The organism is Janthinobacterium sp. HH102 (assembly GCF_001758625.2).
Classification (GTDB): Bacteria; Pseudomonadota; Gammaproteobacteria; order Burkholderiales; family Burkholderiaceae_D; genus Janthinobacterium.
In genome coordinates, this window is record NZ_CP062062.1 from 3,248,007 (window position 1) to 3,363,349 (window position 115,343).

The following is a 115,343-nucleotide window of genomic DNA, read 5'->3' on the forward strand; positions in this document are numbered from 1 at the left end:
CTACCAGCGCGCGACCGATCCGAACCGCCCGATCAACGGCGCGTTTGAGACGCCGGCCCAGGGCGGCGGCTACGGCGCGCAAGGCTACTACGTCAGCAAGGACTTGAACGCCAACCTGGCGCGTCCGACCAGCGTGCAATCGGCGCAATACATCCAGGATCACTACCAGGTCACGGAACGGGTGCTGCTGGACCTGGGCCTGCGCCGCGAACAGTTCACCAACTACAGTACCGATGGCGTGGCCTTCATTTCGCAGCGCAATATGATCGCCCCGCGCGTGGGCGCCACCTGGGATTACCTGGGCGACGGCACCCTGAAATTCTTCGCCAACGGCGGCCGCTACCACCTGCCGGTGCCATCGAATTTGTCGAGCAACATGGCCAGCCCCTTCCTGGCCACCAGCGAGATGTACACCTACACGGGTGTCGATCCCGTCACGGGCGCGCCGACGGGCCTGCACGCGATCAGCAAGCCGTATTCGGCCAACAACGCGTATGGCCAGAGCCGCGATGCGCGCGAAGTGACGGCCATCGGCCTCAAGCCGCTGTCGCAGGATGAATTCTCGCTCGGTTTCGAACGCGCCCTGAGCAAGAATCTGGTGGTGGGCGCCAGCGTCCTGTACCGCAAGCTGAACGACACCAATGATGACACCTGCGACGCGCGTCCGCTGCAAGCCTGGGCCACGCGCAACAGCGTCGACACGAGCAACTGGGGCGGCTTCCAGTGCGCCATCATCAACCCGGGCCGCGACAACAGCCTGATGGTGGACTTCGACGACGGCAAGGGCTTGCGCCGCGTGGATATTTCGGCGGCCGAGTGGGGCAACCCGCTGCCATCGCGCACCTACCGCGCCCTGAACCTGTTCGTCGAGCACCCGTACACGAACGGCTGGTACGGCAAGCTGACCTACACCCTGTCTGCGCTGAAGGGCAATATGGAAGGCCAGACGGACAGCATCGGCGGCGGCGACGTGGGCCTGACGGTCAGCGACGACCACAAGGAACTGATGTACAACGCCTATGGCTACCTGCCGGGCGACCACCGCCATGCGTTCAAGGCCTACGGCTTCATGCAGGTGATCCCGGACGTGACGGTCGGCGCCAACCTGTCGCTGACCTCGGGCGCGCCGCGCAACTGCATCGGCGCGCTGCCCGATAACCTGAGGTTCGAGAACGACTACGGCGATTCCTACTTCTATTGCAATGGCAAGCCGGCGCCGCGCGGCAGCCAGGGCCGCCTGCCATGGCAAGCCCAGCTGGACATGAATCTGGCCTATACTCCCAGCGCCGTCAAGGGACTGAGCCTGAAAGTGGACGTGTTCAATGTGTTCAACAGCCAGACCGTGACCCGCTACAACGAAACGCGCGAAGACCATGGCGCCATCGCCCGCAGCTATCTGCAGGTGGCAGGCCGCACGGCGCCGCGTTCCGTGCGCTTCACGGCGGAATACACTTATTAAACTGCAACCGGCCCGCCGTGCGGCGGGCCGGCGACGATCATTACCAATGGAAGCGAGAAGAGACCAATGACGACACAATTCAATCGACGCAATTTCCTGTCCGCCAGCGCCGCGCTGGCCGGTGGTGCCATGGCCGGTAGCGCCTTGCTGCCTGGCGAGGCCAACGCCGCACCCGCCGCCGGCCGCGACAAGGTCCGCCTGGGCCTGATCGGCACGGGCATGCGCGGGCAGGTGCTGCTGGCCGAACTGGTGCGCCGCGACGACGTGGAAGTCGTTGCCCTGTGCGATATCGAACCGATCATGCTGAAACATGCGCTGGGCCAGGTGGAAAAAGCCGGCAAGCCGCGTCCGCGCACGTATGGCGAAGACCGCGACCAGAAAGCCTACAAGCGCATGCTGGACGCGGGCGGCCTCGATGGCGTGATCATCGCCACGCCGTGGGAATTCCATGCGCCGATGGCCATCGCCGCCATGCAGGCGAAAATCGCCGTCGGCTGCGAAGTGGTGGCCGGCATCACCCTGCAAGACCACTGGGATGTCCTGAATACCCAGCTGAAGACGGGCACGCCGTACATGTTGCTGGAAAACGTGTGCTACCGCCGCGACGTGATGGCGGCGCTGCAGATGGTGCGCGCCGGCCTGTTCGGCGAACTGCTGCACCTGCAGGGCGGCTACCAGCATGATTTGCGCGCCGTGAAATTCAACAGCGGCAATCCGGCCAAGCCGTACGGCGGCGGCGTCGAATTCGGCGAAAAGGGCTGGTCCGAAGCCCATTGGCGCACGCAGCACTCGGTCGAGCGCAACGGCGAACTGTATCCGAGCCATGGCATCGGCCCCTGCGCCATGTACACCAACATCAACCGCGGCAACCGTTTTACGCGCATCAACGCCTTCGCCACCAAGGCGCGCGGCTTGCACGACTACATCGTCAAGCAGCCCGGCGGCGCGCAGCATGCGAACGCCAAGGTGAAATTCAAGCTGGGCGACGTGGTCACCACCACCCTGGCGTGCGAAAACGGCGAAACCATCATCCTGCAGCACGATACGAGTCTGCCGCGCCCGTATTCGCTGGGCTTCCGCGTGCAAGGCACCGACGGCCTGTGGATGGACTTGAACAATTCCATCCATATCGAAGGCGTCAGCAAGCCGCACCAGTGGGACGACTTCAAGGCTTACCAGGACAAGTATGAGCATCCCGTCTGGCGCAAGTACGCGGCGCAAGCCGAGGGCGCGGGCCACGGCGGCATGGACTTCTTCGTCATCCACGCCTTTGTCGAAGCACTCAAGGCCAACGCGCCGATGCCGATCGATATCTACGATGCCGTCACCTGGAGCGCCATCACGCCGCTGTCCGAGCAATCGATCGCCGCCAACTTCCAGACCCTGGACTTCCCGGACTTCACGGGCGGGCAGTGGAAATCGCGCAAGCCGATCTTCGCCCTCGACGGCAAGTACTAAGCCTTAACGACCCGCTACCGCACCAGTTGCCGTAGCGGGTTTTTTCTTTCCCTATCCATTTTTCAACCGCGGCGCAGGCGCGCAGGCCCTTGTTCGTCCGCCGCAAGCCGTACCGCACCAGGAGACGTTGATGAAGCACACAAGTTCATTGCTCTTTGCATTCCTTCCCGCCATGCCGATGCTGCTGGCGGCCTGCGGTGGCGCCACCGCCACCGGCTCGGGCGGCACCGCCTTGCTGGCCGCCACCGTGGCCGCGCCCGCCACGTCCGCCACCGTGGAACTGGCCGGCAACGCCTTCATCACGAGCGGGAATGAGGGCGCCGTCATCAACGAGCGTGGCCTGGCCGGCTGGAGCAATCCCGATGCCGTCGCCAGCACGTATTTCCGCGTGGCCGAGGCGGGACCCGTGCAGGTGGCGCTCGACGCCAGCCTGGCCGATGGCGGCAACAGCACCATCCGCGTGAAGGTCAACGGCACGCCGTTCGACGTCAAGCTGGCCGGCAAGGAGCGCAAGACCTATGCCGTCGGCACGGTGAACGTGGCGGCGGCCGGCTATGTGAAGGTCGACTTGCAGGGACTGTCGCGCGTGAAGGACACGTTTGGCGACGTTGCGGCGTTGAAGGTGACGTCGAACGCGGCGCTGACCTACGCCAACGACCCCGCCAATTACTACTGGTCGCGGCGCGGCCCGTCCGTGCACATGGGCTACACGGTGCCCGCCAATACCGAGTATTTCTATAACGAGATGACGATTCCCCAGGGCCAGGACGCGATCGGCTCCTACTTCATGGCCAACGGCTTCAGTCAGGGCTACATGGGCATCCAGGTGAAATCGCCGAGCGAGCGCTGGATCTTGTTCTCCGTGTGGGATGCCGACAATGGCGCGAAAACCACCCTGGTCAGCAAGGGCGCCGGCGTGGTCGACAATGCGTTCGGCGGCGAGGGCACGGGCGGCCAGACCTATCTGTCGTATAACTGGGCGGCCGGCACGACCTACCGTTTCATCACGCGCGCGCGGCCCGACGGCAATGGCGGCAGCGATTACTCGGCCTGGTTCTTCGCGCCCGAGACGGGCAAGTGGCGCTACATCGCCACCTGGAAGCGGCCGGCGATTTCCACGTATTTGACGGGCGTGCATTCCTTCCTCGAAAATTTCATCGATACCCTGGGCTACACGGAGCGCCGCGTCCAGTTCGGCAACCAGTGGGCGAGGAACGTTGCCGGCACCTGGTCGGAAGTGACGGCGGGGCGCTTCACGGGCGACGCCACGGCCACCAATGCACAGCGCATGGATTACGCGGGCGGCGTGGAGAACGGCAGGTTCTATCTGCATAACGGCGGCTTCTTTGCCGATGTCGTGAAAAGCAGCCAGAACTTCACGCGCCCCGCGACAGGCCAGGCGCCCGCCGTCGATGTGAGCGCCTTGCCGATGCAATAGGCGTGGGTGCTTAGCCCGGCCGCTTGCCCGCCATCGCTTCGATGCCGCGATAGTAGGTAAGCGGCCGGCCTATCGTCACGCCCATCAAGGCCGCCGCCTGGATGATGTCGTTTGTATCGCGCCGGTACACGAGCAGCGCATCCATTTCGTCGGAGCCGTTGCCGTCGATCTGGATCAGCTCATAGCCGCCTTCGTCCACGGCGCGCTGCGCCAGTTCCGTATCGAGCCACTCGAAGTACGGCAGCGCGCTGCCGCGGCCTGCCTTGAGCAGTTCGTACGGGAAGTCGGGGAATTCGTCGAACATGTCCTGTATCTGTTCGTGCAGCTCATCGAGCTTGTCGCTCGACGCCATATAGCCGCCCAGCTGCGAGAGGATCTCCAGCGCATAGGCCTGGGCATCGCTGTCGATCCACTCATCGCGTGGCGCGGAGGGCGCAGCGGTGATGGCGGCGACGGCCTCGTCGAGCTCCTCGCCTTCGAGGTCACCGCAGGTCAGTTTGGTCAGCAATTCGGATAGCAGCATGTTCGCCTTTCAATGGGGGATGCATGGCCAGGGTGGCCGGCTTGTCGATGATGTTGCCGATACTATCATTGCCGCGTAGCCGGGAGCGTTCTGCTGAATTTGCAATGCAGGCTACGCCACCGGATACGATCAGCAAGGAAATTTTGGAAAGAAGCGCGTCAAACAAGCGCTGGCAGGGCGCTTGCGCCGCAGCAGCGCATGGATATAGAATGCGAATCATTATTATTTGTGAATCAGGGAGTATGCGACGTGTCGGCTGCCCAACCCGGCGCTCACCAGGAGGTGGGCAGCCTGTATCACGAACACCACCGGTGGCTGCAAGGCTGGCTGCGGCACAAGCTGGGCAACGCCTTTGACGCGGCCGACGTGGCGCACGACACCTTCATGCGCCTGCTCAATCGCGACGAAGCCATCGCCGCGCGCGAGCCTCGCGCCTTTTTGACGACGGTGGCCAAGGGCGTGCTGGGCAATCTGTACCGCCGGCGCGACCTGGAGGCGGCTTACCTGGAAACGCTGGCCAGCCTGCCGGCGCAGCACGCGCCCGATCCCGAGGCGCAGGCGATCCTGCTCGAAGCCCTGTTCGACATCGACCGCCGCCTCGATGGCCTGGCGCCTGCTGTGCGCCGCGCGTTCCTGCTGTCGCAGCTCGATGGCATGCCGCAGGCGGCCATCGCGCTGGAATTGAATGTCTCGCTGGCGACCGTGCAGCGCTACCTGGTCAAAGCCATGCATCAGTGTTTCTTTGCCCATCCGGCATCGTGATGGGCGCCTTCACGCCGGAAGCGGCCAGCCTGCAAGCGGTGGAATGGCTGGTGCGCCTGCAGGCCGGCGACGCCACGTCGGAAGTGGAGCAGGCCTGGCGCGCCTGGCGCGACAGCGACCCCGAACATGAGCAAGCCTGGCAGCATGTGGAGGGCTGCATGGCGCGCATGCGTGCCTTGCCAGCGCCGCTGGCGCACGGCACGCTGGCGCGCAAGCCGGTCCATGCGCAGGCGAATGCGGCGCGCCGGCAGTCGCTCAAGCTGCTGGCGTTGCTGGCCGTGGGCGGCGGCGCCTGGCTGGCGGGCGGCGATGAGCAGGCGCGCTTCTGGCTTGCCGACTACCGAACGGGCACGGGAGAATTACGCCACGTCGTGCTGGACGACGGCACGCGCATCGCGCTCAATACGGCATCCAGCATCGACGTGCGCTATGACGCGGGCCAGCGCCTGGTGACGGTAGTCAAAGGCGAGATCATGGTCAGCACGGCGCGCGATCAGGCCGGCCGGCCATTTGTCGTGCAAACGGCACAAGGCCGCTTGCAACCGGTGGGCACGCGCTTTGCCGTGCGCGTGGAAGGAGAGCGCACGCAGCTGGGCGTGTTCGCCGGTGCCGTCGACATTCAACTGGAACAGGCGTCCGATGCGGCGCGCAGGCTGCAGGCGGGCCAGCAAACCAGCTTTACGGCGGCGCAGATCGGCGCCGTTCGGACCTTGGCTGCGGGTGCGGATGCGTGGACGGCCGGCATGCTGGTGGCGCACGACATGCCGCTGGCGGAATTTATCGGCGAACTGGCCCGCTACCGCCATGGGCGCCTGGCTTGCGATCCGGCCATCGCCCACTTGCGCGTGTCCGGCATCTACCCGCTGGCCGACACGGGGCAGGTGCTCGACATGCTGACGCGCACCTTGCCCGTCGACGTGCGCCAGACCACGCGCTTCTGGGTGAGCGTGGTACCGCATCGGCAGCCTGCATGAATATTTTCTGAAAAGTGAGGGGTTTGCGATTTTCGCGTGACATAGCAAGTGAACCCTTCATTTACTTTCAGGAAAACAGTCCGCATGCCCAGCACAACACTTATTCACGTTTCTTCCGCCTCCCGTACCTGCCGCCGCAGCGTGGCGGCGCTGGCTGTCAGCCAAGCTCTGTGGCTGCTCGCCGCCAGCGGCGCCACCATCTTCGCTCCTGCGGCCCAGGCCGCGAATGCGGCGCGCATCGCGCTGGCGATACCGGCCGGCTCCCTGGAACAGGTGCTGGTGCGTTTCGGCCGGGAGACGGGTACCATGATTTCCTACCAGGCCGCCGCCTTGGCGGGCAAGCGCAGCGCCGGCCTGACCGGTAGCTACAGCGTGCCTGAAGCGCTGGGCGCCATCGTCGCCGGCTCGGGCTTGCGCGCCGTGCCGCAGGCCAATGGCGGTTATGTGCTCGACGTGGCAGCGGCCGATGGCGGCCAGACCATGCCCGAGATGAAGGTCAGTGCCAGCTTTGATGCGAACGGCGCGACGGAAGGCAGCGGCGCCTATACGACGCAGACCATGCGCTCGGCCACGCGCCTGGGCCTGTCCGTGCGCGAGACGCCGCAAGCCGTCAGCGTGGTCACGCGCCAGCAGATGGATGACCAGAACCTGCAAACGGTGGAAGAGGTGCTGCAAAACGCGGCCGGCATCGCCATCAACCGCTACGACAGCGACCGCACCTCGTTCTTCGCGCGCGGTTTTTCCATCGCCAGCTACCAGTACGACGGCATTCCCACCACGGTCGACAATGCGTTCAATGTGGGCGACAGCACGCTGGACATGACGGCCTACGACCGGGTCGAGATCGTGCGCGGCGCCACGGGCCTGCTGACGGGCGCGGGCGAACCGTCGGCCACCATCAACCTGGTGCGCAAGCGCGCATCGTCGACGCAGCTGGCCGGGAATGCGGCCCTGAGCCTGGGTTCCTGGCAGAATGCGCGCGCCAGCGCGGACCTGTCCACACCCCTGAGTGCCGATGGCAAGGTGCGCGGAAGAGTCGTGGCCAGCTACCAGGACAGCGAATCGTATGTGAATCTGTATCATGGCAAGAAGGCCATGGCTTACGCCACCGTGGAGGCGGATCTGGCGCCCGGCAGCGTGCTGATCGCCGGCTATGAATACCAGGACAACCGCCCGCGTGGCGGCATGTACGGTGGCCTGCCGCTGTGGTACGCGGATGGCGAACGGGCCACGTTTTCCCGCTCCACCACCACGGCCACCACCTGGAGCCGCTGGTTCAGCACCAGCCAGACTGCCTTCCTGCGCCTGGAGCAGGAACTGGGCAAGGGCTGGAACCTGACGGCCATGCTGAATCATGGCTGGGGCAATTACTCGGCGGCCGAACTTTTCGCCAATACCTGGCCGGACAAGGCCACGGGCCAGGGCGTGACGGGCTACGCCGGCTTTTACTCGGGGACGCGGCGCCAGGACAGCGTCGACGCCTATGTGCAGGGACCGCTGCAGCTGCTGGGGCGCACGCACGACCTGGCGTTCGGCGTCTCGGGCAGCAACCAGTTCGCCAGCAACCCCGGCATTGCCGGCGGCAGCGTCGACTACGGCAATTTTCATCAGTGGCAGGGCGTGACGCCGGAGCCGGACTGGAACGACCCGAATTTCTCGCGCTGGAAGCTGCTCGACACGGTGCAGCAGCGCGGCATCTATGGCACGGCGCGTTTTTCGCTGGCAGATCCCCTGAAGCTGATCGTCGGCGCGCGCTACAGCCGCTACAAGGCGGACCACGTCGACGACTGGGGCGGCGGCTATGCGTATGCCAAGCACGCCGTCACGCCATATGCTGGCCTGGTATGGGATATCGATGCGCAGCATGTGCTGTACACCAGCTACAGCAAGATCTTCAAGCCGCAGGGCTACCAGGACCGGTTCGGCCGCTATCTCGACCCCGTGCAAGGCAAGAATGTGGAAGCGGGCGTGAAGGGCGAGTATTTCGGCGGCAAACTCAATGCGGCGCTGGCCGTGTTCCGCATCGCGCAGGATGGCCTGGCGCAGGAAGACACGGGCCATTTTGTCGGCAATTCGCTGACGCAGGCGTACTACGCGGCCTCGGGCACCACCAGCAAGGGTGTGGAACTGGACGTGTCGGGCGAGCTGGCCAAGGGCTGGAACGTCTCGGCCAGCGTGTCGCATGCCGCAGCCGAGGACAACACGGGCGCGCGCCTGAACAGCTATGTGCCGCAGACCTTGGCGCGCGTGTTTTCCACGTACCAGCTGCCTGGCGGCTGGCGCGCCTTGTCCGTGGGCGGCGGCGTGAACTGGCAGAGCGGCGCCTACCGCGATGCCACGGGGCCGGATGGCACGGAGCGCGTGGAGCAGGGCGGCTATGCCGTGGCCAGCCTGATGGCGAAATACGCGCTGTCGCGCCAGCTGTCCCTGCAGGCGAACATCAGCAACGTGTTCGACAAGCATTACTACAGCCAGCTCGGCATGTACAACCAGGGGTACTGGGGTGCGCCGCGCAACGCCAGCGTTACCCTGCGCTACATCTTCTGATGCGCTTGCCTGGTGCTACAGCGGCCAGGCCTGCTTGGTGACGGCCACGGCGACGATGTAGGCGAAGACCAGCACGGCGAGGGCGAAGGCGGCGCCGCGCACGGCCGGCGTCTTGCCCCGTTTCAGCGCAATGGTGCCCAGCGCGATGTAGGCCACCAGCGCGCACAGTTTGGCGGCCAGCCAGGGCTGGCTGCCCGGCGACTGGCCGCTCCACACGGCCAGGGCGATCGCGCTGGCCAGCAGTGCCGTGTCGACCAGGTGCGGCAGGATTTTCACCCAGCGCTGCTGCAAGGCGGGCGAGGCGCGCAGCATCCAGGCGCCGCGCAACAGGAAAAGACAGCCGCTGGCGGCGGCGCAGCCCATGTGGAAATGTTTGAGGCTCAGATAATCCATGCGAGAGGTGGTGGGCGTTGATTGATGGTGGCGCCAGCATAGCCGCCTTTGGCGTCCTGCGCCATACGCCGTCGGGACGAGATGCAGCTAACGCAGGAATTTCACGTACACGAACTCCGGATCGCCCTCATCGAGATGGTCGATCCGGCCGCTGCGCACGAAGCCCGCGCCGGCGAACAGCCGTTGCGCGGCGCCGTTCGACCGGTTCGTCGAGGTGAATAGCTTCCCTGTCTGGCACGCGTCCGCGGCGGCCGCCAGCAGGCGCAATCCCACGCCGCAGCACTGGTGCGCGGGCGCGACCACCACCAGCGAGACAAAATCGTGGCCGAAGAAGTCGTCGTGCAGGAGCACATAGCCTGCCATCTGGCCGGCCCGGAGGGCCACCTGGCAGTGGCCCTTGCCGACGGCGGCGCGCACGGCCTTGCCACGCTCCGGGTGGGTCTGGGCATAGGCGTCGCAGGCCAGCATGGCTTTCACATCGCCAGCTTGGGCCACGCGCGTGATGATGTCGTCTGTTTCGTGCCTGTTCTGCATGCCGCTCCTTTTCTCCAGGCGCCGAGTGTGCCAAAAATGCACCGGTTTGTAAAACACCCGCCATCCAGGCTAGGCGCGCACCCCCGTCATCTAGTCACTTTTGCCGATGCGGCTATCCAGATTGCCTTCCCGGAATCACCCTGTGGCCGATAGTGCCTTTCGCCGCTGCCACGTAAGCTGGTCGGGACGGCTGGCCAGACGGCCAGTGCATTCATGGAGAAACATCGTGGCTACCCTAGATGGCACTAACAAGAACAGTAACAGCAGTAACAAGGCAGTCGAACCGGGCATGCGGCGCAAGCAGGCGTCCGTATTAATCAGCAGTACCTTCGCATTTACCATCTGCTTTGCAGTCTGGATGATGTTTGCCGTACTGGGCATCCCCATCAAGACCAGCCTGGGCTTGACTGAAACGCAATTCGGCCTGCTGGCCGCCATGCCCGTGCTGACGGGCTCCCTCGTGCGCGTGCCGCTGGGCATCTGGACGGACAAATACGGCGGACGCCGCGTCTTCTTCCTGCTGATGCTGGCCAGCGTGGTGCCGATCTACCTGATTTCCTACGCCACCGCCTACTGGCATTTCCTTGTGCTGGGCATGTTCGTGGGCCTGGCGGGCGGTTCGTTTTCCGTCGGCACGCCGTACGTGGCGCGCTGGTACGAAAAGGAGCGCCGCGGCCTGGCGATGGGCATTTTCGGCGCCGGTAACTCCGGTTCCGCGCTGACCAAGTTCGTCGCGCCGGGCATCGTCGCCGCCTTCGGCTGGCAGATGCTGCCCAAGGTGTATGCGGTGGCCATGCTGGCCACGGCCATCATCTTCTGGCTGTTTTCGTACACGGACAAATCGCACCTGGCGCCATCGGGCGAAAGTTTTTCGGCCCAGATGAAGGTGCTGAAGGATCCGCGCGTGTGGCGCTACTGCCAGTACTACTCGGTGGTGTTCGGCGGCTACGTGGCGCTGGCCCTGTGGATGACGAAGTATTACGTGGCCGAATACGGTTTTGATCTGAAGCACGCGGCGCTGCTGGCCGCCTGCTTCTCGCTGCCGGGCGGCGTGCTGCGCGCGCTGGGCGGCTGGATCTCCGACAAATACGGTGCGGCGAAAGTCACCTGGGCCGTGATGTGGGTGTGCTGGGTGTGCTTCTTCCTGCTGTCGTATCCGCAAACGCAGATGGTGATCGAGACCGTCACGGGGCCGCTGGCCTTCCATATCGGCCTGTCGCCGCTGTGGTTCACCGTGCTGCTGTTCATCGTCGGCATCGCCATGGCTGTCGGCAAGGCGTCCGTCTTCAAGTTCATCGGCGATGATTTTTCCGACAACATCGGCGCCGTCTCGGGCGTGGTGGGGCTGGCAGGCGGCCTGGGCGGCTTCATCCTGCCCGTGATGTTCGGCGCCCTGGTGGACTTCACGGGCGTGCGTTCGAGTTCCTTCATGCTCCTGTACGGCACCGTCTGCGTTTCCCTCGTCTGGATGCATTTCTCGTTCAAGCCGCTGCGTGCGGCACCAACTACTCAACCTGCAGGAGTTAAAGCATGAGCCGCTATATGATCAATACCTGGGAGCCGGAAACACCGAGCTTCTGGCAAAGCACGGGCAAGGCCACGGCCGCGCGCAATCTGTGGATTTCGATTCCCGCGCTGCTGCTGGCGTTCGCCGTGTGGATGGTGTGGAGCGTGGTGGTGGTCAACCTGCCCAACATCGGTTTTACCTACAGTAACAACCAGCTGTTCTGGCTGACGGCCTTGCCGGGCCTGTCCGGCGCCACCTTGCGCATCTTTTACTCGTTCATGGTGCCGATCTTCGGCGGCCGCCGCTGGACGGCCATTTCCACGGGTTCGCTGCTGATTCCCGCCATCGGCATCGGCCTGGCCGTGCAGGACGTGAACACCGGTTATCCGACCATGCTGATCCTGGCGCTGCTGTGCGGTTTCGGCGGCGGCAATTTCGCCTCGTCGATGGCCAACATCAGCTTTTTCTATCCAAAGGCGAGCAAGGGCTTCGCGCTGGGCATGAATGCGGGCCTGGGCAACCTGGGCGTGTCGGTGGTGCAGTTCGTCGTGCCGCTGGTGATCACGTTCGCCGTCTTCGGCGCCTGGGGCGGCGATTCGCTCACCTGGGTCAAGAATGGCGTGAGCAAGGAGATGTGGCTGCAAAACGCGGGCTTCATCTGGGTGCCGTTCATCGCGCTGTCGACTTTACTGGCCTGGTTCGGCATGAATGACCTGGCGTCGGCCAAGGCGTCGTTTTCCGAACAGGCCGTGATCTTCAAGCGCAAGCACAACTGGCTCATGTGCTGGCTGTACACGGGCACCTTCGGCTCCTTCATCGGTTACTCGGCCGCGTTCCCGCTGCTGATCAAGATCCAGTTCCCCGACGTCAACCCGCTCGATTACGCCTTCCTGGGACCGTTGGTCGGCGCCCTGGCGCGCGTGGCCGGCGGCGTGATTTCCGACAAACTGGGCGGCGCCCGCGTCACCCTGTGGTCGTTCCTCTTGATGATAGGCGCCGTGCTGGGCGTGCTGTACTTCATGCCGCAAGCGGGCGGAAGTGTGCACACTGCGGGCAGTTTCAACGGCTTCTTCTGGATGTTCATGCTGCTGTTCGCCGGCACGGGTATCGGCAATGCCTCGACCTTCCGCATGATCCCCGTGATCTTCCTGACGGAGCACCAGCGCGCGGCCGCCGGCAAGGGCAAGGCGGCGCAGGAACAAGCGATCGTCGACGCCAACAAGGAAGGCGCGGCCGTGCTGGGCTTCACGTCGGCCGTGGCGGCCTACGGCGCCTTCTTCATCCCGAAAAGCTATGGCACGTCGATTGCGCTGACGGGCAGCCCCGACGCGGCCCTGTGGTGCTTCATCGGCTTTTATGTCAGCTGCATCGCCATCACCTGGTGGTGCTATGCGCGCAAGAATGCGCCGATGCCTTGCTAAAGTTGGAATGTCTGGCAAGTCGTTCTTGCCAGACGTTGAGGAAATGAGAGTATGTCATGGAAGAACTGGAAAAATTCGTCAACGGCTTCAGCCTGTTTCAGCAGCAGTATTTCAGCGAGCCGCAAACCTTGTACGACAGCCTGCGCGACGGGCAGCGGCCCACGACCCTGCTGATCGGCTGCTGCGATTCGCGGGTCGATCCGATGCTGCTGACGGGCAGCGACCCGGGCGACATGTTCGTCGTGCGCAATATCGCCAACCTGGTGCCGCCGTGCACGCCAGACGCGCCGCCCGGCGTCAGTTCGGCCATCGAATTCGCCGTCTGCAAGCTCGAAGTGGCCAGGGTCATCGTGCTGGGCCATGCGCGCTGCGGCGGCATCCGCGCGCTGCTGGAACCGCAGCCGCGCGCGGAAGGGCAGGAAACGGACTTCGTGGGACAGTGGATGCGCATCGCCGAACCGGTGGCGCAAAGGGTGCGGCGTGACCTGGCGCACCGCTCGTCGGAGGAACAGCACCATGCGTGCGAACTGGCCAGCATCCTGCAGTCGCTGGACAACCTGCTCACCTACCCGTGGCTCAAGCGCCGGGTGGAGCAGGGCGTATTGAAACTGCATGGCTGGTATTTCGACATCGACAGCGGGGCGCTGATGGCCTATTCGGCGCGCCAGCAGCAGTTTTTGCCGCTTGTCTGTCCGATAGAGCGGGCGCGCCATCTGCATGAGCGCCCTTGGCCGGATGCGGCCAGGTAATCCGAAACGTGCCGCCAACAATGTGTCGGATTACGCTACGCTAATCCGGCCTACATCTGGTAGGTCGGATTAGGCGGGGCCGCCGAGGCCGCAGGCCGTAATCCGACAAATTCCCTCAGCTAAAACGCAATAAATCCCCGCTGCGGTCAAACGCCAGCAGGCTGTCGATGCGGCCTTGCTCGATCGCCGTCACCATGGCGCGCAGGGGCGCTTCGCATTCCTGCGCGGCGGGCGGCTGGCCCTCGCGACCCGCCAGTCCCGCCACGAAGACCACGTCCCAGTGCGTCTGCATCTGTTTCGACTCCTCCTTCAATGTCTCGAAGCTGCCCAGTTCATCGGGCAGCTTGTCGGCGCACATCACGGGCGTGAGGGACTTGCCCTGGCCGCCAGGCTGGGCCTGCGCCTGGGTAAAGGTGAACAGCAGGCGTTGCGGCTGCTCCTGGTTGCGGGCGCTGTGCAGCAGGCTGGCGTAATCGGTAATCGACATGGTGCTCTTTCTCTGTGTTGAACGATGACGACAGGTATACCGCAGCACGGTCGCGGCGCCCATAGGCAATAGTGACTATCCGGGTGACTACGCGCCTATGCATTCCTGGTGCCGGAAACCGACTTCTTGCCAATACCGCCGGGCACGGCGCGTCGATAGACTGTTTGTATCGACGCGTGGGCCATCCGGCTTGCAGCGTTTTTATGACCTGGCGCCGCTCCGGCGGCGCAATGTGGAGGTAGCATGAGTCACTTTCTGGACCGTCTTAAATTTTTTAGCAAGCCCGCCGAGCCGTTTTCGAACGGCCATGGCACCGTGGTCGACGAAGACCGCACCTGGGAAAACGCCTACCGCCAGCGCTGGCAGCACGACAAGATCGTGCGCTCCACGCATGGCGTGAACTGTACCGGCTCGTGCAGCTGGAAGGTGTACGTCAAGAATGGCCTGATCACCTGGGAAACCCAGCAAACCGATTACCCGCGCACGCGGCCCGACCTGCCCAACCACGAACCGCGCGGCTGCCCGCGCGGCGCCAGCTATTCCTGGTACGTGTATTCGGCCCAGCGCGTGAAATACCCGATGGTGCGGGGCCGCCTGATGGAAATGTGGCGCGAAGCGCGCAAGACCATGGACCCCGTCACGGCCTGGGACTGGATCAGCCAGGACCCCGTGCGCTCGCAGCAATACAAATCCATCCGCGGCCTGGGCGGCTTTGTGCGCGCCACGTGGGAAGAATCGAATGAAATCATCGCCGCCGCGAACGCGCTGACGATCAAGAAATACGGCCCGGACCGCATCGTCGGCTTCTCGCCGATTCCCGCCATGTCCATGGTCAGCTATGCTTCCGGCACGCGCTACCTGTCGCTGATCGGCGGCGTGGCCCTGAGCTTCTACGACTGGTATTGCGACTTGCCGCCGGCCAGCCCGCAAGTGTGGGGCGAACAGACGGACGTGCCGGAATCGGCCGACTGGTACAACTCGACCTATCTGATGGTGTGGGGCTCGAACGTGCCGATGACGCGCACGCCGGACGCCCACTTCTACACGGAAGTGCGCTACAAAGGCACGAAAACCGTGGCCATCTCGCCCGACTACGGCGAAATGGTGAAGTTCGGCGACATCTGGCTGGCGCCGAAACAGGGCACGGACGCCGCGCTGGCGCTGGCCATGGGCCACGTCATCCTCAAGGAATTCCACTCGGAAGGCCAGAGCGCCTACTTCCGCGACTATGCGCGCCAGTACACGGACTTCCCCATGCTGGTGCTGCTCAAGGAGCATAACGGCACCCTGGTGCCCGATTACTTCCTGCGCGCTTCGCACCTGGACAACAACCTCGACGAAACCAACAACCCGGAATGGAAAACCCTCGTCATCGATGAAACCACGGGCGCCATTACCGCGCCGGCCGGCTCCATCGGCTTCCGCTGGGGCGAGTCGGGCAAGTGGAACCTGGAACAGAAGGCCGGCGGCAGCGGCGCGCCCATCGTGCCGATGCTCTCCATGATCAACGACAGCGACGCCGTCACGGAAGTGGGTTTTGCCTACTTCGGCGGCAAGGACGCGTCCGACATGCTGCTGCGCAAGGTGCCGGTGAAAACCATCCGCCTGGCCGACGGCACGACGGGCCTCGTCACCACCGTATTCGACCTGACCCTGGCCAACTACGGCATCGACCGTGGCCTGGGCGGCGAGAACGTGGCCGAGAGCTATGACGACGACGTGCCGTACACCCCCGCGTGGCAAGAGAAGCACACGGGCGTGAAACGCGCCGACGTCATCACCGTGGCGCGCCAGTTCGCGGAAAACGCGGACCAGACGCGCGGCAAGAGCATGGTCATCGTGGGCGCCGGCCTGAATCACTGGTACCACATGGACATGACCTACCGCGGCATCATCAACATGCTGATGATGTGCGGCTGTATCGGCCAGTCGGGCGGCGGCTGGGCCCATTACGTGGGCCAGGAAAAACTGCGTCCGCAAACGGGCTGGACGCCTTTGGCCTTCGCCCAGGACTGGGTGCGCCCGATGCGCCAGATGAACGGCACCTCGTTCTTCTATGCCCACACGAGCCAGTGGCGCCATGAAAAGCTGGAAACGGGCGACATCGCCTCGCCATCGGCGGCCGGCGGCACGGGCGACCTGACCCTGCTCGATTACAACGCCAAGGCCGAGCGCATGGGCTGGCTGCCATCGGCGCCGCAGCTGCAGACCAATCCGCTGGAGGTGGCCAAGGCCGCCAAGGCGGCAGGGCAGGCGCCGGCCGCGTATGCGCTCGACCAGATCAAGGCGGGCCAGCTGCAGTTCTCGTGCGACGATCCGGACAATCCGGCCAACTTCCCGCGCAATATGTTTGTCTGGCGCTCGAACATCCTGGGCAGCTCGGGCAAGGGCCACGAGTACTTCCTGAAATACCTGCTGGGCACGCAGAACGGCTTGCTCAGCGACGAAGACGACTGCATCACGCCGAAACAGGTGAAAGTGCGCCCGGCCGCCGAAGGCAAGCTCGATCTGCTGGTGGTGCTGGATTTCCGCATGTCGACCACCTGCCTGTATGGCGATGTAGTGCTGCCGACGGCCACCTGGTATGAAAAAGACGATCTGAATACGTCGGACATGCATCCGTTCATCCATCCGCTGTCCGAAGCCGTGCAGCCGCTGTGGCAATCGAAGTCGGACTGGGAAATCTACAAGGGGCTGGCAGAGAAATTCTCGGAAATCGGCGGCGAGCTGCTGGGCACCCAGCAAGACATCATCCTCACCCCGCTGATGCACGACACGCCGGGCGAACTGGGCCAGCCCTTCGATCCCAAGGATTGGCGCGCCGGCGAATGCGATGCGATTCCCGGCAAGACCATGCCGAACATGACGGTGGTCGAGCGCAATTACCGCGACGTCTACAAGAAGTTCACCTCGATCGGACCGCTGCTGGAAACCATCGGCAATGGCGGCAAGGGCATTTCCTGGAAAACGGGCCATGAAGTCGAGGTATTGCGGGGCATCAACCGCACGGTGCTCGATGAAGGCGTGTCGAAGGGCCAGCCGCGCCTCGATACGGCCATCGATGCAGCCGAAATGATTCTGTCGCTGGCGCCGGAAACGAATGGCCACGTGGCCGTCAAGGCCTGGGCCGCGCTGTCCGCCATCACGGGACGCGAGCACACGCATCTGGCGCTGCCGCGCGAGCATGACAGCATCCGCTTCCGCGACGTGCAGGCGCAGCCGCGCAAGATCATTTCTTCGCCCACCTGGTCGGGCCTGGAAAGCGAGGAAGTCAGCTACACGGCCGGCTATACCAACGTGCATGAACTGATTCCATGGCGCACCCTGACGGGCCGTCAGCAGTTCTACCAGGATCACCTGTGGATGCGCGACTTCGGCGAGGGACTGTGCGTGTACAAGCCGGCCATCAACACGAAGACGACGGAAGCGCTGCTGGGCACCAAGCCGAACGGCAACAAGGAGCTGGCGCTGAACTTTTTGACGCCGCACCAGAAGTGGGGCATCCACTCCACGTATTCGGACAACCTGCGCATGCTGACCCTGTCGCGCGGCGGACCGCACGTGTGGCTGTCGGAAACCGACGCGAAGACGGCAGGCATCGTCGACAACGACTGGATCGAGGTCTTCAACGTGAACGGCAGCCTGACGGCGCGCGCCATCGTCAGCCAGCGCATCCCGGCCGGCATGACGATGATGTACCACGCCCAGGAAAAGATCATCAACGTGCCTGGCGCGGAGATGACGGGCAAGCGGGGCGGCATCCATAACTCGGTGACGCGCGCCGTGCCCAAGCCGACGCACATGATCGGCGGCTACGCCCAGCTGGCGTACGGCTTCAATTACTACGGCACGGTGGGCTCCAACCGCGATGAATTCGTATTGGTGCGCAAGATGAACAAGGTCGACTGGCTCGAAGGCCCGTTGCAGGAAGAAGGAGCATAGTATGAAAATCAGAGCGCAAATCGGCATGGTGCTGAACCTGGACAAGTGCATCGGCTGCCACACCTGTTCCGTCACCTGCAAGAACGTGTGGACCAGCCGCGACGGCGTCGAGTACGCATGGTTCAACAACGTGGAAACCAAGCCCGGCATCGGCTATCCGAAGCAGTGGGAAAACCAGGACAAGTGGAATGGCGGCTGGCGCCGCACGGACTCTGGCAAGATCGAGCCGCGCCAGGGCAGCCGTCTGAAGATCCTGGCCAATATCTTCGCCAATCCGAACCTGCCCGCCATCGACGAGTACTACGAGCCGTTCACCTACGACTACGAGCACCTGCAAAGCGCGCCGCTGTCGCAGACGCCGCCGACGGCCCGTCCGATCTCCGTGCTGACGGGGAAAAAGATGGAAAAAATCGAGTGGGGCCCGAACTGGGAAGATGACTTGGGCGGCGAGTTTGCCCAGCGCAGCAAGGACAAGCTGTTCGACAACATGCAGAAGGAGATGTACGGCACCTTCGAAAACACCTTCATGATGTATCTGCCGCGTCTGTGCGAGCATTGCCTCAACCCGACGTGCGTGGCGTCTTGCCCGTCCGGCTCCGTGTACAAGCGGGAAGACGACGGCATCGTGCTGATCGACCAGGACAAGTGCCGCGGCTGGCGCATGTGCATCTCCGGTTGCCCGTACAAGAAGATTTACTACAATTGGTCGTCCGGCAAGGCGGAGAAGTGCACGTTCTGCTTCCCCCGCATCGAGGCCGGCCAGCCTACCGTGTGCTCGGAAACGTGCGTGGGCCGCATCCGCTACCTGGGCGTGCTGCTGTACGACGCCGACAAGATCGAGGCTGCCGCCTCCGTGCCGCAGGAGCAGGATCTGTACCAGGCGCAATTGGGCCTGTTCCTCGATCCGCACGACCCGGCCATCATCGCCGAGGCGCGCCGCCAGGGCATCCCGGACCTTTGGCTCGAAGCGGCCGTCAAGTCGCCCGTCTACAAGATGGCCGTCGAGTGGAAAGTGGCGTTCCCGCTGCATCCCGAATACCGCACCTTGCCGATGGTGTGGTATGTGCCGCCGCTGTCGCCGATCCAGGCGGCCGCCGAATCGGGCAAGCTGGGCGTCAACGGCATGCTGCCGGACACGCAAAGCCTGCGCATTCCCGTGCAGTACCTGGCCAATTTGCTGACGGCCGGCGACCAGCCGCCCATCGTCACGGCGCTGGACCGCATGCTGGCCATGCGTGCCTACATGCGCAGCAAGACGGTCGAGAAGGTGGAGAACCTCACGGTGCTCAAGCAAGTGGGATTGACCAAGGCGCAGGTGGAGGACATGTACCACATCATGGCCATCGCCAATTACGAAGACCGCTTCGTCATCCCCAGCAGCCACAAGGAAATGGCCGAGGACAGCTTCAACGAGAAGGGTTCGTGCGGCTTCAGTTTCGGCAACGGCTGCTCGGACGGCAGCAGCGAACCGACCTTGTTCGGCAAGAAAAAACACGGTTCGGCCATCTTCATGCAGATGCCGAAGTCGCGCAAAACGGCGCCTGGCGCCTAAGGAACCGATATGAACAACGCTATGCATCACTACCAAGTCCTGTCGCGCCTGCTGCTGTATCCCGAGCCCGAGCTGATCGCGCACCTGCCGCAACTGGAGGCCGCGCTGGCGGCCGTGCCGGAGCAGCAGGCGCTGTTGCGGCCCTTGCTGGCGCACCTGGAAAGCAGCAGCCTGATCGACCTGCAGCAGCAGTACGTGGCCACGTTCGACCGCAATCCGTCGCACTCGCTGCACCTGTTCGAGCATATCCACGGCGAATCGCGCGACCGGGGCCAGGCCATGGTCGACCTGATGGAGGAATACAAGCGCCACGGCCTGCAAATGGTGGGCGACGACTTGCCCGACTTCGTGCCCCTGTTCCTGGAGTTTTTGGCGCAGCTCGACGAGGAAGTCTCGGCGCCGCTGCTGGGCGACGCCGTCCACGTGCTGGCCCACATCGGCCGCAAGCTGACGGCCAACGGCAGCCCGTATGCGCCCGTCTTCACCGTGCTCGAACGCCTGAGTCCCGTGGCGGCCGAAATGCTGGCCGAACCGCCGGTGCGCGACATGGATGAAGCGCTGGAAACCTTCGGTCCCGGTGCGGACGGCGTCGAGCCCTTGCTGCGTCAAGCCCCGGGCGGCGTCCATCCCGTGCATTTTCACCCGCAGCCGCGCCGCGCCGCTTGAAGCGCGCCCGCATGAGGAGAGTACATCATGAGTAATTATTTACATCAATTTGTGTATGGCATTTATCCATACATCGCGCTGGCCATCTTTTTTCTCGGCAGCCTGATCCGTTTCGACCGCGAGCAATACACGTGGAAGTCCGATTCCAGCCAGCTGCTGCACCGCGGCAGCCTGCGTTTGGGCAATATCCTGTTCCACATCGGCATCATCGGCCTGCTGTTCGGCCATGCGGCCGGCTTGCTGACCCCGGTCTGGGTGTGGGATACCTTGGGCGTGTCGCATAGCCTGAAGCAGGGCGTGGCCATGGCGGCCGGCGGCGTGATGGGCGGGCTGTGCCTGGCCGGCATCCTGATCCTGCTGGCGCGCCGCTTCGGCAATGCACGGCTGCGCGCCGTCACCACGGCCGGCGACAAGCTGGTGATGGTGTGGATTTTGCTGACCTTGCTGCTGGGCCTGTCGTCTATCTTCGTCTCGGCATCGCACATGGATGGCCACATGATGGTCTTGCTGATGAACTGGGCGCAGCACATCGTCACCTTCCGCGGCGACGCCGCCAGCTTCATCGTCGACGCGCCGCTGGTGTTCAAGCTGCACCTGTTCATGGGCATGTCGCTGTTCGTCATCTTCCCGTTCACCCGTCTGGTGCACGTGTGGAGCGGCTTTGGCGCAGTCGCTTATCTGGGACGCACTTGGCAACTGGTTCGTCGCCGTTAAGAAAGGAGTCATATCATGGGAATCTCCGTCAATGGCATCGATATCGACGATGCCGACATCGCGCAGGAACTGCCGCATCACGACGGTGCCGGCAATCCGCTGAAACAGGCCGTGCATGAACTGGTGCTGCGCCGGCTGCTGCTGGACGAGGCCGAACGCCTCGGCGTGCAGGGCGGCAGCGATGACGACCGCATCGAGGCGCTGTTCGCGCAGGAAGTGCGCGTGCCGCCCGCCGACGATGCGGCTTGCCGCACCTTTTATGCACAGCGCCCGCAGCTGTTTCGCAGCGGGGCGCTGGTCGAGGCGCGCCACATCCTGTTTCAGGTGACGCCGGAGGCGCCCCTGGAGCTGCTGCGCACGACGGCGCAAGCCGTGCTCGATGCCCTGAAACTGGCGCCCGAGCGCTTCGCCGAACTGGCGGCGCAGTATTCGAACTGTCCGTCCGGCGCCCTGGGCGGTAGCCTGGGCCAGCTGTCGCCGGGCCAGAGCGTGCCGGAATTCGACGCCCTCGTGTTCCGCCTGGAGGCAGGCGCGCTGGCCGGCCATTTGCTGGAAACGCGCTTCGGCTACCACATCGTGCAGGTGCTGCGCCGGGTCGAAGGCCAGGCCATCCCGTACGAAGCGGTGCAGGCGCAGATCGCCGACCGCCTGGCGCGGGCGGCGTGGCAGCGCGCCGTGCACCAGTACCTGCACCTGCTCGTGGGGCGCGCGGACATCGCCGGTATCGAGCTCGAAGGCACAGCCAGCCCGCTGGTTCAGTAAGTAGAAATGCGTAGCTAAAAAGGCGTAGGCCGCTAGGCCTTCTGGGGCACAGCCAGATTGTGCCCCAGCCTTTACAATCACGGAAGAATCAGGAGTAGCGTCATGGGTAGCGTCAAGTTGCAGGACCGTTTTGGCCGTTCGATCGATTATGTGCGGCTGTCCGTCACCGACCGCTGCGATTTGCGCTGCGGTTATTGCATGCCCAAGGGATTTCGCGGCTTCGAGGAGCCGAAGGACTGGCTGACGTTCGACGAGATCGAGCGCCTGCTGGGCATTTTCGTGCGCCTCGGCACGCGCCGCGTGCGGCTGACGGGCGGCGAACCCCTGTTGCGGCGCAATCTGCCGCAGCTGGCGCAAAGGCTGTCCGCGCTGCCCGGTCTGGACGACCTGTCGCTGTCGACCAATGCCACCCAACTGGGCAAGCATGCCGTGGCCTTGCGCGCGGCCGGCGTGGACCGCATCAACGTCAGCCTCGATTCGCTCGACCGCGCCTGCATGCAGCAGATCACGGGGCGCGACAGCCTGCAGCCCATTCTGGATGGCCTGATGGCGGGCAAGGCGGCCGGTTTCGACCCGATCAAGATCAATATGGTGGCCATGCGCGGCATCAATGACGGCCAGATCGAGGCCATGGCGGCCTTCTGCATCGAGCAGCAGTTCATCCTGCGCCTGATCGAAGCCATGCCGATGGGCAGCACGGGCCGCAATGCCAGCTACATGCCGCTGGGCCCCGTGCGCGAACGCCTGGCGGCCCGCTTCGGCCTGGTGCCGCAGGCAATGGAACTGGGGGGAGGGCCGGCGCGCTACATGGCGACCCCCGACGGACGCTCGAGCATCGGCTTCATTACGCCCATGTCGCAGCATTTTTGCGCCACCTGCAACCGAGTGCGCCTGTCCGTCGATGGTACCCTGTACCTGTGCCTGGGACAGGAAGAGAAATTCGCGTTTGGCCCCATGCTGCGCGGCGGGGCCACGGATGCGCAGATCGAGGCGGCGATCCGCGCCGCCATCGAACTGAAGCCGCAGCAGCATGATTTCAATACGCAGCCCGATAAAATTATCAGGTTCATGGCGCAGACGGGCGGCTGAGTGGAGGTGTCACTGCTGGGGTCAGACCCGCCGGGTCTGACCCCGGATCTTTGCCTGTGGGTGGAGTGATGTCGCTGACTTGACTGCATAGGGGCCACAAACAGGCATTCATTAGGGGTAGTATGAAATTCAAGGCGATGTTTTCCTCCTGGCAGAAGCTGTCGACCAAGATTGTCGGCGCGCTGCTGCTCATGCTGGTGCTGGCCTTGAGCGCCATCGGCTGCACCCTGTTTTTGTCGTGGCAGCTCGAAGGCAGTTCGGCCGCCATCAACGAGACGGGCCGGCTGCGCATGCAGACCTACCGCCTGACCCTGCTGCTTGCCAGCGACGCCCGCGAGCAGGCGCGCCAGCAAGTGCTGCTGATCGACGAGACCCTGGCCAAGATCGGCCACGGCGACCCGCAGCGTCCCCTGTTCCTGCCCCCCAGCACGGCCATCAAGTCCGAATTCGAACGCATCGGCGTCGCCTGGCGCAGTGCCTTGCGTCCGGCCGCCCTGGCCGCCGATTCCATTGTGCGCGCGCGCCAGTTCGAGCATGATGCCGACACTTTCGTGGGACAGGTCGACCAGCTGGTGCGCCTGATCGAGCACGATAGCGAACAGCGCACCTTCTGGCTGCGCGCCTCGCAGCTGATCCTCGTCGGCATGGCCGTCATCGGCACGGTCAGCATGATTTACCTGATGTTCATGCTCATCATCGAACCGGTGACGCGGCTGCGCCTGGGCATGCAGCGCATGAAGGAACGCGACTTCAGCGTGCGCCTGGCCGTCGAGAGCAATGACGAATTCGGCCAGCTGGCCAGCGGCTTCAACCAGATGGCCGACCGCCTGCAGGCGCTGTACGGCAACCTGGAAGAGGGCGTGCGCAGCAAGACGGCCACGCTCGAATACCGCAACCGCGAACTGGCACTGCTGTATGAAAGCGCGGCCTTTTTGCAGCGCCCGCAGCCCCTGGAAGATATCTGCGGCGGCTTCATGCAGCGCATCGTCGATTATTTCGAGGCCGACGGTTCCACCGTGCGCGTGCTCGACGCCGAGCGGGGCAACCTGCACATGGTGGTGCATACGGGCCTGTCCGAAGAACTGGTGGCGTCCGAGCATTGCCTGAAGGTGGGCGACTGCCTGTGCGGCACGGCCGTCGAGATGAAGGTGGCGAAGGTGCACGACATGCGGCGCATCGACAAGGCGCACGAGCTGCGCTGCCACCGCGAGGGCTTTGCCACCGTCTCCGTTTTCCATATCCACGCGCACGAACAGCACCTGGGCTTTTTCAACCTGCATTTCCGCCATGCGCGCGTGTTTTCCGCGCGCGAACTGGCCTTGCTGGAAACCCTGGGCCAGCTGCTGGGCATCGCGCTGGAAAACCTGCGCCTGGCCGCGCGCGAACGCGAGATGGCCATTTCCGAAGAGCGCAACCTGGTGGCGCAGGGTCTGCACGACAGCATCGCACAAAGCCTCAACTTCCTCAACCTGCAGGTGCAGATGCTCGACGACTCCGTGCGCAATGCGCGTTTCGACGAGGTGGCGGGCATCGTGCCGGCTCTGCACGCGGGCGTGAAGGAAAGCTACGAGGACGTGCGTGAACTGCTGGCCAATTTCCGCAGCCGCCTGATGGAGGATGACCTGATCGGCTCCCTGCGCGCGGCGCTGGACAAATTCCGCCGCCAGACGGGCATCGACGCCGAGCTGCTGGCCGACGTCGACGGCGCGCCATTCCCCCGCGAGCAGCAATTGCAGTTATTATTCATCGTGCAGGAAGCGCTGTCGAACATCCGCAAGCACGCGCAGGCCAGCCACGTCGAGGTGCGCCTCGCCGATCACCAGGATTTTACGCTGACGATCAGCGACAATGGCGTCGGCTTCGACGCTGCCGCCGTGCTGGAAAAGGGCGACAGCCATGTCGGCATCCATATCATGCGCGAGCGCGCGCAGCGCATCGAGGCCACGTTTGACGTGCATGCCTGCCCCGGCGGCGGCACGACCGTCGAACTGCATTTGTCGCGCGAGCAGCGCCGCGCCGCCTAAGCCACTATCTGAAAGTATAAAAAAATGGAGACTTCCGATAAACCGATCACCGTCATGCTGGTGGACGACCACGCGCTGTTCCGCAGCGGCATACGCTCGCTGCTGCAGCGCCATACGGACTTTTCCGTTGTCGGCGAGGCGGCCGATGGCGTGGAAGGCATCAAGCGCGCCATCCAGCTGCAGCCCGACGTGGTGCTGCTGGACCTGAACATGGCCGGCATGTCCGGCGTGGAAGCGCTGCAGCTGATGCAGCACGACTGCCCCGATACGGCCATCGTCATGCTGACCGTGTCGGAAGACGCCGAAGACCTGGCCACGGCCCTGCGCGCGGGCGCCTGCGGCTATTTGATCAAGAATATCGACGCCGACTACCTGGTGCGCGCCATCCGCCGCGCGGCGGCCGGCGAAGTCGTCATCGCCGAAGCGATGACGGGCAAGCTGGTGGCGCAGCTGCAGGCGGGCACGCGGCGCGAGGAACCCGTGTCGGAACTCGACAAGCTCACCCCGCGCGAAAAGGAAATCATCGACTGCCTGTCGCGCGGCGAGAGCAACAAGGGCATCGCCCGCACCCTGGACCTGGCCGAAAGCACGGTCAAGATCCACGTGCAGAACGTGCTGAAAAAACTCAACCTCACGAGCCGCGTGCAGGCGGCCGTGTACGCGGTCGAGCACCGCCAGGGCAAGTAGCCCGAGTCGGGGTCGGACCCGCCGGGTCAGACCCCATGGTGACTTCTCGCTATCTCTCTAGTCCTTTATGCCGATGGCGGCATCTGCGCTTTTAAAGTAGTATATTGAATATATCTTTAAAGGCGACTCCATCATGGCCATCACCCCGATCAGCGAACCTTCTCCACCTTCCACGACAGCAGGCGCCGCTCCCTGGCATGCCGGCCACGCCGTCTGGCAACTGGGCTTCCGCCCGTTCTACCTGCTGGCGGCCGTGTTTGCGGCCATCGCCATTCCCCTGTGGCTGGCCAGCTATGCGGGCCTGCTGCCGGGCGGTCTGCAGGTGGGTCTGGGATGGCACATGCATGAAATGGTGTTCGGCTTCGCGCTGGCCGTCGTCGTCGGTTTCCTCTACACGGCGGGGCGCAACTGGACGGGCTTGCCCACGCCGCACGGTGCGCAGCTGATGGCGCTGGCGGGGCTGTGGCTGGCGGGACGCGTGGCCATGCTGTGCGGCCCCGGCCTGCTGCCGGCGCTGATCGACTGGCTGTTCCTGCCGCTGGCCGCCTGGCCCCTGTACCAGGTGCTGCGCCGCTCGGGCAATACGCGCAATCTGTTTCTCGTCGGTCTGCTGGCCTTGCTGGCGCTGGCCAATGCCCTGTTCCACGCGGCCGTGCTGGGCTGGCTGCCGCTGTCGCTGTTTGTGCCCGTGCAGGCGGCCATCTTCATCATCGTGCTGATCGAATCGGTGATCGGCGCGCGCGTCATTCCCATGTTTACCCGCAATGGCGCACCTGGCAGCACGCCGGTGGCCAGCCCGAAACGCGCGCTGGTCGCCGTGGCCTGCATGGCGGCGGCCGCGATCGCGTGGCTGGCCGGCGCGCCCGCCTGGCTGACGGCGCCGCTGGCCTTGTGCGCGGCAGGCGTATCGCTGGCCAATCTGCTGGCCTGGCAGCCGCAGCGCACGGTGCGCGTGCCGCTGCTGTGGATTTTGCACCTGTCTTACGCGTGGATCGGCATCGGCTTTGCGCTGCTGGCGGCCGCCAGCCTGGGTCTGCTGCCGGCCAGCGCCGCCTTGCACGCGCTGACGGTGGGATCGATGGCGGGCCTGATCATCGGCATGATGACGCGCACCACCCTGGGCCACACGGGACGTGCGCTCAAGGGAGGCAGGGCGGAAGCGGCGATGTACTGGCTGATCCAGCTTGGCGCGCTGGCGCGCCTGCTGGCTGCCGTCGGTCCCGCCGCGCTGTCCATGCCGCTGCTGCTGGCGGCCGGCGCGTGCTGGTCGCTGGCCTTTGGCCTGTATGCGTGCGTGTATGCGCCTTATTTGTGGCGTGCCAGGGTGGATGGCCGCGAAGGCTAGCCTGGCGTCAGAACGGGCGCCAGGCCAGCAGTTTCCTGATTTCCGGCGTCCAGTAGGACAGCGATTCGCCCACGACGAATAGCAGCATGCCCAGCATGAAGGCTCTCAACAGCAAATCCCTGCACCAGATCATGGTGTCTCCTAAAATTTCATATTGGCAAGTCTATCATTGGCATGCGCTGCCATGTTGCGTTTCTGGCATGGCCGGCTGGCCGGGCGCCGGCGTCTGTGCCGTGAATGCGGCGGCGGCATCGATGGCGTGCGCCAGCGCCTGTTCCAGGGCATCAAGCGCGGCTGACGCATCGCCGCCCGCGTGCAGCAGCTGTTCGGCTTGCTGGGCGGCTTGCAGGGTGGCGGGCAGGGCCAGGCTGCCTGCCACGCCGGCCAGCTTGTGCGCCAGCGCGGCGGCGTCGCCGCGTGCATTGGCCGCCAGCAGCGCGCGCATGGCGCCCACCGTGTTGCGGTAAGTGTTGCCGAAGTGCGACAGATGCTGGCGGTAGGGCGCTTCGTCGAGCCACTGCGCCATCCCTTGCGCCAGGTCGATCACGGGCGCCGCACCGCCTGCCCGCGAGGGCGCCGCCGCTTCGGTCGCTGCCGGCGGCAGGGCCGGCAGCCCTTGCGCATGGCGCCGGTGCGCGCTTGCGATCAGGGCGATGGTCTGCGGCACGTCGAACGGTTTGCTGATGAAATGGTTCACGCCCGCTTCCAGCGCCGCCGTGCGCTGTGTCCGGAACGCCCCGGCCGTCAGGGCCACCACGGGCAAGTCCTGGAACTGCGGCAGCTGGCGCAGCGCGCGCGTCGCCTGCAAGCCATCCAGGACGGGCATCTGCACATCCATCAGCACGATGTCGACGTCGGACGGGTGGGCCAGCAGCCAGTCCAGCGCCTGCTGGCCATCGCAGGCGAACGAGGGCAGGGCGCCCTGGTCGCACAGGATATGGTTGACCACGTCGCGGTTGATGTCGCTGTCGTCAACCACCAGCACGCGCACGCCGGCCAGCACGCGTGCGCCCAGCGCTGCGTGGCCCGTGTCCAGGCCGGCCGCTTCAGCACGCCGCTGGCGCGCTTCCATCGTCGCGTTGTACAGGCTGGAAGCCGTCACCGGTTCGTTGAGGATGGCATCGGCCGGATTGGCCGGGTCCGTATGGCGGCGCGCGGGCGCTGTCGCCGGTGCGCCGCTGGCCGCCAGGATCACGATGGGGCAATCCTGCGGCGGCAGGTGCTCGCGCAGGGCGCGCGCCGTGGTTTCCCCGTCCATGTCCGGCATGCGCGCGGCCAGCACGATGACGCCGGGCCGCGCGTCCTCGGCGCAGGCCAGCGCATGCTCGAGCGCCGCCTGGCCGCCGGAGACGGCATGCACGCGCCAGCCCAGACCCTGCGCGACGGCGGCCACGGCGGCGCGCGAGTCGGCCTTGCCGTCGGCCAGCAAGACGCGCAAGCCTTGCATGTCGGGCGAGGACGGGGCGCTGGCGGGCATCAGCTGCAGCGGCACCGTGAAACTGAATGTGCTGCCCTGGCCCATGACGCTTGTCAGGCGCATGGCGCCGCCCATCAGACGCACCAGCTGGCGGCAGATGGTCAGGCCCAGGCCCGTGCCGCCGAAGCGGCGCGTGGTGGAGCTATCGGCCTGGGCGAAGGCGGAAAAGATCGCCTCCTGCACCTCGGGCGCGATGCCGATGCCCGTGTCGCGCACGCTGAAACACAGCACCGCGGCGTCGCCGTCGCGGCTCTCCAGCGCGCTCGTCAGCTCGACCGCGCCTTGCGCGGTGAACTTGATGGCGTTGCTGGTCAGGTTGACCAGCACCTGTTCCAGCCGCAGCGCGTCGCCCATCACCTGCTCGACGCCATCGGGCAGCGGCCCGATGCGCACTTCGATCGGCTTGTCATGCGCGGCCACGCCCATGCTGACGGCGATCTTTTCGATCACGTCGGCCAGGCGGAACGGCGCCCGTTCGATGGTCATGTGGCCCGCCTCGATTTTCGATACGTCGAGCACGTCGTTGATGATGCCCAGCAGGGACTGGCCGGCGGCGCGGATCTTGCGCGCCATGAGCAGCGCTTCGCCATCGAGGCCGTCGCGTTCCAGCAGCCAGGCCATGCCGAGGATGGCGTTGAGCGGCGAGCGGATTTCATGGCTCATGTTGGCGAGGAATTCCGCCTTGCTGCGGTTGGCCGATTCGGCCGCGTCGCGCGCCAGCAGCATGGCCTCTTCGGCCTGCTTTTGCGTGGAAATATCCTGGGCAAAGATCAGGGTCGCCGGTCCATCCTTGAGCACCACGCGCGTGGTGGTCTTGTACATGGGCACGGGCAGGCCCTGCTTGCCCAGGCCGACGGCCTCGAACACCTGTTCGCTGGGCGAATCCGCCTCGATCAGCGCTTCATTGGCGGCCAGCGCCGCCAGCGATGGCGCGGAAATCATGGCGGACCAGGGCAGGCCGTTCAGATTGTCATCCGCCGTGTAGCCGTGCAGCCTGCGGTAGCGGGGATTCGAGTAGATGAAGCGGCCGTGGCGCAGGATGGCGATGGCCACGGGCGCGTCTTCGATCAGGGTGCGAAAGCGCGTTTCGCTGTCGGACACGGCTTGCATGGCCTGGCGCTCCGTTTCCTGCTCCGCATGCCAGGCGGCCTGCTGCCGGCGCCGCCGCTGGCTCCAGAACAGCAGGCTGGCCGCGGCCAGCGCCAGCACGGCAAAGGAAAGGACGTAGCCGAGCGCCTGGCGTTGCAGCGGGGCGGCGATGGCCGCTTCTTCGCGGCTCAGGCCGATGATGAGGGCGCGGTCCATGTGCAGGGCCGGCGGGGCGATGGTCGCCATGGCCATGACGCGGGGGGCGGCGGGGGCGCCGGCAATGTCGACGCCGCTCAGGACGCCCGCCTGATAGCCGCTGTCGCGAAAGCGCCGCAGGAAGCTGCCGGGGACGTCCATATTGGCGCCATTGGCAGTCCTGGCCGGGTAATTCAGGAACTGCCGGCCGTCGCCATGCAGCACCACGGCCCAGACGTCGGGCGCGTACATGGCGGTGCGGAACTTGGCCGTGAAGTATTCGGGGGCGAAGGTGGCCACCACCACGCCGGCAAAGCGGCCTTGCTTGTCCTGCACCATGCGCGACGCCGTGATGACCAGGTCGCCCTTGAAGGTATGGAAGGGCGCCGAGATGTACAGCATGCGCGCATCGGGGGCGTCGCGCGCCGTCTGGAAGTAGCCGCGGCGCGAAAAATCCTGGTCCGCCAGTTCCGCGATGTTGGTGGCGACCGGCTTGCCTTGCGCATCGATGACCAGCATGGTGCGCACGCCAGGCATGGCGTCGACCAGCGCGGCCAGGCGCCGGGGCAGCGCTTGCCCGGCGTCCGGTGCCGTGCCGGCGGCCAGATAGTCGCGGATCACGCCGCCCAGCACCAGGTTGGTTGCCTCCAGGTCGACTTCGATATTTTTTGCCAGCAGCGCCGTCAGCACGCTCAGGCGCTCGCGTTCGGCGGCGTCATGGCGCGTCGCCTCGGCCAGATGCGCATAGGCGAGGGCGGCAGCGACGATGAGCAGCCCGAGGAGCAAGAACAGCCATTCGATCCATTGTCTGCGCACCGCCGCCGCATCTGTGTGATAGGTCATGTGGCGATGCTATACCCGATATGGATTGAGAACAACTTTTGCGCACAACTATGCATGTGATAGTGTGGCCAATTTGCCCCCAAGGGACAGGGGCAGGTGCAGGCGGAAGACGGCGCCCTGGCCCGGCGCGGATGCCACGCCGATGCTGCCGCCCATCAGCACGGCGAGCTGGCGCGCGATGGCCAGGCCCATGCCTGCGCCGTCATGGGCGCGGCTCGGCGAGTCGTCCGCCTGCGAGAATTTGTCGAAGATGACGCCCTGCTGCGCCTGCGCGATGCCGATACCCGTATCGCGCACTTCGATCTGCAGGTCCGCGCCGCTGTGCATGACGTGCACGTCGACCCGGCCCGCAGCCGTGTAGCGGATGGCGTTATCGAGCAGGATATCGAGCACGCGCACGAGGCGCACGCGGTCGCAATCGATGCTCGGCGGCGTGGCGGGCGCCACGTGCGCGGCCAGCTGCAAGCCCTTGTGGGCCGCGCGCGGCCGGTGCGGCGCCAGCGCCAGTTCCAGCAGCTGGTCCAATGGCGCGGCGCTGGACTGCAGCCTTACCTGGTCCTGTTCGAGCGCGCTCAATTCCATCGCCGCCTCGACCATGGCCAGCAACTGGCGGCCGCTGTCCTGTATCGTTTGCGCGTAGGCGGCCTGTTCCGGCTGGCGCAGCTGCTCCAGCAGCAGCTCGGAAAAGCCGAGGATGCCGTTCAGGGGCGTGCGCAATTCATGCGACATGTTCGACAGGAAGCGCGACTTCGCCTCGCTGGCGGCGATGGCCCTGGCGCGGCTGTCGACCAGGCGGCCGATCAGCAGCACCAGCGCGGCCCACGACAGCACGATCAGGGCGCTCGTGATGGCCGCCATCAGCAAGGCCTGGTCGCGGCGCGAGACGTAGTCGGCCAATACCGTGTCGCGGTCCAGCCCGACCAGCATGTACAGCGGGTAGCCGGCCAGTTTTTCGAACGCGTAAAAGCGCAGGACGCCGTCGACGGGACTGCGTTCGGTGAAGCCGCCCCGCGTTTTACCTTGCATCAGAGAAAATACCTTGCTGCCGCCGATATCCTGGCCGATGGTGTCGACGGTGCCGACCCGGCGCGCGCGCACCACGCCGTCGTTGCCGACCAGTTCGGTGGAGCTGTTGTCGCCCAGGTCGACTTCGTCGTACAGGCGGGTAAAGTAATACGGGTCCATCGAGACCACCACCACGCCCTTGAAGCGGCCATCGGCATGGTTGATGCGGCGCGTCATCTGGATCGACCATTTTTTCGACACCCGGCCCAGCACCGGCTTGCTGATATACAGTTCGCCGCTGTCGCGCTGCATGTGTACCCGGATGTGCTCTCGGTCGGCCAGGTTGGTGGGCTGGAAAGGGCGGCTCGACAGCACCGTGTCGCCCTGTTCGTCGACGATGGTAAACAGGTTGTACAGGGGGCCGGGATTGAGGCCTTGCCGCAGATCGGCCACGATGTCGAGGCGGCTGCCCAGCGCCTGGTAGCGGCTGCGCAAATACGTGACCGCCTGATCCGCCGCCTCGATCGTGCGGATTGCGTGTTCGTCAAAGACGCGCGCCATGCTGCGCGCATCGCGCCCGGCGCCGGCGACGGCGGCGTCGTAGGCGTGCCGCAGTTGCAGCATGGTGATGCCCCACAAGCCCGCCAGCAGCACGGCCATGAAGAGCGACAGCAGGGTGCGCGTATCCCAACGCTCCCAACGCTCCCAGGCCATGGCCTTCCAGTATCTGTGCTGCCGCATGCCGCCTCCGCAAGGTCCGCCGCCAGTTGTGCCGTTGTGCGAGGATGCCCGGCGTCGCTGGCGCGTCGTTTTATCAATTATAGCGAATATAATTGATTTTAACGATTAAAATGATTTTTTTGCGGGGAAAGTGTTGTATTGTGCGCGGCCCGGGCGGCTAAGTAATCCTCGGGAAATTATTGTGAATTTATGACGAACAGAACCGGATGCTGTGCAAGGCGCCTGCAGTGACGCAGTGCGAGCACTGCTAGCTGCGGGCAACACAGCACAGCGCCGGTTATGGAAGTCAGAAATTACAATAATTTATTGGGGGTTACTTCGCGTATCGCCGCCTGGCGCGTCAGCCAGCGGTCGACCATTTCGCGCAGCTGGGCGGCCGTAAACGGCTTGGACAGATAATCGTCCATGCCGGCCGCCATGCAGCGCTGCCGGTCGTCCTCGGTGACGCCGGCCGTGAGGGCGATGACGGGCAGGCGCGGCGCGCCGCTGGCCGCTTCGCGGGCGCGCAGGGCCTGGCACGCCTGGTAGCCGTCCATGACGGGCATCATGCAGTCCATCAGGACCAGGTCGTACTGCTGCTCGGCCAGCGCCTGCAAGCCCAGCTCGCCGTTTTCCGCCGTGTCGATGCGGTAGCCGCGCGCGCCCAGCTGCAGGCACACCAGCTGGCGGTTCAGCGCCGTGTCCTCGACCAGCAGGATGCGCGCGCCCCCTTCCGATGCGGGAACGGGCGCGCAGGCGGCTGCGGATTCCGATGGCGCGGCTGTCTCCGGCTCCGGCTCCGGCGCCTGCGCCGGCATGCAGGGGATGCGCACGGTGAAGCGGGAACCGGCGCCGGGCGCGCTGCTGCAGAAAATCTCGCCGCCCAGCAGTGCCACCAGGTGCTTGCAGATGGTCAGGCCCAGCCCCGTGCCGCCATAGGCGCCGCTGATGCTGTCGTCGGCCTGGCAAAACGGCTCGAAGATGCGGCTCAGCTGCTGCCCCGTCATGCCGATGCCCTGGTCGCTGACCATGGCGACGAGGCAGGCGCTGGCGCCGTCCGGCGTGGCCGGTTCCAGGTGCAGGCGCACTGTCACCGTGCCGGAGGGCGTGAACTTGATGGCATTGCTGAGCAGGTTGCCGAGGATTTGCGCGAGGCGCGTGCGGTCCGAGCAGATCAGCGGCGGCACGCTGTTGCCGATTTCGCTGACCAGGAACAGCTGTTTGCTATCGGCCTGCGGGCGGTGCAGCGCCAGCACGTCGTCGAGCAGCAGGCGCGGGTCGAAGTCGCGCAGCTCGATGCCCATCTGGCCTGCCTCGACCTTGGACAGGTCGAGGATATCGTTCAGGATGCGCATCAGGTGCTGCACGCCATCGCCGATGCGCTGCGCATGCTGCCGCTGCGACGCATCGAGCGCGGTGTCCTGCAGCAGTTCGGCCATGCCGGCGATGCCCGCCATCGGCGTGCGGATCTCGTGGCTCATGACGGCCAGGAAGCGCGACTTGGCGGCATTCGCCGCTTCCGCGCGCGTTTGCAGCGCCAGCGCCATGGCCGCGTCGCGCTCCTGGCGCCGCAGCAGGGCCAGGATCAGCGCGATGGCCCCGGCCAGCACGAGCAGGCTGACCACGGCCGCCCCGCCCATGGTGCGCAGCATGCGCCGCCAGGCCGCCAGATACACCGCGTCCGTGACGGTCACGTTGACGGCCAGCGGATAGTCGCGCACCAGCCGGATGCCGGCCAGGCGGTCGACCGTGCGTCCCTGGTCGGCCGCGCGCGGCGTGTCCACCTGCAGCACGCCATCGCTCTTGCCCTGTTCCAGCAGGCGGTAGGTGCTGCCCGTCAGGTTGCGCTTGCCCATCATCTCGGGCACGGCCGGCCAGCGGGCCAGCAGCGTGTAGTCGCTGCGGTACAGGGAAAAGGCCGTGTGTTCGCCGATGCTGGTGCTCTGGAAGAATTTGCTGAAGAAGTCGCATGACAGGCCGACCAGCACCACGCCCAGGAAGCGGCCGTCCGGTCCGCTGATGCGCCGGCTGATATAGAAGGTCCAGGCGCCATTGCCCTTGTTTTGCACGGGCGCGCTGACGTGCATGCCGCCGTTCGGGTGGCGCCGGTGATACTCGAAGTAATCGCGCTCGCCGAGGCGGATGGACGGCGCGGGAAAGGCGCGGCTGAAGGCCAGCACGCTGGCGTCGCTGCCGACGATCGATACGACGTCCACTTGCGGCACGCCGCCGATCTTGTGCCGCAGCGTCTGGTGCATGGCCTGGGTACCGACGGCGGCGGCCAGCGCCTGCGCGTCCGCAGGGGCGGCGGCCTCGATCTCGTTGCTGACGCTGTCGAGCACCAAACGGGCCGCCGTCATGCTCTGCGCCGTGTTTTCCGCCAGCAGCAGCGACAGGTTCGACAGGTCCTGTTTCCAGTCATCGACGGCTTCGCGGTGCAGCAGCACGCCGGAGACGGCGATGCGCAGCGCCAGCAGGCCCACCAGCACCAGGCCCACGACGGTCGTCATGGTGCGCGGCCGGTAGCGGTGCACCAGGCGCAGGACGGCCTGGCGCGCGTTCATTCCTGCGCGCCCGTGTATTCAAGCATGCTGCGGCGAACCTCCTGCTCCACCGCGCCGAGCAGCGCCGCCGTTTCGGTCAGCCAGTCCGCTGCCGCCGCACCTTGATGGCGCACCAGCTGCTCGAGCGCCGCCAGGCGCGCCACCAGGGCGCTGGCGCCCAGCAGGGCCACGGTGCCGCGCAAGGTATGGCAGCTATGCACGATGGCTTGCGCCGCACCGCCGCGCACGGCCTGCTCGACGCGCGCAAACATGGCCGGCGACGTGTCGAGGTAGGTCTGCGACAGGGCGCGGAACATCTCCAGGTCGTGGCCGGTGGCGTGGAACAGCACGGCAGGATCGATGTGGCGATAGGCTGGCATGACGGCTCCGTGGCGAGGGGAAAGCGGTGGCGGGAAGGTGACGCGCTAGGCGGCCAGGCTGTTGCGCCGCGCATGGCCGGCGCAGCAGGCGCGCAGATAGCCGCGCAGTTCGTCGTAATTGACGGGCTTGGCAAAGAACACCACGCCGGGCGGCACGCCGCCCCGTTCTCCCAGCTCTTCCTGCGTCAGGCTCGACAGCATGGCGATGTGCATGTCCGCCAGCAACGGGTCGGCCAGGATGGTACGGATCACTTCGTAGCCGTCGATGCCTTCCATGACGATGTCGGCCAGCAGGATGTCGGGCTGATCGCGGGCGATTTCCATCAGCGCCTGGTAGCCGTTCTCGCAAAAGCGCAAGTCCGCCTGCAAGCCCCATGAACCGATCTGTTTTTCATACAGCGCGCGTTCGATGGGATTGTCCTCGATCACGAGGATGGACGGTGGACGGCCCGATGGGACGGGGCGGTTGGCCCGTGCCGCGCGCTGGTCCTGGCCCGGCTGGCCGGGATTGCCCTTGTAGGCTTCGACGGCCGCGAGGGGAATGCGCCGGTGGCCGCCCTTGGTCTTCCAGGCTTCGATCACGCCGGCCTCGACCAGTTGTTGCACCGAGGTGACCGAGATGCCGAGGATTTCAGCGGCCTTTTGGGTAGTGCAAACGTCTGCAGTGTGCATGATGGGCTTTATGGTCGCGGATATAGTTGAAGGGAATGATACGCAATCGGGCTCAAAAAATCAATTTCAACGAATTATATGAATTCACTAAAAACCTCGCGTGCGGCGGGCCGGACTCGCGTGCGCGTGCGGCCGGGGGCAATATGCGTCTGCGGTTCCAGGAGATCGCGCCGTTCGCTGCACTCGGCGCTGCTGTGGCGTAGCAGGGTTTCCATGTCGTTTCTGTCCAGGCCCAGTACCCGCGCGGCGGCCAGGACCGGTCCGCGCGGCCCCGCGCCGTTGCGCAATATCAGGTCGGCGAAGCCGCTGGCCAGCTTCAGCAGCCAGGCCAGGTCCGTCATGCGCCCGGCCCGCCCGAAGCCGGGCGGCGCGGCATGGCAGCGCACGGCGTCGCACAGGATGTCCGGCATGCCCCAGCCCTGCATGAGCATGGCCGACAGCGCCAGCTGGTGGCGGCCGAAGCGCTGCGACTCCGCGCACAGCAGCCGGGCCCTGGCGCCATTGCCGTACTGGCCCAGCAGTTCTCCATATTCCTGCGGATGCCAGGTGGCCAGGGCCAGCTGGCCGCAGTTGGCCAGCAAGCCGCAGCTGTACAGCTCATCGGCCGGCGCCAGCTGCAGCGCGTCGCCGGCCACGCGGGCGGCGCACGCCATGGCCAGCGCGTGCGACCAGTAGCGCTGCGCGTCGAAGTGCGCGCACGTGGCCGCCGGCAGGGCCGGCGCGGCGAATGCCTGGCGCAGGGCGGGCAAGCCGATGGCGGCCAGCATCGCCGCGCTGACCGCCGCATGCGTGCGCTCGCCCGGCGGTACGCCCGCATTCGCCAGGCCGATGACCTTGCCCGTCAGGGCGGGATCGCAGCCCAGTTGTTCCGCCAGCTCATCGAGCGATACCTGCTGCTCGCACAAGTTTGCCAGCCAGTGGCAACGCCCGGCGGGCGAAGGCAGGATGGCGCCGCCGGGCAGGTGCGCGAGGTCGATATGCGCGCTCATGGCCGGCTCCCGACGCCGCTGCGGTCATCGGCTTGCGCCGCGCCCGCCGTCTGCAGGACCGTGACGGCCTGCGACAGCGCGTCGAGCGCCATCAGCAGTTCCGCATGCAGGCGGCGCAGCGCGCCGATATCGTTGGAAAAGCCCGCGTGCACGGCCTGGCGCGCCAGCGCCTGCAGCGGGAGCAGACCCATGGACTGGCTGCCGTCGAGGATTTCCTGCGCCAGCACGCGCGCCGGCGCGGTCCGTTCGCAGCGCAGCGCATGGGCGATGCCGGCCAGGCGGTCGCGCGTCTCGGCCACGAACAGGGCCAGAATCTCGCCCTGCAGGCGCCGGTCGTAGCCGAACATGGCGTCCAGGCGGGCCGCGTCGAACGACGGCGTGTCCGGCGCCCTGGGCGCTGGCGGCGGTGCGCTGTTGGCCACCTTGGCCGGCGGGGCCGCCTTGCGCATCTGCAACAGTGCATGCAGATCGGCCGGTGCCGCGCGGCCGGCCTGGCGCCCGCGGGTACGGCGCCAGAGCAGGGCGGCCAGCAGCAACACCAGGCCGGCCAGGGCCAGCGCCGTGCGCATCAGCGACAGGTCTTCGCAGCGAAGGAAGGGGGGGATGGCGAAGAGGGTGTTCATGACTGTGCTCCAATGAATGCTATCTAGGCAAGTGATGCTGCGTGATGGCGGACCTAAAAGACGTCCCAGTCGCCCGCATCGGCGGTGGCCGGTGCCGCGGCTCTGGCCTGGCCTGCGGGGCGCGTGGCGACCAGTTTGAGCGCCGCCTTGTGCTGTGCGGGCCGCCGGGCGGCGTGTGCTTGCGGCGCCGCGCCGGCCTGGGCAGGCGCGAGCTTGAAGGCACCCACCACGCCAGCCAGCCTGGCCGCCTGCTCCTGCAGCGACTGCGATGCGGCCGCCGCTTCCTCGACCAGGGCCGCATTCTGCTGCGTGACTTCATCCATCTGCGTGACGGCGCGGTTGATTTCCTCGATGCCCGTGCTTTGCTCCGCGCTGGCGGCCGAGATTTCGCTGACGATGTCGGTCACGCCGCGTGCCGTGTCGACCACTTCCGTCATGGCGGCGCCGGCCTGCCGCACCAGCTTGCCGCCTTGTTCGACCTGTTCCACGGAGTCGCCGATCAGTACCTTGATTTCCTTGGCGGCGGCCGCCGAACGGTGCGCCAGGTTGCGCACTTCCGTGGCCACGACGGCAAAGCCGCGCCCCTGTTCCCCGGCGCGTGCCGCTTCCACGGCCGCATTCAGGGCCAGGATATTGGTCTGGAAGGCGATGCCGTCGATGACGCTGATGATGTCGGCGATCTTGTTGGACGAGCTGTCGATCGCTTCCATGGTGCGTATCACGTCGTCCATGACTGCTCCGCCCCGCTGCGCCTTGTCCGAGGCGCTGACGGCCATTTGCTTGGCCTGGCGGGCGTTGTCCGCGTTTTGCCGCACGGTAGCCGTCAGTTCTTCCATGGCCGAGGCGGTTTCTTCCAGCGAGCCGGCCTGCTGCTCCGTGCGCGCCGACAGGTCCAGGTTGCCGGCCGCGATCTGGCCCGATGCCGTGCCGATGCTGTCCGTGCCGGAACGCACTTCGGCCACGATGCGTACCAGGCTCGCGCTCATGTCCGCCATGGCCTTCATCAGCTGGCCCACCTCGTCGGTTGACGCGGTGTTCACTTGCACGCTGAGGTCACCGCCCGCGATGGTGCGGGCCACGTCGATGGCGCTGGCCAGCGAGGCGGCGATGCGCCGCGCCAGCAGCAGACCCATGCCGGCCACCAGCGCCGTCACGGCCAGGGCCAGGCCGATGGAAATCCAGCGCGCGCTGGCAGCGGCGGCGGCGCCATCGGCCGCGCCCTTGGCGGACACGTTTTCGTTGTAGCGGTGGTGGGCGGCGAGGGCGTCGACCAGTTCCTTGATGATGGGCTGGTTTTCCATCAGCAAGTCGCGTGCCGCGTCCACTTCGCCCGCCTTCGACAGCGCCAGCACCTTGTCGCGCACCGTGTCGTAGCGCGCCAGCACGGCACGGTCGGCGGCCAGCAGCGCGCGGTCCTGCTCGTCGGTGACATCGTCTTTTTCATACTGGTCGAGCGCCTTGCCGACCGCCGCGCGCGCTTCCCTGATGCCCGCTTCGAGCTTGTCGCGCCCGGCCGCATCCTTGCTGGCCATGTGCTGCCAGACGGCCGTGCGCATCTGCGCGAACGGCACGAAAGCCTGGTTCAAGGTCAGCAGGCTGGGCACTGTGTTAACGGTGGCATAGCTGGCCGCCGTGTACACGCGGTCCATCTGGTAGATGCCAAAACCCGCCAGAGCGGCCAGTCCGAGGACGACGGAAAGAATCAATGCGTACAGCCGTTTAGCGATGGTCATGATGGGCGCCGGTCCAGTGAAGTGAAATGCAAGAAAAGTGGTTGGTTTCAGTGTTTTTTTCATTCTACGATAAAAATTCGTTTTATTCGAGAAATTTGTTGTTAATTTATTTTATTCAATGATTTTCATCAAAATCGTACTGCTGTGGCTGGCTCGACGGTCAGCTCGTGTATAAAAAGCCACACGGCACGCGGCGCGCGTTCTCGCGTGTGGCACGCTTTGCCGATTGGTGAAAAAATGCAATTTGCTTGATTGCAATCAAATACGGTGCGCAGGCGCGTGCCGCCGACTGACTCTTGTAAAGGAGCATCATGACTGCCTCTGCCCGGCCTGGACCCTTGCTTGTCATCACCGCAGTCATCTTCATCTTGCTGGGCCTGGCGCTTGCCGGCGGCGGCGCCTGGCTCGTCAGCCTCGGCGGTTCCTTGTATTACGTGGTGGCCGGCATCGGCATGCTGATCTCGGGCGCGCTCGTGTGGAAGGGGCGGCGCAGCGCCCAGCTGTTTCTCGCGCTGCTGCTGTTCGCCACCCTGATCTGGTCCGTCGTCGAAGTGAAGTTCGACTGGTGGCAATTGCTGCCGCGCCTCGATATCTGGTTCGCCGCCGCCGTCTGGCTGCTGCTGCCGTTCGTCGACCGCCGCCTCGATCCGCCCTTGACGGCCGGGGCCAAACCGCGCGATGCGGGCAAGAGCGCCCTGACGGCGGCCGTGGTGCTGACGGCCGCCGTGGGTATCTTTTCCCTGTTCCAGGACTATTACACTTTGCATGGCGAAGTGCCGGCCGAGAACATGGCGGCCGCGCCGCAAGGCGATTTCGCGCCGGGCGTGGCGCCCAACGACTGGGCCGCGTATGGCCGTTCCGGCTATGGCGACCGCTATGCGCCGGCCGCGCAGATCACGCCGGCCAACGCGGCGCAGCTGAAACAGGCGTGGGTGTACCACACGGGCGACTTCAAGGGACTGAACGACCCGGGCGAGATCGCCAACGAAGTCACGCCGCTGAAAGTGAACGGCATGCTGTACCTGTGCACGCCGCATAACATCGTCATCGCGCTCGATCCGGACACGGGCAAGGAACTGTGGCGCCACGATCCGAAGATCAACCGCGACGCGTCGAGCTACCAGCACATGATCTGCCGCGGCGTGGCCTACTGGGACGTCAACGCGGGCCGCGCCAAGGACGACCCTGCACCCGAGGCGGCCGGCATGGAGTGCCCGCGCCGCATCTTCGCGCCGACCATGGATGCGACCCTGATCGCCGTCAATGCCGATACGGGCGCAGCCTGCAAAAGCTTTGGCGAAAACGGCGCGATCGGCCTGTACCACGGCATGGGCATGAAGAAGCGGGGCTTTTTGATGCCGACCTCGCCGCCGGCCGTGGCGCAAAACGTGGTGGTGATGGCCGCCAGCGTGACCGACAATTTTTCCACGGAAGAGCCGTCGGGCGTGATTCGCGGCTACGACCCCGTCACCGGCAAGCTGATGTGGAACTGGGATGCCTCGAACCCCGACGACACGGCGCCGATCGCCGACGGCAAGACCTACACCAATAACTCGCCCAATTCCTGGGGCGTTTCCAGCGTCGATGAAAAGCTGGGCATGGTGTACATCCCGATGGGCAATGAAACGCCCGACACGTGGGGCGGCAACCGCAATCCGCATGGCGAGAAATACAATAGCGCCATCGTCGCGCTGGACCTGGCGACAGGCAAGGTGCGCTGGGTCTACCAGACCGTGCACCACGATATCTGGGACATGGATATCGGCGGCCAGCCCACCCTGGTCGACATCGATACGCCGAAAGGCAAGGTGCCGTCCGTGGTCGCCACGACGAAACGGGGCGACATCTATGTGATCGACCGGCGCGACGGCAGCCTGGTCGTGCCGGCGCCGGAAAAACCCGTGCCGACCGCCAACGCGGCCCCTGGTGACCGCCTCTCGCCCACGCAGCCGTTCTCGGTGCTCACGTTCCTGCCCGAGAAGCACATCAGCGAAACGGATATGTGGGGCACGACACCGTTCGACCAGCTCGCTTGCCGCATCATCTTCCGCCAGCACCGTTACGAAGGGCCGTTCACGCCGCAGACGGTGGCCGAAGGCAAGATCAAGGGCGCCATCATTTCGCCCGGCCCGCTGGGCATCTTCGAATGGGGCGGGGCGGCCGTCGATCCCGTGCGTCAGCTGCTGCTGGTCAATCCCGATTACATGGGCTTTTTGGAGCGCCTGGTGCCGCGCGCGCAAGCCAATGCGCCGGGCGGCACGGGCACGGAAATGGGCTTGCAGCCGCAGACGGGCGTGCCGTTTGCCGTGGAAATCAAGCCCTTCCTGTCGCCGCTGGGCTTCCCGTGCCAGGCGCCGCCGTGGGGCTATATCGCCGCCGTCGACCTGCGCACCATGAAAAAAGTGTGGATGCACAAAAACGGCACCACGCGCGACAGTGCCCCCGTGCCCATCGCCTTGCCGCTGGGCGTGCCCAGCCTGGGTGGCATCAGCACGACGGGCGGCGGCGTGGCCTTTCTCAGCAGCACGCTCGACTATTACATCCGCGGCTACGACGTGCGCAACGGCAAAACCGTATGGAAAGCCCGCTTGCCGGCCGGCGGCCAGGCCACGCCGATGAGTTATGTCTCCGACAAGACGGGCAAGCAGTACGTGGTGGTGATGGCCGGCGGCCACGGTTCGCTGGGCACGAAGATGGGCGACAGCCTGGTGGCGTTTGCCTTGCCGGACGAGGCGGTGAAGGAGGCGGGGAAAGCGAAGTAAGAGGATAAGTAAGTGAAGCGCATCGGCGGCATGGACTGGCCATGCCGCCGATGCGCTGCCATTGAGGTGCCCGACGCTATGGCACGCGGCGATTCAAGACGATGAGTTCGGCATTCTCCGCTGTATCGTCGCCCATCGGGTAGAACACGACCGCATAAGCATGCTCCGTGGTCTTGTTGATGCTGGAAATGATCAATTTGTCACGGGGTATGGGCAAAAGCGCGTTTGTCAGCAAGTTCCTGTAGCCTTGCTCGCCTTTGCTATAGAATATTTCCAATAACTTATCATTTTTCGTGGTCAGCCAGCCGTTTCCAAACTCGGTATTGAAACGCGTGACAAAAGTGTCGTCAGCGATGTCGACTGGTTGCCATGTATTGAACAGTGGATCGGCAAAGTCCACCAATGCAATGATTTCGCTTGCCCCAGCCGCATCTATTTTTTCGAGAATGATTTTATCGTTGTCTTGCGCCAGCAGATAAGAATCCTTGTCGAACGATGAGCTCAGTATCTGTAAAACATCGATATCCTTCGCGCCGATTTCCCGCGAGCGCAGGACATTGCCTTTTTCATCGATCTCCCGGTGCAGCAGGATGCTGCCGTCATTTGCCAGCAAATGAATTGCCTTGTTGCAAATGGCGATGCGGTTATTTGCGGGCAGGGGGATTTTGGCATTGTGTTTCTTCTTCAGCTTCCCATTGATAAACTCGATGGCCAGGATTTTGTCCGGTTTATTATCGAAGATATCCACATCGTGAAATATCGAATAGGCCTCCGTTGTTCCAATGAAGTGTCCGGTAAATGGACGGTTGCCCTTTGGCATTTCCACATCTTCGCGATGAAAGACGGGAATGCTGATTTCCAGTTCTTTATCAGGATGATAGGGGATGACGGAAACATAATTTTCCTGATCCGGACTCAGGAACAGTGTCGGCAAAATGCCGTCATCCTCGGCGTAGTTGTCAATACTACCATCAATCCCGACCACCGTATAAATCGCTTGTACGTGCCATTCTTGTCGTACACATAGTTCGATAGCAGCGTCTTTTCACCAAATGCAATGCTGTCTTTTGCCGATACGCCGACTTCGGCTACCAGCGTTGTCATGGTGCCCCAGTTTCCCTGGGTAATGGACGATGTATAGGGCGCTACCTTGTCGAGGTTTTTCATGCGTCAGATGGTTTCCATATCTTATTGTGCCGCCAATCCCAGCTTCAAGCCCACCAGCTTGCCCGGCGCAGCCTCCGTTTTTTCCGGCGCGCCCGCGCTGACCCTGGCCGCCGGCGTGCCGTCCTGCTGCAGGGCCGCCAGAATCGCCGCGCTGCGCTGGGCGCCCAGTTTGCTCAATGCATCGGCAGGCAGGGGCTGCTTGGCTTCCAGCTGTTCGCGCAAGCCGTTGTAGAACGCGCCCGTGTCGGCCACTTGCGGCTCACCCTCGATCAGCTTGCCCAGGCGTTGGAAGACGGGGATCTTGGCCGCCGCCGGCGCGGAAGCGTTGGCGGAGGCCGCCGCTGGGGCAGGCGCAGCCGATTCCGCGGCCTTTTTCTGCTTGTCCAGCTCAGCCTTGCCGAAGCGCTCGCCGTACAGGTCGCGCAGGGCGCCACGGATCTTGCGTTCGCCCAGGTTTAACGGTCCCGGTTCCTCTCCCGCTTCGAGCTTGATGCCGGCCTTGGCGGCGACGGCGCGGCGCACGGCCTGGGCGCGCAGGGCGGCTCCGTCCGTGTCGCTGTACTGGCCCGGCACGGCCAGCTTCAGCTGTTCGCGCTTGGCGAGGATCTGCGCCACCTGCTTGAGTTTTTCCCGCTCGGGCGGCAGCAGCACGGCGCTGCCCGCATCGAAGTCGATCGATTCCAGCTTGTCGGCGCTGATGCCCAGCAAGTTGCCCAGCGCGCGGAACGGCGCCGTGACGATTTTCGTCAGCACATTGCCGACGGCTTTCCAGATCAGCGCGCCATAGCTGAATTGCGGATCGTTCATGTCGCCCGACACGGGCAGGCCCAGGTCGATGCGCCCGTCGCTATCCTTGAGGATGGCCAGCGCCAATTCCAGCGGCAGCTTCAGGGCGTCCGGACTGTCGATGCGTTCGCCCAGGGTCAGCTTGTCGAGCACAATCTGGTTGGTGCCGTCGAGCTGGCGGTTGCGCACCTTATACTGCAAGTCCAGCGAAATCTTGCCTTCCGCCACTTTATAGCCGGCGAACTTCATCGTGTACGGCGAGGCGGACACCATGTCGACGTTCTTGAAGACCACGTTCAAGTCCGTGTTGTCGGTCGGGGCGAAGGGATTTAATTGTCCGCGCACGCGGGCCAGGCCGAATTCGTCGATGCGGCCATCGAGTTCGATCTGGCTGCGCGCATCGCGCTTCGTCGACAGGCCCGTGACGACGCCGTTCAATTCATAGATCTTCGCCGCAAACTGCGGGCGCAGGCTCAGGTCGGCAAAGTCCAGCTTGGCATTCTGCAGGCGCACGCGGCGCACGCGCACGGGGAAAGCGGCGTCCGGCGCTGCCGTAGCGGCGGGCGCGCTGGCCGCCACTGGGGCTTGCGCCGGCTCCGGCGCCTTCACCAGCAGGCGCTGCGCATTGAGGCTGCGGTCGTTTTCGATGATCAGCTGCGCATTCGGTTCGACCACGCGCAGCTCGGGGATGTCGACAAAATCGGGCCCCACGCTGGCCGTCAGCTTGTCGGTGCGCACGCTTTTCCATGACGCAAAACGCTTGCCATCCGTTTCATTGAGCACGAGGCCGGCGATATCCACGCCGCCCTCATAGCGTACCTTGGGCGCTTTCGGCGCGCCGCCGCCCGTCGTCAGGCGGCCGCTGCCGGAGAGCGAGCCGCCCGCCAGCTTCAGTTTCAGATGCTGCGCCAGCAGCGGTTGCACGGGCGCCAGGGTCAGCTGTTTCAGGTTCAGCTGCGCATCGACGGCGCCCGTGCCCGGCACGAACTTGCCGTTGGCCGTGAGCAAGCCGCCTTCGCGCAGGCCCACGCCCAGCTCGAACGGCAGCGCCTGCTTCATGTCGTTGCTGACCTTGTGCAGCGACAGCCGCGCATCCTGCAGCGTGCCCTTGATGCCCGTGCCCGCATCGTCGAAACGGGCGCCGAACTTGCTCAGTTCCACCTTGTCTACCGTCGTGGACCAGGGCGCGGATGGCGCTTCCTTGCTTGCGTCGGCTTTGCCGGAGGCAAACACGGGCAGCTTTTGCGCAATCGCAAACTCTCCCTGGCGGTTGCGCGCCAGGTCGATCTGCGCGCCGCTGGCCGTCACGGCGCCCAGGTGCACGGTATGCGCCGCCAGGTCGACCTTGCCTTCCGTAAAGCCCAATTGGGCCAGCTTGAACGGCGTTTGCGCACCGCGCTGCATGGCCAGATCGGCCAGACTGAAATTGGCGCCGTCGATGACGGTCGCCATGCCCGCTGGCCCCTGCTGCATGCCCAGCTGCAGCTGCAGTTGCAACTGTCTGGCGCTCAATTGCAGGGCAGGCGAGACGGTTTCATCGATGGCGGACACGTCCACATTGGCCAGCGCCAGCTGTTTTAAATCCACCTTCCACTTGCCAGGTTTGGCTGGCGCGGCGGTGACCGATGCTGCGGGGGCGGGATTGCCCGGCAGCACCAGGTTCGCCACGTCGATCTCGCCCTTGCTGTCGCGCCGCACGGCCACCTTGCCGCCGTACAGATTGACTTTATCCACCGTGACATTCTGGCGCGCCAGGTCCACGTTCACGCCGGCGATGCCCAGGGTGTCCAGTGATGTAAATGGCGCGCCCTTGCCGTCTTGCACCAGCGCCAGGTCGCGCAAGGCCAGGCCCGCGCCCTTGACGGTCGCTTGCAGCGTGCCGTCGGCATAGGAAAAGGCGTAGGGCAGGCGGGCCGACAGCTTGCCGCTGGTGACCGTCGCCCGCGTGTACGCCTTCAAATACGCGGCCAGGCCGGGCAGGGAAGCGTCGTTCAGTATCAACTCGCCTTCGCCCCGGATCGGGCTCAGCGAGGCCGTGCCGCGCCAGTGCAGCTTGCCGCCGCGCGCCGCGTCGGCGCTGAGGCTGTAGCTGCCGTTGGCATCGGGCAGGGTGGAGATATTGTCGAGTGTAAAGTTGATCGGCGTGAAGTTGTCCGCATAACCGGCCTTCTGGTCTTGCCAGTCCACTTTGCCTTGCTCCAGCGCAAAGTGGCCGATGACGAGGCGCGGCATGCCGCCGTCGCTCTTGTCCGGATGATTGCGTTGCCAGGTGGCCAGCACTTCGGCCAGGTTGAACTTGCCGTCCGGCGTGATGGTCAACTGCGCCTGCGGCGCCGTGATGCGGATTTCCGCCAGGCTCCAGGCGCGGCGCACGATGGATTTCCATTCGAGTTGCACGGCCAGCGCGCCGATGGACAGCAGCGGCGCGCCGCTCTGGCCACCAGCGCTGGCCGCTTCCTTGAAAGCGATCTGGTCCGCTTCCAGGCGCAAGGTGAACGGGTTGAAGCGCACGTCGGCGATGCTGGCCTGGCGCGCCAGTTCTTTTTCTGCAAATTTGGGCAGCTGGTTTTTGATGACGTAGGGTACCAGCCAGAAACCGGCCGCGCTGTAGGCGGCCAGGACGCAGCCGGTGCCGACGGCCCAGCGCTGCCAGCGTTTCCAGCGAAATGTTTTCGTCTGCACGCTTTTGTTGTCGATTGTGTTCACGAACTTACCTTTTGATCTTGTTGGGCGGCACATCCTGCACGCCGTGACTGTCAGTATGCCTCTTTGCGGCCTCGTCTGCAAAATCCAAACGTGTTCAAGTGATAACAGGCGCCAGGGTGGCCTTGTTTCTCCTGTAAAACTCACACAAACCCACTCTTACTTGATAATGATTCTCATTATCGGTATCATGCGCGCTAACCGTAAGTTTCCATCCGTACATATTTTCTCATTGAAAGCCCGATGTCATGTCTGTCGTCTCTCCCCGCACCCGCTTACTTCCAGTCGCCGCGGCCCTGTCGCTGGCCTTCGCTTCCCATGCGGCCCATGCCGCCAGCGGCCAGGACGATCTGACGGCTGGCGATGAGAAAGTCATGCAAGCCGTGCAAGTGACGGGCGCCCGCGCGCAAGGCCTGGTGCCCGTCACGACGGAGGCGGGCAGCTTTCGCGGCGCCAACATCATGGACGTGCCGTCGACCGTCAACGTGATCACGCGCGAATTGCTGGAGCAGCAAGCCGTGTCCGGCCTGTACGATGCTGTGCGCAATACGGCGGGCGTGACGCGCCAGCAAAATGGCGGCGAAACGTGGGATCAGCTGGTGATACGCGGCATCGCCGTGGAAAACCGCACGAATTACCGCCTCAACGGTTCCATGCCCATCATGAATTTCTCGCAAGTGCCCATGGAAAACAAGGAACGGGTGGAAGTGCTGAAGGGCGCCTCGGCCCTGTACTACGGTTTTACGTCGCCGGCCGGCGTCGTCAACTTCGTCACCAAGCGGGCGGGCAGCAAGCCCGTCACCAGCATGGGCTTGAGCCTCGATGACCGGGGCAGTGCCGTGGCGAATGTCGACGTGGGCCGCCGTTTCGGCGCGCAGCAGGAATTCGGCGTGCGCATCAACGCGGCCGGCGGCACCCTGGGTTCCTACCTCGATCATGTCGGCAATGGCAACCGCAGCTTTCTCTCCACGGCGCTGGACTGGCGGGTGACAAATAAACTGCTGTTGAAATCCGACCTGGAATACGACCGCCGCAAGGTGACGGAGCAGGCGGGCGTGGCCTTGCCCACCGCCGTGAAAGGCGTGATCAACCTGCCGCGCGCCGTCGATCCGCGCAACTTGATCGGCCCCGACTGGTCGAATTTCGAGGCGCAGACGAAAAACGCGCAATTGCGCGCCGACTACGCCATCACGGATGGCTGGGCCTTGACGGTGGAGGCGGGCCACTCGGAAACGGCGCGCGACCGCCGCCTGGCCATCTTCCGCCTGAATAACGCGGCGGCGCTGGCCACGGGCGCGGGCCGCATCACGGGCAATATCCAGCACAGCGTGACGGCGTCGGACTTGCTGCGCGCGGAACTGGCCGGCAACTTTAATACGGGTTTGATTGCCCATGAACTGACCCTGGGCGCCTCGCGCACGGACAAGTCGCAAGATCCTATCTACCAGAGCAACTACACGATCGCGTCGCAAAACCTGTACAGCCCCGTACCCGTGACGAATGTCGTGTTCGGTCCCAAGCCGACGGCGCCGACGACGGCTGCGCTCGAGACGCGCGACACGGGCTTGTACGCGCTCGACCGCATGGTCTTCAGCCCGCAGTGGCAAAGCGTCATCGGCGTGCGCCGCAGCAGTTATCAGAGCGACCAGGGCGCCAGCCACTACGACGTCAGCAAGACGACGCCGATGGCCTCATTGATCTACAAGGCCACGCCCGAACTGTCGTTTTACGCGTCCACGGCGCGGGGCCTGGAAGAGGGCGAGACGGGCCCGACGGGCACCGTGAACCAGGGCGTCAAGATGGCGCCCGGCGTGAGCAAGCAGAAGGAGCTCGGTGCGCGCTGGCTGACGCCGGGCGGCACCTTGCTGTCCGCCGCGCTGTTCGACATCACGCGCCCCGGCTATTACACGAATAGCAGCAACGTCTTCACGTCGGACGGCGAACAGCGCTACCGTGGCCTGGAACTCTCGACGCAAGGCAAACTGACGCGCCAGCTGTCGTGGCAAACGTCGGCCCAGTTCCTCGACCCAAGCTTTGCGCACATCAACGCCGATTACAACGGCAAGGCGCCGGAAAACGCGTCGAAACGCACGGCCAGCGCCTTCCTCGCTTACGCGTTTGACGCCGTGCCCGGCTTGTCCGTCAACGGCGGCGCGTATTACTACAGCGCCCGTCCCGTCAACGACCTGAACCAGGCCTTCCTCGGCGGCGTGAGCCTGTTCAGCGCGGGTGCCCGCTATGCGAGCACGGTCATGAACAAGGCCGTCGTGTGGCAGCTGAACGTGGAAAACACGGCCGACAAGCGCTACTGGGCCGGCGCGGGCACGCGGCTGGCGTCGGGCGCCCCGCGCGCCATCAAGCTGTCGATGAAGGTGGATTTGTAAGAACGCCTATCAAAACCTACTGCGCGTCGTGATCTGCGGCCTGCGATGCTCACTGTGCTCAAGCACAGTTCCGCTTCTCAGCCACAGCTCCCTTCCGCTCGCTACGGTTTTGTTAGGCGTTGTAAGCAAGGTTTGACTTGCACCCTGTGCGCAGGGGCCTTGCCCTGATACAATGTTGCCATGTTCATCAGCAAAGGCAAGGCCGGCATCGTCCTGTGGATCGCGTGTATCGCCATCTTCCTGGCCACGCTCGCCCCTACGGTGTCGCGCGCGCTGACGGTCGCCAGCGGCCTGGCCGTGCCCAGCCTGGAAATCTGCTCGGTGGCGGGCGGCATGCAAGCCGTGCCCGCCCGCTACGATGCGCAAGAGCCTTCCGCGCCTGAGAAATCGGGCATGCGCATGGGCGATTGCCCCTGCTGCAGCATGCATGCGGACACCTTGTCGATACCGCCCACCACCCTCGTGCTCGCTTCCGGCGAGCTCCTCACGGGCTTGCTGCCCGAGCTGTTCTACCAGTCCGCCACGCCATTGTTCGCCTGGACGCCCGTCCAGCCCCGTGGGCCTCCCGCCGCTTTCTGATCTGTCCCTTTCCCTGAACTGCCTTGCGCCGCGCGGCCATGTGCTGTGTTGCGCTTGCGCCTGTTCATCTTACCTATACAGCATCTGAAAGCAGCACCATGAAACATTTACCGTTCTTGATTTCCCTCGCCATCGCCATGCCCGCCGTGGCGCAAACCCACAATGAAGCAGGCACCACCGTTTTGCCGGAAATGAAAGTCATCGTCACGGCCATAGGCGACGGCTACCGTCCTGCCGCCGACTCGGCGCTCATGCTCTCCAGCACGCCCGGCTACAGCGTGGCGGCCGGCGGCGGCGTGTCCGGCTTGCCAGTGGTTAATGGCTTTGCCGATGACCGCCTCAAGATTCGCATCGACGGCATGGAACTGACGTCCGCCTGCGCCAATCATATGAATGCGCCGTTGTCGTACATTGATCCGCAACAAGTGCAGCGCATCCGCCTGATCGCGGGTGTGACCCCCGTCAGCGCGGGCGGCGACAGCATCGGCGGCACCATCGAGGTGCAATCGAACGCGCCCGTTTTCGCCCGGCCGGGCGCGGGCCTGCTCACGCAAGGCAGCTTTGCCGTGTCCGGGCGCAGCGTCAACAACAGCGTGGCGACCAGCGTGCACGCCACGGCCGCCAGCGACGTGCTCAGCATCGGCTACAGCGGCGCTTACACGCGCGGCCACAGCTATGAAGACGGCCACGGCAATACCGTGCTGGGCAGCATGTTTGAAAGCATCAACCAGGCCATCGTGCTGGCGGCGAAGGGCGATGGTCAGCAGCTGACCTTGCGCGCCGGCGTGCAGCACATCCCGTACCAGGGTTTCCCGAACCAGTACATGGACATGACAGACAACCATGGCCAGTTCGCCAACCTCGCTTACCAGGGCACATTTGCCTGGGGCGTGCTGGACGCACGCGCCTACTGGCAGCAGACGGACCACGAAATGGGCTTTTTCACGCCCGAGCGCAAGGGTTCGATGCCGATGATTACGCATGGCCGCAACACCGGTTATGCGCTGATGGCCAGTCTGCCGACAGGGGCTGGCGAGTTGCGCCTGGGTCAGGAGTGGCACGGTTTCCGCCTCGACGATTACTGGCCGGCCGTGCCCGGTTCCATGATGATGGGGCCGCGCACCTACCTGAACATCAATGACGGCAAGCGCGACCGCACCGTGCTGTTCGGCGAACTGGAAACGCGCCACGCTGCGCGCTGGACGAGCGTGCTGGGCGTGCGTGGCGAATCCGTGCGCATGGATGCGGGCGACGTGCAATCGTACGGCACCAACATGATGAACATGCCCGACGTGATGGCTGCCAAGGCCTTCAATGCGCGCAGCCGCAGCCAGCGCGACACGAATATCGATGCCTCCGCGCAAGCGACGTTCACGCCGGACCTTGCCAGCAGCTATGCATTCGCGCTGGCGCGCAAGGTGCGCTCGCCCAACCTGTACGAGCGCTACTCGTGGGGCCGCGGCTCGATGGCCATGACCATGACCAACTGGTTTGGCGACGGCAACGGCTATGTGGGCGATATCGACCTGAAACCCGAGACGGCGTACACGGCCGCGTTCACGGCCGACTGGCATGGCGGCGGCGAGGAGGGCTGGTTCCTGCGCGTCAATCCCTATTACAGCAAGGTCGACAATTACATCGACGTCGACGTGCTGGCGTCTTTCCACCCGTACATGAAAATGGGCGCGAACGGTAACTTGCTGCGCTTTGCCAACCACGACGCCAAATTGTACGGCGCGAATCTGGCCTGGCAGCTGCCGCTGGCCAGCAGCGCCCGCTGGGGCCGCTTCATGGCGACGGGCAATGCGGCTTACACGCGGGGAAAGCGCAGCGATGCCGGCGACCTGTACCGCATGATGCCGTTCAACGCCTTGCTGGCCGTCGAGCACAAGCTGGGCGCCTGGAGCAACCGCATCGAAACGAAGATCGTGGCCCGCAAGGACAAGGTCGACGTGCGCCGCTTCGAGCCGGAGACGGGCGGCTATGCGCTCGTCAACCTGCGCAGCAGCGTGGCGCTGAACAAGATGGCCAGCCTGAGCGCCGGTGTCAGCAACCTGTTCAACCGCGCGTATGCGGACCCGCTCGGTGGCGTGTACCTGTCGGGACTGAAGGCGAACGGCGGGGCGCTGCAAGCCTTGCCGGCCGAGGGCCGGTCGATTGATATGGGGCTGCAGCTGAAGTTCTAAGCCTGCTATCAGTGTGCGCCTTCCTGCCACCGATGCGGCAGGAAGGCGCACGCTGGCATCGCCGCATCGGTGAGCGCCATGTGGGCGTGACAATGTGCGCATGTTTCTCGACGGTAATTTGTTATGCTCTCTGGCGCCTGCTTCTGGCGTTGGCGCACATCGGTGCGATAGCGGAGGCTGAAGGCTTTATCTGCTCAAATGAAGCTGACTGAATAAAAGGTGTCCATGATCGCATTTAAAGATTTTCGTTCGACCACTGCGGGCAGTCCGCTTTCCGATGGCATGGACCGGTCGCTGGTATTGGCCAATGAATGGCTGTTAAAAACCGGCGTTCGTCCGGTCAACATCGAAACCATCACGGAAACGCGAGGCTGGACGGCGTTAGCCAAGGTTGAGCGAGGGATACGGGTTTGGTATGAAGTGGCGCCTCCTCCCTTGAAGTCCTGAGCTGTTCAGGCAGACCATTCCCCGCTCACCGGCCGCAGAGCCATCAACTTCCGCCTCCGCTCTTTTTTCGCCGTGAGCCCGTCAGCACGCGCAGCGCGGTGGCGATCGGCACCTTGTTCTTGGCCAGGTAGGCGGCGGCCGTGGCGGTATCGAGCATTTCCTGGAAAATAATGCCGACCTCGACCTTTTGGGCCGTCAAATCGTCCTGCCTTGCGCAGTCGAGGATATCCATATTCGTAGCAGTAACTTTGTCATTCTTGGAGCGCATTTTTGCCTCGGTAGAAAAGAGAAAAAATGTCTCCTTTATTTGCCTTTAAGATAACTTATTTTTGTGACTTTGTGGAAATTTTTCTTTAATCGATAGTGCCTTCAAGAATTAAATTTAGCTATGGGCCAAGGTTAGTGCCTGGGGATGAATGCGTGATAGATGACATTCCCTCATGCATTGCCTGATCAACCATCGTTTGCCAGCGGCGCCCGGATGCGCTCTAATCATGGCTTGTTCCTACACGAGGTTGCCATGCTGCCCACTCCCGCCATCGCCGCGCTGCGCGAAAAATTTCCCCTGATTGCAGAACTGATGGCCTTGCAGCCCTTGAGCTGGTTCAATCCCCGCATCGCCCCGGCGGCCGAGGGTTTGAAGGATGTGGGCTTGACGGCGGACGACGTGGCCGATGCCAGCGCGCGCCTGGCGCGCTTCGCGCCGTACCTGGCCAAGGCGTTTCCGGAAACGCAGGCCAGCGGCGGCGTCATCGAGTCGCCCGTCGTGCCGCTGCCCGCCATGCAGGCGGCCTTAGACATGACGAGCGGTCAGCTGTGGCTCAAGCAGGACAGTCATTTGCCCATTTCCGGCTCGATCAAGGCGCGCGGCGGCATCTATGAAGTGTTGAAACATGCGGAAATGCTGGCGCTGGACGCGGGCTTGCTGAAGGAGGGCGATGACTACAGCGTGCTGGCCAGCGACGCCGTGCGCGCCTTCTTTGGCCAGTATGCGATCGCCGTCGGCTCCACGGGCAACCTGGGTTTGTCGATCGGCATCATGAGCGCGCGTCTGGGCTTTCGCGCCACCGTGCACATGTCGGCCGATGCGCGGCAATGGAAGAAGGATAAATTGCGCAGCCACGGCGTCACCGTCGTCGAGTACGCGACCGACTACAGCGTGGCCGTGGAAGCGGGGCGCAAGCAGGCGGAGGGCGACCCCACCTGCCACTTCGTCGACGATGAAAATTCGCACGATCTGTTCCTCGGCTATGCGGTGGCGGGCCAGCGCCTGCAAGCCCAGTTCCAAGCGGCCGGCGTCGCGGTCGATGCGCATCACCCGCTGTTCGTCTACCTGCCGTGCGGCGTGGGCGGCGGTCCCGGCGGCGTGGCCTTCGGCTTGAAGCTGGCCTTTGGCGATTTTGTTCACTGCGTCTTCGTCGAGCCGACCCACTCGCCGTGCATGCTGCTGGGCGTGCACACGGGCTTGCACGAGGGAATTAGTGTGCAGGAGATCGGCATCGACAACCTGACGGCCGCCGATGGACTGGCCGTGGGACGCCCGTCCGGCTTCGTCGGGCGCGCCATGCAGCGGCTGATCGACGGCTACGCCACCGTCACCGATGAAGAACTGTACCGCTTGCTGGCGACGCTTGAGCAAACGCAAGGCTTGCGCCTGGAACCGTCCGCCGTGGCCGGTTTCGCGGGCATCCCTGCCGTGCTGGCCGCGCCGCAATACCAGGCGCAGCTGGAAACGGCCACCCACCTCGTGTGGGGTACGGGCGGCAGCATGGTGCCCGAGCAGGAAATGGCTGCCTACGTGGCGCGCGGCCGCGCCTTGCTGGCGGCCGGAGCCGCCTGATGCCGCCCGGCATGCCGCGCATGTCCACGCTGACGGCCAGCCAGTTCGCCAACCTGCACACGTTTCTCGTGGCGGCGCGCCATGCCAGCTTCGCGCTGGCCGCGCAGGAACTGGCGCTCACGCCCAGTGCCGTCAGCCACCGCATCGCGCGGCTGGAAAGCAGCCTGGGCTTGCGGCTGTTCCAGCGCCTGACGCGGCAGGTCAAACTGACGGCCGACGGCGAGCGCATCTTTGCCGCCCTGCAAATCGGCTGGGACGGCTTGCAGGCGGCGCTGGCCGGCGGCAATGCGCTGGCGGGCAGCATCACCGTGCATGCGCGCCCGTCCATCGCCCAGTGCTGGCTGGTGCCGCGCCTGGCAGGCTTCGCTGCACAGTATCCGGACGTGTCGGTCGACTTGCGCGTGGGCAATGAAAGCGTGGACTTTCGCGCCGGCCAGGTCGACCTGGCCTTGCACTATGGCGACGGCCACTTTCCCGGCCTGGCATCGCGCAAGCTGATGGAGGAATGGCTGGCGCCCGTGTGCAGCCCGCACTATGCGCGCGAACACGGCTTGTTTGACGCGCCGCATCAGCTGTCCAGCGCGACGCTGCTGCACGACACCCTGGCGTGGGCCGCCTGCGCGCCCGACGCCGAGTGGCGGTTGTGGCTGGACGGGCAGGCGCCGGAGGTGACCTTGCCGGCGCGCAGCCTGCGCTTCGACCGCGCCGACCTGTGCGCGCAGGCGGCCATCCACCATGCGGGCGTGGCCATGGGCCGGCGCCAGCTGGTGCAGCCGTGGCTGGCCAGCGGCCAGCTGGTCTTGCCGTTCGGCCCTTTCAACTTGCCCAGCCCGCAGGCGTATTACCTCGTGCATGCCGCTCGGCCGCTGCCGGCGAGGGTGCAGGCCTTGTTCGATTGGCTGCTGGGGCAGGCAATTTGATACACTGCGCCCCTCATTGAACCGCGCACGAAAGAATGCCCATGCAGCCAACCCCATCGATTTCGACCGCGCCGGCGCAATTGCGCGAGTTACGCACCGCTGCGCTGGCCTGCCTGCTGGAACCGGACCCGGCAACCAAGGTGGCGATGGTGGCGGCCATGGCCGAGGCGCCGCTGGCACTCGATGCGCAGGCGGACTTGGCGCCCACGGGCGCCGTGCCGGGCCGGCCCGAGCGTCCGGAACTGGTGCCGCCGCGCCTGGTGGGGCGGCGTTCGATGATCACGCCGGAAGGGCGCGCCATGCTGGTGCACGCGCTCGCGCATATCGAATTCAACGCGATGAATTTGGCGCTCGATGCCCTGTGGCGCTTCCCGGACCTGCCGGCTGAATACTATACGGACTGGCTGCGCGTGGCGAAGGAGGAAGCGACGCACTTTGCCATGCTGCAGGCGCACCTGCAGGTCTTGGGCCACACGTATGGCGACTTTCCCGGCCACGACAGCCTGTGGGAAATGGTCGACAAGACGCGCGGCGACGTGCTGGCGCGCATGGCGCTGGTGCCGCGCACCTTGGAAGCGCGCGGGCTCGATGCGATTCCGCCGCTGCGCGCCAAGCTGGCGCAGGCGGGAGATCTGGCCGCCGCCGCCATCCTCGACATCATCCTGCGCGACGAGGTGGGGCACGTCGAGATCGGCAACCGCTGGTACGGCTATCTGTGCGGGCAGCGCGGCCTGGAGCTGCGCGCGACGTATGCGGAACTGGCGCTGCGCTATGAAGCGCCCACCCTGCGCGGCCCGTTCAACCTGGAAGCGCGGCGGCGGGCGGGGTTTTCGGAGCTGGAATTGTCCGATCTGCCCGCCTGACCTTGCCTACGGATGGGCCGTGAGGCTGATGTGCCAGTGGCTCAGGTGTCCCGTCTCGATGTGCACTTTTGCCGGCTTGGTCCAGGCGCCCGCGCCGGGGATCTTGTCGGCCGGCGCGGCGGAAAAGCGCCCGTCGACGAGGGCCAGCTTGATGAAGCTGGGGCCGATGTAGATGATGCGCGTGCTGGCCGGCGCCGCTTCCTGGGCCAGCATGGCCCGGTTCGCCGCGATCCACGCCTGCAGCGCCGCCAGTTTCGGCTTTTGCGCGGGGTTGGCCACCACTTCCGCTTTTGCGTCGTTGATCAGCTGGTGAATGGCGGCGCCGTCGTTCTGGCCGCCCAGCGCGTCCGTATAGCCGCCGGCGCCGTCCGCGTAGCGCAGGTCGATCTGCTGGCCGTCGCTGTGGCCGCTGTGGCCGAGGATGGACCGGCCCGTTGCCGTCTGCGTCACGTGCTGGCCGCTGATGTCGTCGAAACGGTAAGCCTTGCCCGCCAGCCAGGCGATGGCCAGGCGCGTGGCCCACGAATCGCCGCCAGGATCGCGCGTGCCGTAGCGCCGCGCCGCCAGCGCCGCCTCGTCGTTGGCCAGGTACAGGGGGATATAGGCCGTGTCGCCCTTGAACGCCACTTGTCCCCCTTCGGCCGGGTCGGAGCTGGCATCGGTATTGTCGATGCGGCCCTTCAGGCGCACCGTGACGACGGCCTTCTTGTCGAGCTTGGCGCCGGCAAAGGCGGGCAGCACCAGGCTGGGAAATTTCACGGTGCCGGCAGTCTTGGTATTGGTCTGGGACAATAAATTCTGCGTGCTGAAGGCGGGATCGCCGCCGCCGGACGCAATGCCGATATTGACTTCCGTAATCGTCGCCGCCGCCGGCGTGTAGTGCAATTCCAGCGGCAAGGTGTGCGTGGCCGTGGCACTTCCTTGCGACACGGACACATACGGTCCCGCCAGATTGCCCGTCAACTTGATCGGTTGCAACACGGGGTGGGCGTCCTTGTTGGGCGAAAGGAATTTTGCCAGCGTCACCTTCAAGCCCTTGCACGCGAGGCTCAGTTCCACCGTCGTCACGGTGGCCAGAGCGCTGTCGCCGATATTCGTGGCGCTGACATTGCCGCCCAGGGTCAATGCCCCATCCTTGGTTTGCTTGCTGACATCGACGCACTCGGTCCTGACGATGGTGCCCTGCGTAAAGTGGCTCTGGTTGACGGCGCCTGCGGCGGCCAGGTTGACCCCGGGCAGCCCCGTCACGGAATAGGACCAGGTATCGTTGTACTGGCTTTGCGCCGTCGTGTAGACGGGATACTCGGCCGTGCTGACGGTGATTTTCACGCCCACGTTTTTCGTGTCCTTGGGCACCGTGAAGGCGATGGGCGAGCTGATGGTCTGGTTTTGCGCGGCCGCCGTGGCCGTGAAGGTCTTGCTGTCCGCGTCATCCTGCGGCGTGACGTCGCCCGCGGCGCGATGGCTGGCGGGCACCTCGCGCGCGGGCGGCGCGGCGCCATCCTGCGTGACGCTGCCGGCGGTATAGGTCTTCGCCTCGGCGCGCAAGGCCGGGCTCGCCGCATACGGGTAGACGATGTCGACATTGACGTTGCTGCTGCTGTTGAAGACGACGGCGCTGACGCTGACCACGTTTGGATGGACGAGGTCGTTCAAGGTCAGCTGATAGGTGTCGGGCAGCACGCCATTGAAGTGGAAGGCGCCCGTGGCGTCGACCACGGCTACCTGGCGCTGGCGGTTGTTGTAGCCGGCCAATAAAATTTTCTTGCCGGCCAGTCCCGTGGCATTGCCGCCTGCGGGCGTGAGCAGCTGTCCTTGCAGCACGATGCCGGACTTGATGACGATCAAGGCATAGCTGGCCGTGAACTCGCCATCCTGCGAGACGAAATTGAGATTCAGGTCGTAGCTGCCGTTGGGCAAGGATGCCAGCAGTTGCTGCATGGCCGTGGCACCGATGCTGAAGGTGCCGCTGGCCGTATCGAACGTCCAGTAGCTCTTGAGGCTGATGGCCGCGCCGTCCGGCATCGACAGCAGGCCGTCGCTGTCGTCCTGCAGGGCCAGCGGCGGCGCGCCCACGAGGCGGAACGCCATGCCGCCCGGCTGCAGGCGGTTGTTCGGCCCCAGCCCAGTGATGGCCAGCACGGGTGCCGCGGCGGGCACGCTGCCGTCGTCGTTCGGCTCCACATAGGTTTCCACGGCCGTCGGCAGTTCGGTCTGGATCAGCAGATCCAGGATGGTGACCTTGCCGCCCTTGCTGAGGGAAAATTGCGCATGCTGGTCGACGCCCGTGTCGCCCGGCGTGGAAAAGCGCAGGCTGCCTTCCTGCAGCAGCACGTCCGTGACGGCGCCGCTGGCCTTGACGCTGTCGGCTCCATCGGGAAAGCCCAGCCCGGACAGCGGCAGCACGACCACTTGCGCGGGCCGCACGGGGTCGAGCGCGATGCCGGTGCTGGCGCTGAAAGTCCAGGTCAGGCCGGCGCTCTGGAAGGCGATGCTGCGCTCGATGCGCAGGGTGATGGTGTCAGCGGGCGTGACGGTGGCGCCCGCGCCGATGCTGCCGGCCTGCACGTCGCCATCGATGATGGTGCTGCCTTCTGGCACGCTGGTCAGCACGGCTTGCACATTGCTGGCCGCCTCGCTGCCATTGTTGCGGATGTGCACGCGGTAAGTGTAGTCCCAGACCGTGCGGCTGACGCGCTGTTCAGCCACTTTATCGAGCATCGTCACTTCAAAGTCGCCGGCGGCCTGGACTGTGGCTGCCGCTGCCGCCAGCATGACCTTCGGCGCGGGCGACTGCGTGGGATCGTTGGGGCCGCCGCAGGCGCACAGGCCGAGCGCCAGGCCTGTGGCCAGCGCGGCGCCGGCCAGCTGCCGGCGCCGCAGGCACGCCAAGCCCAGCACGCCGGCCAGCAGCAGCCATGGTGTCGAGGGCAGGGGCACGGCGGCCGGCTGCGTGATGCCCGTGTCGAGTTCGATGAAGGAGACGGGGTCGAGGATGCTAAACGGCTGGGCGCCAGGGCTGCCCGCGCCAAGGTAATCGAAGGTGACGGAAAAGCCCGTGGCCGTGGCGCCGGGGACGATGCCGCCGGCCAGCGCCAGCGCGTCGAGGTAGCCGCTGGCGGGAATGGCGGGATCGGGCTGTACCAGCAGCACGTCCCAGCCCGGCGCCGTTGCGACGCCGTGCAGGTTGGCGTACTGGCCCACGCTGAAGAACAAGGTGAATTCCTCGATGGGCACGGCCAGGGTGGTATTGCTGACCGTGTAGTCGTAGCGCCACTGCGTGCCGCCCAGCGACGTCGCCGTGTAGCCGATGCTGGTGGCGTGCGCGGCCGACATTACGCATAGCAGCAGCGCCAGCAGCACTTGTTTGATAAAGCTCATGATCGTTCCCCCGTTGACTGGCGCCAAGCGTGCCCAGGCGAGAGGTCAAGCAGGAAACGTTCCTGTCTGGATTATGCTGCAAAAACAAGGGGTTGGCTGGGACGGGCCGGAGTAGGTGTCAAATCTGCCGACACCGGCCCTTATGGATGAGTCTGTCAGCGCTGTCCTACCCATCTTGTCGAAACCGTCTGATTGTATGCCTTGTGGAAACACGCGATGATCGTGTCCATGCTGCAACAGCCAACCAGTCCGACGGAGTATGCGATGCAAAAGCCAGACCAGTCCCTTCACGTGAACAAGCCATTCCTGCTGATCTGCCTGTTCACCTTTTCGACCCTGGCGGCCACTTTGATGAATGCGGGCGAGGCGCAGAACGGCGATGCCGCGCCGGCCCCCGTGGCGCGCGAAGCGGGGCATGGCACCTTGCCCGTGTGCCGCAGCGATGCCCTCACGCTGTCGGCCCAGTGCCAGCGCCAGCCCGCGCGCCAGGCTTGACCGCCGCCTTGCTGGCGGCCTGCGCTTGCAAGCGCTGCTGCAGCAAAGCCAGCACGGCCGCTTCCTCCGGCGCCAGCGCCGGCAGTTCTTCCCGTAATTGCTCCTGCGCCCGCGCGCGCATGCCTTCCAATAAACTGCCCTCCAGATACGATTCCAGCACGGCCGGGTGCACATAGCACTTGCGGCAGATCGTCGGCGTATTGCCCAGTTTTTTCGCCACGGACTCGATCGCCTGCACGATGTTTTTCTTGGCTTGCGCATCGGAATCGACCTGCTCGAACGCCTGCAGGGCCAGCGCGGCCAGCAGGGTGCCGGACCAGGTGCGGAAATCCTTGGCCGTGTAGTCTTCGCCCGTCACCTCGCGCAGATAATCGTTGACGTCGCCCGAATCGACGCCGTGGCGAGCGCCAGCGTCATCGATGTATTGAAACAGTTCCTGGCCCGGCAACTCGCGCATGCGCCGCAGCACCGTGGCCAGCTTGCGGTCGCTCAGGCGGATATCGTGGCGCACGCCGCTCTTGCCCTTGAAGTGAAAGGCCACGGCGCTGCCGTCGACCTGCACGTGGCGCGTGCGCAGGGTGGTCAGGCCGAACGATTTGTTCGCGCGCGCATATTCTTCGTTGCCGATGCGCATCATCGTCAGTTCCAGCAGGTGCACGATGGTGGCCAGCACTTTTTCGCGTGGCAAGCCCGGCAGCTGCATGCCGCGCGCGACGGCCGCGTGGATGGCGGGCAGGGCGCGGCCAAAGCTGAGCATGCGTTCATATTTCACTTCGTCGCGCACCTGGCGCCAGCGCGCATGGTAGCGGTACTGCTTGCGGCCACGCGCATCGCGTCCCGTCGCCTGCAAATGGCCATTCGCGTGCGGGCATATCCACACATCCGTCCAGGCGGGCGGAATGGCCAGCGCCTTGATGCGCGTCAAGGCGGCGCTATCGCGCACGATCTGGCCGTCCGCGTCGCGGTAGCGGAACTTGCCGGGCTTGCCCGATCGGGCGATGCCGTTCTGATGGTCGCCCGTGTAGCGCAGGCCGGCGGCGCGGGCCGTGGTGGTGGCAGATATTTCCATGACGATAGCTTACCTTGCAGGCCGCCCACCCGGCGCGCCATTATGCTAAGGTGCGCATTCGTAACGCCGTGCGCGGCAGACAGGAGCAGCAGATGTTTGGCAGAAAAAAGAATCTGGAAGAAGACCACGCCCCCCAGGCCGACAAGCAGTATGAAAAGAAATACACGGATGACAGCTTCTGGGACAAGGTCGTCAAGTTCGCCAAGACGGCGGGGCGCGAAGTCATCGAAAAAGCCCTGTGGCTGTACTACGCGGCCCAGCAGCCGAACACCCCGCTGTGGGCCAAGACGGCCATTTACGGCGCGCTCGGCTATTTCATTTCGCCCATCGATGCGATTCCCGACATCACGCCCGTGGTCGGCTATGCGGATGACCTGGCCGTGCTGGCGGCGGCCGTCGCCACCGTCGCCACCTACATCACGGCCGAGGTCAAGGAACGTGCCGCCGAGAAACTGCGCGGCTGGTTCGGCGCCTAGCCGCCGGCAGCGGGCAGACCCGGCTGGCCTTTGACGGCGTTGCGGTACCTGGCCCTGGCTTCAGCCTTCTTCACCGCCTCGGCGGCGATGTTCTGCGCCTTGATGCGGGCTTTTTCACTCTTGCTGCGCTGCTGCGCCACGTCCTTGTTGCCGATGCGGTTCGTCATGCTGGTCTCCTCGTTGATGGTCAAGTTTGACCAGCACAGCATACGTTCTTGCCCAGGCGCTACCGTGCGCCTGTTCACACAAGCGCCATGCCTACCTCGCTGGCGCGCCGCCGGCCCCGTGCGCGAGCAGGCGCAGCACGACTTCTTTCTGGAATGAACGAAACTCCTTGTCGGCGCTGACGTTCGCGAAGGCCAGCACGGCCGTCTTGCTGGCCCGGTCGACGCAGACGACGGACGCGGCCCCCGGGTCGCCGCCGCTGTGCGTGGCCAGCGCCCGGCCGTCGACGTCGCGCAGCAGCCACACCAGCGCTTGCTGCACGGATGAATCGGCGGGCACGACGGGGGCCGCTTGCGGGGCGAAAAACAGTTGCAGCGTCGCGTCTTGCAGGTAGCGGTGGCCATCGACCCGGCCGCCATTGCTGAAAATGGCCAGGAAACGGGCAAAGTCCTGCGCCGAGCTGCGCAGCAGGCCGGCCGGCCAGTCCGGATAGCCGACGGGCGGCAGCGCTTGCAGGCCCGGCTCCTTGTGCGCGTACGGCTGGGCGACGACGGCGCGCCGCGGCAAGCCGGCCAGGTTCCAGGCCGTGCTGTCCATGCCCAGCGGTTCGAACAGGTGCTCGCGCGCATAGGCGTCGAGGCCATCGGGGTTCAAACGGCCGACCAGATAGCCGAGCAGGGCGATGCCGACATTGCTGTAGCGCCATTCCGTGCCGGGCCGGGCGGCAAACGACACATCCGCGTCATACCAGGCGCCGCCGCGCGACAGATAGCCCTTGACGAAGTCGCGCAGGGGCAAGCGCGGGTCGCCCTGGACGGCAAACGCCGTCGTCTTGTCGTACACGGCGTCGGAAATGCCCGAGGTGTGGCTGAGCAAATGGCGAAAGGTGATGGGCACGTCGGGAAACTTCGGATGCATGAGCGGAAAGTCCAGGTAGGCCGCCACCTTGTCGTCGAGCTGGAAGGCGCCCTGTTCCAGCAGCATCATGACGGCCGTGGCCGTGACGAGTTTGCTGACGGAGGCGACATGGAACACCGTGTTCGCATCGGCCTTCTTGCCGGCCTGGATGTCGGCCCAGCCATAGCCGCGCGCGAAGACGGTTTGTTCGCCGCGCACCACGGCCACGCTCATGCCCGGCGTTTCCGTGCGGGCCAGGCCATCGCGCATGAAGCCGTCAAATTCCGTTTCCCACGCCAGCCTGGCCGGATCGGTGGCGCAGCCCGTTTGCAGCAGGGCCAGTGAGACGCCCAGTCCCAGCATGCTTCGTCGTTTCATTGATTCTCTCTTTTGCCATTTTTAATTATCTTAACAATATTTCCGTCCGCCATAGGGGCAATTGACAAATCATTGCTTTGCAGCAATGACAAAGGGAGCGGCGGGTGCTTGTTTGGCCAGTTATTTGCGCCAGTAGCGTTCCAGCAAAGGCTTGACCGTCAGACCGTGCACGACGATGGAGACGATGACGACGACGAGGGTGATGTCGGCCAGTTCGCGCGCCAGGCCGCGCGGCAAGCCATGCGCGATGGCATAGCTGAGGTAGTACAGCGAGCCGATGCCGCGCACGCCGAACCAGGCGGCCAGCCCCCGCAGCCGCACGCTGGTGCCGGAAGCCAGCAAGCCGAGCATCACGCTGGCCGGACGCGCCATCAGCAACAGGAACAGCGCCACGCTCCACGCCCGCCAGCTCCAGGCGGCGGCCGTGACGGCGCCGCCCAGCAACAGCACCAGGGTCAGTTCGGACAGGCGTTCCAGATGTTCCTTGAAGACGAGGGCTTCGCCGCTGACGGTCAGCGTCACCTCGCTGTCGTGCGGTTTGGCGGCGGACACGGCATGGGTTTCTTCCGCCTGCAGCAAGCCTTGCCGGTCTTTCGGCGCGCCGGCCAGCCGCAGTTCCGTCTGGCGCAAGGCCACGCCGGCAAAGAAGACGGCCAGGAAGCCCCACGCGTGCAGCCAGGTGGAGACGCCGTAGACGAGGGCGATCAGACCCAGGGCCGCCAGGTCATCGAGCACTTCATGCTTCGGCTCCTTGGCGCGCAGCTGCCAGCCCAGCCAGGCCAGCAGCGCGCCGCCGGCCGCGCCCAGGGCGATGGCGCCCGCGCTGGCCCAGAGTAAATCGCGCCACAGCCAGGTGGCGCCATGCGGCCCCAGTTCATGCAAGCCCAGCAAGCCCAGGCCCAGCATGACGAAAGGAAAACCGCTGCCATCGTTCATGCCCGCCTCGCTGGTCAGCATGAAGCGCAATTGCTCGCTGTCGCCCGCATGGCGCAGCTGCACGTCGGTGGCCAGCACAGGGTCGGTGGGTGCGAGGATGGCGCCCAGCAGGATGCCCGCGCCCAATGGCAGGCCCAGCAGCAGGCAGGCAAAGGCCGCCACGAGGGCCACGGAGATGGCCATCGACAGCCACGCCAGGCGCAGCGAGGGCAGCCAGCGTGCCAGGCTGAAGGGCACGGGCATTTTGACGCCGGCGGAAAACAGGGAGATGAGGACGGCGATTTCCGTCAGGGTTTCCAGCAGGGGCGCCTGTTGCACCAGGTCGAACGAGAACAGGCCGAGGAACAGGGGCCCCAGCAGCAGGCCCACGCCCAGGTAAGCCATGGCCGAGGTCAATGGCAGGCGCGCGATGCCGTCGGCGCCCAGGCCACGCGCCAGCATCAGGCAACCGATCAGGATGAACCAGGCGGTGGTGCTCATGCTCCTATTCTAGCGGCGCATGGGCCGGGGCAGCGCGCCGCAGGTTTTGTTATGCCTTGTACAACTGCACCGTATCGTTCTGCGCCTGCATGGCGTGCAGCTCGATCGGGTCGAGCGTGGAGCGCAAGCGGGGCAGGCTGTGCGGATAATTGGTCGTGATAAAGGCCAGCATCTGCTCGCGCACGAGGCAGCGCAATTCAAACGCCGTGCCTGAATCCACCGCGCTGATCAGGAAACGCACGCGCACGGCCCGCTCGTTCGAATCCGTCGCCTGCACGGTGCAGACGCGGCCGTCCCATTGCTTGGCGGATGCGCAGATGCGCGTCAGTTCCGCCCGCAGGGGCTCGATCGGGATGCTGAAATCGAGCCACAGGAACACCGTGCCGAGGATGTCGGAGGAGGTATGCGTCCAGTTCTCGAACGGATTTTCGATGAACCATTGCAGCGGCACGATCAGCCGGCGTTCATCCCACACGCGCACGACCACGTAGGTCCCCTTGATTTCCTCCACCGTGCCCCACTCGCCGTTGACGATCAGCACGTCATCGATGCGGATCGGTTGCGAAAACGCAATTTGCAGCCCTGCAATGAAATTGCCGAGCACTGGCCGGGCGGCAATACCTGCCACCAGGCCTGCCACGCCGGCCGAGGCCAGCAGGCTGGCGCCGATCTGCCTTGCGCCGGGCAAGGTCAGCAGCACGAAGGACACGCCCAGCAGGACGACGATGGCATGCGCGCTGCGCGTGAGCACGCGTGCTTGCGTGATCCGGCGCCGCGCGCGCAGGTTGTCGGCCGCGTCGACGGGATTGATCTGGGAAATCGTGATGCTGAGCGACTCGATGCATTGCATGGCCAGCCAGGTCAGCGCGATGATCAGCGCCACGCTGGCCAGGTGCGACATGGCGACGAGGCCCGGCGTGTCGTCGGGCGCACTGGCCAGCACCATGCGCAGGCCGAAGACGATCAGGCACAGCTGGCTGGCGCGGAATGCCACGCGCGCCACGTTGCTGGCCAGCGCGTGGCCATGGGCCAGTCTTTTCAGCAAGCCGATGCCGGCCCGGTGCACGCCGATGGCGACGAGGGTGACGAGCAGGGCGGAAACGAGCACGGTCAGCGCCGAGCGCAGCGGGCCTCCCATCAGCGAGTGAAACGTGCTGAGATCCATAGGCGAAAACTCCTTATTGATAAGTGAAATGGATGTCGGAAGCGGCTATTTTACGGGCAGATGACGTCGCGGGGGCGTGCGTTGCCGTACGGATAAGACTTCGGTCAAGGCGGATACTGGAAGAAATTGCTGCGCTGCGCCATGCCTCGTTGACGTTTCAATACGGAAAGCAAGCGGGCGTCGCCGCATTGGAAACATAGTCATACTTGCCATGCTTTTTGTTTTTGCAAAGGAAACCGATGATAGTACGATCACTCCGCATGTCCTTGCGCTTCATCCTGCCGCTTGCCCTCGTGCTGGGACTGTTTGCTTATATCGTGGTACCCCTGTTGGACAATATTACCCTGCGCTGGTATGTGCGCGACCTCGACAGCCGGGCTGAATTGCTCGCTGGAACCCTCCGCCCCTCGCTCACCGAATACCTGCCCGCGCAGGATGCCACCCGCATCAGCGAACTGTTCCAGGGCGCCACGCGCGACGAACGCCTGATCGCCATCGGCTTTTGCGACAACGGGGGCCACTTGCTGTACCAGTCCGCGCAATACCCAACTTCCATCGGCTGCTGGAGCACGCCATCGACGGGCGGCCTGTACAAATCCCTGGCGCAATTGCCGCAAGGGCAAGTCCACCTCAGCGAAACCCCCGTCATGCAGGACGCTTCCCAGCTGGGCCGCCTGGTACTGGTGCAGGACATGAGCTTTGTCGAACGCCGCAATACCGATACCAAGCGTTTTATTTTTGCCTTCCTGGCCGTGCTGGCCGTGCTCATTTCCCTGATGACCGTGTTCGTCGCCCACCTGAGCTGGCGCGGCTGGCTGTCGGCCGTGAAGGATATCTTGCGGGGCGAATTGCTGCCGAAAAGCAATGGCGCAGTGGCCGCCGCCACGGCGCCCGCCGCCGCGCCCGCGCCGCCGCCGGAAATGCAGCCGCTGATCGGCGACTTGCGCGAATTGCTGCAGGAATACCATTTGGAACGCCAGGGCGATAACGGCTGGTCGTCCGACTGGACGCCGGACAAGCTGCGCGCCTTGCTGGAAGCGGACTTGCAGGGCGACCAGGTGCTCGTCGTGTCGAACCGCGAACCGTATATCCACACGAAAGCCGATGACGGCAGCGGCGATATCCGCGTGCAGCGCCCGGCCAGCGGCCTGGTGACGGCCGTGGAAGCCGTGATGCGCGCGTGCTCCGGCACATGGATCGCGCATGGCGCCGGTTCCGCCGACCGCGAGACGGTCGACAAGCTCGACCACGTGCCCGTGCCGCCCGATAATCCCAGCTATACCTTGCGCCGCGTGTGGCTGACGGAAGAGGAAGAGCAGGGCTACTATTATGGTTTCGCCAATGAGGGCATGTGGCCGCTGTGCCATATCGCCCACGTGCGTCCCGTGTTCCGCTCGTCCGACTGGGAGCAGTACGTCAAAGTCAACCGCCGCTTCGCCGATGCCGTGATCGCCGAGGCGAAGACGGACAACCCCGTCGTGCTGGTGCAGGATTATCACTTCGCCTTGCTGCCGCGCATGGTGCGCGAAGCCTTGCCGAAGGCGACGATTATTACTTTCTGGCATATCCCCTGGCCGAACTCCGAATCGTTCGGCATTTGCCCATGGCGCGAGGAAATCCTCGATGGCTTGCTGGGCAGCACGATCCTGGGTTTCCATACGCCATTCCACCGCAAGAATTTCCTCGAAACGGTGGACCGCTATCTGGAAACCCGCATCGAGCCGGAAGCGTCGACCATTTCGTATGGCGGCGAGATGACGCAGGTCGAGGATTACCCGATCTCGATCGCCTGGCCCGAGGATGATCCGGCGCAGCCCGACGTGGCCGCGTGCCGCGCACAGATCCGTGCCGAGCTGGGCGTGGCGCCTGACCACTTGCTGGGCATCGGCGTGGACCGCCTTGACTATACGAAAGGCATCGTCGAGCGCTTCCAGGCCGTCGAGCGCATGCTGGAGCAGCAGCCCGGCATGGTGGGCAATTTTACGTTCGTGCAGATCGCCGCCCCCAGCCGCGCGTCGCTTGACGAATATCAAAGCTTTGACGCCAGGGTGCGCAAGATGGTCGAGCGCATCAACCGCCGCTTCGGCAGCGGCGACTATGTGCCCATCCTGCTGAAAGCGGAACACCATGGCCAGGACGATCTGCAGCGCTATTTCCGCGCCTCGGAAGTGTGCATGGTGACGAGCTTGCATGACGGCATGAATCTGGTGGCCAAGGAATTCATCGCCGCGCGCGACGACGAACTGGGCGTGCTGGTGCTGTCGCAATTCACGGGCGCCGCGCGCGAGCTGCATGAAGCGCTGATCATCAATCCGTATCATATCGAGCAGGGCGCCGACGCCCTGTACCGCGCCCTCGTGATGCCGCCCGTGGAACAGCGCGAGCGCATGAAAAGCATGCGGGCGAGAGTCAAACATTTCAACGTCTACCGCTGGGCCGGGCGCATGCTGCTGGACGCGGCCCGCTTGCGCCAGCGCGACAAGGTCATGACCAAGATCGACGCCCACAGCCGCATCAAGCGGCGCAAGGGGATGTGATGGCCGATATCCCTGACGATAGCGCAGCCCTGTTGCAGCTGCTGAGTGCGCCCGGAACAGCCGTCTTCCTCGACTTCGACGGCACCCTGGTCGACCTGGCGCCCACGCCCGACGGCGTGCGCGTGGCGCCCGGCGTCATCGAAGCGCTGGCGCTGCTGGCCGAGCGTCATGGCGGCGCGCTGGCCCTCATTTCCGGCCGTCCCATCGCGCAGATCGACGCCATGCTGGCGCCCCTGGTCTTGCCTGTTGCCGGCGTGCACGGCGTGGAGCGGCGCGGCGCCGATGGCCAGTTGCACGTGGCCGCCACGCCCGACGTGGCGCCCGTGCTGGCGCGCGCGCAATCGCTGGCGGCGATTCACCCCGGCTTGCTGGTGGAACGGAAGCGGGGCGCCGTGGCCCTGCATTATCGGCTGGCGCCCCACCTCGAGCAATTGTGCTTGCAAGAAATGACGGCCGCCGTGCAAGCGTGCCCGGGGGTATTGCTGTTGCATGGCAAAATGGTCCTGGAAGCCAAGCCGGCCGCCACCGACAAGGGCGGCGCCATCGCCGCCTTCATGCAGGAAAGCCCATTCGCCGGCCGCCGGCCTGTGTTCGCGGGCGACGACACCACCGACGAGGCAGGCTTTGCCTTTGTACAACAAGCAGGCGGGCAGGGCGTCAAAGTGGGCAGCGGCCCCAGCGCCGCCACCTTGCGCCTGGCCAGCCCCGGCGCCTTGCGCACTGCGCTGCTGGCCGCTGCCGTATCCCCGACATCGAAGGAGTAGCCCATGACGACATCCCTTGACACCCGCGCCAGCCAACCGTCCGCGCAAGCATCGCTGAACTGCGGCGTGGTGGGCAATTGCGCCTTCAACGCCCTGATCGACCAGGCGGGGCAGGTCGTCTGGTCCTGCCTGCCCCGTTTCGACGGCGATCCCGTCTTCAACCGCTTGCTGGACGACACGGAAAACGGCAGCGTGTGGGCCATCGACATCGAGGACTTTGCGCGCAGCGAGCAATTCTACGAGCCAAACACGGCCGTGCTGCGCACGCGCCTGTACGACACGCAGGGGCGCGGCGTGGAAATCACGGATTTCGCGCCCCGTTTCCTCAGCCGCGACCGCATGTTCCGCCCGCTGATGCTGATCCGCCGCGTGCGCCCGCTCGACCACGCCGTGCGCATCCGCGTACGGCTGCGCCCCCGCTACGACTGGGGCCGGCTGGCGCCGCAGATCACGCAGGGCAGCCACCACATCCGCTACGTGGGACCGGAACAGACTTTGCGCCTGAACACCGATGTGTCGCTGAACTATGTGCTGAGCGAAACGTATTTCGTGCTGGGCGGCACGGCCAACTTCCTGCTGGGCCCCGATGAAACGCTGGCCGGCGGCATCGACGAGACGGCGCGCATCTTCGAAAAGGAAACCATCAACTATTGGCGCACCTACACGCGCCGCCTGGCCGTGCCGCTGGAATGGCAGGACGTGGTCATCCGCGCCGCCATCACCTTGAAACTGTCTTTATATGAAGACACGGGCGCCATCATCGCCGCCATGACCACCAGCATCCCCGAAGCGCCGGGCAGCAGCCGCAACTGGGATTACCGCTATTGCTGGCTGCGCGATGCCTTCTTTGTCGTGCGCGCATTGAACAGCCTGTCGGAAGTGGGCACGATGGAAGAGTATTTGCGCTGGCTGACGAATATCGTCGCCCGCTCGAAAGGCGGCCACATCCAGCCCATGTACGGCATCGGCCTGGAAGAGCAGTTGCCCGAATCGATACTTGACCATTTGCCCGGCTACAGGGGCAACGGCCCCGTGCGCGTGGGCAACCAGGCGCAGGAACACTTCCAGCACGACGTCTACGGCAACATTGTATTAGGGGCGGCGCAGGCCTTCCTCGACCACCGATTGTTCCACCGGGCCGGCAAGGCCGAGTTTGCCGCGCTGGAAGCCGTGGGCGACCAGGCCTTCCGATTGCACGCGGAGCCGGACGCGGGCATGTGGGAGCTGCGCACGCGCGCCAGGGTCCACACTTCATCCATGCTGATGAGCTGGGCCGCCTGCGACCGCCTGGCCAAGGTCGCGCATAAACTGGGCTTGCCGGACCGCGCTGACCACTGGAACAGCCGCGCCGTGCTGATCCGCGAGAGATTACTGCGCGAAGCGTGGAGCGAGGAGCGCCAGGCGTTTGCCGAAAGCCTGGGCGGGCGCGACCTCGACGCTTCCGTCCTGCTGATGGCGGAAGTCAACTTCATCGACCCCATGGACCCGCGTTTCATCGCTACAGTCGACGCGCTCGAAGCATCGCTGTGCGACGGCCCCTACATGCGCCGCTACGAAGCGCCCGACGACTTCGGCAAGCCCGAAACGGCCTTCAACATCTGCACCTTCTGGCGCATCGATGCCCTGGCGCGCATCGGCAGGAAAGACGAGGCGCGCAAGATCTTCGAAACCATGCTGCTGGCGCGCAACCACCTGGGCCTGTTGTCGGAAGACACGCACCCCGTGACGGGAGAGATGTGGGGGAACTTTCCGCAGACGTATTCGATGGTGGGGCTGATCAACTGTGCCGTGCGGTTGTCGGCGCCTTGGGATAGTGCTATTTAAGTGCGGGCCTGGATCGCGGACCTGAGAGTTGTCCATGGCTGCGTTGCTTGGGCTTGCCGTACATTCGTACTGTCTGCGCCCGCGCGCCTTGCCCTGGCCATTTTTCAGGCCCGCTGGGCCCGAGGTGCCCGGGCTGGAGACTCGGGCCTTGGGTTGTTTTGCCATTGTTTAGATATTAAGTCTGAGTTTTGGGTAAAGCAGGCTCCCTGCGCCCATACAACCTGCACTCCGCCGCCAGCGCCAGCAAATTGGGATCACGCTCGCGGCTGCTCTGCATCAGCAGGGTAATCTGCTGATGCGAGCCGTAGCGCGCGTCCAGGGGCAGCAGTTCGATGCGCGAGCTGAAGGCGCGCACGCGGCCGGGCAGCAGGCTGTAGCCGATGCCGCCGCTCACTAAGTTGATCAGGGAGAAGATGTCGCCCACGCGCATGGCCGTGTCGGGCACGAATCCTGCCAGCTCAAACGCGTGGTTGAAGCTTTGCGAAGTGACGAAACCTTCGCTGAGCGTGACGAATTTGTCGTTGCGCAACTGTTGCAAGTCCACCGAGGCCGTTCCCGCATAGGGCGAGGCCAGCGGCGCGGCCAGGAAGATGTCGTCCTGGAACAGGGGCACGGCCACCAGGCCCGCATGCTGTTCGTCTTCCTGCACGCCGATGATGATGGCGTCCAGGCGGCCGTCGGCCAGGCTTTGCAGCAGGTCGCGGTTCGAACCCAGGGTCAGGTCGATGTCCAGGCCCGGCCGGCGCAGTTTCAGCGCGATCACCAGCTGCGGGATGCAGTGCAGGGTCAATGAATACAGCGAACCGATCTTCAGGCGCACGGGGTTGATGCCCGACATTTCGCGCACCTTGCGCACGCCTTCCTCGCATTCGGCCAGCGCGCGCCGCGCCGATTCGGCAAAGGTGTAGGCCGCATGCAGCGGGATCAGGCTGCGGCCCTCGCGCTTGAACAGGGGGCAGCGCAAGCCGTCTTCCAGCGAGTGCAGGGCGCGGTGCACGCTGACCGTGCTCTGGCCCAGCGCATCGGCCACCCGCGCCAGGTTGTTCAATTCCATGAAGCTGAGAAAAACTTCCAGCTTTTTCAAGGTAATTTCTTCGTTGATGGCCATGGCTACCCTTTTTAACGGCAGTTCATTAACTTCAGAGTAATGAACATGCTAGCAGATTGATTGTCGCGCTGGCGCTTTCGTTCTATCGTCTGGATTCGATAGCTCATTCCGGAGGCATGATGTCAACCGCCACAGCAGCGCCAGCGCAGCGGCAAAAACAATGGGACACGCGGCGCACCGAGAAGCGCCGCCGCCTGGAAGCCGTGCGCCAATACGCGAACGGCCCCGTGCTGCAACAGGGCGACATGGTCGCCGTGCTCGAAGCGCTGCTTGCGCCGGGCGACCGCGTCGTCCTCGAAGGCAATAACCAGAAGCAGGCCGATTTCCTCGCCCGGATGTTGACACAGGTCAACCCCGACAGGATCCACCATCTGCACCTGATCATGCCCAGCGTCAGCCTGCCCGAGCACTTGGACCTGTTCGAACGCGGTATCGCCCGCAAGCTGGACTTTTCCTTCGCCGGCACGCAAAGCCTGCGCATCGCCCAGTTCCTGCAGGACGGTTTGCTGGAAGTGGGCGCCATCCATACGTATATCGAGCTGTATGCGCGCCTGTTCGTCGACCTCACGCCCAACGTTGTCATGGTGGCCGGCTACATGGCCGACCGCCAGGGCAATCTGTACACGGGCCCCAGCACGGAGGACACGCCCACCCTGGTCGAATCGGCCGCCTTCCGCGACGGCATCGTCATCGCCCAGGTGAACCAGATCGTGGACGACGTTAGCGACTTGCCCCGGGTTGACGTGCCCGGCTCGTGGATCGATTTCGTCGTGCAGTCCGACAAGCCGTTCTTCATCGAGCCGCTGTTCACCCGCGATCCGCGCGTGATCAAGCCCGTGCACGTGCTGATGGCCATGATGGCGATCCGCGGCGTGTATGAAAAACACCAGGTGCAGTCGCTCAATCACGGCATCGGCTTCAATACGGCCGCCATCGAGCTGATTTTGCCCACGTATGGCGAGCAGCTGGGCTTGAAGGGCAAGATTTGCCGCAACTGGGTGCTCAACCCGCATCCTACCCTGATCCCCGCCATCGAAACGGGCTGGGTCGAGAGCGTGCACTGCTTCGGCGCGGAACTGGGCATGGAAGGCTATGCGGCCGCGCGGCCCGACGTGTTTTTCACGGGCCGCGACGGCTCGATGCGCTCGAATCGCGCCCTGTGCCAGCTGGCGGGCCAGTACGCGGTCGACCTGTTCATCGGTGCCACCCTGCAGATGGATGGCCTGGGCAATTCCTCGACCGTCACCAACGGCCGCCTGGCCGGCTTCGGCGGTGCGCCCAATATGGGCCACGACCCGCACGGCAGGCGTCATCCGACGCCGGCCTGGCTGGACCTGATCGAGACGGACGACCCGCTGGCGCGCGGCAAGAAGCTGGTGGTGCAGATGGTCGAAACGTTCCAGGACGGCGGCCAGCCGACCATCGTCGAATCGCTCGACGCCGTGGCCGTGGGCCAGGCCAGCGGCATGCCGCTGGCGCCCGTGATGATCTATGGCGACGACGTCACCCACGTGCTGACGGAAGAGGGTATCGCCTACCTGTACAAGGCCCGTTCGCTCGATGAACGCAAGGCCATGCTGGCGGCGGTCGCCGGCGTGACGCCCATCGGCCTGCGCCACGACCCGAAGACCACGGCGAAATTGCGCGCCGACGGCCTGATCGCGCTGCCCGAGGATATCGGCGTGCAGCGCGGCGCGGCGAACCGCTCGCTGCTGGCCGCGAAAAGCATCGCCGACCTGGTCGAGTGGTCGGACGGCCTGTATCAACCCCCCGCCAAATTCAGGAGCTGGTAATGACCGCAATGATGACGACGATGACAATGACGCCGGTGCGGGAACGCGCCGCCGCGCTGGGGCGGCAGGTGCTGCAGGCGCTGCTCGACGAAGTGACCCTGACGCCGAAACCGGGCCTGGTCGATTTGCGCAGCCGGGGCGCCCACGCGGACTTGAACTGGGCCCTGATGTGCCATTCGGCCTGCGTGCTGGAACCCGTGTTTTCCGCCATGGCCCAAGCGGCTTGGGAAAGCGACGATGACGATGGCCTGCGCCAGCGCATCGGCGCCCTCGGCCGCGAAGGCGAAGCGCTGATGCTGGCGGCCACGGGCGGCGTGAACACGCACCGGGGCGCCATCTGGGCGCTGGGCCTGCTGTCGACGGCGGCGGCGCAGCAGGGCGCGCGCGGCGCGTCGCTGGCGCCGCACGCCGTGGCGGCGCGGGCCGGCGCGCTGGCCCGGTTGCACGATCGTGGCGCGCCTGTCGTCACCGGCAACAAGGGCGAGCTGGCATGCCGCCAGTACCAGGTGGACGGGGCGCGGGGCCAGGCCCGCGCCGGCTTTCCCCTCGTGACGGGTGCCGGACTGGCGCAGCTGCGCGCCTCGCGGGCGCGCGGCGACAACGAGACGACAGCGCGCCTGAATGCCTTGCTGGCGATTATCAGCCAGCTGGACGACACCTGCGTGCTGTCGCGCGGGGGCGAGGCGGCCTTGCTGGACCTGCAGGCGGGAGCGGCGCGGGTGCTGGCGGCCGGCGGCGCGGCTACCAATGCCGGAACGCAGGCGCTGCTGGCGCTGGAAGCGGCGGCGCTGGCGCGCGGCGTGTCGCCGGGCGGCGCGGCCGATCTGCTGGCGGCGACCCTGTTCCTGGACAGATTACAAGAAGGAGAAGCGCATGGAGACGCGTGACTATACATTCCCCGCCGGGCAGCCGGCGTCGGGGCGCGCGCTGGCCGGCGTCGTCGGTTCGGGCGACCTGGAAGTGCTGCTGCAGCCCGCCGACGATGGCGTGACCCGCATCGTCGTCAACACGTCCGTCGACGGCAAGGGCGCCGTCTGGGATGCGCTCTTGCTGCGCGTGTTCGGCGGCGAGCCGCTGCCGGCGTCGACCATCGTCATCAACGACTGCGGCGCCACGCCGGGCGTCGTGCGCATGCGCATCGAGCAAGCCTACGAAGAGTTGCAAGCGGGGAGGGCGGCATGAGCACATTGAAGGAATTGCTGGAGCGCGACAGCTTCATCGAACGGGGGGGGCGCAGCCGGGCACACGCCTTGCTGGATGCGGGCAGCATGCGCGAACTGCTCGACCCGTTCTGCGGCATCGCTTCGCCGTGGCTGCCGCGGCAGGGCGTCACGGCCCAGGCGGACGACGGCGTGGTGGTGGCCAAGGGCCTGTTCGACGGCCAGCCGGCCGTGGTGCTGGCCATCGAAGGCGCCTACCAGGGCGGCAGCATGGGCGAGGTGGGCGGCGCGAAGATTGCCGGCGCGCTGGAACTGGCGGCGCGCGACAACCGCCAGGGCGTACCGACGCGCGCCGTGATCCTGTTCGAGACGGGCGGCGTGCGCCTGCAGGAAGCCAACCTGGGCCTGGCGGCGATTGCCGACATCCATGCCGCCATCGTCGACCTGCGCCGCTACCAGCCCGTCATCGGCATCACGGCCGGCACGGTGGGCTGCTACGGCGGCATGTCGATCGCGGCGGGCTTGTGCAGCTATTTAGTAGTGACGCGTGAAGCGCGACTGGGTCTCAATGGCCCCGCCGTGATCGAGCAGGAGGCGGGCGTGGACGAATTCGACTCGCGCAGCAAGCCATTTATATGGAGCCTGACGGGCGGCGAACAGCGTTTTAAGAGCGGCCTGGCCGACGCCTATGTGGAAGACGATACGGCGCAGATGCGCGCCATGGTGGCCGAGCTGTTCGCGCGCGGCGTGCCGGCCCGGCACCGCAGCGACCAGGCGGAAAGCTACCTGGCGCGCCTGGCCGATGTCGACGCGGCCGTGCAAGCCACGCCGGAAGCCGTGCGTTTGATCTACAGCAAAGGAGCCGCAGCATGAACGCCATCACCGACACGAGCCGCGGCGCCGTCTGGCTGGCGGCCCTGACGCACAACGCTGCGCCCCTGCCTGATTATCCACCGTCCGTGCGCGTGGTCGATGCGCCGCTGGCCGGCGCACCGGCGAGCTATCTGGCCGTGCTGCCCGACCCGGACAACCGTTTTACGCGCGCCCGCACGGGTGAAATCGGCCTGGTCGAGGCGTGGCAGCTGGCGCGCGCCGTGCAGCAGGTGGTTGTTGAAGACCGCGACCTGGCCGTCAAGCGGCCGTTTGTTGCCGTCATCGACGTGGCCAGCCAGGCGTATGGCCGGCGCGAAGAGGCGTACGGCATCCACCAGGCGCTGGCCGGCGCGGCGGGGGCTTACGCCGAGGCGCGCCTGGCCGGCCATCCCGTCATCGGCCTGATCGTCGGCAAGGCCATGTCGGGCGCGTTCCTGGCGCACGGCTACCAGGCCAACCGCCTGATCGCGCTCGACGATCCGCAAGTGATGGTGCATGCGATGGGCAAGGCCTCGGCCGCGCGCATCACCTTGCGCACGGTGGCAGCGCTCGAAGCGCTGGCCGCGACGATTCCACCGATGGCTTATGACGTCAAGAATTACGCGACCCTGGGCCTGCTGTGGCAAACCTTGCAGGTGGCGCAGCCCGACCATCCTTCGGCGCAGGACACGGCTGCCGTCGACGCCTGCCTGCAGGCGGCGCTGGCCGACATCCGCGCCGATCCGGAAAGGGACCTTTCCAGCCGCCTGGGCGCGCCGCATCGCCAGGCGTCGGCAAAAGTCAGGGAGGTGCTACGGCAGCAGTGGTAAGTGAAATAACAGAGAAGACACCAAGTCATTCCTATTCCAATAACGGAGACAATCATGATCATTTACGGAACCGCACTGCTGGCCCTGTGCCATTTGCTCGGCATCTTCCTGGGCGACCTGCTCGGGCAGCTGATGGGCGTCAAGACCAACGTGGGCGGCGTGGGCATCGCCATGCTGCTGCTGATCTGCGCCCGGCTCTACATGCAGCGCCGATCCTGGCTGCCGCAGATGACGGAGCGGGGCGTCGAATACTGGGGCGCCATGTATATTCCCGTGGTGGTGGCGATGGCGGCCCAGCAGGATGTGGTGGCGGCCCTGCGCGGCGGCCCAGTGGCCGTCCTCGCCGCCATCGGTTCCGTGCTCGTTTGCGGCGCCGTGATCTCGCTGATGAACCGGATGGAAACCGCGCGCATGGAAAACCCGGCCGCCGCCGAAGCGGAGTCGATGTTGGTCAAGGAGCACCGTCATGCTTGAACTCTTTGAAAAAGCGGCCATCCACAATGGCCTGGTGACGGCCTTCGCCTTTGTCGGCCTGATCATGCTGGTATCGATGGCGCTGTCGAAATACCTGACCTTCGGCCGCGTGCATGGCTCGGCCATTGCGATCGTGATCGGCCTGGGGCTCGCTTACTGGGGCGGCGTGCATAGCGGCGGCCACAAGGGCCTGGCCGATCTGTCGCTGTTCGGCGGCATCGGCCTGATGGGCGGCGCCATGCTGCGCGACTTCGCCATCGTCGCCACCGCCTTCGAGGTGCAGGCGACCGAGGCGCGCAAGGCGGGCCTGATCGGCCTCGTGGCCCTGGTGCTGGGCGTGGTGCTGCCGTTTCTCGTCGGCGCCGGCGTGGCTTACGCGTTTGGCTATTCGGACGCCGTCAGCATGACCACCATCGGCGCCGGCGCCGTCACGTACATCGTCGGCCCCGTCACGGGCGCGGCCATCGGCGCCAGCTCGGACGTCATGGCCCTGAGCATCGCGGCCGGCCTCATCAAGGCCATCCTCGTGATGGTGGGCACGCCCGTCGCGGCGCGCTTCCTGCGCCTGAAGACGCCCCGTTCGGCGATGGTCTTCGGCGGCCTGGCCGGCACCGTCAGCGGCGTATCGGCGGGACTGGCCGCCACCGACCGCAAACTGGTGCCGTATGGCGCGCTGGTGGCCACGTTTCATACGGGCCTGGGTTGTTTGCTGGGGCCTTCGCTGCTGTTCTTCGCCGTCAAGGCGGTGGTGGCCTGATGGAAGCCTGGCGCGCGCATGATTTATTGTGGGTATCCGGCTTGCCGGACGGCGCATCCATGCCTGCCTGGGCCGATGCCGCGTGGCTGGCCGCCGCACCTCTGGTGGTGCGGCGCGCCAACTGCGCGCCCGGGCGCATTCCCGTGGGCGTGCGCGGCCTGCTGCGCAGCGAGCGGCAGGCGTGCGAAGTGGAAGCGGCCGCCGTCGTGCGCCGCGTGACGCCTGAAACGGTGGCGAGGATGCCGCTGCCTGATTTTTCCTGCGCCGCGCTGGACGCATTGCGGCAGGTCGCGCCCCTGCTCGACGCCACGGGCTGGGCCTGGGGGCCGACGGGCGGCGTGGGATTTGCCCTGGCCAGCGGCTTGCCCGTGCTGCGGGCCGACAGCGACCTTGATCTTGTGCTGCGCCTTGCCGCGCCGCCGGACGCCGCGCAAGCCGAGGCCCTGCGCGCCATCGCGGAGACTGTCACGGCATGCCGGCTGGACCTGCAGATCGACACGGGCCATGGCGGCTTTGCGTATGCCGAGTGGGCGGCGGGGCGGGGCCGGGTCCTGCTGAAAACGGACCAGGGCCCCGTGCTGACTGCCACGCCATGGGAGCCGGCATGAGCGTGCTGTTTACCTTTCCCGGCCAGGGCGCCCAGTCTCCGGGCATGCTGCACGCGCTGCCCGGCGACGCGGCGGTGGCCGATACCCTGGCCGAGGCGGCTGAAGTGCTGGGCCACGATCCCTTGACGCTGGACACGGCTTGCGCGCTGGCGTCGACGCGGGCCGTGCAACTGTGCTTGCTGATCGCGGGCGTGGCCATGGCGCGCTCCCTGGCCGCGCGCGGCGCGCTGCCCGACATGGTGGCCGGCTTTTCCATCGGCGAGTATGCGGCCGCCGTCGTCGCCGGCGCGCTCGATTACGGCGATGCCGTGCGCCTGGTGGCGCGGCGCGGACAGTTGATGGAGCAGGCGTATCCCACCGGTTACGGCATGGCGGCCATCATCGGCCTGGATCCGGCGCAACTCGAACCCTTGCTGGCCCGGGTGCATGGCGCCGCCACGCCCGTGTATATCGCCAACCTGAATGCGCCGCGCCAGATCGCCATTGCCGGCAGCGAGCCTGCCTTGGAGGCCGTGATGGCGCAGGCCCTCGCGCACGGCGCCGGCAAGGCCAAGCGCCTGGCCGTCAGCGTGCCGTCGCATTGTCCGCTGCTGGAAGGCGCCGCCGCCGAAATGGCCGCCGCCTTCGAGGGCGTGTTTGTCCGCCGCCCATCGCTCGTCTACCTGAGCAGCAGTGCGGCGCGCGCGCTGTTCGACCCGGCGCGCATCCGCGACAGTCTGGCCGCCAACATGGCGCAGCGCGTGCAATGGGCCGTTACCGCGCGCCTGGCGTGGGAACGGGGCGCCCGGCTGGCACTGGAAATGCCGCCGGGCAGCGTGCTGACGCGCCTGACGGCGCCCGACTTCACGGATGGCGTGGCCGTCTGCTGCGAGGGCAACCGGGGCGACAGCCTGCTGGCGCTGGTACAGCGGGAGCGCAACGGCGCCGCGCCTTAAAGTTTGGCGCTCAGGCCAACTTGGAAGCCACGGCCCGGCAAGGGCGCGATGTATTTCAGCGGGGAGTTGTGCGGTCTGGCATCGACATCGAGCAGGTTGCTGCCGCTGATGAACACCTCGACGCTGGCAAACGGCGAATCCGGCACCTGCAGTGCGCGGCTTACCTGGAAGTTCACCATGGTGTAGCCGTCGAGCGGCACTTCCTCGCTGACGCTCTTGCCCAGGTACTTCTGCTTGTCGTAGCGGGTGCCTGACAACCGCGTCTTCCAGCCCCGGTTTTCCCACTGCAGATTGGCGCCGTAGCGGCTGGTGGGCATGTTGGGCAGGTAGGCGCCGTCATTGTGCGCGCGCAGCTTGTCAGGATTGTCCGCCTTGTTCTTGACCAGGTCGGCAAATGCGGAGAGGTTCAGCTTGCCGTAGGCGCCGAGTTGAACGGTCTGTGAGGCATCGATCTCGAATCCCTTGACCGTCGTATCGGTCTGCTTCCAGTATTTTAATGGCAGGCGATTGGCCATCTGGGCGCCCGAATGGCCAAGGTAGAGATAGTTCTCGTATTTCATGACGTAGCCCGTCGCGGACAGCTGGAAGCCGCGATTGGCAAACAAACCGGTCAGTTCCGTATTCCTCGCGCGCTCGGCCTTCAAGTTCTGGTTGCCTTCTTCCTGGGTCATGATCGAATAGTGGCGGTTGCTCGCATACAACTCATTGACGTCGGGCGCTCTTTCCGACGCCGAGTAGCGCAGCTTTGCGCCGAACAGCTGGCCAAGCCTGGTTGAAGCGCCCAGGCTATAGCTGTTCAGGCTGAACGACTTGTCGTCGAGTGTGGAGTTGCTTGCATTCCTCGACGTCTTGAATCCGCTCTTGCGGATGTCGTGCGCCACGTTTTCATGGCGAAAGCCCGCATCGAAGGTGGCCCAGTCGAATTCCAGGTTTTGCTTGACGAACAGGGCGCGGCTGAGCGTGCTTGCGTCGGGCAGGTACAGCTGCGTCCCGCTGCCGGCGATATCCCTGGCCTTGTAGCTGAGGCCAAGCAAGCCGCTCAAGGGACCGGCGCGCCGCTGCGCCAGCAGGAGCTCGGCTTGATTCGTGTCAAACCGGTAGTCATTCGCCTTGGCGGCACCGAGGCGCTCTCCCGACGCATTGTTCAAGCGGGACACGCGCAGTTGTGCGCTTTCAATGTAAGCGACGGGGTCGCGCAGATGCGCTTCCAGCGCATATTTATCCTGCTTGATGATCACGCCGACGGGCAGCCCCTCGTCATAGTTCGCTCCGAACGACTTGTTTTCCATGGAAAAGCCCGGCACGCCATATTCGCTTTCCTTGGAATCGAGGCTGACGGCCACGTAGCCGCGATCGAAAAAGTAAGTGCTGCCGACGCCAAAGTGGCTGTTACTGGCGTCGCTGTTGCCCAGGGTGCCGTGGTAATCGGGCGTCACGTCCTTGTTGATCTTGTTCTGGGTCATCGACGGCGTGCCCGGCACGTAAGCGGGGTTGGCCGGATTGACGTAGGTCTTGCGCTGCCAGACGGAGGTCGGCTGATTGGTATAGAAGGAAAAATCGCCGTCCGCCCAGTCCGGATTTTCCTTCATGAACTGGTCGATAAACGGCTGCGACGCCTTGTTATAGACTTGCTGTATCCGCGCTTCTTTCTGGCAACTGTCGGCCAGAAACGTATTCACGCCGCCCTTCGCGGGGAATAGCTGGCTGTTGCACACGCCGGCCTTGCTGTTGCCGGGAATATCGTAATGGCCGATGTTCTGGAATGACAGCTGCAGATTCGTCGAAAAGCGCTGCCCGTCGTTGAAGTTTGCGCGTAAGCCTTGCGAGTTCGCATCATTGAAGCCCTTGCGCAGCACCAGTTCCACATCCTTCCGCGTGCTCTCCATCTTGCGGGAAACGAGGCCGGAATCGACGTCGACGCTGCCGCCGATCGCATTGCCGCCGAAACGCACGCTATCGGACGATTTGTTGACGGTGACGCTGCGCGCAAACAGGGGATCGAACGGGATGTTGATGTCGCCGCTGAGCGCATTCATGCCGAGGATGGACTGGCCGTCTTCGAGGATCTGCACGCGGCTGCCGCTCAGGCTGCGGATCACCGGTGCGCCCGCATTCGGCCCGAAGGCGCTGCTTTGCACGCCCGAGACATGCTCGAGCATGCCGCCCAGCGTCCTGTTCTGGGCTTGCGTATTCTCGACCAGAACGACGCTGTCGATGTTTGAAGGCTTGTCTGCCCGGACCTTGATGGTTTGCAGGGTGACGTCGTCCGCCGCATAAGCGAGCGGGGCAGTGGACAGCATGGCAGCTGCGAATACGTGATGGCGCATGGGACTCTCTAAAAAGGCGGAATGGGGGCTGGCGCGGGATGCAGGAGCAGCGCGATGGTATAGATGCAATAGAGTTGCAATAATAGCCGGTACGCCATGCTAATGCAAGTAAACTGCATTTGAGGTTTGCGATGGCTGTCGCACGGCTAGCGCGCAGCGCAGACGGCCGGCATGTGCCGGCGACTGTGGTGCAAAGTGCGGAGGTGCGAGGGGCTTTGCGCGTTGCACATGATCGTGCCGGTGGCAATGCGTGCGGCGCAGGCTGAGTCACTCCGCCTGCGCCCTATGGGGCGCTACTTGAGGTGAGTGTCAGCGGCTTTTCGCCTGCAGCCGGCGCGCGCGGCGCTTTCTTTCCCAGATGACGATGCCCGTCACGGACAGCATGGCGACCATCAGCCCCATGCAGGACATCAAAATACGCCCCGGCAAGCCGAGGATGCGGCCCGAGTGGAGGGGGAATTGCAGTTGCACGAAGACGTCGGCGGCCGTGCCTTCCCATGGCTTGTGCTGGCCGATGATGCTGCCGTCCATGCCGTCGACGTACAGGTTCGACAAGCCCATGCCGGCCGTGCCGAATTCATCGGCCGGGTCGAAGAATGAGACGTTGTAGAACGAATAATTGCCGCCATAATAAATGCCGCCGATGGGCGCCGTGATGCCGCGCTGCACGGCTTGCTTTTTCGCAATGTCCACCGCCTGCTCGAAGCCGATGGCGGGCGTGATGTAACTGCCGTACGGCGCCGGCGTCTGCGTTTCATACGGTCCCGGCGTGGTGGTGGAGACCAGCGACATGACGGGGTAAAACACTTCGCGGTACAGGTTCAGCGAGAACGACGTGAACGCGACGACGATGATGACGGCCCACACCCACAGGCCGCCCGCGCGGTGCAGATCGAAATTGAGCTTGTAGCCGCCGGCCGCCCAGCGCACCACCCACGACGGTTTCCAGCGTTGCCACCAGCTGGCGGCGTCGCGGTGGCGCGGCGCCTCGTCCGGGGCGCGCTGGCGCAAACGGCGCGGCGTGGTCAGATACAACGCCACCATGCTGTCGAGCAGCCAGATGAGGGCCACGCTCCCCATCAGCCAGTAGCCCCAGCGGTCCGTGCCCCAGAACGCGGGCACGTGCAGGCTGTAATGCAGGTGGCGCAAGAACGGCATCAGGCTGCGGCGCGACAGGGAAATGGCCGTCGAATCGCGCGTGCCCGTGATCTGCGCCGTGACGGGGTCGATGTAAACGGTGTTGTAGCCGAGCACGAACGGTTTACCCGTGGCCGTATCGGTCAGCGGGCGCACCATGAAGGCGGCCGCATGGCCTTCTTCCAGGCCCAGGGTCATGTAATTGACTTCCACGCGCGGATCGGCGGCCGCCACCTTGTGCGCCAGCGCGAACGGCGCCTGCAGGGGGCCGCGGCCTGGCGTGTCCATGATGTCGGCATTGAGCCATTCATCGAGTTCATGGTCCCACGAGGTGACGGCGCCCGTGAGTCCCGCAACGATGAGGAAGAGGGCGATGGTGAGACCGGCCCAGCGGTGTATGACAGTCCAGAAAGCGCGCATGCGGTACAAACCTTCAACATGAAACCGGCTTGTTGCCGCCAGCAGGCGCCAGAACGGCGCACAGGAAAACGCCAGGCACACGCCCGGTAGTTTGATAATGGGAATCGTTCTCATTATCCGCCGTGACGTGGCGTTTGTCCAGCGCCAATGGTGTTGCCCAAGGTCAAATCGCGCATGTTAAGATGCTAGCAATAAATTAATTTACATTCCACATGGAAATATTGAAGGCTGAAGCGGCATGCGTATAGAAGATCGGAACAATGTCCGCGTAAGCGAACGCAGCGGTGCGCCGCAGGCGGGCGTGGCAGCCACCATGGTATTCATGCACGGTTTTGGCTGCGACCAGACCATGTGGCGCTACCTGGAGCCGCTGTTTCGCCCCCGCTACCGCACGGTGCTGTTCGACCTGGTCGGCAGCGGCGCTTCGGACCTGGGCGCCTATGATTTCGATCGCTATGCGCGGCTCGACGCGCATGGCGCCGATTTGCGCCAGATCATCCATGCCGTCGGCGGCGGCCCCGTCATTTGCGTGGGCCATTCCGTCAGCGCCATGAGCGCCTTGCTGGCCAGCATCGCCGAGCCGGAGCTGTTCGCCGCGCAAGTCATGCTGGCGCCGTCGCCGTGCTATGTCGACGATGCGGCGGCCGGCTATCGGGGCGGCTTCAGCCGTGCCGATATCGACGACTTGCTCGATGCCATGGACAGCAATTACCTGGGCTGGTCCGCCGGCATGGCGCCGGCCATCATGGGCGCACCCGGCCAGCCGGCGCTGGGCGAGGACCTGGCAAGCAGCTTTTGCCGCACCGATCCCGCCATCGCCCGGCATTTCGCGCAAGCCACGTTTTTGTCCGATCACCGCGCCATCTTGCCGCACAACCGCACGCCGGCCCTGATCGTGCAATGCAGCGACGATTTCATCGCGCCGCCGCCCGTGGGCGTGTACTTGCGCGACATGCTGCCGCACAGCAGCCTGCACGTGGTCGAGAATATAGGCCATTGCCCGCACATGAGCGTGCCCGATGCCAGCTACCGCGCCATCCGCCACTTTCTCGATGGCCTGCACCTGTAATGCGGGACGCGATGCCTTCCTTGCCTGATACCGGTACCTTGTTCCAGCACGCGGCCTGCGGCTTGTTGCTGTGCACGGCCGACGGGACCATCGTGCAGGCGAACGCCACCTTTTGCGGCTGGCTCGGTTATGGCGCCGGGGAATTGCTCGGGAAAAAGAAACTGCAGGACTTGCTGACCATCGGCGGGCGCGTGTTCCATCAGACGCACTGGCTGCCGCTGATGCAGGTGCAGGGCAGCGTGTCGGAAATCCTGCTCGACATGCGCCAGCGCCATGGGCAATCCATCCCCATGCTGTTCAATGCCGTGCGGCGCGTGCACGAGGGCGTGCGTTATGACGAGATCGCCGTCTTTGTCGCCAGCGACCGCCGCAAATACGAGCAGCAGCTGCAGCTGGCGCGCAAGGAAGCAGGCGAGCTCAACGACCAGTTGGCGGCCGCCGACCGGCGCAAGGACGAGTTCCTGGCGACCTTGGCGCACGAGTTGCGCAATCCGCTGGCGCCGATCCGCAACGTGCTGGAAGTGCTGCGCCTGGCGCAGCTGGACGACCCGCAGCTGCGCTGGGCCCGCGACGTGCTGGGGCGGCAAGTGGGGCACATGACGCACCTGGTCGACGATCTGATGGAAGTGTCGCGCATCACGCGGGGGCGCCTGGAATTGCGCCGCGCCAGCGTGGAGCTGGCGCCCGTGGTGGAAGCGGCCCTGCACAGCGTGGCGGAGCTGGCGGCGCAGTCGGGCCACAAGGTGCACGTGGAGCAATGGCCGCAGCCGATCTGGCTCGACGCCGATGCCACGCGCCTGGGGCAGATGATCGCCAACCTGCTGACCAATGCCGTCAAGTACACGCCCGCCAACGGCGTCATCGGGCTGGAAGTGGCCTGCACGGATAACGAAGTACACATTACCGTGCGCGATTCGGGCATCGGCATCGCGCCCGAACACCTGGACACCGTCTTCGACATGTTTTCGCAGCTGGAGCCGGCCCTGTCGCGCGCGCAGGGCGGTCTGGGCATCGGCCTGTCGCTCGTGCGGGGGCTGGCCGAATTGCATGGCGGCAGCATCAGTGCGCGCAGCGACGGCGTGGGGCAGGGCAGCACGTTCGAGCTGCGCCTGCCGCTGCCCGCCGTGCCCCTGCAGGCGCCGCCCGAGCCCAATCGACGCTTGCTGGCCGGCACACGCGAGGGCAAGGTGCTGGTCATCGACGACAGCGCCGACGCGGCCGAAAGCCTGGCGCTGGCGCTCGACATTCTCGGTTATGAAGTGCGCACGGCCTACGATGGCGCGGCCGGCATGGCGGCCGCGCAAACTTTTATGCCGCGCGTGATCCTGCTCGACATCGGCTTGCCGGAAATGAACGGCTACGACGTGGCGCGGCTGCTGCGCAGCGAGCCCTGCGGTCAGCACGCCATCCTTGTGGCCGTCACGGGCTGGGGCCAGGACAAGGATCGCCAGATGGCGTCCGACGCGGGCTTCGATCTGCACCTGACCAAGCCTGTGGATTTTTATGAGCTTGATGCGGTGCTGCAAAAGATGCTGCAGGCGCAGTGAGCGATATATGCCGTATCAACAATCATCGCGCAGCGTGATCCAGGAAGAATGGCATCTGCTTGACTTACTGGATGGCGCCCGCGCGCTGCACGATGCCTTGCTCGATTATGCAGGCGATGGCGTGTATGCCGACCTGCTCCTTCCCTGGTTGCGCGACAATCCGCAGGTACTGGGCTGGCTGCGTTCATTTGCGCAAAGGCAAGGAAATCCTGTTCCGCCGGCAAGCAAAGAGGAATTGTGGGTATTGCACGCGTTCAGCCGCATAGGCCAGCTGCTGATCTTGCCCTTGCAGCAGGGGCGCGGCAATGGGGAAGGCTGGGCCGGACCGCCGCTGTCGCTCGCCCAGTATGAGGCTTTCGTCGAGGCGCTGGGCATGACGGTGCTGCGCCCGGCGCAATTTTCGCCTTTTTATCACGAGATAGTCGAGCTGCAGCCCGCTGGGTCTGCACATGCGCGCGCCGCGATCTTGGCGTGGAGATGGCCGTGCGTGATGCTCGGCAACATGCTGTTTTCGCGTGGCGGCGTCGATGTCTGCGCTGGCAAGACAATTTTCAAGCCCGGCATCGCCGACGCATCGACGCTGTACTGGGCTGACCGCCGCAAGGGACGCCCTGTCAACGACCTGTCGCATGGATGGGGCAGCAATTCGCAATGGCGCACGTCATTCCGCCGCGACTATGTCGTCGGCGATACGCGACTTTACAATGTGGATGGCAAGTATGATCTGGCCACGAAAGGGGCCGATACGGCAGATGACGGCCGGTTTCCGGTGCTGACCCTGGCGGAAAGAATTGAGCTGCTGACGCAGCGATGCCTGGTCAGCAGCACGAAGGCCCATGATGAGCTGTGGCCCTATGACGACTGCTGGCGCGATTTGGCAGACAACGGCGGCGTGCGGGAGCGGTGGCCGCGCTGGCTGTCAGCCTTGCGCGGCAGCGGCAGGCGGTGAACAAATGCGTGAAACCGCGATACGGGATGTAAGCGAAGCGCACCCGGTGTCGGCATGGCAATCACCGGTATTGAATGGAAAAACATGGAACAACTGACAGAATTGGAAATCGCCTTTTTTCAATTGCGCATGGGTTTTGGCCCGGCGGACCGCTGTGTCGACTGGGCCGTGGAGCGTTTGCGCCTGGATGAGGAAGGCGACGACCTCGAGGTCGTGCTGCTGGCCAGCGCCCGCGGCCGCGATGAGGTGCTGCCCCTGGCCGAGGCCATCATCGAGCGCTACCGGGGTGTGCAGCGTCTCAGTGACCAGTTTCTGGCGGGAAAATTCATCGTCGAATTGCGCGCCGCTTATCTGGCGGGCAGGGAAAGCGTGGCGTCGCTCGACGCCATCCTGACCCGCCTGTACCCGGCGCTTCGCTATCCCGACTGGCTGGTCATGCTGAGCCGCAATTGCGAGTATGCGACGGATGTACCCGATTTCGAGCAGCCGTTCGAGGATGAATTCCACTATATTGCCAGCCTGTGGGCGCAAGCGGAGAGCCTGGCCGCGTTCGAGGGCGAATACAGCCGCGCGACGTCGGACCGGCATGATGTGGGCTGTGCTTGAGAAGGGGCATCTGACTGTACTATGAAAAAAATCGATATTTTTGTCTGTTCCGAAGCCGAGATGCGCGCATGTGCCAGCTGGCAGGACGCTTTCGATTCTTTCCCGTCACCGGCATCACCTTGCCCGGCGAACTGGATTTTGTGTCGCTGGGGCAATTGCTGACGTTCTCGACGGTGCCTGCCATCCGGCATGTGCCTTTTCCGGGCCGCGAGCTGTACATGTTCAGCGCTGCGATTGCGCAGGCGTTCGAGCGGATGGCGGCCGACGATCTGGCCGATATCGCGGTGGCATGGGCGCAGACCGCGCCATGGGCCGGGCTGGAGGTCAATCCCGTCGATCTGGCAGGATTCCCGATGGAGTTGAAAGCGAACTGGCATCGATCCGCCACACCGGATAAAGCCTTGTTCCTGTGGCTGGACGCCTGATGGGCAGAACATGGCTGGCGATGGCCGCCGTATAATTTTCGCAATCATTTTGCGGGGAATAAGGTACATGCAAAACAAGACGATAGGACTCATCGGCGGCATCGGCTGGGCTTCCACCCTGGAATATTATCGCTTGCTCAATGAAATGCTGGTGGCGCGCATCGGCCCCGCGCACAGCGCGCGCATCATGCTGGTCAGCATCGACCAGGCCGATTTCGTCGCGCACGCGGCGCAGCCCGATTCCCGCGCCATCGAGCAATTTCTCGTCGCGGAAGGGCAACGCCTGCAAGGCATGGGCGCGGATTTCTTCCTGCTGTGCGCAAACGGCGCCCACCGTTTCGCCCCGGCCGTCGTGCCACGCATCGGCTTGCCTTTTATCAGCATCGTCGAGGAAACGGCGAAGCGGGTACAGCAGTCGGGTGTGCGCAAGGTGGGCTTGCTGGGCGTCAAGCAGACGATGGCGGGCCGCTTTTATCACGATGCGCTTAAGCAGCAGGGCATCGTGACGGTAACGCCCGATGCGGCCGACCAGGAAATCCTGCACGACATTATCTATACGGAACTGGTGCAGAATATCTTTACCGATGCGAGCCGGAACATTTTCCTGGAGATCATCGAGAAACTGCGGCGGCAAGGCGCGCAGGGCGTGATTCTGGGTTGCACGGAGATTCCGCTGCTGATCCAGCCCGGCGATATCGACTTGCCGCTATTTAATACCACGGCCATTCATTGCGAGGCGGCGGTGGCGTTTGCCGTCGAAGACTAGCCGCTTGCATGTGCGCGGCGCCCGCAGGGGGCTGCCGCTCATTTCACACCATCAAGCCGGCTGCACACCGCCCACATTCCGGCTGCGGTTTTCCACCAGCACGGAAATGCCGAGCACGACGATGCCGCCGCAGGCCAGCATGGCGCCCACCCAGCCCGTCGAGCGCAAGCCCATGCCCATGGCGATGGCGATGCCGCCGGCCCAGGCGCCCAGGGCGTTGGCGATGTTGAAGGCGGAATGGTTGAGGGCGGCGGCCACCGTTTGCGCGTCGCCGGCCACGTCCATCAGGCGCGTCTGCACGGCCGGGGCGACGGCGATGCCGGCGCCGATGGCGAACAGGTTGATCGCCGTCAACCAGACATTGCTGCTGGTATAAGTAAACGCGGCCAGGGCGGCCACGTTCCACAGCAGCACGCCGAAGATCGTCCACAGGCGCGAGCGGTCGGCCAGCCAGCCGCCGATCAGATTACCCACCGTCATGCCCACGCCGATGATGGCCAGCAGGATCGAGATGACGAGGGGCGAGACTTTCGTGATTTCCAGCAAGGTTGGCGTAATAAACGTGTAGACGGCGAACATGCCGCCGAAGCCGATCGCCACCATCAGCAGGGTCAGCCACACTTGAAGGCGGCGGAACACGCCCAGTTCGCGGCGCGGGCTGGAATCGCCGGCGGCGACCATCGGCACGAAGATGCGCACCATCAGCATGGTCAGCAAACCCAGCGCAGCGACCAGCAAAAAGGCCGAGCGCCAGCCCAGGGTCTGGCCGATGTAGGTAGCCAGCGGCACGCCGAAGATATTTGCGACCGTGAGGCCCATCAGCACGCGGGCGACGGCCTGGCCGCGCCGGTCCGGTTCTGCCAGGGCGGCCGCCACCAGCGCTGCCACGCCGAAATACGCGCCATGCGGGATGCCGGCCACGAAGCGGGCGACGACCAGCAAGCCGTAGTTGGGGGCGATGGCGCTGAGCAGGTTGCCGCCAGCGAACATCAGCATCAAACAGATCAGCATCAGCCGGCGCGGCATGCGCGCCAGGAAGATCGTGATCAGGGGCGCGCCGATGACCACGCCCAGCGCGTAGGCGCTGATCATGTGACTCATCTGGGGCAATGTCGTGCCCAGGTCGTCGGCCACGACGGGCAGGATGCTCATGGAGGCGAATTCGCCCGTGCCGATGGCGAGGCCGCCGATGGCCAGGGCCAGGTCGGCATAGCCAGCGCCAAAAGGCGCGGTGACGCGCGGAATCAATGGGTCTACGGAGGCGTGCATGTTCTTGTTGTTTGGGTAAAGAATGACAGGGTGGAGAGGCGCGCAGTGGCCCGGCCGGAAGTGGCAACGCGCCACCAGAGTCGACGGCTGGCCGGTATTTTCGGGCTATAAGTACTGCCCAAAGACAACATTGTAAAAGATTCGGGCAAGCTCTGCTGGGCGACGGCTAAAATCTGCTGCACTGCACACAACAGCGATGGCGCTTGTTGTTAACGATAACACGGAATGGGCGCGATCCCGCCACAGGGCAGGCGAAGAAAACCTGGCTGTGGCGGAAATGGTCTTACTTCGCCAACGTTTGCTGCAGCGCTTCCAGTCCCGCCACGTAGATCCCGTGGAACAAGTCGGTTACTTCCTGCTCGCTCGCGCCCACGGGCGTGAAGCGGCCGGACCAGGTGACGCGGGCGCCAGCGCCGCCCGCCAGAGGTTCGACTTGCAGGGTCGACAGGTAATCCGTGGCGGGAAACGGCGCTTGCAGGATCGAATAGCTGTAGCTGCGCGCCGTGTTGTCATACGTTTCCAGCTGCTCGACGATGACGTCGCCTGCCGGGGTGGCCAGGTGGCGGATGCGGCCCCCGTCGCTCAAGGTGCTTTTGGGAATGTAGGGCAGCCAGTCGGGCAGCGAGTCGAAGCCGCCGATCAGTTGCCAGACCTTTTCCGGTGTGGCGGCGATGTCGATCGAGGTGGTGGTATGGGCCATGGTGAGTTCCTTGTATCTATTAGTTGGAGCCGGTTGGCAGCGGAGCATTGGCGGCTACCAGCTGTTCGGCGCGCATGTCGTGCCAGAACGCGGCGGGGATGACGCTGTGCAATGCTTGCTGATCTTCGGCCAGGCGTTCGGGACGGCTGGCGCCGGGGATCACGGCGGCCACGGCCGGGTTCGCCAATGAAAATTGCAGGGCGGCCGCCTTCACGCTGACGCCATGGCGCGCGGCAATGGCCTTGATACGTTCCACTTTGGCAATGATCTCGGGCGAGGCCTTCTGGTATTCGAAGTGCGCGCCGCCGGCCAGGATGCCCGAACTGTAGGGGCCGCCCACGACGATGTCGACGTTCTGGCTTGCCGCGGCCGGCATCATCCGCTGCAGCGCCCGTTCATGGTCGAGCAGGGTGTAGCGGCCGGCCAGCAGGAAGGCATCGGGCTGCGCTTCGCTTAAATCCAGGGTCAGTTCCAGCGGTTCCACCTTGTTCACGCCCACGCCCCAGGCCTTGATGACGCCTTCTTCGCGCAAGCGGGTCAGCACGCGGAAGGCGCCCGTGCGGGCAATCTCGAATTGCGCCAGCCAGTTGTCGCCATGGAAGTCTTGCGCAATGTCATGCACCCAGACGATGTCGAGGCGGTCCGTGTCCAGGCGCTTGAGGCTGTCTTCGATCGAGCGCAGGGTGGCGTCGGCCGAATAGTCGTCGACGATTTTGTTCTTGCGGCCGAATTCGAACAAGCCGCCTTTTTCGCCCAGTTCGCGGGCAGCCGGGTCTTCCAGTTCGTCGAGGATGAGGCGGCCGACCTTGGTGCTGAGCACGTAATCGTCGCGGCGGCGCTGCTTCAGGGCGGCGCCCAGGCGCAGCTCGGCCAGGCCGGCGCCGTAGAACGGGGCCGTATCGAAATAGCGGATGCCTGATTCCCAGGCGGCGTCAACGGTGGCCAGCGCTTCTGCCTCGGGAATGTTGCGGAACATATTGCCCAGCGGCGCCGTGCCGAAACCAAGTTTGCCTGTCAGTAAGTGTTTGATCGTCATGGTGTTTTTCCTTCAATGAGTGAGTCAATGGAGACAGAATAGCTGGACAAGTTAAGCCTGTCCAAGACATAATTGGCGCAACTTGAGTCCTGAAAGGTCTGACATGTTGGACATACGCCAATTGCAATATTTCATCGCCGTCGCCGAGGAAGAACATGTGGGACGGGCCGCCGAGCGCCTGCATATTTCCCAATCGCCGCTGAGCCGGCAAATCGCCCAGCTCGAAGAGAAGCTGGGCCTGACCTTGTTCGAGCGCAGCGCCCAGCGCATCCGCCTGACGCGCGACGGCCATACTTTCCTGGCCGAAGCGCGCGCTTTTATTACCCACGGGAACCGGCTGGAAGCGCTGGCCAAGCGCCTGGGGCGCGGTGATGAAGGGGGCTTGTGCATCGGCTACATCGAAAATGCCATGCATGCGGGCGTCTTGCCGGACGGCTTGCGCACCTTGCGCGCCACGCGGCCGCAAGTGCACGTCGCCCTGTATAACCTGCATTCGGCCGAGCAGATCGAGGGCTTGCGCCAGCGCAGCCTCGATATTGCGCTGCTGTGCGAACCGCCGCTGCCGAACGACCCGGACCTCGATTGCGCGCAGGTGCTGAGCGACCCCATGCTGCTCGCCTTGCCGGAGACGCATCCGCTGGCGCATAAGGCGGATCTGACGCCCGAGGACCTGGCGGGCCAGGAGTGGATTGCCGTGCTGCACAAAGAAAGCGTGCTGAAACACGATAACTTCATCGCCGCCTGCGCGCGCGCCGGCTTTACGCCCGATATCCGCATGGAAGCAACGGAGCCGCTGACGGCGCTGGGTCTGGTGGCGGCGGGCCTGGGCATGGCCATGATCCAGCACAGCCTGCGCCAGCACGCGCCGGCCGGCGTCGTCGTGCGCGAGCTGCCGTGGTTCAGCTACCGCACGCCATTGTGGCTGGCCTGGCACAAGGTGAATTTGCGCCCGCTGGTGGGGATCTTCCGTGCAACCTTGCTGGAACAAGCCAGCGGTGTGGCCATGGCGGGGCAAAAAGACGTATAAATAAGGCAATCATCTGTCGGGAGGATTGCCATGTTCGATCTGGAGGTGCCGGTGTGGGAACTGGTGGTGCGCGCCGTCATCGTCTACCTTGCCTTGCTGCTGATGGTGCGCATGACGGGCAAGCGGACGGTGGGGCAATTCACGCCGTTCGACTTGCTGGTGGTCATGTTGCTGAGCGAAGCCGTATCGAATGCCTTGTCCGGTGGTGACGATTCCGTTCCCGCCGGCCTGGTGCTGGCCTTGACCCTGATCTGCCTCAACATGCTGATTGCGTGGATCACCTCGCGCAGCCGCAAGCTCGCCGAGCTGGTCGATGGCACGCCCGTGCTGCTGGGCCGCGATGGCGTGATTTTCGATGATGTCGTCAAGAAATGCAGGGTGGCGGGCGGCGATGTCGAGCAAGCGCTGCGCGAGGCCGATTGTCCCTTGCCGGACATGAAATGCGCGTTCCTGGAAGCGGACGGCAAGATCACCATTCTGCAAAAATAGCCGCGGCGGCCAGCCACGCCTATATTTTCTTGCTGCGTTTTAAGTGCAGGGGCAGCAGCCACCACATACAGACGATCAGCGTGCCCATCAGGATGCTGGCGACGATGCCGGGCAGGTGGCCAAAGACTTCCGACATCACCAGATTGGTGCCCAGAATAAACGCCAGCGCGAGCGAAAAGGCGCCGCACATCATGATGCGGTCGGCCACGCGCTTGAAGCGTTCGCGGTCTTGCAGGGGGCGCATCACGCGGTGCTGGATGGCTGGCGCGCTGAGCAGTACCAGACTGGTCATGGAGAGGAAAAACGTCAGCAGGAAGACGACCTTTTCCGTCTGCACGATCTTCGCGAAGCCGCCGTTGAAGGGCAGGATGATGAGGAAGGCCGTCAGCATCTGCGCGCCCGGCAAGAGGATGCGCAACTCGCTGAGCAGATCGGACAGGTCGCCGTCGTCGCTTGGCTGGTCATCGTCTTGCTGCTGTCGCGCGTGTGGCATGGGGTGGTCCTTGAGGTAGTGATGGGACCAGTCTACGCGCAGGCGCCCGCGCTGACTGTGGGCGCGCGCACCTTCAGGAGCATTGCGCGATGTGTTGGCGCAAGCGCCACAGCGGTGTCGAGACGATGGCCGTGGCGCTGTGCGAGGCGTCATGGCCGCAATGGCCGCAGCTGTGGCGGCGGTGCGGTGCCAGCGCGAAGCTGCCCAGGTCCAGGTGCGGATGGCCGCAGCGGGCGCAGTCGCTGCAGTCCAGCGGCGTGCCTGCCTGCAAGGCGGCGGCGTAGGCTTGCGCGGCGGGCGGCGTGAGGTTCAGCTGGACGATGTCGGGCGGGAACAGGCCGGGCAGGGCGCGGCAATCGATGGCCAGCGCGGCCGCGTCGCGCGCCAGCAGGCTGCCGCCGTCATTGGCCAGGGCGCGCAGTTGCAGCAAGCCATCGGGGGACAGGCGCAAGGTGGTGGCGTGAAAGCGGCCGGGGTCGAACAGTTCCGGATACAGCACATAGCCCATGGGGCTGGCGTGCTGGCGGCAGCGCATCTGCCGCGTCGCCTGCCAGTCGGCCAGGTCGGCCTTGGCGCCCCAGTAGCACTGGTGCGTGCGGCACCAGTGGCGCGCCGCGCCATTGCGAAATTTTCCAGCCGGCAGCAGGTCGCACAGCACGATGGCATCGCAGCCCGCGCCGGCGCGAAAGTGCCCGGTGATATGCTGCGTGGTGACGGCGAGATGGCCCGTGCTCGCTTGCAGGGGCCAGCAGATGCCGGGCAGGGTCAGCGGCGTGGGCAAGTGCGCCTCCGCGCGGCGACCGGCTTGCCAGCCGCCATGGCGTAAAAAAGCCCGCCGGCTGGGGCGGGCCGTGCTGACGGGAATGCCTGCGGCATGGCCCGGTTTATTCTTCCGTATCGGCCAGGGTGACGATGGCGCGCGCCCACTTCGAGTATTTCAGGTTCGCCAGATCGCGCACGGTCTTGATATTGAACGCCTGCTTGAGCAGTTCCGCATCCTTCTCGCTCACGCCTTGCAGCGCATCGACGGGGGCATCGGCAATTTCCTTGAACGTCTTTTTTTCGTAGGCTTTGTCTACCGCTTTATTGATGTTCATGTGTTGATACTCCTCAGTAAGTAGGAAAATTAATTCTACACGGTTTTGTAACTCGTCAATTTACGCTTGCATGTTGTGCCGAACTAAATATGATGGAGGTGGGTGAGGCTGCGGCCGAGCCTGGTTTTGTTTCGCCTGTTAAATTGTAATTATAGCATTTGAATTATGTATAGTATAATTGTTGCGTGTGTCGGCGACTATGCGCCGGCCTTACCGGATGCCGCTGTATGCGGCACCAATTGACAGCGTTCAGGAGAATACGATGAGTTTGCTAGATCAACTTGCAGGACAGGCGATGAGCGCTTTGGGCAACAAGGGTGCGGACGGCGAAGCCTCGTCGGGACTGATGGCCAGCGTGATGGACCTGGTCAACCAGCATGGCGGTTTGCCCGGCCTGCTGCAGAAATTCCAGGAAAGCGGCCTGGGCGACCAAGTGGCCAGCTGGATCGGCACCGGCGCCAATGCGCCCGTCTCCGGCGATCAGATCAAGGATGCGCTGGGCGCCGACACGATCACCGAGATCGCTGCAAAAGCGGGCGTCGCCCCGGACGCGGCCTCGGGCGGCCTGGCCGCCTTGCTGCCCCAGCTGATCGACAAGCTGACGCCGAACGGTCAAGTACCTGAAGGCAATGACCTGGTCAGCCAGGGCTTGAATATGCTCAAGGGCAAGATCTTCGGTTGAGCAGCCAATGCCACAACAAAAAACCTCGCAGCGATGCGAGGTTTTTTTATGTGCAAGGTTTTGTGTGCGAACTATGAACGTCTGAAAAACGCCCAGGGCTAGGCGCCGCCCCGAAGACAGTACGCGAGTACGGCGAGGGGCAGGCAACAACGCCATGGGCGTTTTTCAGGCGGCGGCCATCATGCCGAAGTGGGGAGGCGCGCCGGTCAGCCTGGCCGTACTCCCCTCGACCAGATACGAACAATAGCGGCGCCGCTCGGCGATGCCGCCGCGCCGCTCCATCAGCTCGCCCAGCATGGCGACGGCATCGGCGGCCATCTTTTGCACGGGCTGGCGCAGGGTGGTGATGTCGTAGCTGAGCCAGCCCGATGCTTCCAGCGCGTCGAAGCCGGCCACGGACATTTGCAGCGGCACCTGGATGCCCATCTGGTGGCGCGCCGTGTCCAGGCAGCCGATGGCCATGATGTCGTTGCCGCAAATGACGGCGTCCGGCACGCGTCCCAGGCGGTCGATGACCTTGCGCAAGCCATGGCCGCCGCTGGCGTAATCGTAGTTGCCGCTGACGACGATGGGCGCGGGCAAGCCCAGTGTGAACAGCCGGTCCAGCACGCCGGTCTTGCGCTCCTGCGCGACGGCCGAGTCGCCGGGGCCGTCGATGACGGCGAACTGGCGGTGGCCCGCCTCGGCCAGGCGCGAGACGAGCAGGCGCGCCGCTTCGCCCTGGTCGCACAGCACCGCGTGCACGGCGTGTTCGCGCGGGCTGCGGTTGAACAGCACCAGCGGCACGTCGCGCCGGCCGAATTCGGCCATCTGCTCGTCCGACAGGCAGGCGGCCACGACGGCGCCATCGACCTGGTATTGCCACACATCGCTCAAGACCTTGCCGATGTCCGCTTCGCGCTCCAGGGTAAACAGCAATAAACGCTTGCCCTGGCGGGCGATTTGCTGGCTCAGGTCGGACAACACTTGCGGATAGTACAGATTGGCCAGGTTGGAAATGATGACGGCCACCAGGTTCGAGCGGCGCGTAATCAGGCTGCGCGCGGCCGCGTTGGGGATGTAATCGAGGGTGATGGCTGCCTGCATGACCTTGGCATGCGTGGCGGGCGAGACGCTGGCGCCCGGCTTGAAGCAGCGCGACACGGCCGATTGCGACACGCCGGCCAGCAGGGCCACGTCATACGAGGTCACGCGCCGTCCGGCGCCGGATACGGGGCGGGTGGCCGTGCCGGGGTTCCGGGCGACAGTATTCTTTTTTCGCATATTGGTCTGGCAAGCAACCTGTCTCAAAGTATTCCTGCAGGCCCGGCCGCTTGTGGCGGCCTGGGCGGGAAAAATGAGCATAGCGAAAATATTTCCATGTGGCAAGACTGTTTTCTTATCCATGTTGCAAATAATTTGATTGAATGGCAAGTGGTATGCATGCCCTTCCATGGTCATGGTCGCAGGGGCCGCTGCCATAGGGGCGGAGGCGTCCCGTCGGGTCCCGGCATCAATTTTCCAACAGGAGCTTTTGCGTGGGGCCCGTACCGAATGCAAAGCAAGCTTGGGATGTTCACCGGGCTGAACGGGTTTTTCTGGTGCAATGGCCTGCCTTCTGATAACATAACGCCCCTTTATTCAGGGAAGGGTCGACATGGCCAATGCTTGCGGCGTCGATTTCGGCACGTCAAATTCCACGGTAGGCTGGGCGCGTCCCGGGCAGAGCACCATGCTTGGCCTGGAAGATGGCAAGACGACCTTACCGTCCGTTGTCTTCTTCAATGCGGAAGACGAGGAAGTCAGTTTTGGCCGCGCGGCGCTGGCCGGCTATCTGGCCGGTTACGAGGGGCGTTTGATGCGCTCGCTGAAAAGCTTGCTGGGCACGAGCCTCATCGATGGCCAGACGGAAGTGGGTGGCCGCGCCTTGCCGTTCCGCATGTTGCTGGCGCAATTCATCGGCGAAGTGAAACGCCGTGCCGAGCAGTCCGCCGGCCGCGAATTCACGTCCGCCGTGTTCGGCCGTCCCGTCTTCTTTATCGACGATAATGCGCAGGCCGACCAGCTGGCGCAGGATACCCTGGCCGAAGTGGCCCGCTCCGTCGGTTTCAAGGACGTCGCCTTCCAGTTCGAGCCGATTGCCGCCGCCTTCGACTACGAGTCGCAAATCGACAAGGAAGAGCTGGTGCTGATCGCCGACATCGGCGGCGGTACTTCCGACTTTTCGCTCGTACGCCTGTCGCCGGAACGGGCGAAAAAGATGGAACGGCGCGACGATATCCTCGCCACGGGCGGCGTGCACATCGGCGGCACGGACTTCGATAAATACCTGAGCCTGTCCTCCGTCATGCCCTTGCTCGGCTATGGCAGCCGCCTGCACAACAATAGCGAAGTGCCGTCCAGCTATTATTTCAACCTGGCGACCTGGCACACGATCAACCTGGCCTACACCAAGAAAATCTGGGTGCAGCTGGCCGACGTGTGCCGCGATGCGCGCGAGCAAGACAAAGTGAAACGGCTGCAAACGCTGATTGACGAGCGCGCCGGCCACTGGCTGGCCATGAAAGTGGAAGAGGGCAAGATCGCCCTGTCCGATGCGGCCGAAGTGCAGCTGGAGCTGGACCGTTTGTCGCCCGCGCAAAGCCTGTTGCTCAAACGTGCGCAATTCGACGACGCCATCGGCCACCTGTGCGGCTCCGTGGAAGAAACCGTGCTGCGGCTGCTGCGCGACGCGGGCGTGGCGCCGGACGCCGTCGACACCGTGTTCTTCACGGGCGGATCGAGCGGTGTGCGCTTGTTGCGCGAAAAGATCGCCGCCCTGGTGCCGGCCGCGCGCAAGGTCGAGGGCGATCTGTTCGGCAGCATCGGTGCGGGCCTCGCGCTGGACGCGGTACGTAAATTTGGTTGATAAAATGTGCATGGCGGCGTTGCCGCGTCTTGCCGTACTAGTGTACTGTCTGCGACGCGGCGCCTTGCGCTGCGCATTTTATCGATACACCCACTGTTGCACCCACGAAAGAGCGCCCCATGCATGTGTTTGACAAACCGATCGTCATGATCGACTTCGAGACGACCGGCTTGTCGCCCGACATGGGCGACCGCATCACGGAAGTGGCGGCGCTACGCATCGAGGGCGGGCGGATCACGGACCGCTATGTGACCCTGATCAACTGCAATGCGCGCATTCCCGCGTTCATCACAGGCTTGACGGGCATCACGCAGGCCATGGTGGACAAGGCGCCGCCCGTGGCCGAGGTGGTGCCGCAATTGCTGGATTTTATCGGCAGCGACGCCTTGTCGGCGCACAATGCCAGCTTCGATGAAAAATTCCTGCGCGCCGAAAGCGCCAGGCTGAACCTGACGCCCGCGCACCAGTCGCTCGTGTGTTCCTTGAAACTGTCGCGCCGCGTGTTTCCCGGCATGGCCAGCTACAAGCTGGGCTTGCTGTCGAGCCAGCTGGGTATCGCCTTCAAGAGCGCCGCCCACAGGGCCGAGTCCGATGCGGAAGTGGCGGCGCAAGTGCTGATCCATATCGGCCGCCACTTGCGCAGCAGCTACGGTATCGCCGATGTCGATGCCGACCTGCTGGTGTCGCTGAACAAGCTGGCCGCCGCCAAGGTGCCGCAATTCCTGCAAAAGCATCCATCGCGCCGCTGAGCGCCTTAGCCTGTCTAAGCAGGCTCATCAAAACGATATAATTTTGTTATTTCCTTTGAGCCTGCTCAAGTCCTTCCCCCGCATCGAATTTAAAATTTAAGCAACACACGATTTCGCCACCCTGGGCCGCCGTTTTGCGCGTGCCGCCGGCAAGCGCGATGTGGATGGGGGCGCACATGGACAAGCACCATACTGCCAGAGATAGCCACGAAGCATATATCTGGTTCCGCACGGCTGCCGAGCAGGGCAATGCGTATGCCCAGTTCAATCTGGGATTGATGTACAAGAAGGGCGAAGGCGTGGCGCAGGACGATGCGCGCGCCTTTGTCTGGCTGCGCCTGGCCGCGCTGCAAGGGCTGGCTTTCGCGCAGAACCATCTGGGCGCCCTGTATTACCACGGCCGCGGCGTGGCGCAGAGCGATGCAGACGCTGTGCTGTGGTTTCGCCGCGCGGCTGCCCAGGGCGATGCCTCGGCCCAGCAAAACCTGGGGCAGATGTACCGCAAGGGGCGCGGCGTGCTGCAGAGCGACGAGCTGGCCCTGGCGTGGTTCTACCGCGCTTCCGAGCAGGGCGTGGCCAGTGCGCAATCCTTGCTGGGCGAAGCGTATGCGCAAGGCCTGGGAGCGAAAAAAAACGATGCGCTGGCCCTGGCCTGGTTCCGCAAGGCGGCCTTGCAGGGCGATGCCCAGGCGCAGCTGAACCTGGGGCTCGTCTACAAACGCGGGCAAGGCGTGGCGCAAAGCGATGCCCAGGCGCTGGCATGGTTCCGCCAGGCCGCCGCCCAGGGCCTCGCCGTGGCGCAGCGGCAACTCGGCGTGGCATATGCGGAAGGCCTGGGCGTGGCGCCCGACCAGCTGCGTGCCTACGCCTGGCTGCAGCGGGCGGCCGAACAGGATGACGCCGACGCCCAGTTCAACCTGGGCCTGATGCTGGCGCGCGGCCAGGGCGTGGACAAGGACGAGGCGCGCGCCGTCGTCTGGTACCGGCGTGCCGCCCTGCAAGGCCATTGCATGGCGCAATACAATCTGGGCGGCATGTTTGCCGGCGGGCGCGGCGTCGCCCGCGATTTGCGCCAGGCACTGGACTGGTATGCGAAGGCGGCGGCCCAAGGCGCGTCGAATGCGCAATTCAACCTGGGCGTGATGTATGCCAACGGCCAGGGCGTGGAGCGCGACGAGGTGTGCGCCGTGCGCTGGTACCGCACGGCTGCCGAGCAGGGCGATGCCAGCGCGCAAAATAACCTGGGCGTCATGTATGCGAATGGTCATGGCGTGCCGCAAGACGATGGCCTGGCCGTGCATTGGTATGCGCGCGCGGCGGGCCAGGGCCATGCGCTGGCGCAGTACAACCTGGGCGGCATGTACAACAGCGGGCGCGGCGTGGAGAAGGATCGCGTCTGCGGCTATATGTGGCTGGCGCTGGCGGCCGAGGGGGGCGATAGCGGGGCGGTCAGGGCCAGGGAAGCGGCCGCCACCAGGCTGGCGCCGGCGCAGCTGCAGGAGGCGCAGCAGCGCGTGCGGCAATGGCACCAGGTGCGCTCGCCGCCGTTGCCGCCGGTCGAATGACGCGCCGGCGCCGTGCGCGCAGTGATGCGCGCTGCATGCGATAATTGCCCAAGAGCATGCCGCGAAGGCGGCGCGGTTTTCGGCACAGTGAAAGGTGGAGCATGGTAAGGCAGGCAGGTGAGGATGCATCCGAGCAAAAAGTTATCGACGACATCGCCACGCATGGCTGGCATGGCGTCCACATCGGTGCCGATGAAGAGGGGCCCGGCTATGCGTTTACCATAGGCGCCGGCCACAGCTTCGGCCAGCCTGAATTGCTGATCATGGGCTTGCCGCGCGCCATGGCCCATCAGATACTCGACGTGGCGCTCGATGCCGTGCGCAGCGGCGCCATCACGGATTTTACGGCCACCACGGACGCCTTGCTCGAAGGCCATCCCTGCGCCTTCGTGCGCGTGCCCGTCGAGCAATACCGCAACTACGTCGGCTATGCGCGCTGGTATTACCAGGGCGATGATTTTACCTTGTACCAGATCGTCTGGCCGTCGCGTGATGGCCATTTTCCGTGGCAGGCGCAAGCGAGCGCGCAGTACGTGGAGAGCCAGCCCCTGCTGGGGCCGGCGCCGCTGGCCGCATGACGGCAGGCGCCTCCGTCCGCATTCTGACCGGCACGGCGACCTTGTGCGTGTTCGACCCGGCCGTCCTGCGCCACAAGCTCGACGATGACTGCGACTGGTGGAGCCTCCCCAGCGCGGAACTGGCGGCCGTGAATGCGGGGCAGGCGGCGTTTTTCAACGTGGGCGGCGACGGCGCGTATGACGTGGTTTTGCACAGGGAACTTGCCGAGCCGCATGCGAGCGTGCACCTGGCCGTCGTCTCGGGCCGCGTCTTCATCGGCGCCGGGGAAGACGTCACGGGCGGCGGCCTGGAACCGGACACGGCATACGGCGGCCTGTTCGTGGACGTGCCCGTGGGCAGCTACCGCGCGCAGGCACGCCGCGATGGCGCGCGCATCAGCCTGGCATTCGTGCCCGATGCGCGCAGCAGCAATGCGTTTGCCGACCTCGTGCGTATTTGATGCGCCGTTGCACCTTTGCTAGGCGTCCATGCGGGCCACGGCCGCGCCTTGCCGCCGGTCCAGGAACAGGCTGTTGCCGTGGATTTTCTTCGCCTGTTTCTTCGCTTCCGCCGCCTGGGTGGCGATCTGATGGTGCGTGTAATACTGGTGCGCCTCGACCTTGATCGCGCCCAGCGATAGGCTGATCAAGGAATAAAACACTTTTTTGCCTTGCCGGTCTTCGCTGATGTAGCCGCCCCGTTCGCAGTCGCTGGTGCTGTAGTAGGCGGGGATGGCGGCCGCGAAGTCGTCCAGCATGGCCTGGCAGCGCGTTTCCCAGTCTTCGCTCTGGAACAGGATCATGAAATCGTCGCCGCCGATGTGGCCGATGAAGTCGCGGTTCGGGTCGCAATGGCTGCTGAGAATTTCTCCCGTCAGCTGGATCACGTCGTCGCCCTTGCGGTAGCCGTACACATCGTTGAAGGGCTTGAAGTGGTCGAGGTCGCAATAGCAGACCCAGAAGCGGCTGCCGCTGTGCAATAAACGGTCGATATGCTCGTTGATGGGGACGTTGCCGGGCAGTTGCGTCAGCGGGTTGGCGTAACGGGCCGCATTGATCTGCATCTGCGTGATTTCGCGCATCAGGTCGTGGCCCGTGCCCATGCCGAGATAGCGGCCGTGTTCGGTAATGATGAAGCCGTTGAACAGGTGGTGAGCATCAGACTGCACCATGGTGTAGCTGAGTTCCTGCAAGCTCGTCTCGTGGTCGGCGATCAGGGGCGTGGCATCCATGAACAGGCTGCATGATTTCTTGCCGTACAGTTCGCGCTGGTAGGGGCGGGCGAAGTGGTCGATCATTTCGAAGCGGCTGATCAGGCCCAGCGGCACGCCGTCGTCGACGACGGGGATGATCATCAACTTTGGTTCTTTCAGGAAAATGTCGTAGACCTCGTTATTATTGAACTGCGGCGAGACGGCCGCCACCTTGTTCAGCAGCTTGCGGATGCTGGCGCCGTTCTTTTCCAGGCTGCTGCGTTGCGGATACACGGCCACGCCATTGCGCCCCAGCGCCTGCACCACTTCGGCGGGCAGCGCGCGCGCCGGCACCGCGTTGGGCCGGCCCAGGTGGTAGCCTTGCCCGAACGCCACGCCCAGGTCGCGCAAGACCAGCAATTCCGTCTGCGCCTCGATGCCTTCGGCGATCACCAGGGTGTCCGATTTTTCCGCGATTTCCTGGATTGAGCGCACGAACTGCAGTTTCACGGGGTCGTTGTTGATGCCCTGGATGAAATGCATGTCGATCTTCACATATTCAGGGCGCAGTTCCGACCACAGGCGCAGGCTGGAAAAGCCTTCGCCCAGGTCGTCGATGGCGATCTGGAAACCCATGTTGCGGTAGTGCAGCACCGCTTCGCGCATCAGCTCGTAGTCATACGTGGGCTGGTTTTCCGTCAGTTCGATGATGACACGGTCCGGGTTGATGCCGATGTGCTCGATGTATTCCAGGGTTTCGCCATGGCGGGCATTGCGCAGCAGCAGGCATTCGGGACTGACATTGAGAAACAGTTTTCCTGGCAACTGCAGTTCGGCGAAGCGTTCAAGCACGACCTGGCGGCACAGGTGTTCCACTTCGAGGGTCAGGTCGTGCGCGCGCGCCACCTTGAACAGATTCATCGGCGCGTGCAGCGGGCTGTCGGACGGACCCCGTATCAAGCCTTCGTAGCCGATGATGTCGCCGCTGTGCATGTGGATGATGGGCTGGAACAGCGCGCTGAGCTTGCGGCCCGCCAGGATGTCGTGCAAGGCATCCGTCCCTTCGATGCTCATGCTGGCCGATGGGGGCTTCAGGTAAGCCACGTTCGATGGCGTCGCGGGGGCCGGCGCGGCGGTGGCGGAGGGGAGGGCGAGAGTGTACATAGGCGGACGTGGCGGCACGGCCTCTGGACGGGCCATGAACATGTTGCCGATAGTAAAGAAGATTTATGACAGCTTGATGAAACGACTTTTCTTTTGATAATATTTCTTGTATGAACGTCAGTTTGCCGATTCCGCCGAAAGCGAGATTTATCATGGCGATCCATGTAAATTTGCCAAACAAAAGACGGTAAATCCATTGGATAACTGTGCTTTAAAAGTGGCAATCCGCGCTATGATTTCTCTTGGCGAAAGTCAACATGGGCAGCCGCGGTGTGTGTGCGGCTTGCTTTCCTCGACATCCAACAATGAGACAACAACCCATGCAATTACGTAGTGCAACCCTCATATGCAGCTTGCTGGCCGCTTTCGGTGGCAATGCCCTGGCGCAAAACGCCGCGATGCCATCGTGCCCGGCCGGCGACGGCGCTCCCGTGACGTATCCGGTCAGCAAAAAAGTCGATCAGCAAGACAGCTATTTCGGCACCACCATCGCTGATCCGTACCGCTGGCTGGAAGATGCCAACAGCGCGGAAACGGGCGAGTGGGTCACGGCGCAAAACAAGCTGACGCAGTCGTACCTGGGCACCATCCCCGAGCGCGCGGCGATCAAGCAGCGCCTGACCAAGCTGTGGAATTATGAGCGTTTCTCTACGCCAACGAAGCAGGGCGGCCGCTACTTCTACAGCCGCAACGACGGCTTGCAGAACCAGGCCGTGCTGTACACGGTAAAAAAGCTGACGGACGAACCGCGCCTGCTGCTGGACCCGAACACCCTGTCCACCGATGGCACGGTGGCGCTGGCCGGCACCTCGATCAGCCCGAACGGCAAGTACCTGGCCTACGCCACGTCCGCGTCCGGTTCCGACTGGAACGAGTGGAAAGTGCGCGACATCGAATCGGGCAAGGATTTGACGGACCACATCAAGTGGGCCAAGTTCTCGGGCGCTTCGTGGACCAAGGACAACACCGGTTTCTTCTACAGCCGCTATGACGCGCCGAACGAAGCGACCAAGCTGGCCGATATCAATTATTTCCAGAAACTGTATTTCCACAAGATCGGCACGCCGCAAAGCGACGACGTGCTCGTCTTCGACCGTCCCGACCAGAAGGAATGGGCGTTCGGCGGCAGCACCGTCAGCGATGACGGCAATTACCTGATCATCACGGCCACGCAGGGCACGGAACGCAAGAACCGCGTCTTTTACAAGGACTTGCGCCAGAAGAATGCCAAGGTCGTGGGCTTGCTGGAAGAGTTCGACGCATCGTACTCGTTCATAGACAATGACGGCCCCGTCTTCTTCTTCAAGACGGACAACAAGGCGCCGAAATCGCGCGTGATCGCCATCGATACGCGCAAACCTGCGCCCGCCGACTGGAAAGAGATCGTGCCGCAGGCGGCGGAAACCCTGGTCGCCGTCAACCTGATCAACAACCAGCTGGTGCTCGATTACTTGAAAGATGCGCAAACGCAAATCAAGATCGTCGATCTGAAAGGCAAACTGGTGCGCGAAGTGGCCTTGCCGGGTATCGGTTCGGCCGGTGGTTTTGCGGGCAAACGTGGCGACACGGAAACGTTCTACTCGTTCACCAGCTTCACGACGCCGGCGACGATCTACCGCTACGACATGAAATCGGGCAAGAGCACGGTGTACCGCCAGCCGAAAGTCGATTTCGACCCGAACGCCTTTGAAACGCGCCAGCAATTCTTCACCAGCCGCGACGGTACCAAGGTGCCGATGTTCATCGTCTCGAAAAAAGGCATGAAGCTCGATGGCACGAATCCGACCTACCTGTACGGCTATGGCGGCTTCAATATTTCACTGACGCCAAGCTTCTCCGTGGCGAATCTTGCCTGGGTAGAAATGGGCGGTGTCTACGTGATGGCCAACCTGCGCGGCGGCGGAGAATACGGCGAAGCCTGGCACCAGGCTGGTACCAAGTTGAACAAGCAAAACGTGTTCGACGATTTCATCGGCGCGGCGCAATGGCTGGTGGACAACAAGGTCACCTCGCCATCGAAGCTGGCGATCGGCGGCGGCAGCAATGGCGGCCTGCTGGTGGGCGCGGCCATGACGCAGCGTCCCGACCTGTTCGCCGCTGCGATTCCGCAGGTGGGCGTGCTCGACATGCTGCGTTTCCACAAGTTCACGGTGGGCTGGGGCTGGGTGCCTGACTACGGTTCGTCGGACGACGCCGAACAGTTCAAGGCGCTCGTGAAATACTCGCCGCTGCACAACCTGAAGGCGGGCGGCTGCTATCCGGCTACCATGATCACCACTGCCGACCACGACGACCGCGTTGTGCCTGCCCATAGCTTCAAGTTTGCCGCCGCCGCCCAGGCAGCGCAAGGCGGTCCGGCACCCGTGCTGATCCGCATCGACAGCAAGGCGGGCCACGGTGCTGGCAAGCCGACGACCAAGCAGATCGAAGAAGTGGCGGACCGCTGGGGCTTCCTCAGCCGTTCGCTGAAGATGACGCCGGTAGTGGCGGAGCCGGCTAAGGTGGCGGCACAGTAAAACCGGGTAGGTCGGATTAGCGCGGCATCGCCGTGCGTAATCCGACACCACCTGTCATGTCAGCACGATGTCGGATTACGCGGCGTGCCGCCGCTAATCCGACCTACGCTGGCCTGCTTCCGTAATCCTCGCCAGCACCCCCTCCCCAAACACCGCCTGAAACGGCAAATCCTTGCGCTGCGCATAGCCGATGTAGCAATCGCACTTGAAACGCGGACAGCTGCGTTCCTGCAGCATGTCGGCCAGGTCATCCTCATATAAATTCCCCAGCCGCTCGGGCACGAAGTGGCAGCGCGCCAGTTCGCCGTCGCCATCGACGGACAGCGACGCTTCGCCCGCCAGGCACGGTTTATTGCGCGAGGGAGACGGGCGGCGGTTTTGCGCGAACCACGGGTCGACGGCGTCCAGTTCGGCCAGGTCTTGTTCGCTGTAGTAGCCGGGGCCACGGCGGTCGTAGGCGTTCAGCCACAGGTAGACGTGGGCGGGCAGCGCCGCGCGCAGGGCGCGGACGGCGTCCAGATGCTCGTTCATGGCGACGACGCCGACGGAGTAGCGCACGCCCATGGCATCGAGCTTCGCGCAGCGGGCGAGAAAGCGGGACAAGGTCGTCTGGTCCGGGTGGAAGGTGCACCACAGGCCGACCTTTTCCAGCCCGTCCATGTTCTCCAGCCAGTCCAGGGGGCCGGACAGATTCGTCTGCAGCGCCACCTGGCGCACGTGGGGCAGCGCCGCCAGTGTCTGCATCGCGCTCCGGTAGTGGCGCCGCACCAGCGCCTCGCCCCAAGGCGTGAACAGCACGCCGATGGGGCGCGTCTGCTGCGCCACCCAGTTAGTGAAGCGCGCCACTTCGCGCGCGTCGCGGGCCAGCGCGGCGCGGCTGTCGCGCTTCTTGGCGAACGGGCAGTAGCCGCAGGCGTAGTTGCAGCTGGCCAGCGTGCCCCGGTACAGCAGGGACAAAGTGCCAGGCTGCGTTGTCAGCACGTCTGGCCGCCTTCGGCCATCAGCGCGCGCACCGTCTCGGATGCCAGCCAGGGGCCGATGGTGTCGGCGTAGCTGTAGCCCCGGTCATTCAGGCGCAGCAGAGGGCCATCCTGTTCCACTAGTTCCAGCGCGTGCAGCTCGGCCAGCTGCGGCAAGTCTGCTTCGCAGCGGGAGCCGAAGCGCGCCGCGTAGGCGTCGCGGTCCAGGCCCGGTTCCGTCAGCAGCGACTGGATTACGTAGCGCCGGCGCTGTTCTTCGTCATCGAGCTGGTAACCGTGTTCGGCCTGCGCGAAGCGCGCCTCGTCGAGCGCCAGGTAGTTGTCGATGATGTTGATGGTGTCAAGCCGCGCCACCGCGTACTCGCTTGAATAATGCAGGCTGGCCGTGTACGAGCGGGCGCCCGCGCCCAGGCCCACCATGCCGTCGTTCTGGCAGCAGTACGAGGGACCGTTCTGTTCCGGCGCATGGGGGGCGCGGAACATGCGCATCGAGACCTGCTCATAGCCCTGCGCGCGCAAATGGTCGCGCGCGGCCGCGTACAGGGCCAGACGGCTGTCGCCATCGCGCGCCAGCATGATGGGGTTGAGCGACTGCGCGCCCTGGCGGCGCGCTACCTTGCCGAGACCCGTCTGTTCGCGCACATACAGCGGATACAGATAGAGCTCCTCGGGCCGGAAGGCCAGTGCGCTGTCGATGGACGCGAGCAGGCTGGCGATCGTCTGTCCCGCGATGCCGTAGATCAGGTCCAGGTTCAGGGTGGGAAAACCGGCCGCGCGTATCAGACCGATGGCGTGATGGACGGTGGCGTTTTGCTGCGGACGGGCCAGCGCGCGCATTTCGCCGGCGGCAAAGCTCTGGATGCCCAGGCTGACCCGGTCGATGCCATGCGCGCGGCAGACGGCAAGCCGCTCAAACGTGATGGTTTCGGGCGACGCTTCGATGCCGGCCGGCGTGTGCTGCAGGTCGATGCCGAGGATGTCGCGCGCGCCGCACAGCAGGGTGTCCAGCTGCGCGGGCGACAGGTAGGTGGGCGTGCCGCCGCCCAGCGCGAAGCGGGCGAAGCGCCGTTCGCCCAGCGCGCCGTTGAGTGCGCGCATCTGCACCAGCACTTGCTGCACGTAGCGCTCGACCATGTCGGCGCTGGGGCGGGCCATGGCGAACAGGTTGCAAAAGCCGCAGCGCATCTCGCAGAACGGGATGTGGATGTAGGCGAAGAGGGCGGAACGGTCCTGCTGCGCCCACAGTGGCGCCAGCGGCGCCGACTGCGGCAAGGCGCGGTAGGCGGCCTTGTGCGGATACGAATAGGAATACGCCTGGTAGGGCGTGTGGCGCATGCGCTGCGCCAGGGTGCCCGGCTGTTCGGATGGATTCACGGTGCGGCTCCCTTGGAATGCGGTGGTAAAGAATCAATGAAAAAGTGCGCGTAAGGTACGTTCCACACGCTGTCGTGGGCGACCCGGTGGCCCCGGTAGCCGTCTTCGCCATACGCGCTGCCGTGATCCGAGCAGACGATGGCGAACGTGGGCGCACGCGCGCCGCAGGCGGCGAACAGGGGCGCCAGCGCCCCGTCCACATAGCGCAGGGCGGCCGCATGGCTGTCGAGGTTGTCGGCGCGGCAGCCGGGCAGATAGGCGCGGTTCGGCGTATGCAGCGCGCTGACATTGATGAACAAGAAGGTGCGCTGTGCGTTGTCGGCCAGCAGGCGGGTGGCCAGCGCCACCTGTTTTTCGGTCGAATGGCGGCCGGCCACGCCCATGCCTGCGCTCCAGTGGCTTTCCTGGAACAGCGACGGCAGCACGGAGCCCAGCGCCGTCTGTTTGTTAAAGAAACCCACGCCGCCGATGCAGATGGTGCGGTAGCCGCGCGCGGCCAGCGCGGCGGGAAGGTCCGCCTGCTCGAAGGCGTATGTGTGCGGCGCGGTCGTTTCGCTGCCGGCAAACGCGGAAGCGAACAGGCGCGGATGGCGGCCCGGCGCGGCCGGCGTGGGCAGGAAGCCCGCGAAGAAGGCCTGGTGCGCCGCATACGTGAACGTGGCGGGCGAGTGGCGGCGTTCCCAGCCGCCCGGTGGTAAAAAGCGCCCCAGCACGGGCAATTCGCCCGCCTCGTACAGGGCTTGCGCCACGTCAAAGCGCAGGGTGTCGAGCGTGAGGAAGACGATGTCGTGGCTGCCGACGACGGCGTGCATGTCGGGGATGATCGGTGTTTCTTCAAGCATGGGCCAGTTGTGCCGTGTAAGTATCGATGCCTTGCCAGAGCAGGCCGGGCAGCAGGTCGCCGAAGGCGTTCGCTTCCAGCACATGGGCCTGGCCGTGGCGCACGACCAGGTCGTAGCCCGTCACGTGGCAGGCGGGGAAGGCGCGCGCGGCCAGGGCGGCGGTGTCTTCCAGCGCGGCCAGATCGGCTGCGTTCAAGAGGCCGGACGCGTCGCCGCGCCGGTTGTCGAGGTGCAGATTCGTCATCATCTGCTGTCCGATGCGCGCCACGCGGTGCGCTGGCTGGCCCGCCACGGTCACGACTCGCAGGTCGTAATGGCTGTCGCCGCAGCGGGGCTTGTTCAGCCACCCTTCCGCGTACAGCTCCTGCGCGGCCAGCGCGTCGACGAGGGCGGCGATGTCGGCGGTCGTCTCGTAGCGCGCCATGCGCTTGACGTTGAACAAGCGCGTCTGGCCGGCCCCATGCTGCAAGGCGGCCGAGGTGGTGGCTTGCTGGCGCCCGGCCCGGTTGCGCCGGTAGGCGACGACGCCCGATGCGGACGAGCCGTAGCGCGGTTTCAAATAGACGCGGTCCAGGTCATGCTGGTGCAGCAGCGCCTGCAGATGCTCGTAGCCGTGCACGGGTCCCAGCAAGTCAGGTATCGGCACGCCGTGCGCGGCCAGGTGGCGCTGGCATGCCAGCTTGTCCGTCATGCGGCTGATGTCGGACGGCGCATTGAAGACGCGCGTGTGCGGCAGCTCAAGCAATTGCGCCGCCAGGGCAGTCATGGCGGAAGTAAAACCGGCAAACCACGCATCCATGGCCAGCAGTTCGCCGTGTTCGGGCGCAGCGACCGGCGGACGCTCCAGCAGCCTGCAGCCCGCCTGCAGCAACAGCCGGTGGGCGGCGGGATCGTCGCCGGGCGGTTCGATTTTCAGCAAGCCTGGCTGGCTCAGTGCAACATCGAGCAGCGCCGGCTGCGCCAGCCAGTCGCGCCATTCCAGCACTTGCGCGGGCGGCAGGCGCAGTTGCGCGCGCGCCGCCTGCATCAGGCGCACGCGCTTGCTGCCCTGTGTCGCCAGCAGGGTGAGTTGCGTGTGCAAAGGGCGAAGCTCCGCTTATTCGCCCACGGCCACGTAGCGGTAGCTTTCGCCGTCGTCCTCGTCCGCTTCCTGCGGGTCGTCCAGCACCACCTCGAAAGGCAGCGCCTTGAGTTTCGCCTGGTTTTCCTCGGAAATGTAATGGTGCGACAGGTCCAGGCGCTTCAGGTTCCCCAGCTGCGTGTGATTGAGCACGGCCACGGCGCCCAGGTCGCCGATGGTGCCCAGCGACAGGTCCAGCGTGTCGAGCTGCGCCACCAGCGGTTCCTCGGCCAGCCAGACGGCCAGGTCGTCGGCGATTTCCGCGTCGCGCAAGCCCAGGTATTTCAGGGTCGGCACGGTCAGCTGCGCCAGCACCTTGCGGTACAGGTCCACGTCGCCCGAGAAGCCATAGTCGTCCGTGCCCAGCCACAGCTCCAGGTGTTCCAGCTGCGGCATGCTCGATTGGGCCAGCGCTTCGGCGATCTTTTGATCGAGGCCGCCCGCTTCGATGGTGAAGCGGCGCAGGTGCTGGTGCGCGAACGGCTCGATGACGAGCTCATTGCCGCCACGGATGCGCAATTCTTCCAGCAGCGGGAAGGCGTCCAGCAGGGGCTTGTAACTGCCTTGCACGATCCACGAGATTTCGCATTCCTCGTACGTCATGTCGCCGATGAACAGGGCGCGCAGCTTCGGCAGCTGCGGCGCGTGGGCGATCAGCGCGGCCATCACTTCGTCGGCGCCTGATTCGTACGGGTCGCCCCACATGCCGATGATCAGCGCTTCGAGCGCGCCCTTGTCGGCTTTGTCGAGGAAGCCGGCGATCAGCTCGTCCATCTTGCGCTTGTCGTCGTATTCGAGCGACAGGCGGTAGACGATGCCCGGTGACGCATCGAACGGCAGGTCGGGGTCGTACTGGACGACTGTCTTGTTGTGGAAGGTGGTGGTGCTGTCGGAAATGGTCATCGCTGTGGCTCCGTGTAGGCGGTGGAGGCCTGGATGCCGCGCGCAGTGTGGCGGAGGGACGAGCCGGGATGTGCCGCGACGCTCTGCGAAGACATCCAGGCCTGGAAATCTTGTCTATACTAAAATCTTAGCATAGCCATATGGACATATTGCGCACTGCTGGCGTGCCTTATCGATGGATCACCACCAGCAAAGCCTTGCCCTCGGTCTTGCCCAGGTTGCGTATCGTATGCGGCTGGTCCGCCGGATAGCGTGCCGTGCCGCCATTCTTGACCTTTTTCTTCGCCGCGCCCACTTCCAGTTCCAGGTTGCCGTGGATCACCGTCAAATGCTCGGTGGTGCCCGGGTCGTGCGGCTGCGACGCCAGTTCGCCACCGGGCGCCAGGGTCACTTCATACCATTCGTATTTGCCGGCCAGTTCCATCGGCCCCAGGATGCGCAGCACGTAGCCCGCGTGGTCGCCGGGCAGGGTGGGGGTTTCGTGGGCATCCGTGATGCGGATGGTTTCCACGGCTTTTTCCGCGCTCGACAGCAATTCGCCGATCTGCACGCCCAGGGCGTTGGCCAGGCGCCACGTGATGGCGATGGTGGGATTGGCCTTTTCGCGCTCGATCTGCGACAGCATGGACTTCGACACGCCCGCGATGCGCGACAAATCCTCGAGTGTCAGGCCGCGCGCCAGGCGCAGCCGTTGCAGGGTGGCACCCACTTCAGGGGGAGAATTGGTCGAAACGCTGGTTTTCATCGGCAGGTGGCTTGCAAAGTTCAAAAGGCTTGGGTAATATCCACTATATTGAATTTCAGTTCGAAATAGTGGATTTTGAAGGAAATCACGGAAACGTGTAGACTTCAAACAGCGCTTCACGGTACAGCATTGTGCGCGCACCGGTCAAGCGGCGGCTTTTTCCCTATGGCGGCTGAAACCACACGCACACCACACGCATACATCAGGGACACAAGGAATATCATGAGCGAGCAAGCGAAGAACACCTTTTTCAGCGGTCTGCAACAGAATCTCGATCAACTGCGCCAGCAGGGCTTGTACAAGCCCGAGCGCGTGATCGCCTCGCGCCAGGGCGCTGAAGTGGTGTGCGACGATGGCCGTACCCTGATCAATATGTGTGCAAACAACTACCTGGGCCTGTCCGGCGACCTGCAGACGCAGGAAGCATCTATTGCCGCCACGCAAAAATACGGCTACGGCCTGTCATCCGTGCGTTTTATCTGCGGCACGCAAACCGTGCATAAAGAGCTGGAGCAGGCGATTTCCGCCTTTCTGGGCACCGAGGACACGATCTTGTATGCGGCTGCCTTCGACGCCAACGGCGGCGTATTCGAACCGCTGTTCGATGAAAACGACGCCATCATCTCGGACGCGCTGAACCACGCTTCCATCATCGACGGCATCCGCCTGTGCAAGGCCGGGCGCTACCGCTATGCGCACAACGACATGGCCGACCTGGAAGTGCAGCTGCAGGCGGCGATTGCCGCCGGCAAGCGCCATAAAGTCATCGTCACGGACGGCGTGTTCTCGATGGACGGCACGATTGCGCAACTCGACAAGATCTGCGACCTGGCCGACAAGTACGGCGCGCTGGTGATGATCGACGAATGCCACGCTTCCGGCTTCATGGGCGCGACGGGCCGCGGCACGCACGAGCACCACAATGTGATGGGCCGCATCGACATCATCACGGGCACCCTGGGCAAGGCCCTGGGCGGCGCCATGGGCGGCTTTACCTCGGCGCGCAAGGAAGTCATCGACACCCTGCGCCAGAAATCGCGTCCTTACCTCTTCTCGAACACGCTGGCGCCATCGATCGCCGGCGCTTCGCTGTCTGTGCTGGAGCGCCTGGCCAAGTCGACGGAACTGCGCGACCGCCTGCATGACAACACGGCGTTCTTCCGCAGCGAGATCGAACGCATCGGCTTTACCATCAAGCCGGGCACCCATCCGGTGGTTCCCGTGATGCTGTTCGACGCCCCCGTGGCACAGAAATTCGCCGCCCGCCTGTATGAACTGGGCGTGCTGGTGACGGGCTTCTTCTACCCGGTCGTGCCGATGGGCCAGGCCCGTGTCCGCGTGCAGCTGTCGGCCGCGCATACCCGCGAGCAGCTGGTGCAAGTGCTGGCCGCCTTCGAGCAGGCCGGCAAGGAACTGGGTCTGCTGACCACCACTACCACGACCAACTAACAAGAATTCAGGAAAATAGCATGGAACGCATCTTAGTCATTGGCGCAAACGGCCAAATCGGTAGTGAACTGGTGGGCGCGCTGGCGCAGCAGCACGGCGCGGACAACGTCATCGCCAGCGACATCGGCACGAACAATCTGTACCAGGCCAAGCGCTACGCGCAATTGAACGTGCTGGACAAGGACGGCTTGGCGAGCATCATCGCCGACGAGAACATCACCCAGGTGTATCAGCTGGCGGCCATGCTGTCGGCCACGGGCGAAGCGGCGCCGCTAAAGGCGTGGAGCCTGAACATGGATGGCTTGCTCAATATCCTGGAACTGGCGCGCGAGCGGGGCGAAGCGGGCAAGCCGCTGCGCATCTTCTGGCCATCGTCGATTGCCGCCTTCGGCCCGAACACGCCGCAAGTGAACACGCCGCAAATGACGGTGATGGACCCGACGTCGATGTACGGCATCAGCAAGCTGGCCGGCGAGCGCCTGTGCGAGTACTACTTCAACAAGTATGGCGTGGACGTGCGCAGCATCCGCTATCCTGGCATCATCAGCTACAAGTCGCCTCCGGGCGGCGGCACCACCGATTACGCGATCGCCATCTTCCATGCGGCCTTGCGCGGCGAGCGCTATGACTGCTTCCTCGATGCGAACACCACCTTGCCGATGATCTACATGCCCGACGCCATCCGCGCCACCATCGAACTGATGGACGCGCCGGCGGCATCGATCAAGATCCGTTCGTCCTACAATGTGGCCGGCGTGTCGTTCAACCCCGAGCAGCTGGCCAAGGCCATCGTGCGCATGGTGCCGGACTTCAAGATCAGCTACAAGCCGGACAGCCGCCAGGCCATCGCCGACAGCTGGCCGCAAAGCCTGGACGACAGCAAGGCCAGCGCGGACTGGGGCTGGAAGGCGCAGATCGGCGTCGAGCAGATGGTCACGGACATGCTGGCCAATGTCGATGCGGGGCAGGCGGCCAAGGCGGCCTGAATTCAGCACCGGCATTTATAAAAACATACTATATAAAGAGACACTACATGGATATGAGCGTATTTGACCTGTTCAAGATCGGCATCGGGCCGTCGAGTTCCCACACGGTGGGGCCGATGGTGGCGGCGCGGCGTTTTCTGGTTGAATACGGTCTGCTGGACCAGGTAGTGGGTGTCGAGGCGGCCCTGTATGGTTCGCTGGCGCTGACGGGCGTGGGCCATGCCACGGACAAGGCCGTCATTCTTGGTCTGATGGGCGAGACGCCGCAGGACGTGGCGCCCGATGCCGTCGACAGCAAGCTGGCCGCCATCGAGGCGGCCGGCGAGATCGCGCTGCTGGGCACGCACGTGGTGCCGTTTACGGCGGCCACGGGTCTGGTCTGGCACAAGAGCGAATCCTTGCCCGAACACCCGAACGGCATGCGCTTTACGCTGAAACTGCTTGATGGCAGCCGCGTCGACAAGGTGTATTACTCGATCGGCGGCGGTTTTATCCGCGAGGCGGGCGAGGCGCAGGCGGAAGCGGCCGTGGAATCGGCCGCGTCCGCCCGCGTCGTCTTCCCCTTCGATACCATGGAGCAATTGCTGGCGCATGGCGTGGAAAGCGGCCTGTCGATCCCTGAAATGCTGCGCGCGAACGAGTGCGTCAAGCGCAGCGATGAGGAATTGAACGCGGGCCTGGACCGCATCTGGCACGTCATGCGCGACTGTATCGCGCACGGCCTGGAAACGACGGGCAACCTGCCGGGCGGCTTGAACGTCAAGCGCCGCGCCGCCAAACTATGGCGCCTGGCGCAGGAAGCGAAGGCGTCGGACAACCGCGCCAACGACTTGCCGCACGACGCCGTGCACCTGGTCAGCCTGTACGCGATGGCTGTCAATGAGGAAAACGCGGCCGGCGGCCGTGTGGTGACGGCGCCGACCAATGGCGCCGCCGGCATCATCCCGGCTGTGCTGCGCTACTACGCGCAGGATTGCCGCCCCAGCGATCCCGTCGGCGGCGTGCGCCGCTTCATGCTGACGGCCGCGGCCATCGGCATGCTGTGCAAACGCAATGCCTCGATCTCGGGCGCCGAAGTGGGTTGCCAGGGCGAAGTGGGCGTGGCCTGCGCCATGGCGGCGGCCGGCCTGGTGGCGGCCCTGGGCGGCACGAATGAACAGATCGAGAACGCGGCCGAAATCGGCATCGAACACCACCTGGGCATGACGTGCGACCCCATCGGCGGCCTGGTGCAGATCCCGTGCATCGAAC

Annotated in this window: 99 protein-coding genes (2 of these 99 cut by a window edge); 58 read left to right on the top strand and 41 right to left on the bottom strand. The window is 64.7% G+C overall.

The window, feature by feature from the left end; all coding sequences use genetic code 11:
* From JAB4_RS14750 to JAB4_RS14760, 3 genes are all read left to right on the top strand, one after another.
* Positions 1-1,459: the final stretch of a TonB-dependent receptor gene (locus tag JAB4_RS14750; RefSeq protein ID WP_070223647.1), read on the top strand. It extends 1,583 nt beyond the left edge of the window; 1,459 of the gene's 3,042 nt are visible here — the last part of the coding sequence; its start codon lies off the left edge, out of view; its stop codon occupies positions 1,457-1,459.
* 66 nt (positions 1,460-1,525) lie between these two features.
* On the top strand, positions 1,526-2,917 hold the full coding sequence (locus JAB4_RS14755; protein ID WP_070223645.1) for a Gfo/Idh/MocA family oxidoreductase: 1,392 nt from the start codon (positions 1,526-1,528) through the stop codon (positions 2,915-2,917).
* A 130-nt stretch (positions 2,918-3,047) separates the two neighbouring features.
* Positions 3,048-4,355: a DUF5077 domain-containing protein gene (locus JAB4_RS14760; protein WP_227741959.1), complete on the top strand. Its 1,308-nt coding sequence runs from the start codon at positions 3,048-3,050 to the stop codon at positions 4,353-4,355.
* Positions 4,356-4,365: 10 nt separating this feature from the next.
* On the opposite strand, the gene JAB4_RS14765 is transcribed toward JAB4_RS14760, so the two are convergent.
* Together JAB4_RS14765 and JAB4_RS14770 are read right to left on the bottom strand one after the other, a co-directional pair.
* Complete coding sequence (locus tag JAB4_RS14765) at positions 4,366-4,878, bottom strand: hypothetical protein (RefSeq protein ID WP_070223641.1); 513 nt, start codon at positions 4,876-4,878, stop codon at positions 4,366-4,368.
* The gene (locus tag JAB4_RS14770; protein ID WP_139144020.1) at positions 4,838-5,098 is read right to left on the bottom strand and encodes a hypothetical protein; all 261 of its coding nucleotides are present in this window, start codon (positions 5,096-5,098) and stop codon (positions 4,838-4,840) included. The genes JAB4_RS14765 and JAB4_RS14770 overlap by 41 nt, the downstream gene beginning before the upstream one ends.
* A gap of 29 nt (positions 5,099-5,127) precedes the next feature.
* Here JAB4_RS14770 and JAB4_RS14775 point away from each other — a divergent pair, with 29 nt between their 5' ends.
* The 3 genes from JAB4_RS14775 (at position 5,128) to JAB4_RS14785 (ending at position 9,161) form a co-directional block, all read left to right on the top strand.
* Entirely contained in the window at positions 5,128-5,640 is a 513-nt protein-coding gene (locus tag JAB4_RS14775) for a sigma-70 family RNA polymerase sigma factor (RefSeq protein ID WP_070223639.1), read from the top strand.
* Positions 5,640-6,614 (top strand): FecR domain-containing protein, encoded by a 975-nt coding sequence (locus JAB4_RS14780; protein WP_070223637.1) that lies wholly within the window; start codon positions 5,640-5,642, stop codon positions 6,612-6,614. The genes JAB4_RS14775 and JAB4_RS14780 overlap by 1 nt, the downstream gene beginning before the upstream one ends.
* Before the next feature lie 84 nt (positions 6,615-6,698).
* Positions 6,699-9,161 carry a TonB-dependent receptor gene (locus JAB4_RS14785; protein ID WP_083287084.1) on the top strand — a complete coding sequence of 821 codons (2,463 nt, stop codon included), beginning with the start codon at positions 6,699-6,701 and terminating at the stop codon, positions 9,159-9,161.
* Positions 9,162-9,176: 15 nt separating this feature from the next.
* On the opposite strand, the gene JAB4_RS14790 is transcribed toward JAB4_RS14785, so the two are convergent.
* Together JAB4_RS14790 and JAB4_RS14795 are read right to left on the bottom strand one after the other, a co-directional pair.
* Entirely contained in the window at positions 9,177-9,554 is a 378-nt protein-coding gene (locus JAB4_RS14790; protein ID WP_070223635.1) for a SirB2 family protein, read from the bottom strand.
* A gap of 87 nt (positions 9,555-9,641) precedes the next feature.
* A complete protein-coding gene (locus JAB4_RS14795; RefSeq protein ID WP_070223633.1) occupies positions 9,642-10,088 on the bottom strand; it encodes a GNAT family N-acetyltransferase in 447 nt (148 codons plus the stop codon).
* A gap of 289 nt (positions 10,089-10,377) precedes the next feature.
* Here JAB4_RS14795 and JAB4_RS14800 point away from each other — a divergent pair, with 289 nt between their 5' ends.
* The 3 genes from JAB4_RS14800 to JAB4_RS14810 are packed head-to-tail and all read left to right on the top strand — an operon-like array spanning position 10,378 to position 13,765.
* On the top strand, positions 10,378-11,622 hold the full coding sequence (locus JAB4_RS14800; RefSeq protein WP_070223631.1) for a nitrate/nitrite transporter: 1,245 nt from the start codon (positions 10,378-10,380) through the stop codon (positions 11,620-11,622).
* A complete protein-coding gene (locus tag JAB4_RS14805) occupies positions 11,619-13,016 on the top strand; it encodes a NarK family nitrate/nitrite MFS transporter (protein ID WP_070223628.1) in 1,398 nt (465 codons plus the stop codon). The genes JAB4_RS14800 and JAB4_RS14805 overlap by 4 nt, the downstream gene beginning before the upstream one ends.
* A 56-nt stretch (positions 13,017-13,072) precedes the next feature.
* A complete protein-coding gene (locus JAB4_RS14810) occupies positions 13,073-13,765 on the top strand; it encodes a carbonic anhydrase (RefSeq protein ID WP_070223626.1) in 693 nt (230 codons plus the stop codon).
* A 115-nt stretch (positions 13,766-13,880) separates the two neighbouring features.
* On the opposite strand, the gene JAB4_RS14815 is transcribed toward JAB4_RS14810, so the two are convergent.
* Entirely contained in the window at positions 13,881-14,252 is a 372-nt protein-coding gene (locus JAB4_RS14815; RefSeq protein WP_070223625.1) for a ribonucleotide reductase subunit alpha, read from the bottom strand.
* 243 nt (positions 14,253-14,495) lie between these two features.
* On the opposite strand from JAB4_RS14815, the gene JAB4_RS14820 reads away from it, so the two are divergent.
* From JAB4_RS14820 to JAB4_RS14860, 9 genes are all read left to right on the top strand, one after another.
* The gene (locus JAB4_RS14820) at positions 14,496-18,194 is read left to right on the top strand and encodes a nitrate reductase subunit alpha (protein WP_070223623.1); all 3,699 of its coding nucleotides are present in this window, start codon (positions 14,496-14,498) and stop codon (positions 18,192-18,194) included.
* A 1-nt stretch (position 18,195) separates the two neighbouring features.
* On the top strand, positions 18,196-19,746 hold the full coding sequence (gene narH / locus JAB4_RS14825) for a nitrate reductase subunit beta (protein ID WP_070223621.1): 1,551 nt from the start codon (positions 18,196-18,198) through the stop codon (positions 19,744-19,746).
* A 21-nt stretch (positions 19,747-19,767) separates the two neighbouring features.
* Positions 19,768-20,412 carry a nitrate reductase molybdenum cofactor assembly chaperone gene (gene narJ, locus JAB4_RS14830; protein ID WP_083287114.1) on the top strand — a complete coding sequence of 215 codons (645 nt, stop codon included), beginning with the start codon at positions 19,768-19,770 and terminating at the stop codon, positions 20,410-20,412.
* A gap of 27 nt (positions 20,413-20,439) precedes the next feature.
* Positions 20,440-21,126, top strand: coding sequence for a respiratory nitrate reductase subunit gamma (gene narI / locus JAB4_RS14835; RefSeq protein ID WP_070223616.1), 687 nt, complete (start codon positions 20,440-20,442; stop codon positions 21,124-21,126).
* Positions 21,127-21,141: 15 nt separating this feature from the next.
* Positions 21,142-21,888 (top strand): peptidylprolyl isomerase, encoded by a 747-nt coding sequence (locus tag JAB4_RS14840; RefSeq protein ID WP_070223614.1) that lies wholly within the window; start codon positions 21,142-21,144, stop codon positions 21,886-21,888.
* 102 nt (positions 21,889-21,990) lie between these two features.
* Positions 21,991-22,977: a GTP 3',8-cyclase MoaA gene (gene moaA, locus JAB4_RS14845; protein ID WP_070223612.1), complete on the top strand. Its 987-nt coding sequence runs from the start codon at positions 21,991-21,993 to the stop codon at positions 22,975-22,977.
* 122 nt (positions 22,978-23,099) lie between these two features.
* Complete coding sequence (locus JAB4_RS14850; protein WP_070223610.1) at positions 23,100-25,001, top strand: type IV pili methyl-accepting chemotaxis transducer N-terminal domain-containing protein; 1,902 nt, start codon at positions 23,100-23,102, stop codon at positions 24,999-25,001.
* A gap of 24 nt (positions 25,002-25,025) precedes the next feature.
* Entirely contained in the window at positions 25,026-25,688 is a 663-nt protein-coding gene (locus JAB4_RS14855; RefSeq protein ID WP_070223608.1) for a response regulator, read from the top strand.
* Positions 25,689-25,821: 133 nt separating this feature from the next.
* On the top strand, positions 25,822-27,033 hold the full coding sequence (locus tag JAB4_RS14860) for an NnrS family protein (RefSeq protein WP_083287085.1): 1,212 nt from the start codon (positions 25,822-25,824) through the stop codon (positions 27,031-27,033).
* Positions 27,034-27,040: 7 nt separating this feature from the next.
* On the opposite strand, the gene JAB4_RS30940 is transcribed toward JAB4_RS14860, so the two are convergent.
* The 9 genes from JAB4_RS30940 to JAB4_RS14900 form a co-directional block, all read right to left on the bottom strand.
* Positions 27,041-27,166 carry a hypothetical protein gene (locus tag JAB4_RS30940; protein WP_265334661.1) on the bottom strand — a complete coding sequence of 42 codons (126 nt, stop codon included), beginning with the start codon at positions 27,164-27,166 and terminating at the stop codon, positions 27,041-27,043.
* Positions 27,167-27,199: 33 nt separating this feature from the next.
* Complete coding sequence (locus JAB4_RS14865; protein ID WP_070223606.1) at positions 27,200-30,637, bottom strand: response regulator; 3,438 nt, start codon at positions 30,635-30,637, stop codon at positions 27,200-27,202.
* A 48-nt stretch (positions 30,638-30,685) separates the two neighbouring features.
* Entirely contained in the window at positions 30,686-32,383 is a 1,698-nt protein-coding gene (locus JAB4_RS14870) for an ATP-binding protein (protein WP_227741960.1), read from the bottom strand.
* 293 nt (positions 32,384-32,676) lie between these two features.
* Positions 32,677-34,926, bottom strand: a complete 2,250-nt coding sequence (locus JAB4_RS14875; RefSeq protein WP_083287086.1) for a hybrid sensor histidine kinase/response regulator — start codon at positions 34,924-34,926, stop codon at positions 32,677-32,679.
* Positions 34,923-35,285: an Hpt domain-containing protein gene (locus JAB4_RS14880; protein WP_070223602.1), complete on the bottom strand. Its 363-nt coding sequence runs from the start codon at positions 35,283-35,285 to the stop codon at positions 34,923-34,925. Before JAB4_RS14880 ends, JAB4_RS14875 begins: the two co-directional genes overlap by 4 nt.
* A 45-nt stretch (positions 35,286-35,330) precedes the next feature.
* The gene (locus JAB4_RS14885) at positions 35,331-35,957 is read right to left on the bottom strand and encodes a response regulator (protein WP_070223600.1); all 627 of its coding nucleotides are present in this window, start codon (positions 35,955-35,957) and stop codon (positions 35,331-35,333) included.
* Positions 35,958-36,031: 74 nt separating this feature from the next.
* The gene (locus JAB4_RS14890) at positions 36,032-36,946 is read right to left on the bottom strand and encodes an HDOD domain-containing protein (protein WP_070223598.1); all 915 of its coding nucleotides are present in this window, start codon (positions 36,944-36,946) and stop codon (positions 36,032-36,034) included.
* Positions 36,943-37,569: a hypothetical protein gene (locus JAB4_RS14895; protein WP_070223596.1), complete on the bottom strand. Its 627-nt coding sequence runs from the start codon at positions 37,567-37,569 to the stop codon at positions 36,943-36,945. Before JAB4_RS14895 ends, JAB4_RS14890 begins: the two co-directional genes overlap by 4 nt.
* Before the next feature lie 53 nt (positions 37,570-37,622).
* Positions 37,623-39,302, bottom strand: coding sequence for a methyl-accepting chemotaxis protein (locus tag JAB4_RS14900; protein ID WP_071650253.1), 1,680 nt, complete (start codon positions 39,300-39,302; stop codon positions 37,623-37,625).
* A 311-nt stretch (positions 39,303-39,613) separates the two neighbouring features.
* On the opposite strand from JAB4_RS14900, the gene JAB4_RS14905 reads away from it, so the two are divergent.
* Positions 39,614-42,064, top strand: coding sequence for a membrane-bound PQQ-dependent dehydrogenase, glucose/quinate/shikimate family (locus tag JAB4_RS14905; RefSeq protein ID WP_070223594.1), 2,451 nt, complete (start codon positions 39,614-39,616; stop codon positions 42,062-42,064).
* A 76-nt stretch (positions 42,065-42,140) separates the two neighbouring features.
* Here JAB4_RS14905 and JAB4_RS14910 read toward each other — a convergent pair whose 3' ends face one another.
* Genes JAB4_RS14910 through JAB4_RS14915 form a run of 3 tightly spaced genes read right to left on the bottom strand, consistent with a single transcriptional unit; the run spans position 42,141 to position 46,723 of the window.
* A complete protein-coding gene (locus JAB4_RS14910; RefSeq protein ID WP_217494584.1) occupies positions 42,141-42,998 on the bottom strand; it encodes a hypothetical protein in 858 nt (285 codons plus the stop codon).
* Positions 42,980-43,231: a hypothetical protein gene (locus tag JAB4_RS30655; RefSeq protein ID WP_217494583.1), complete on the bottom strand. Its 252-nt coding sequence runs from the start codon at positions 43,229-43,231 to the stop codon at positions 42,980-42,982. The genes JAB4_RS14910 and JAB4_RS30655 overlap by 19 nt, the downstream gene beginning before the upstream one ends.
* Positions 43,232-43,252: 21 nt before the next feature.
* Positions 43,253-46,723 (bottom strand): DUF748 domain-containing protein, encoded by a 3,471-nt coding sequence (locus JAB4_RS14915; protein ID WP_227741961.1) that lies wholly within the window; start codon positions 46,721-46,723, stop codon positions 43,253-43,255.
* 245 nt (positions 46,724-46,968) lie between these two features.
* Between JAB4_RS14915 and JAB4_RS14920 the strand changes: the two genes are divergently transcribed.
* The 4 genes from JAB4_RS14920 to JAB4_RS14935 all read left to right on the top strand — a co-directional run bounded on the left by JAB4_RS14920 (position 46,969) and on the right by JAB4_RS14935 (position 52,316).
* Entirely contained in the window at positions 46,969-49,104 is a 2,136-nt protein-coding gene (locus tag JAB4_RS14920) for a TonB-dependent siderophore receptor (protein WP_070223592.1), read from the top strand.
* A 180-nt stretch (positions 49,105-49,284) separates the two neighbouring features.
* Entirely contained in the window at positions 49,285-49,683 is a 399-nt protein-coding gene (locus JAB4_RS14925; protein WP_070223590.1) for a DUF2946 domain-containing protein, read from the top strand.
* A 98-nt stretch (positions 49,684-49,781) separates the two neighbouring features.
* Complete coding sequence (locus tag JAB4_RS14930) at positions 49,782-51,869, top strand: TonB-dependent receptor (RefSeq protein ID WP_070223588.1); 2,088 nt, start codon at positions 49,782-49,784, stop codon at positions 51,867-51,869.
* A 225-nt stretch (positions 51,870-52,094) separates the two neighbouring features.
* Complete coding sequence (locus JAB4_RS14935) at positions 52,095-52,316, top strand: hypothetical protein (protein ID WP_139142896.1); 222 nt, start codon at positions 52,095-52,097, stop codon at positions 52,314-52,316.
* Positions 52,317-52,359: 43 nt separating this feature from the next.
* On the opposite strand, the gene JAB4_RS14940 is transcribed toward JAB4_RS14935, so the two are convergent.
* A complete protein-coding gene (locus tag JAB4_RS14940; RefSeq protein ID WP_139142897.1) occupies positions 52,360-52,548 on the bottom strand; it encodes a hypothetical protein in 189 nt (62 codons plus the stop codon).
* A gap of 288 nt (positions 52,549-52,836) precedes the next feature.
* On the opposite strand from JAB4_RS14940, the gene JAB4_RS14945 reads away from it, so the two are divergent.
* The 3 genes from JAB4_RS14945 to JAB4_RS14955 are packed head-to-tail and all read left to right on the top strand — an operon-like array spanning position 52,837 to position 55,939.
* Complete coding sequence (locus tag JAB4_RS14945; RefSeq protein ID WP_070223583.1) at positions 52,837-54,156, top strand: D-serine ammonia-lyase; 1,320 nt, start codon at positions 52,837-52,839, stop codon at positions 54,154-54,156.
* The gene (dsdC, locus tag JAB4_RS14950; protein ID WP_070223581.1) at positions 54,156-55,076 is read left to right on the top strand and encodes a DNA-binding transcriptional regulator DsdC; all 921 of its coding nucleotides are present in this window, start codon (positions 54,156-54,158) and stop codon (positions 55,074-55,076) included. Before JAB4_RS14945 ends, dsdC begins: the two co-directional genes overlap by 1 nt.
* Before the next feature lie 41 nt (positions 55,077-55,117).
* Positions 55,118-55,939, top strand: a complete 822-nt coding sequence (locus tag JAB4_RS14955) for a ferritin-like domain-containing protein (protein ID WP_070223682.1) — start codon at positions 55,118-55,120, stop codon at positions 55,937-55,939.
* A 6-nt stretch (positions 55,940-55,945) separates the two neighbouring features.
* On the opposite strand, the gene JAB4_RS30660 is transcribed toward JAB4_RS14955, so the two are convergent.
* Positions 55,946-59,320: a hypothetical protein gene (locus tag JAB4_RS30660; protein WP_070308427.1), complete on the bottom strand. Its 3,375-nt coding sequence runs from the start codon at positions 59,318-59,320 to the stop codon at positions 55,946-55,948.
* Between the two features lie 264 nt (positions 59,321-59,584).
* On the opposite strand from JAB4_RS30660, the gene JAB4_RS14965 reads away from it, so the two are divergent.
* A complete protein-coding gene (locus tag JAB4_RS14965) occupies positions 59,585-59,815 on the top strand; it encodes a hypothetical protein (RefSeq protein WP_139143618.1) in 231 nt (76 codons plus the stop codon).
* Here the strand turns inward: JAB4_RS14965 and JAB4_RS14970 are convergent.
* A complete protein-coding gene (locus tag JAB4_RS14970) occupies positions 59,769-60,884 on the bottom strand; it encodes a DNA topoisomerase IB (RefSeq protein WP_071650148.1) in 1,116 nt (371 codons plus the stop codon). The two genes, JAB4_RS14965 and JAB4_RS14970, sit on opposite strands and share 47 nt — an antisense overlap.
* A gap of 92 nt (positions 60,885-60,976) precedes the next feature.
* Here JAB4_RS14970 and JAB4_RS14975 point away from each other — a divergent pair, with 92 nt between their 5' ends.
* Positions 60,977-61,360, top strand: coding sequence for a DUF1232 domain-containing protein (locus JAB4_RS14975; RefSeq protein WP_046685558.1), 384 nt, complete (start codon positions 60,977-60,979; stop codon positions 61,358-61,360).
* Here the strand turns inward: JAB4_RS14975 and JAB4_RS14980 are convergent.
* The 4 genes from JAB4_RS14980 to JAB4_RS14995 form a co-directional block, all read right to left on the bottom strand.
* A complete protein-coding gene (locus JAB4_RS14980) occupies positions 61,357-61,527 on the bottom strand; it encodes a hypothetical protein (RefSeq protein ID WP_162995635.1) in 171 nt (56 codons plus the stop codon). The genes JAB4_RS14975 and JAB4_RS14980 overlap by 4 nt on opposite strands.
* Positions 61,528-61,618: 91 nt before the next feature.
* Positions 61,619-62,800: a serine hydrolase domain-containing protein gene (locus tag JAB4_RS14985; RefSeq protein WP_070218620.1), complete on the bottom strand. Its 1,182-nt coding sequence runs from the start codon at positions 62,798-62,800 to the stop codon at positions 61,619-61,621.
* 120 nt (positions 62,801-62,920) lie between these two features.
* Positions 62,921-64,216, bottom strand: a complete 1,296-nt coding sequence (locus JAB4_RS14990) for a cation:proton antiporter (RefSeq protein WP_070218621.1) — start codon at positions 64,214-64,216, stop codon at positions 62,921-62,923.
* Positions 64,217-64,265: 49 nt separating this feature from the next.
* Positions 64,266-65,381 carry a mechanosensitive ion channel domain-containing protein gene (locus tag JAB4_RS14995; RefSeq protein WP_070218622.1) on the bottom strand — a complete coding sequence of 372 codons (1,116 nt, stop codon included), beginning with the start codon at positions 65,379-65,381 and terminating at the stop codon, positions 64,266-64,268.
* Between the two features lie 260 nt (positions 65,382-65,641).
* On the opposite strand from JAB4_RS14995, the gene JAB4_RS15000 reads away from it, so the two are divergent.
* The 3 genes from JAB4_RS15000 to JAB4_RS15010 are packed head-to-tail and all read left to right on the top strand — an operon-like array spanning position 65,642 to position 70,506.
* The gene (locus JAB4_RS15000) at positions 65,642-67,918 is read left to right on the top strand and encodes a trehalose-6-phosphate synthase (protein WP_139143619.1); all 2,277 of its coding nucleotides are present in this window, start codon (positions 65,642-65,644) and stop codon (positions 67,916-67,918) included.
* On the top strand, positions 67,918-68,682 hold the full coding sequence (gene otsB / locus JAB4_RS15005; protein WP_070218624.1) for a trehalose-phosphatase: 765 nt from the start codon (positions 67,918-67,920) through the stop codon (positions 68,680-68,682). Before JAB4_RS15000 ends, otsB begins: the two co-directional genes overlap by 1 nt.
* A 3-nt stretch (positions 68,683-68,685) precedes the next feature.
* Positions 68,686-70,506 (top strand): glycoside hydrolase family 15 protein, encoded by a 1,821-nt coding sequence (locus JAB4_RS15010; RefSeq protein WP_070218625.1) that lies wholly within the window; start codon positions 68,686-68,688, stop codon positions 70,504-70,506.
* A gap of 175 nt (positions 70,507-70,681) precedes the next feature.
* Here the strand turns inward: JAB4_RS15010 and JAB4_RS15015 are convergent, their stop codons facing one another.
* On the bottom strand, positions 70,682-71,614 hold the full coding sequence (locus JAB4_RS15015) for a LysR family transcriptional regulator (RefSeq protein WP_070218626.1): 933 nt from the start codon (positions 71,612-71,614) through the stop codon (positions 70,682-70,684).
* Between the two features lie 116 nt (positions 71,615-71,730).
* Between JAB4_RS15015 and mdcA the strand changes: the two genes are divergently transcribed.
* Genes mdcA through mdcH form a run of 9 tightly spaced genes read left to right on the top strand, consistent with a single transcriptional unit; the run spans position 71,731 to position 79,023 of the window.
* Positions 71,731-73,407, top strand: a complete 1,677-nt coding sequence (gene mdcA / locus JAB4_RS15020; protein ID WP_227741962.1) for a malonate decarboxylase subunit alpha — start codon at positions 71,731-71,733, stop codon at positions 73,405-73,407.
* 20 nt (positions 73,408-73,427) lie between these two features.
* Complete coding sequence (locus JAB4_RS15025) at positions 73,428-74,294, top strand: triphosphoribosyl-dephospho-CoA synthase (RefSeq protein ID WP_227742176.1); 867 nt, start codon at positions 73,428-73,430, stop codon at positions 74,292-74,294.
* Entirely contained in the window at positions 74,281-74,589 is a 309-nt protein-coding gene (locus tag JAB4_RS15030) for a malonate decarboxylase subunit delta (RefSeq protein WP_070218628.1), read from the top strand. Before JAB4_RS15025 ends, JAB4_RS15030 begins: the two co-directional genes overlap by 14 nt.
* Positions 74,586-75,440 carry a biotin-independent malonate decarboxylase subunit beta gene (locus tag JAB4_RS15035; protein ID WP_070218629.1) on the top strand — a complete coding sequence of 285 codons (855 nt, stop codon included), beginning with the start codon at positions 74,586-74,588 and terminating at the stop codon, positions 75,438-75,440. The genes JAB4_RS15030 and JAB4_RS15035 overlap by 4 nt, the downstream gene beginning before the upstream one ends.
* A complete protein-coding gene (gene mdcE / locus JAB4_RS15040) occupies positions 75,437-76,249 on the top strand; it encodes a biotin-independent malonate decarboxylase subunit gamma (protein ID WP_070218630.1) in 813 nt (270 codons plus the stop codon). Before JAB4_RS15035 ends, mdcE begins: the two co-directional genes overlap by 4 nt.
* A gap of 54 nt (positions 76,250-76,303) precedes the next feature.
* Positions 76,304-76,723 (top strand): malonate transporter subunit MadL, encoded by a 420-nt coding sequence (gene madL / locus JAB4_RS15045; RefSeq protein ID WP_070218631.1) that lies wholly within the window; start codon positions 76,304-76,306, stop codon positions 76,721-76,723.
* Positions 76,716-77,480: a malonate transporter subunit MadM gene (madM, locus tag JAB4_RS15050; protein WP_070218632.1), complete on the top strand. Its 765-nt coding sequence runs from the start codon at positions 76,716-76,718 to the stop codon at positions 77,478-77,480. Before madL ends, madM begins: the two co-directional genes overlap by 8 nt.
* Positions 77,480-78,088: a malonate decarboxylase holo-ACP synthase gene (locus JAB4_RS15055; RefSeq protein ID WP_070300528.1), complete on the top strand. Its 609-nt coding sequence runs from the start codon at positions 77,480-77,482 to the stop codon at positions 78,086-78,088. The genes madM and JAB4_RS15055 overlap by 1 nt, the downstream gene beginning before the upstream one ends.
* Positions 78,085-79,023 carry a malonate decarboxylase subunit epsilon gene (mdcH, locus tag JAB4_RS15060; RefSeq protein ID WP_070218849.1) on the top strand — a complete coding sequence of 313 codons (939 nt, stop codon included), beginning with the start codon at positions 78,085-78,087 and terminating at the stop codon, positions 79,021-79,023. The genes JAB4_RS15055 and mdcH overlap by 4 nt, the downstream gene beginning before the upstream one ends.
* Here mdcH and JAB4_RS15065 read toward each other — a convergent pair.
* Positions 79,020-81,323, bottom strand: coding sequence for a TonB-dependent receptor (locus tag JAB4_RS15065; protein WP_227741963.1), 2,304 nt, complete (start codon positions 81,321-81,323; stop codon positions 79,020-79,022). The two genes, mdcH and JAB4_RS15065, sit on opposite strands and share 4 nt — an antisense overlap.
* Positions 81,324-81,659: 336 nt before the next feature.
* Positions 81,660-82,907, bottom strand: a complete 1,248-nt coding sequence (locus tag JAB4_RS15070; RefSeq protein WP_070218850.1) for a PepSY-associated TM helix domain-containing protein — start codon at positions 82,905-82,907, stop codon at positions 81,660-81,662.
* Positions 82,908-83,145: 238 nt separating this feature from the next.
* On the opposite strand from JAB4_RS15070, the gene JAB4_RS15075 reads away from it, so the two are divergent.
* The 6 genes from JAB4_RS15075 to JAB4_RS15100 all read left to right on the top strand — a co-directional run bounded on the left by JAB4_RS15075 (position 83,146) and on the right by JAB4_RS15100 (position 88,269).
* Complete coding sequence (locus tag JAB4_RS15075) at positions 83,146-83,976, top strand: alpha/beta hydrolase (protein WP_070218635.1); 831 nt, start codon at positions 83,146-83,148, stop codon at positions 83,974-83,976.
* 11 nt (positions 83,977-83,987) lie between these two features.
* Positions 83,988-85,523, top strand: coding sequence for an ATP-binding protein (locus JAB4_RS15080; protein WP_070218851.1), 1,536 nt, complete (start codon positions 83,988-83,990; stop codon positions 85,521-85,523).
* Between the two features lie 7 nt (positions 85,524-85,530).
* A complete protein-coding gene (locus tag JAB4_RS15085) occupies positions 85,531-86,472 on the top strand; it encodes a hypothetical protein (protein ID WP_070218636.1) in 942 nt (313 codons plus the stop codon).
* An 84-nt stretch (positions 86,473-86,556) separates the two neighbouring features.
* A complete protein-coding gene (locus JAB4_RS15090) occupies positions 86,557-87,078 on the top strand; it encodes a hypothetical protein (RefSeq protein ID WP_070218637.1) in 522 nt (173 codons plus the stop codon).
* Positions 87,079-87,146: 68 nt separating this feature from the next.
* Complete coding sequence (locus tag JAB4_RS15095; protein WP_070218638.1) at positions 87,147-87,503, top strand: hypothetical protein; 357 nt, start codon at positions 87,147-87,149, stop codon at positions 87,501-87,503.
* 67 nt (positions 87,504-87,570) lie between these two features.
* On the top strand, positions 87,571-88,269 hold the full coding sequence (locus tag JAB4_RS15100) for an amino acid racemase (RefSeq protein ID WP_070218639.1): 699 nt from the start codon (positions 87,571-87,573) through the stop codon (positions 88,267-88,269).
* 51 nt (positions 88,270-88,320) lie between these two features.
* On the opposite strand, the gene JAB4_RS15105 is transcribed toward JAB4_RS15100, so the two are convergent.
* The 3 genes from JAB4_RS15105 to JAB4_RS15115 all read right to left on the bottom strand — a co-directional run bounded on the left by JAB4_RS15105 (position 88,321) and on the right by JAB4_RS15115 (position 91,274).
* On the bottom strand, positions 88,321-89,538 hold the full coding sequence (locus tag JAB4_RS15105; protein WP_083287090.1) for an MFS transporter: 1,218 nt from the start codon (positions 89,536-89,538) through the stop codon (positions 88,321-88,323).
* A 283-nt stretch (positions 89,539-89,821) separates the two neighbouring features.
* On the bottom strand, positions 89,822-90,238 hold the full coding sequence (locus JAB4_RS15110; RefSeq protein WP_070218641.1) for an SRPBCC family protein: 417 nt from the start codon (positions 90,236-90,238) through the stop codon (positions 89,822-89,824).
* A 19-nt stretch (positions 90,239-90,257) separates the two neighbouring features.
* Positions 90,258-91,274 carry an aldo/keto reductase gene (locus JAB4_RS15115; RefSeq protein WP_070218642.1) on the bottom strand — a complete coding sequence of 339 codons (1,017 nt, stop codon included), beginning with the start codon at positions 91,272-91,274 and terminating at the stop codon, positions 90,258-90,260.
* Between the two features lie 103 nt (positions 91,275-91,377).
* Here JAB4_RS15115 and JAB4_RS15120 point away from each other — a divergent pair, with 103 nt between their 5' ends.
* Both JAB4_RS15120 and JAB4_RS15125 read left to right on the top strand, forming a co-directional pair.
* Positions 91,378-92,301 carry a LysR family transcriptional regulator gene (locus JAB4_RS15120; protein WP_070218643.1) on the top strand — a complete coding sequence of 308 codons (924 nt, stop codon included), beginning with the start codon at positions 91,378-91,380 and terminating at the stop codon, positions 92,299-92,301.
* Positions 92,302-92,331: 30 nt separating this feature from the next.
* Complete coding sequence (locus JAB4_RS15125) at positions 92,332-92,790, top strand: YetF domain-containing protein (RefSeq protein ID WP_070218644.1); 459 nt, start codon at positions 92,332-92,334, stop codon at positions 92,788-92,790.
* Positions 92,791-92,809: 19 nt separating this feature from the next.
* Here JAB4_RS15125 and JAB4_RS15130 read toward each other — a convergent pair whose 3' ends face one another.
* The 3 genes from JAB4_RS15130 to JAB4_RS15140 all read right to left on the bottom strand — a co-directional run bounded on the left by JAB4_RS15130 (position 92,810) and on the right by JAB4_RS15140 (position 94,380).
* Complete coding sequence (locus tag JAB4_RS15130; protein WP_070218645.1) at positions 92,810-93,283, bottom strand: DUF6328 family protein; 474 nt, start codon at positions 93,281-93,283, stop codon at positions 92,810-92,812.
* A 73-nt stretch (positions 93,284-93,356) separates the two neighbouring features.
* On the bottom strand, positions 93,357-94,064 hold the full coding sequence (locus JAB4_RS15135; protein ID WP_070218646.1) for a hypothetical protein: 708 nt from the start codon (positions 94,062-94,064) through the stop codon (positions 93,357-93,359).
* A 103-nt stretch (positions 94,065-94,167) separates the two neighbouring features.
* On the bottom strand, positions 94,168-94,380 hold the full coding sequence (locus JAB4_RS15140; protein WP_034751103.1) for a hypothetical protein: 213 nt from the start codon (positions 94,378-94,380) through the stop codon (positions 94,168-94,170).
* 262 nt (positions 94,381-94,642) lie between these two features.
* On the opposite strand from JAB4_RS15140, the gene JAB4_RS15145 reads away from it, so the two are divergent.
* Complete coding sequence (locus JAB4_RS15145; RefSeq protein WP_070218647.1) at positions 94,643-95,062, top strand: YidB family protein; 420 nt, start codon at positions 94,643-94,645, stop codon at positions 95,060-95,062.
* Between the two features lie 165 nt (positions 95,063-95,227).
* Here JAB4_RS15145 and JAB4_RS15150 read toward each other — a convergent pair whose 3' ends face one another.
* Positions 95,228-96,325, bottom strand: coding sequence for a LacI family DNA-binding transcriptional regulator (locus JAB4_RS15150; protein WP_083287091.1), 1,098 nt, complete (start codon positions 96,323-96,325; stop codon positions 95,228-95,230).
* 373 nt (positions 96,326-96,698) lie between these two features.
* On the opposite strand from JAB4_RS15150, the gene JAB4_RS15155 reads away from it, so the two are divergent.
* From JAB4_RS15155 to JAB4_RS15175, 5 genes are all read left to right on the top strand, one after another.
* Entirely contained in the window at positions 96,699-97,949 is a 1,251-nt protein-coding gene (locus JAB4_RS15155; RefSeq protein WP_070218648.1) for an Hsp70 family protein, read from the top strand.
* 119 nt (positions 97,950-98,068) lie between these two features.
* A complete protein-coding gene (locus JAB4_RS15160; protein WP_175444733.1) occupies positions 98,069-98,698 on the top strand; it encodes a 3'-5' exonuclease in 630 nt (209 codons plus the stop codon).
* Positions 98,699-98,874: 176 nt separating this feature from the next.
* A complete protein-coding gene (locus JAB4_RS15165; RefSeq protein WP_070218854.1) occupies positions 98,875-100,263 on the top strand; it encodes an SEL1-like repeat protein in 1,389 nt (462 codons plus the stop codon).
* A 101-nt stretch (positions 100,264-100,364) separates the two neighbouring features.
* On the top strand, positions 100,365-100,841 hold the full coding sequence (locus JAB4_RS15170; protein ID WP_070218649.1) for a DUF4262 domain-containing protein: 477 nt from the start codon (positions 100,365-100,367) through the stop codon (positions 100,839-100,841).
* A complete protein-coding gene (locus tag JAB4_RS15175) occupies positions 100,838-101,281 on the top strand; it encodes a DUF6386 family protein (RefSeq protein ID WP_070218650.1) in 444 nt (147 codons plus the stop codon). Before JAB4_RS15170 ends, JAB4_RS15175 begins: the two co-directional genes overlap by 4 nt.
* Positions 101,282-101,299: 18 nt before the next feature.
* Here the strand turns inward: JAB4_RS15175 and JAB4_RS15180 are convergent, their stop codons facing one another.
* Positions 101,300-103,087, bottom strand: coding sequence for a GGDEF domain-containing protein (locus tag JAB4_RS15180; protein ID WP_070218651.1), 1,788 nt, complete (start codon positions 103,085-103,087; stop codon positions 101,300-101,302).
* A 410-nt stretch (positions 103,088-103,497) separates the two neighbouring features.
* Here JAB4_RS15180 and JAB4_RS15185 point away from each other — a divergent pair, with 410 nt between their 5' ends.
* A complete protein-coding gene (locus JAB4_RS15185; protein WP_175444734.1) occupies positions 103,498-105,693 on the top strand; it encodes a prolyl oligopeptidase family serine peptidase in 2,196 nt (731 codons plus the stop codon).
* Between the two features lie 93 nt (positions 105,694-105,786).
* On the opposite strand, the gene JAB4_RS15190 is transcribed toward JAB4_RS15185, so the two are convergent.
* The 6 genes from JAB4_RS15190 to JAB4_RS15215 form a co-directional block, all read right to left on the bottom strand.
* Positions 105,787-106,674, bottom strand: a complete 888-nt coding sequence (locus JAB4_RS15190; RefSeq protein ID WP_083287092.1) for an STM4011 family radical SAM protein — start codon at positions 106,672-106,674, stop codon at positions 105,787-105,789.
* Positions 106,668-108,047, bottom strand: coding sequence for an STM4012 family radical SAM protein (locus JAB4_RS15195; RefSeq protein ID WP_217494582.1), 1,380 nt, complete (start codon positions 108,045-108,047; stop codon positions 106,668-106,670). Before JAB4_RS15195 ends, JAB4_RS15190 begins: the two co-directional genes overlap by 7 nt.
* Positions 108,044-108,889: an STM4013/SEN3800 family hydrolase gene (locus JAB4_RS15200; RefSeq protein WP_070218652.1), complete on the bottom strand. Its 846-nt coding sequence runs from the start codon at positions 108,887-108,889 to the stop codon at positions 108,044-108,046. The genes JAB4_RS15195 and JAB4_RS15200 overlap by 4 nt, the downstream gene beginning before the upstream one ends.
* Positions 108,882-109,970, bottom strand: coding sequence for an STM4014 family protein (locus JAB4_RS15205; protein WP_083287093.1), 1,089 nt, complete (start codon positions 109,968-109,970; stop codon positions 108,882-108,884). The genes JAB4_RS15200 and JAB4_RS15205 overlap by 8 nt, the downstream gene beginning before the upstream one ends.
* A 15-nt stretch (positions 109,971-109,985) precedes the next feature.
* Positions 109,986-110,912 carry an STM4015 family protein gene (locus JAB4_RS15210; protein ID WP_070218653.1) on the bottom strand — a complete coding sequence of 309 codons (927 nt, stop codon included), beginning with the start codon at positions 110,910-110,912 and terminating at the stop codon, positions 109,986-109,988.
* A 169-nt stretch (positions 110,913-111,081) separates the two neighbouring features.
* On the bottom strand, positions 111,082-111,657 hold the full coding sequence (locus JAB4_RS15215) for an XRE family transcriptional regulator (protein WP_070218654.1): 576 nt from the start codon (positions 111,655-111,657) through the stop codon (positions 111,082-111,084).
* A 222-nt stretch (positions 111,658-111,879) separates the two neighbouring features.
* Between JAB4_RS15215 and kbl the strand changes: the two genes are divergently transcribed.
* The 3 genes in view from kbl to JAB4_RS15230 are tightly spaced (at most 47 nt apart) and all read left to right on the top strand, a layout consistent with a single transcriptional unit that may run on beyond the window.
* Positions 111,880-113,106 (top strand): glycine C-acetyltransferase, encoded by a 1,227-nt coding sequence (gene kbl, locus JAB4_RS15220; RefSeq protein ID WP_070218655.1) that lies wholly within the window; start codon positions 111,880-111,882, stop codon positions 113,104-113,106.
* Between the two features lie 20 nt (positions 113,107-113,126).
* Complete coding sequence (locus JAB4_RS15225) at positions 113,127-114,092, top strand: NAD-dependent epimerase/dehydratase family protein (RefSeq protein WP_070218656.1); 966 nt, start codon at positions 113,127-113,129, stop codon at positions 114,090-114,092.
* A gap of 47 nt (positions 114,093-114,139) precedes the next feature.
* Positions 114,140-115,343, top strand: partial view of an L-serine ammonia-lyase gene (locus tag JAB4_RS15230; protein ID WP_070218657.1) — the 5' portion only. 197 nt of this gene lie beyond the right edge of the window; 1,204 of the gene's 1,401 nt are visible here — the first part of the coding sequence; the start codon lies at positions 114,140-114,142; its stop codon lies off the right edge, out of view.

Coding starts and splice junctions, on each gene's coding strand:
- JAB4_RS14930 (WP_070223588.1), top strand. CDS start 49,782: ATGAAACATTTACCGTTCTTGATTTCCCTCGCCATCGCCATGCCCGCC.
- JAB4_RS14840 (WP_070223614.1), top strand. CDS start 21,142: ATGGGAATCTCCGTCAATGGCATCGATATCGACGATGCCGACATCGCG.
- JAB4_RS14955 (WP_070223682.1), top strand. CDS start 55,118: ATGCAGCCAACCCCATCGATTTCGACCGCGCCGGCGCAATTGCGCGAG.
- JAB4_RS14780 (WP_070223637.1), top strand. CDS start 5,640: ATGGGCGCCTTCACGCCGGAAGCGGCCAGCCTGCAAGCGGTGGAATGG.
- JAB4_RS15110 (WP_070218641.1), bottom strand. CDS start 90,238: ATGGCCCATACCACCACCTCGATCGACATCGCCGCCACACCGGAAAAG.
- JAB4_RS15085 (WP_070218636.1), top strand. CDS start 85,531: ATGCCGTATCAACAATCATCGCGCAGCGTGATCCAGGAAGAATGGCAT.
- JAB4_RS15080 (WP_070218851.1), top strand. CDS start 83,988: ATGCCTTCCTTGCCTGATACCGGTACCTTGTTCCAGCACGCGGCCTGC.
- JAB4_RS14810 (WP_070223626.1), top strand. CDS start 13,073: ATGGAAGAACTGGAAAAATTCGTCAACGGCTTCAGCCTGTTTCAGCAG.
- JAB4_RS14935 (WP_139142896.1), top strand. CDS start 52,095: ATGATCGCATTTAAAGATTTTCGTTCGACCACTGCGGGCAGTCCGCTT.
- narH (WP_070223621.1), top strand. CDS start 18,196: ATGAAAATCAGAGCGCAAATCGGCATGGTGCTGAACCTGGACAAGTGC.
- narI (WP_070223616.1), top strand. CDS start 20,440: ATGAGTAATTATTTACATCAATTTGTGTATGGCATTTATCCATACATC.
- JAB4_RS14860 (WP_083287085.1), top strand. CDS start 25,822: ATGGCCATCACCCCGATCAGCGAACCTTCTCCACCTTCCACGACAGCA.
- JAB4_RS14975 (WP_046685558.1), top strand. CDS start 60,977: ATGTTTGGCAGAAAAAAGAATCTGGAAGAAGACCACGCCCCCCAGGCC.
- JAB4_RS15075 (WP_070218635.1), top strand. CDS start 83,146: ATGCGTATAGAAGATCGGAACAATGTCCGCGTAAGCGAACGCAGCGGT.
- JAB4_RS15130 (WP_070218645.1), bottom strand. CDS start 93,283: ATGCCACACGCGCGACAGCAGCAAGACGATGACCAGCCAAGCGACGAC.
- JAB4_RS14885 (WP_070223600.1), bottom strand. CDS start 35,957: ATGCACACTGCAGACGTTTGCACTACCCAAAAGGCCGCTGAAATCCTC.
- JAB4_RS14990 (WP_070218621.1), bottom strand. CDS start 64,216: ATGAGCACCACCGCCTGGTTCATCCTGATCGGTTGCCTGATGCTGGCG.
- JAB4_RS30655 (WP_217494583.1), bottom strand. CDS start 43,231: ATGAAAAACCTCGACAAGGTAGCGCCCTATACATCGTCCATTACCCAG.
- JAB4_RS15125 (WP_070218644.1), top strand. CDS start 92,332: ATGTTCGATCTGGAGGTGCCGGTGTGGGAACTGGTGGTGCGCGCCGTC.
- JAB4_RS15185 (WP_175444734.1), top strand. CDS start 103,498: ATGCAATTACGTAGTGCAACCCTCATATGCAGCTTGCTGGCCGCTTTC.
- JAB4_RS14785 (WP_083287084.1), top strand. CDS start 6,699: ATGCCCAGCACAACACTTATTCACGTTTCTTCCGCCTCCCGTACCTGC.
- JAB4_RS15070 (WP_070218850.1), bottom strand. CDS start 82,907: ATGCGCGCTTTCTGGACTGTCATACACCGCTGGGCCGGTCTCACCATC.
- mdcE (WP_070218630.1), top strand. CDS start 75,437: ATGAACGCCATCACCGACACGAGCCGCGGCGCCGTCTGGCTGGCGGCC.
- JAB4_RS14800 (WP_070223631.1), top strand. CDS start 10,378: ATGCGGCGCAAGCAGGCGTCCGTATTAATCAGCAGTACCTTCGCATTT.
- madL (WP_070218631.1), top strand. CDS start 76,304: ATGATCATTTACGGAACCGCACTGCTGGCCCTGTGCCATTTGCTCGGC.
- JAB4_RS14970 (WP_071650148.1), bottom strand. CDS start 60,884: ATGGAAATATCTGCCACCACCACGGCCCGCGCCGCCGGCCTGCGCTAC.
- JAB4_RS14995 (WP_070218622.1), bottom strand. CDS start 65,381: ATGGATCTCAGCACGTTTCACTCGCTGATGGGAGGCCCGCTGCGCTCG.
- JAB4_RS14760 (WP_227741959.1), top strand. CDS start 3,048: ATGAAGCACACAAGTTCATTGCTCTTTGCATTCCTTCCCGCCATGCCG.
- madM (WP_070218632.1), top strand. CDS start 76,716: ATGCTTGAACTCTTTGAAAAAGCGGCCATCCACAATGGCCTGGTGACG.
- JAB4_RS15215 (WP_070218654.1), bottom strand. CDS start 111,657: ATGAAAACCAGCGTTTCGACCAATTCTCCCCCTGAAGTGGGTGCCACC.
- JAB4_RS14770 (WP_139144020.1), bottom strand. CDS start 5,098: ATGATTCGCATTCTATATCCATGCGCTGCTGCGGCGCAAGCGCCCTGC.
- JAB4_RS14875 (WP_083287086.1), bottom strand. CDS start 34,926: ATGAACGCGCGCCAGGCCGTCCTGCGCCTGGTGCACCGCTACCGGCCG.
- JAB4_RS15150 (WP_083287091.1), bottom strand. CDS start 96,325: ATGCGAAAAAAGAATACTGTCGCCCGGAACCCCGGCACGGCCACCCGC.
- JAB4_RS15170 (WP_070218649.1), top strand. CDS start 100,365: ATGGTAAGGCAGGCAGGTGAGGATGCATCCGAGCAAAAAGTTATCGAC.
- JAB4_RS14880 (WP_070223602.1), bottom strand. CDS start 35,285: ATGCCAGCCTATCGCCACATCGATCCTGCCGTGCTGTTCCACGCCACC.
- JAB4_RS15035 (WP_070218629.1), top strand. CDS start 74,586: ATGAGCACATTGAAGGAATTGCTGGAGCGCGACAGCTTCATCGAACGG.
- JAB4_RS15200 (WP_070218652.1), bottom strand. CDS start 108,889: ATGCTTGAAGAAACACCGATCATCCCCGACATGCACGCCGTCGTCGGC.
- JAB4_RS15025 (WP_227742176.1), top strand. CDS start 73,428: ATGACAATGACGCCGGTGCGGGAACGCGCCGCCGCGCTGGGGCGGCAG.
- moaA (WP_070223612.1), top strand. CDS start 21,991: ATGGGTAGCGTCAAGTTGCAGGACCGTTTTGGCCGTTCGATCGATTAT.
- otsB (WP_070218624.1), top strand. CDS start 67,918: ATGGCCGATATCCCTGACGATAGCGCAGCCCTGTTGCAGCTGCTGAGT.
- JAB4_RS14790 (WP_070223635.1), bottom strand. CDS start 9,554: ATGGATTATCTGAGCCTCAAACATTTCCACATGGGCTGCGCCGCCGCC.
- JAB4_RS15155 (WP_070218648.1), top strand. CDS start 96,699: ATGGCCAATGCTTGCGGCGTCGATTTCGGCACGTCAAATTCCACGGTA.
- JAB4_RS15095 (WP_070218638.1), top strand. CDS start 87,147: ATGTGCCAGCTGGCAGGACGCTTTCGATTCTTTCCCGTCACCGGCATC.
- JAB4_RS14850 (WP_070223610.1), top strand. CDS start 23,100: ATGAAATTCAAGGCGATGTTTTCCTCCTGGCAGAAGCTGTCGACCAAG.
- JAB4_RS15115 (WP_070218642.1), bottom strand. CDS start 91,274: ATGACGATCAAACACTTACTGACAGGCAAACTTGGTTTCGGCACGGCG.
- JAB4_RS15100 (WP_070218639.1), top strand. CDS start 87,571: ATGCAAAACAAGACGATAGGACTCATCGGCGGCATCGGCTGGGCTTCC.
- kbl (WP_070218655.1), top strand. CDS start 111,880: ATGAGCGAGCAAGCGAAGAACACCTTTTTCAGCGGTCTGCAACAGAAT.
- JAB4_RS30940 (WP_265334661.1), bottom strand. CDS start 27,166: ATGATCTGGTGCAGGGATTTGCTGTTGAGAGCCTTCATGCTGGGCATG.
- JAB4_RS15015 (WP_070218626.1), bottom strand. CDS start 71,614: ATGGCCATCAACGAAGAAATTACCTTGAAAAAGCTGGAAGTTTTTCTC.
- mdcA (WP_227741962.1), top strand. CDS start 71,731: ATGATGTCAACCGCCACAGCAGCGCCAGCGCAGCGGCAAAAACAATGG.
- JAB4_RS14870 (WP_227741960.1), bottom strand. CDS start 32,383: ATGCGGCAGCACAGATACTGGAAGGCCATGGCCTGGGAGCGTTGGGAG.
- JAB4_RS14855 (WP_070223608.1), top strand. CDS start 25,026: ATGGAGACTTCCGATAAACCGATCACCGTCATGCTGGTGGACGACCAC.
- JAB4_RS30660 (WP_070308427.1), bottom strand. CDS start 59,320: ATGAGCTTTATCAAACAAGTGCTGCTGGCGCTGCTGCTATGCGTAATG.
- JAB4_RS15065 (WP_227741963.1), bottom strand. CDS start 81,323: ATGCTGTCCACTGCCCCGCTCGCTTATGCGGCGGACGACGTCACCCTG.
- JAB4_RS14865 (WP_070223606.1), bottom strand. CDS start 30,637: ATGACCTATCACACAGATGCGGCGGCGGTGCGCAGACAATGGATCGAA.
- JAB4_RS14805 (WP_070223628.1), top strand. CDS start 11,619: ATGAGCCGCTATATGATCAATACCTGGGAGCCGGAAACACCGAGCTTC.
- JAB4_RS14945 (WP_070223583.1), top strand. CDS start 52,837: ATGCTGCCCACTCCCGCCATCGCCGCGCTGCGCGAAAAATTTCCCCTG.
- JAB4_RS14815 (WP_070223625.1), bottom strand. CDS start 14,252: ATGTCGATTACCGATTACGCCAGCCTGCTGCACAGCGCCCGCAACCAG.
- JAB4_RS14980 (WP_162995635.1), bottom strand. CDS start 61,527: ATGACGAACCGCATCGGCAACAAGGACGTGGCGCAGCAGCGCAGCAAG.
- JAB4_RS14755 (WP_070223645.1), top strand. CDS start 1,526: ATGACGACACAATTCAATCGACGCAATTTCCTGTCCGCCAGCGCCGCG.
- JAB4_RS14820 (WP_070223623.1), top strand. CDS start 14,496: ATGAGTCACTTTCTGGACCGTCTTAAATTTTTTAGCAAGCCCGCCGAG.
- JAB4_RS15030 (WP_070218628.1), top strand. CDS start 74,281: ATGGAGACGCGTGACTATACATTCCCCGCCGGGCAGCCGGCGTCGGGG.
- JAB4_RS14895 (WP_070223596.1), bottom strand. CDS start 37,569: ATGAACACCCTCTTCGCCATCCCCCCCTTCCTTCGCTGCGAAGACCTG.
- JAB4_RS14985 (WP_070218620.1), bottom strand. CDS start 62,800: ATGAAACGACGAAGCATGCTGGGACTGGGCGTCTCACTGGCCCTGCTG.
- JAB4_RS15175 (WP_070218650.1), top strand. CDS start 100,838: ATGACGGCAGGCGCCTCCGTCCGCATTCTGACCGGCACGGCGACCTTG.
- JAB4_RS14965 (WP_139143618.1), top strand. CDS start 59,585: ATGCAAAAGCCAGACCAGTCCCTTCACGTGAACAAGCCATTCCTGCTG.
- dsdC (WP_070223581.1), top strand. CDS start 54,156: ATGCCGCCCGGCATGCCGCGCATGTCCACGCTGACGGCCAGCCAGTTC.
- JAB4_RS15210 (WP_070218653.1), bottom strand. CDS start 110,912: ATGACCATTTCCGACAGCACCACCACCTTCCACAACAAGACAGTCGTC.
- JAB4_RS14920 (WP_070223592.1), top strand. CDS start 46,969: ATGTCTGTCGTCTCTCCCCGCACCCGCTTACTTCCAGTCGCCGCGGCC.
- JAB4_RS15160 (WP_175444733.1), top strand. CDS start 98,069: ATGCATGTGTTTGACAAACCGATCGTCATGATCGACTTCGAGACGACC.
- JAB4_RS15140 (WP_034751103.1), bottom strand. CDS start 94,380: ATGAACATCAATAAAGCGGTAGACAAAGCCTACGAAAAAAAGACGTTC.
- JAB4_RS15010 (WP_070218625.1), top strand. CDS start 68,686: ATGACGACATCCCTTGACACCCGCGCCAGCCAACCGTCCGCGCAAGCA.
- JAB4_RS15090 (WP_070218637.1), top strand. CDS start 86,557: ATGGAACAACTGACAGAATTGGAAATCGCCTTTTTTCAATTGCGCATG.
- JAB4_RS14890 (WP_070223598.1), bottom strand. CDS start 36,946: ATGAGCGCGCATATCGACCTCGCGCACCTGCCCGGCGGCGCCATCCTG.
- JAB4_RS15165 (WP_070218854.1), top strand. CDS start 98,875: ATGGACAAGCACCATACTGCCAGAGATAGCCACGAAGCATATATCTGG.
- JAB4_RS15145 (WP_070218647.1), top strand. CDS start 94,643: ATGAGTTTGCTAGATCAACTTGCAGGACAGGCGATGAGCGCTTTGGGC.
- narJ (WP_083287114.1), top strand. CDS start 19,768: ATGCATCACTACCAAGTCCTGTCGCGCCTGCTGCTGTATCCCGAGCCC.
- JAB4_RS14940 (WP_139142897.1), bottom strand. CDS start 52,548: ATGGATATCCTCGACTGCGCAAGGCAGGACGATTTGACGGCCCAAAAG.
- JAB4_RS15180 (WP_070218651.1), bottom strand. CDS start 103,087: ATGAGCATCGAAGGGACGGATGCCTTGCACGACATCCTGGCGGGCCGC.
- JAB4_RS15105 (WP_083287090.1), bottom strand. CDS start 89,538: ATGCACGCCTCCGTAGACCCATTGATTCCGCGCGTCACCGCGCCTTTT.
- JAB4_RS14925 (WP_070223590.1), top strand. CDS start 49,285: ATGTTCATCAGCAAAGGCAAGGCCGGCATCGTCCTGTGGATCGCGTGT.
- JAB4_RS14905 (WP_070223594.1), top strand. CDS start 39,614: ATGACTGCCTCTGCCCGGCCTGGACCCTTGCTTGTCATCACCGCAGTC.
- JAB4_RS14795 (WP_070223633.1), bottom strand. CDS start 10,088: ATGCAGAACAGGCACGAAACAGACGACATCATCACGCGCGTGGCCCAA.
- JAB4_RS15000 (WP_139143619.1), top strand. CDS start 65,642: ATGTCCTTGCGCTTCATCCTGCCGCTTGCCCTCGTGCTGGGACTGTTT.
- JAB4_RS14900 (WP_071650253.1), bottom strand. CDS start 39,302: ATGACCATCGCTAAACGGCTGTACGCATTGATTCTTTCCGTCGTCCTC.
- JAB4_RS15120 (WP_070218643.1), top strand. CDS start 91,378: ATGTTGGACATACGCCAATTGCAATATTTCATCGCCGTCGCCGAGGAA.
- JAB4_RS15225 (WP_070218656.1), top strand. CDS start 113,127: ATGGAACGCATCTTAGTCATTGGCGCAAACGGCCAAATCGGTAGTGAA.
- mdcH (WP_070218849.1), top strand. CDS start 78,085: ATGAGCGTGCTGTTTACCTTTCCCGGCCAGGGCGCCCAGTCTCCGGGC.
- JAB4_RS15055 (WP_070300528.1), top strand. CDS start 77,480: ATGGAAGCCTGGCGCGCGCATGATTTATTGTGGGTATCCGGCTTGCCG.
- JAB4_RS14765 (WP_070223641.1), bottom strand. CDS start 4,878: ATGCTGCTATCCGAATTGCTGACCAAACTGACCTGCGGTGACCTCGAA.